Source organism: Nonomuraea wenchangensis, from assembly GCF_900111685.1.
GTDB lineage: Bacteria > Actinomycetota > Actinomycetes > Streptosporangiales > Streptosporangiaceae > Nonomuraea > Nonomuraea wenchangensis.
In genome coordinates, this window is the sequence record NZ_FOHX01000003.1 from 595,617 (window position 1) to 703,307 (window position 107,691).

127 protein-coding genes, 1 tRNA gene and 1 riboswitch (2 of these 129 running past the window's edge) are annotated in these 107,691 nt (G+C 71.4%); of the genes, 76 read left to right on the forward strand and 52 right to left on the reverse strand.

The features are described 5' to 3' along the window. Positions 1–261, forward strand: partial view of a GNAT family N-acetyltransferase gene (locus BMW85_RS11525; RefSeq protein WP_091080733.1) — the end only. The gene continues 276 nt to the left of window position 1, outside the view; the window shows 261 of its 537 coding nt (coding positions 277–537); its start codon lies beyond the left edge, outside the window; the stop codon is at positions 259–261. Here BMW85_RS11525 and BMW85_RS11530 read toward each other — a convergent pair. Next, positions 254–781 (reverse strand): GNAT family N-acetyltransferase, encoded by a 528-nt coding sequence (locus BMW85_RS11530; RefSeq protein ID WP_091080301.1) that lies wholly within the window; start codon positions 779–781, stop codon positions 254–256. The genes BMW85_RS11525 and BMW85_RS11530 overlap by 8 nt on opposite strands. Positions 782–833: 52 nt before the next feature. Further along, complete coding sequence (locus BMW85_RS11535) at positions 834–1,046, reverse strand: hypothetical protein (protein ID WP_091080302.1); 213 nt, start codon at positions 1,044–1,046, stop codon at positions 834–836. Between the two features lie 218 nt (positions 1,047–1,264). On the opposite strand from BMW85_RS11535, the gene BMW85_RS11540 reads away from it, so the two are divergent. After that, positions 1,265–1,603, forward strand: coding sequence for a hypothetical protein (locus tag BMW85_RS11540; protein WP_091080305.1), 339 nt, complete (start codon positions 1,265–1,267; stop codon positions 1,601–1,603). Positions 1,604–1,606: 3 nt separating this feature from the next. Beyond that, positions 1,607–3,733 carry a carbon starvation CstA family protein gene (locus BMW85_RS11545; RefSeq protein WP_091080307.1) on the forward strand — a complete coding sequence of 709 codons (2,127 nt, stop codon included), beginning with the start codon at positions 1,607–1,609 and terminating at the stop codon, positions 3,731–3,733. Between the two features lie 19 nt (positions 3,734–3,752). On the opposite strand, the gene tenA is transcribed toward BMW85_RS11545, so the two are convergent. Continuing rightward, complete coding sequence (gene tenA, locus BMW85_RS11550; protein ID WP_091080309.1) at positions 3,753–4,427, reverse strand: thiaminase II; 675 nt, start codon at positions 4,425–4,427, stop codon at positions 3,753–3,755. Beyond that, positions 4,415–4,510, reverse strand: a riboswitch (TPP riboswitch). It overlaps the preceding gene by 13 nt. A gap of 34 nt (positions 4,511–4,544) precedes the next feature. Between tenA and BMW85_RS11555 the strand changes: the two genes are divergently transcribed. Both BMW85_RS11555 and BMW85_RS11560 read left to right on the forward strand, forming a co-directional pair. Next, on the forward strand, positions 4,545–5,495 hold the full coding sequence (locus BMW85_RS11555; protein WP_091080735.1) for a DNA polymerase domain-containing protein: 951 nt from the start codon (positions 4,545–4,547) through the stop codon (positions 5,493–5,495). A gap of 127 nt (positions 5,496–5,622) precedes the next feature. Next, the gene (locus BMW85_RS11560) at positions 5,623–7,146 is read left to right on the forward strand and encodes a M28 family metallopeptidase (RefSeq protein WP_245774725.1); all 1,524 of its coding nucleotides are present in this window, start codon (positions 5,623–5,625) and stop codon (positions 7,144–7,146) included. A 45-nt stretch (positions 7,147–7,191) separates the two neighbouring features. Here the strand turns inward: BMW85_RS11560 and BMW85_RS11565 are convergent, their stop codons facing one another. Further along, positions 7,192–8,055, reverse strand: a complete 864-nt coding sequence (locus BMW85_RS11565; protein WP_091080318.1) for a LysR family transcriptional regulator — start codon at positions 8,053–8,055, stop codon at positions 7,192–7,194. Between the two features lie 82 nt (positions 8,056–8,137). Between BMW85_RS11565 and BMW85_RS11570 the strand changes: the two genes are divergently transcribed. From BMW85_RS11570 to BMW85_RS11590, 6 genes are all read left to right on the forward strand, one after another. After that, the gene (locus BMW85_RS11570; RefSeq protein ID WP_091080320.1) at positions 8,138–9,352 is read left to right on the forward strand and encodes an MFS transporter; all 1,215 of its coding nucleotides are present in this window, start codon (positions 8,138–8,140) and stop codon (positions 9,350–9,352) included. A gap of 130 nt (positions 9,353–9,482) precedes the next feature. Beyond that, a complete protein-coding gene (locus BMW85_RS11575) occupies positions 9,483–10,154 on the forward strand; it encodes a protein kinase family protein (protein ID WP_143082224.1) in 672 nt (223 codons plus the stop codon). Continuing rightward, complete coding sequence (locus tag BMW85_RS49490) at positions 10,154–10,330, forward strand: hypothetical protein (RefSeq protein WP_177240619.1); 177 nt, start codon at positions 10,154–10,156, stop codon at positions 10,328–10,330. The genes BMW85_RS11575 and BMW85_RS49490 overlap by 1 nt, the downstream gene beginning before the upstream one ends. A 167-nt stretch (positions 10,331–10,497) precedes the next feature. Then, a complete protein-coding gene (locus BMW85_RS11580) occupies positions 10,498–10,995 on the forward strand; it encodes a sigma-70 family RNA polymerase sigma factor (RefSeq protein ID WP_091080325.1) in 498 nt (165 codons plus the stop codon). Positions 10,996–11,037: 42 nt separating this feature from the next. After that, positions 11,038–11,733 carry a zf-HC2 domain-containing protein gene (locus BMW85_RS11585; RefSeq protein ID WP_091080326.1) on the forward strand — a complete coding sequence of 232 codons (696 nt, stop codon included), beginning with the start codon at positions 11,038–11,040 and terminating at the stop codon, positions 11,731–11,733. Between the two features lie 9 nt (positions 11,734–11,742). Then, positions 11,743–12,591 carry a PHP domain-containing protein gene (locus BMW85_RS11590; RefSeq protein WP_091080329.1) on the forward strand — a complete coding sequence of 283 codons (849 nt, stop codon included), beginning with the start codon at positions 11,743–11,745 and terminating at the stop codon, positions 12,589–12,591. On the opposite strand, the gene BMW85_RS11595 is transcribed toward BMW85_RS11590, so the two are convergent. Then, positions 12,588–13,211: a dienelactone hydrolase family protein gene (locus BMW85_RS11595; RefSeq protein WP_091080331.1), complete on the reverse strand. Its 624-nt coding sequence runs from the start codon at positions 13,209–13,211 to the stop codon at positions 12,588–12,590. The genes BMW85_RS11590 and BMW85_RS11595 overlap by 4 nt on opposite strands. An 83-nt stretch (positions 13,212–13,294) precedes the next feature. Here BMW85_RS11595 and BMW85_RS11600 point away from each other — a divergent pair, with 83 nt between their 5' ends. Next, entirely contained in the window at positions 13,295–13,681 is a 387-nt protein-coding gene (locus BMW85_RS11600) for an SET domain-containing protein (RefSeq protein ID WP_091080333.1), read from the forward strand. 3 nt (positions 13,682–13,684) lie between these two features. Here the strand turns inward: BMW85_RS11600 and BMW85_RS11605 are convergent, their stop codons facing one another. The 3 genes from BMW85_RS11605 to BMW85_RS11615 form a co-directional block, all read right to left on the reverse strand. Continuing rightward, complete coding sequence (locus tag BMW85_RS11605) at positions 13,685–14,056, reverse strand: hypothetical protein (RefSeq protein WP_143082225.1); 372 nt, start codon at positions 14,054–14,056, stop codon at positions 13,685–13,687. 102 nt (positions 14,057–14,158) lie between these two features. Next, positions 14,159–17,599: a tetratricopeptide repeat protein gene (locus BMW85_RS11610; RefSeq protein ID WP_177240621.1), complete on the reverse strand. Its 3,441-nt coding sequence runs from the start codon at positions 17,597–17,599 to the stop codon at positions 14,159–14,161. 117 nt (positions 17,600–17,716) lie between these two features. Beyond that, positions 17,717–18,409, reverse strand: coding sequence for a winged helix-turn-helix transcriptional regulator (locus BMW85_RS11615; RefSeq protein ID WP_091080340.1), 693 nt, complete (start codon positions 18,407–18,409; stop codon positions 17,717–17,719). A 175-nt stretch (positions 18,410–18,584) separates the two neighbouring features. Here BMW85_RS11615 and BMW85_RS11620 point away from each other — a divergent pair, with 175 nt between their 5' ends. From BMW85_RS11620 to BMW85_RS11655, 9 genes are all read left to right on the forward strand, one after another. Next, positions 18,585–18,836 (forward strand): MoaD/ThiS family protein, encoded by a 252-nt coding sequence (locus tag BMW85_RS11620; protein ID WP_091080343.1) that lies wholly within the window; start codon positions 18,585–18,587, stop codon positions 18,834–18,836. A gap of 71 nt (positions 18,837–18,907) precedes the next feature. Next, entirely contained in the window at positions 18,908–19,573 is a 666-nt protein-coding gene (locus BMW85_RS11625) for an LmeA family phospholipid-binding protein (RefSeq protein WP_091080344.1), read from the forward strand. 37 nt (positions 19,574–19,610) lie between these two features. Then, the gene (locus BMW85_RS11630; protein ID WP_091080347.1) at positions 19,611–20,123 is read left to right on the forward strand and encodes a sigma-70 family RNA polymerase sigma factor; all 513 of its coding nucleotides are present in this window, start codon (positions 19,611–19,613) and stop codon (positions 20,121–20,123) included. Next, a complete protein-coding gene (locus tag BMW85_RS11635) occupies positions 20,123–20,968 on the forward strand; it encodes an anti-sigma factor family protein (RefSeq protein ID WP_091080348.1) in 846 nt (281 codons plus the stop codon). Before BMW85_RS11630 ends, BMW85_RS11635 begins: the two co-directional genes overlap by 1 nt. Positions 20,969–21,014: 46 nt before the next feature. Next, positions 21,015–21,359 carry a TlpA family protein disulfide reductase gene (locus tag BMW85_RS11640; protein ID WP_245774726.1) on the forward strand — a complete coding sequence of 115 codons (345 nt, stop codon included), beginning with the start codon at positions 21,015–21,017 and terminating at the stop codon, positions 21,357–21,359. Positions 21,360–21,391: 32 nt separating this feature from the next. Further along, positions 21,392–21,475, forward strand: a complete 84-nt coding sequence (locus BMW85_RS52510) for a putative leader peptide (RefSeq protein ID WP_350773254.1) — start codon at positions 21,392–21,394, stop codon at positions 21,473–21,475. Positions 21,476–21,534: 59 nt separating this feature from the next. Continuing rightward, positions 21,535–21,759 carry a hypothetical protein gene (locus BMW85_RS11645; RefSeq protein WP_091080352.1) on the forward strand — a complete coding sequence of 75 codons (225 nt, stop codon included), beginning with the start codon at positions 21,535–21,537 and terminating at the stop codon, positions 21,757–21,759. Further along, positions 21,756–22,595: a sulfurtransferase gene (locus tag BMW85_RS11650; RefSeq protein ID WP_091080355.1), complete on the forward strand. Its 840-nt coding sequence runs from the start codon at positions 21,756–21,758 to the stop codon at positions 22,593–22,595. Before BMW85_RS11645 ends, BMW85_RS11650 begins: the two co-directional genes overlap by 4 nt. Then, complete coding sequence (locus BMW85_RS11655) at positions 22,595–22,894, forward strand: DUF1416 domain-containing protein (protein ID WP_091080356.1); 300 nt, start codon at positions 22,595–22,597, stop codon at positions 22,892–22,894. The genes BMW85_RS11650 and BMW85_RS11655 overlap by 1 nt, the downstream gene beginning before the upstream one ends. A 52-nt stretch (positions 22,895–22,946) precedes the next feature. Here the strand turns inward: BMW85_RS11655 and BMW85_RS11660 are convergent, their stop codons facing one another. Then, positions 22,947–23,456 carry a helix-turn-helix domain-containing protein gene (locus BMW85_RS11660; protein ID WP_245774727.1) on the reverse strand — a complete coding sequence of 170 codons (510 nt, stop codon included), beginning with the start codon at positions 23,454–23,456 and terminating at the stop codon, positions 22,947–22,949. Between the two features lie 168 nt (positions 23,457–23,624). Here BMW85_RS11660 and BMW85_RS11665 point away from each other — a divergent pair, with 168 nt between their 5' ends. Further along, positions 23,625–24,917 (forward strand): hypothetical protein, encoded by a 1,293-nt coding sequence (locus tag BMW85_RS11665; RefSeq protein ID WP_143082227.1) that lies wholly within the window; start codon positions 23,625–23,627, stop codon positions 24,915–24,917. On the opposite strand, the gene BMW85_RS11670 is transcribed toward BMW85_RS11665, so the two are convergent. The 3 genes from BMW85_RS11670 to BMW85_RS11680 are packed head-to-tail and all read right to left on the reverse strand — an operon-like array spanning position 24,904 to position 27,192. After that, on the reverse strand, positions 24,904–25,878 hold the full coding sequence (locus BMW85_RS11670; protein ID WP_091080363.1) for a hypothetical protein: 975 nt from the start codon (positions 25,876–25,878) through the stop codon (positions 24,904–24,906). The two genes, BMW85_RS11665 and BMW85_RS11670, sit on opposite strands and share 14 nt — an antisense overlap. 7 nt (positions 25,879–25,885) lie before the next feature. Beyond that, positions 25,886–26,533: a hypothetical protein gene (locus BMW85_RS11675; RefSeq protein WP_091080364.1), complete on the reverse strand. Its 648-nt coding sequence runs from the start codon at positions 26,531–26,533 to the stop codon at positions 25,886–25,888. Then, complete coding sequence (locus tag BMW85_RS11680) at positions 26,530–27,192, reverse strand: hypothetical protein (RefSeq protein ID WP_091080367.1); 663 nt, start codon at positions 27,190–27,192, stop codon at positions 26,530–26,532. Before BMW85_RS11680 ends, BMW85_RS11675 begins: the two co-directional genes overlap by 4 nt. A 168-nt stretch (positions 27,193–27,360) precedes the next feature. On the opposite strand from BMW85_RS11680, the gene BMW85_RS11685 reads away from it, so the two are divergent. The 5 genes from BMW85_RS11685 (at position 27,361) to BMW85_RS11705 (ending at position 35,368) form a co-directional block, all read left to right on the forward strand. Beyond that, positions 27,361–29,301 carry a hypothetical protein gene (locus BMW85_RS11685; RefSeq protein ID WP_177240623.1) on the forward strand — a complete coding sequence of 647 codons (1,941 nt, stop codon included), beginning with the start codon at positions 27,361–27,363 and terminating at the stop codon, positions 29,299–29,301. An 83-nt stretch (positions 29,302–29,384) separates the two neighbouring features. Continuing rightward, positions 29,385–32,360, forward strand: a complete 2,976-nt coding sequence (locus BMW85_RS11690; protein ID WP_091080738.1) for an ATP-binding protein — start codon at positions 29,385–29,387, stop codon at positions 32,358–32,360. A 71-nt stretch (positions 32,361–32,431) separates the two neighbouring features. Next, entirely contained in the window at positions 32,432–33,661 is a 1,230-nt protein-coding gene (locus tag BMW85_RS11695; RefSeq protein WP_091080371.1) for a Mur ligase family protein, read from the forward strand. Continuing rightward, positions 33,651–34,364, forward strand: coding sequence for a type 1 glutamine amidotransferase (locus BMW85_RS11700; RefSeq protein ID WP_091080372.1), 714 nt, complete (start codon positions 33,651–33,653; stop codon positions 34,362–34,364). Before BMW85_RS11695 ends, BMW85_RS11700 begins: the two co-directional genes overlap by 11 nt. Before the next feature lie 41 nt (positions 34,365–34,405). Further along, positions 34,406–35,368, forward strand: a complete 963-nt coding sequence (locus BMW85_RS11705; protein WP_245774729.1) for a YihY/virulence factor BrkB family protein — start codon at positions 34,406–34,408, stop codon at positions 35,366–35,368. Here the strand turns inward: BMW85_RS11705 and BMW85_RS11710 are convergent. Continuing rightward, positions 35,362–35,724 (reverse strand): DsrE family protein, encoded by a 363-nt coding sequence (locus BMW85_RS11710; protein ID WP_091080377.1) that lies wholly within the window; start codon positions 35,722–35,724, stop codon positions 35,362–35,364. The genes BMW85_RS11705 and BMW85_RS11710 overlap by 7 nt on opposite strands. 38 nt (positions 35,725–35,762) lie before the next feature. Here BMW85_RS11710 and BMW85_RS11715 point away from each other — a divergent pair, with 38 nt between their 5' ends. Both BMW85_RS11715 and BMW85_RS11720 read left to right on the forward strand, forming a co-directional pair. After that, a complete protein-coding gene (locus tag BMW85_RS11715; RefSeq protein WP_091080380.1) occupies positions 35,763–36,251 on the forward strand; it encodes a heme-binding beta-barrel domain-containing protein in 489 nt (162 codons plus the stop codon). Further along, positions 36,248–36,544, forward strand: a complete 297-nt coding sequence (locus BMW85_RS11720) for a DUF2470 domain-containing protein (RefSeq protein WP_177240624.1) — start codon at positions 36,248–36,250, stop codon at positions 36,542–36,544. Before BMW85_RS11715 ends, BMW85_RS11720 begins: the two co-directional genes overlap by 4 nt. Before the next feature lie 13 nt (positions 36,545–36,557). Here the strand turns inward: BMW85_RS11720 and BMW85_RS11725 are convergent, their stop codons facing one another. Beyond that, positions 36,558–37,241 (reverse strand): DUF899 domain-containing protein, encoded by a 684-nt coding sequence (locus BMW85_RS11725; protein WP_091080382.1) that lies wholly within the window; start codon positions 37,239–37,241, stop codon positions 36,558–36,560. 369 nt (positions 37,242–37,610) lie between these two features. On the opposite strand from BMW85_RS11725, the gene BMW85_RS11730 reads away from it, so the two are divergent. Both BMW85_RS11730 and ygfZ read left to right on the forward strand, forming a co-directional pair. After that, positions 37,611–38,024: a Fur family transcriptional regulator gene (locus BMW85_RS11730; protein WP_091080385.1), complete on the forward strand. Its 414-nt coding sequence runs from the start codon at positions 37,611–37,613 to the stop codon at positions 38,022–38,024. A 10-nt stretch (positions 38,025–38,034) separates the two neighbouring features. Next, positions 38,035–38,973: a CAF17-like 4Fe-4S cluster assembly/insertion protein YgfZ gene (ygfZ, locus tag BMW85_RS11735; RefSeq protein WP_091080386.1), complete on the forward strand. Its 939-nt coding sequence runs from the start codon at positions 38,035–38,037 to the stop codon at positions 38,971–38,973. A 9-nt stretch (positions 38,974–38,982) separates the two neighbouring features. Here ygfZ and dtd read toward each other — a convergent pair whose 3' ends face one another. Beyond that, a complete protein-coding gene (gene dtd, locus BMW85_RS11740; RefSeq protein ID WP_091080389.1) occupies positions 38,983–39,408 on the reverse strand; it encodes a D-aminoacyl-tRNA deacylase in 426 nt (141 codons plus the stop codon). Between the two features lie 60 nt (positions 39,409–39,468). On the opposite strand from dtd, the gene BMW85_RS11745 reads away from it, so the two are divergent. Further along, positions 39,469–40,377, forward strand: coding sequence for an asparaginase (locus tag BMW85_RS11745; protein WP_091080390.1), 909 nt, complete (start codon positions 39,469–39,471; stop codon positions 40,375–40,377). An 11-nt stretch (positions 40,378–40,388) separates the two neighbouring features. On the opposite strand, the gene BMW85_RS11750 is transcribed toward BMW85_RS11745, so the two are convergent. Beyond that, positions 40,389–41,999, reverse strand: a complete 1,611-nt coding sequence (locus tag BMW85_RS11750) for a DUF2207 domain-containing protein (protein ID WP_091080393.1) — start codon at positions 41,997–41,999, stop codon at positions 40,389–40,391. Between the two features lie 27 nt (positions 42,000–42,026). After that, the gene (locus BMW85_RS11755; protein WP_091080396.1) at positions 42,027–43,115 is read right to left on the reverse strand and encodes an FAD-dependent monooxygenase; all 1,089 of its coding nucleotides are present in this window, start codon (positions 43,113–43,115) and stop codon (positions 42,027–42,029) included. 107 nt (positions 43,116–43,222) lie between these two features. On the opposite strand from BMW85_RS11755, the gene BMW85_RS11760 reads away from it, so the two are divergent. Next, a complete protein-coding gene (locus BMW85_RS11760; protein WP_091080398.1) occupies positions 43,223–44,164 on the forward strand; it encodes a GntR family transcriptional regulator in 942 nt (313 codons plus the stop codon). Positions 44,165–44,176: 12 nt separating this feature from the next. Here the strand turns inward: BMW85_RS11760 and BMW85_RS11765 are convergent, their stop codons facing one another. Continuing rightward, complete coding sequence (locus BMW85_RS11765) at positions 44,177–45,256, reverse strand: ABC transporter substrate-binding protein (RefSeq protein WP_091080401.1); 1,080 nt, start codon at positions 45,254–45,256, stop codon at positions 44,177–44,179. Continuing rightward, positions 45,253–45,789, reverse strand: coding sequence for a SigE family RNA polymerase sigma factor (locus BMW85_RS11770; protein WP_091080403.1), 537 nt, complete (start codon positions 45,787–45,789; stop codon positions 45,253–45,255). The genes BMW85_RS11765 and BMW85_RS11770 overlap by 4 nt, the downstream gene beginning before the upstream one ends. A gap of 267 nt (positions 45,790–46,056) precedes the next feature. Here BMW85_RS11770 and BMW85_RS11775 point away from each other — a divergent pair, with 267 nt between their 5' ends. After that, positions 46,057–46,263, forward strand: a complete 207-nt coding sequence (locus tag BMW85_RS11775; RefSeq protein ID WP_091080405.1) for a cold-shock protein — start codon at positions 46,057–46,059, stop codon at positions 46,261–46,263. A gap of 64 nt (positions 46,264–46,327) precedes the next feature. Here the strand turns inward: BMW85_RS11775 and BMW85_RS11780 are convergent, their stop codons facing one another. Continuing rightward, on the reverse strand, positions 46,328–46,669 hold the full coding sequence (locus BMW85_RS11780; RefSeq protein WP_091080408.1) for a helix-turn-helix domain-containing protein: 342 nt from the start codon (positions 46,667–46,669) through the stop codon (positions 46,328–46,330). Positions 46,670–47,168: 499 nt separating this feature from the next. Then, positions 47,169–48,140, reverse strand: coding sequence for a GlxA family transcriptional regulator (locus BMW85_RS11785; RefSeq protein WP_091080411.1), 972 nt, complete (start codon positions 48,138–48,140; stop codon positions 47,169–47,171). Positions 48,141–48,295: 155 nt separating this feature from the next. Between BMW85_RS11785 and BMW85_RS11790 the strand changes: the two genes are divergently transcribed. After that, a complete protein-coding gene (locus BMW85_RS11790) occupies positions 48,296–49,054 on the forward strand; it encodes a dienelactone hydrolase family protein (RefSeq protein ID WP_245774730.1) in 759 nt (252 codons plus the stop codon). Here BMW85_RS11790 and BMW85_RS11795 read toward each other — a convergent pair. From BMW85_RS11795 to BMW85_RS11815, 5 genes are all read right to left on the reverse strand, one after another. Next, a complete protein-coding gene (locus tag BMW85_RS11795) occupies positions 49,039–49,404 on the reverse strand; it encodes a DUF2516 family protein (protein ID WP_091080415.1) in 366 nt (121 codons plus the stop codon). The two genes, BMW85_RS11790 and BMW85_RS11795, sit on opposite strands and share 16 nt — an antisense overlap. 149 nt (positions 49,405–49,553) lie before the next feature. After that, positions 49,554–49,985, reverse strand: a complete 432-nt coding sequence (locus BMW85_RS11800) for a hypothetical protein (protein WP_091080418.1) — start codon at positions 49,983–49,985, stop codon at positions 49,554–49,556. Between the two features lie 3 nt (positions 49,986–49,988). Continuing rightward, complete coding sequence (locus BMW85_RS11805; RefSeq protein ID WP_091080421.1) at positions 49,989–50,480, reverse strand: helix-turn-helix domain-containing protein; 492 nt, start codon at positions 50,478–50,480, stop codon at positions 49,989–49,991. Between the two features lie 60 nt (positions 50,481–50,540). Next, positions 50,541–51,446: a M56 family metallopeptidase gene (locus tag BMW85_RS11810; RefSeq protein ID WP_091080424.1), complete on the reverse strand. Its 906-nt coding sequence runs from the start codon at positions 51,444–51,446 to the stop codon at positions 50,541–50,543. Beyond that, positions 51,443–51,898, reverse strand: coding sequence for a BlaI/MecI/CopY family transcriptional regulator (locus tag BMW85_RS11815; protein ID WP_281249572.1), 456 nt, complete (start codon positions 51,896–51,898; stop codon positions 51,443–51,445). The genes BMW85_RS11810 and BMW85_RS11815 overlap by 4 nt, the downstream gene beginning before the upstream one ends. Between BMW85_RS11815 and BMW85_RS11820 the strand changes: the two genes are divergently transcribed. Further along, on the forward strand, positions 51,888–52,394 hold the full coding sequence (locus tag BMW85_RS11820; RefSeq protein ID WP_091080430.1) for an O-acetyl-ADP-ribose deacetylase: 507 nt from the start codon (positions 51,888–51,890) through the stop codon (positions 52,392–52,394). The two genes, BMW85_RS11815 and BMW85_RS11820, sit on opposite strands and share 11 nt — an antisense overlap. On the opposite strand, the gene BMW85_RS11825 is transcribed toward BMW85_RS11820, so the two are convergent. After that, complete coding sequence (locus BMW85_RS11825; protein ID WP_091080432.1) at positions 52,391–53,197, reverse strand: SAM-dependent methyltransferase; 807 nt, start codon at positions 53,195–53,197, stop codon at positions 52,391–52,393. The two genes, BMW85_RS11820 and BMW85_RS11825, sit on opposite strands and share 4 nt — an antisense overlap. A 38-nt stretch (positions 53,198–53,235) precedes the next feature. Beyond that, positions 53,236–53,976 carry an SDR family oxidoreductase gene (locus BMW85_RS11830; protein WP_091080433.1) on the reverse strand — a complete coding sequence of 247 codons (741 nt, stop codon included), beginning with the start codon at positions 53,974–53,976 and terminating at the stop codon, positions 53,236–53,238. A 111-nt stretch (positions 53,977–54,087) separates the two neighbouring features. On the opposite strand from BMW85_RS11830, the gene mshA reads away from it, so the two are divergent. The 3 genes from mshA to BMW85_RS11845 all read left to right on the forward strand — a co-directional run bounded on the left by mshA (position 54,088) and on the right by BMW85_RS11845 (position 56,687). Next, positions 54,088–55,365 carry a D-inositol-3-phosphate glycosyltransferase gene (gene mshA, locus BMW85_RS11835; protein WP_091080436.1) on the forward strand — a complete coding sequence of 426 codons (1,278 nt, stop codon included), beginning with the start codon at positions 54,088–54,090 and terminating at the stop codon, positions 55,363–55,365. Positions 55,366–55,376: 11 nt separating this feature from the next. Further along, complete coding sequence (locus BMW85_RS11840) at positions 55,377–55,868, forward strand: type III secretion system chaperone family protein (RefSeq protein ID WP_091080439.1); 492 nt, start codon at positions 55,377–55,379, stop codon at positions 55,866–55,868. A gap of 75 nt (positions 55,869–55,943) precedes the next feature. After that, entirely contained in the window at positions 55,944–56,687 is a 744-nt protein-coding gene (locus BMW85_RS11845) for a phosphoglyceromutase (RefSeq protein ID WP_091080442.1), read from the forward strand. Between the two features lie 3 nt (positions 56,688–56,690). On the opposite strand, the gene BMW85_RS11850 is transcribed toward BMW85_RS11845, so the two are convergent. Together BMW85_RS11850 and phoU are read right to left on the reverse strand one after the other, a co-directional pair. Further along, positions 56,691–56,924, reverse strand: a complete 234-nt coding sequence (locus BMW85_RS11850) for a hypothetical protein (RefSeq protein ID WP_091080444.1) — start codon at positions 56,922–56,924, stop codon at positions 56,691–56,693. A gap of 66 nt (positions 56,925–56,990) precedes the next feature. Further along, entirely contained in the window at positions 56,991–57,635 is a 645-nt protein-coding gene (gene phoU, locus BMW85_RS11855; protein ID WP_091080446.1) for a phosphate signaling complex protein PhoU, read from the reverse strand. Positions 57,636–57,768: 133 nt separating this feature from the next. Between phoU and BMW85_RS11860 the strand changes: the two genes are divergently transcribed. Next, positions 57,769–58,944, forward strand: a complete 1,176-nt coding sequence (locus tag BMW85_RS11860; RefSeq protein ID WP_091080449.1) for a sensor histidine kinase — start codon at positions 57,769–57,771, stop codon at positions 58,942–58,944. A gap of 63 nt (positions 58,945–59,007) precedes the next feature. Continuing rightward, entirely contained in the window at positions 59,008–59,700 is a 693-nt protein-coding gene (locus tag BMW85_RS11865) for a winged helix-turn-helix domain-containing protein (protein ID WP_091080450.1), read from the forward strand. A 67-nt stretch (positions 59,701–59,767) separates the two neighbouring features. Here BMW85_RS11865 and BMW85_RS11870 read toward each other — a convergent pair whose 3' ends face one another. Further along, on the reverse strand, positions 59,768–60,349 hold the full coding sequence (locus BMW85_RS11870; protein WP_245774731.1) for a copper chaperone PCu(A)C domain-containing protein: 582 nt from the start codon (positions 60,347–60,349) through the stop codon (positions 59,768–59,770). 274 nt (positions 60,350–60,623) lie between these two features. Between BMW85_RS11870 and BMW85_RS11875 the strand changes: the two genes are divergently transcribed. The 4 genes from BMW85_RS11875 to BMW85_RS11890 all read left to right on the forward strand — a co-directional run bounded on the left by BMW85_RS11875 (position 60,624) and on the right by BMW85_RS11890 (position 62,447). Further along, on the forward strand, positions 60,624–61,106 hold the full coding sequence (locus tag BMW85_RS11875; RefSeq protein WP_020544658.1) for a CarD family transcriptional regulator: 483 nt from the start codon (positions 60,624–60,626) through the stop codon (positions 61,104–61,106). 17 nt (positions 61,107–61,123) lie between these two features. After that, entirely contained in the window at positions 61,124–61,597 is a 474-nt protein-coding gene (gene ispF, locus BMW85_RS11880; RefSeq protein WP_091080455.1) for a 2-C-methyl-D-erythritol 2,4-cyclodiphosphate synthase, read from the forward strand. 188 nt (positions 61,598–61,785) lie between these two features. Then, on the forward strand, positions 61,786–62,082 hold the full coding sequence (locus BMW85_RS11885) for a GlsB/YeaQ/YmgE family stress response membrane protein (protein WP_091080457.1): 297 nt from the start codon (positions 61,786–61,788) through the stop codon (positions 62,080–62,082). A 95-nt stretch (positions 62,083–62,177) separates the two neighbouring features. Continuing rightward, the gene (locus BMW85_RS11890; protein WP_091080742.1) at positions 62,178–62,447 is read left to right on the forward strand and encodes a GlsB/YeaQ/YmgE family stress response membrane protein; all 270 of its coding nucleotides are present in this window, start codon (positions 62,178–62,180) and stop codon (positions 62,445–62,447) included. Between the two features lie 156 nt (positions 62,448–62,603). Here BMW85_RS11890 and BMW85_RS11895 read toward each other — a convergent pair whose 3' ends face one another. Then, the gene (locus BMW85_RS11895) at positions 62,604–63,926 is read right to left on the reverse strand and encodes a DUF2637 domain-containing protein (protein WP_177240625.1); all 1,323 of its coding nucleotides are present in this window, start codon (positions 63,924–63,926) and stop codon (positions 62,604–62,606) included. Positions 63,927–63,978: 52 nt separating this feature from the next. Between BMW85_RS11895 and BMW85_RS11900 the strand changes: the two genes are divergently transcribed. The 4 genes from BMW85_RS11900 (at position 63,979) to BMW85_RS11915 (ending at position 66,927) form a co-directional block, all read left to right on the forward strand. Next, the gene (locus BMW85_RS11900; RefSeq protein WP_091080461.1) at positions 63,979–64,365 is read left to right on the forward strand and encodes a PPOX class F420-dependent oxidoreductase; all 387 of its coding nucleotides are present in this window, start codon (positions 63,979–63,981) and stop codon (positions 64,363–64,365) included. A gap of 43 nt (positions 64,366–64,408) precedes the next feature. Further along, positions 64,409–65,800, forward strand: coding sequence for a cysteine--tRNA ligase (gene cysS / locus BMW85_RS11905; RefSeq protein WP_091080464.1), 1,392 nt, complete (start codon positions 64,409–64,411; stop codon positions 65,798–65,800). A gap of 56 nt (positions 65,801–65,856) precedes the next feature. Then, positions 65,857–66,834 carry a 23S rRNA (guanosine(2251)-2'-O)-methyltransferase RlmB gene (rlmB, locus tag BMW85_RS11910; RefSeq protein ID WP_091080465.1) on the forward strand — a complete coding sequence of 326 codons (978 nt, stop codon included), beginning with the start codon at positions 65,857–65,859 and terminating at the stop codon, positions 66,832–66,834. A gap of 20 nt (positions 66,835–66,854) precedes the next feature. Next, positions 66,855–66,927 (forward strand) — tRNA-Thr (locus BMW85_RS11915). Between the two features lie 121 nt (positions 66,928–67,048). Here BMW85_RS11915 and BMW85_RS50960 read toward each other — a convergent pair. Both BMW85_RS50960 and BMW85_RS11925 read right to left on the reverse strand, forming a co-directional pair. After that, positions 67,049–67,669 (reverse strand): tyrosine-type recombinase/integrase, encoded by a 621-nt coding sequence (locus BMW85_RS50960; protein WP_091080468.1) that lies wholly within the window; start codon positions 67,667–67,669, stop codon positions 67,049–67,051. A gap of 165 nt (positions 67,670–67,834) precedes the next feature. Continuing rightward, positions 67,835–68,341, reverse strand: coding sequence for a replication initiator (locus BMW85_RS11925; protein WP_245774732.1), 507 nt, complete (start codon positions 68,339–68,341; stop codon positions 67,835–67,837). 117 nt (positions 68,342–68,458) lie between these two features. Between BMW85_RS11925 and BMW85_RS11930 the strand changes: the two genes are divergently transcribed. After that, positions 68,459–69,010, forward strand: coding sequence for an RNA polymerase sigma factor (locus tag BMW85_RS11930; RefSeq protein ID WP_245774746.1), 552 nt, complete (start codon positions 68,459–68,461; stop codon positions 69,008–69,010). Next, positions 69,007–69,621: a hypothetical protein gene (locus BMW85_RS11935; protein ID WP_091080470.1), complete on the forward strand. Its 615-nt coding sequence runs from the start codon at positions 69,007–69,009 to the stop codon at positions 69,619–69,621. The genes BMW85_RS11930 and BMW85_RS11935 overlap by 4 nt, the downstream gene beginning before the upstream one ends. Before the next feature lie 629 nt (positions 69,622–70,250). On the opposite strand, the gene BMW85_RS11940 is transcribed toward BMW85_RS11935, so the two are convergent. Continuing rightward, positions 70,251–71,243, reverse strand: coding sequence for a hypothetical protein (locus tag BMW85_RS11940; RefSeq protein ID WP_091080472.1), 993 nt, complete (start codon positions 71,241–71,243; stop codon positions 70,251–70,253). Between the two features lie 116 nt (positions 71,244–71,359). On the opposite strand from BMW85_RS11940, the gene BMW85_RS11945 reads away from it, so the two are divergent. Then, entirely contained in the window at positions 71,360–72,151 is a 792-nt protein-coding gene (locus tag BMW85_RS11945; protein WP_091080474.1) for a GNAT family N-acetyltransferase, read from the forward strand. Between the two features lie 48 nt (positions 72,152–72,199). After that, complete coding sequence (locus tag BMW85_RS11950) at positions 72,200–72,565, forward strand: protein kinase domain-containing protein (protein ID WP_281249573.1); 366 nt, start codon at positions 72,200–72,202, stop codon at positions 72,563–72,565. A 186-nt stretch (positions 72,566–72,751) separates the two neighbouring features. Here the strand turns inward: BMW85_RS11950 and BMW85_RS11955 are convergent, their stop codons facing one another. The 3 genes from BMW85_RS11955 to BMW85_RS11965 all read right to left on the reverse strand — a co-directional run bounded on the left by BMW85_RS11955 (position 72,752) and on the right by BMW85_RS11965 (position 75,062). Next, complete coding sequence (locus tag BMW85_RS11955) at positions 72,752–73,102, reverse strand: DUF1330 domain-containing protein (RefSeq protein ID WP_091080479.1); 351 nt, start codon at positions 73,100–73,102, stop codon at positions 72,752–72,754. A gap of 105 nt (positions 73,103–73,207) precedes the next feature. Continuing rightward, positions 73,208–73,936 carry an SDR family oxidoreductase gene (locus BMW85_RS11960; RefSeq protein ID WP_091080481.1) on the reverse strand — a complete coding sequence of 243 codons (729 nt, stop codon included), beginning with the start codon at positions 73,934–73,936 and terminating at the stop codon, positions 73,208–73,210. 85 nt (positions 73,937–74,021) lie between these two features. Continuing rightward, positions 74,022–75,062, reverse strand: coding sequence for a DUF418 domain-containing protein (locus BMW85_RS11965; protein ID WP_091080483.1), 1,041 nt, complete (start codon positions 75,060–75,062; stop codon positions 74,022–74,024). A 157-nt stretch (positions 75,063–75,219) separates the two neighbouring features. Between BMW85_RS11965 and BMW85_RS11970 the strand changes: the two genes are divergently transcribed. Beyond that, positions 75,220–75,570: a VOC family protein gene (locus BMW85_RS11970; protein ID WP_091080746.1), complete on the forward strand. Its 351-nt coding sequence runs from the start codon at positions 75,220–75,222 to the stop codon at positions 75,568–75,570. On the opposite strand, the gene BMW85_RS51895 is transcribed toward BMW85_RS11970, so the two are convergent. Next, on the reverse strand, positions 75,501–76,175 hold the full coding sequence (locus BMW85_RS51895) for a TetR/AcrR family transcriptional regulator (protein WP_281249569.1): 675 nt from the start codon (positions 76,173–76,175) through the stop codon (positions 75,501–75,503). The genes BMW85_RS11970 and BMW85_RS51895 overlap by 70 nt on opposite strands. 121 nt (positions 76,176–76,296) lie before the next feature. Here BMW85_RS51895 and BMW85_RS11980 point away from each other — a divergent pair, with 121 nt between their 5' ends. From BMW85_RS11980 to BMW85_RS11990, 3 genes are all read left to right on the forward strand, one after another. Then, positions 76,297–77,199: an NmrA/HSCARG family protein gene (locus BMW85_RS11980; RefSeq protein WP_218155734.1), complete on the forward strand. Its 903-nt coding sequence runs from the start codon at positions 76,297–76,299 to the stop codon at positions 77,197–77,199. A gap of 118 nt (positions 77,200–77,317) precedes the next feature. Further along, the gene (locus tag BMW85_RS11985; protein ID WP_091080488.1) at positions 77,318–77,575 is read left to right on the forward strand and encodes an LLM class oxidoreductase; all 258 of its coding nucleotides are present in this window, start codon (positions 77,318–77,320) and stop codon (positions 77,573–77,575) included. A gap of 116 nt (positions 77,576–77,691) precedes the next feature. After that, on the forward strand, positions 77,692–78,816 hold the full coding sequence (locus BMW85_RS11990; protein WP_091080490.1) for an NAD(P)/FAD-dependent oxidoreductase: 1,125 nt from the start codon (positions 77,692–77,694) through the stop codon (positions 78,814–78,816). On the opposite strand, the gene BMW85_RS11995 is transcribed toward BMW85_RS11990, so the two are convergent. Both BMW85_RS11995 and BMW85_RS12000 read right to left on the reverse strand, forming a co-directional pair. Then, the gene (locus BMW85_RS11995) at positions 78,803–79,270 is read right to left on the reverse strand and encodes a flavodoxin family protein (protein ID WP_091080492.1); all 468 of its coding nucleotides are present in this window, start codon (positions 79,268–79,270) and stop codon (positions 78,803–78,805) included. The two genes, BMW85_RS11990 and BMW85_RS11995, sit on opposite strands and share 14 nt — an antisense overlap. Positions 79,271–79,283: 13 nt before the next feature. Then, positions 79,284–79,676 carry a winged helix-turn-helix transcriptional regulator gene (locus BMW85_RS12000; RefSeq protein WP_091080495.1) on the reverse strand — a complete coding sequence of 131 codons (393 nt, stop codon included), beginning with the start codon at positions 79,674–79,676 and terminating at the stop codon, positions 79,284–79,286. 91 nt (positions 79,677–79,767) lie between these two features. Between BMW85_RS12000 and BMW85_RS12005 the strand changes: the two genes are divergently transcribed. Together BMW85_RS12005 and BMW85_RS12010 are read left to right on the forward strand one after the other, a co-directional pair. After that, on the forward strand, positions 79,768–80,730 hold the full coding sequence (locus BMW85_RS12005; RefSeq protein ID WP_091080747.1) for an NADP-dependent oxidoreductase: 963 nt from the start codon (positions 79,768–79,770) through the stop codon (positions 80,728–80,730). An 84-nt stretch (positions 80,731–80,814) separates the two neighbouring features. Beyond that, complete coding sequence (locus BMW85_RS12010) at positions 80,815–81,195, forward strand: YbaB/EbfC family nucleoid-associated protein (RefSeq protein ID WP_091080496.1); 381 nt, start codon at positions 80,815–80,817, stop codon at positions 81,193–81,195. 29 nt (positions 81,196–81,224) lie between these two features. On the opposite strand, the gene BMW85_RS12015 is transcribed toward BMW85_RS12010, so the two are convergent. Continuing rightward, positions 81,225–82,175: a WXG100-like domain-containing protein gene (locus BMW85_RS12015; RefSeq protein WP_091080499.1), complete on the reverse strand. Its 951-nt coding sequence runs from the start codon at positions 82,173–82,175 to the stop codon at positions 81,225–81,227. Positions 82,176–82,199: 24 nt separating this feature from the next. Continuing rightward, positions 82,200–82,592: a hypothetical protein gene (locus BMW85_RS12020; protein ID WP_091080500.1), complete on the reverse strand. Its 393-nt coding sequence runs from the start codon at positions 82,590–82,592 to the stop codon at positions 82,200–82,202. 204 nt (positions 82,593–82,796) lie between these two features. Between BMW85_RS12020 and BMW85_RS12025 the strand changes: the two genes are divergently transcribed. Then, entirely contained in the window at positions 82,797–84,044 is a 1,248-nt protein-coding gene (locus tag BMW85_RS12025) for a glycoside hydrolase family 16 protein (protein ID WP_091080503.1), read from the forward strand. A 60-nt stretch (positions 84,045–84,104) separates the two neighbouring features. Here BMW85_RS12025 and BMW85_RS12030 read toward each other — a convergent pair whose 3' ends face one another. After that, positions 84,105–85,478 carry a sensor histidine kinase gene (locus BMW85_RS12030; protein ID WP_245774733.1) on the reverse strand — a complete coding sequence of 458 codons (1,374 nt, stop codon included), beginning with the start codon at positions 85,476–85,478 and terminating at the stop codon, positions 84,105–84,107. Between the two features lie 129 nt (positions 85,479–85,607). Here BMW85_RS12030 and BMW85_RS12035 point away from each other — a divergent pair, with 129 nt between their 5' ends. Beyond that, positions 85,608–86,864 carry a cation:proton antiporter gene (locus BMW85_RS12035; protein ID WP_091080505.1) on the forward strand — a complete coding sequence of 419 codons (1,257 nt, stop codon included), beginning with the start codon at positions 85,608–85,610 and terminating at the stop codon, positions 86,862–86,864. 7 nt (positions 86,865–86,871) lie between these two features. Here the strand turns inward: BMW85_RS12035 and BMW85_RS12040 are convergent, their stop codons facing one another. Next, positions 86,872–88,437, reverse strand: a complete 1,566-nt coding sequence (locus tag BMW85_RS12040; RefSeq protein WP_218155735.1) for an alpha/beta fold hydrolase — start codon at positions 88,435–88,437, stop codon at positions 86,872–86,874. Positions 88,438–88,540: 103 nt separating this feature from the next. Next, positions 88,541–89,296 carry a class I SAM-dependent methyltransferase gene (locus BMW85_RS12045; RefSeq protein WP_091080510.1) on the reverse strand — a complete coding sequence of 252 codons (756 nt, stop codon included), beginning with the start codon at positions 89,294–89,296 and terminating at the stop codon, positions 88,541–88,543. A gap of 72 nt (positions 89,297–89,368) precedes the next feature. Between BMW85_RS12045 and BMW85_RS12050 the strand changes: the two genes are divergently transcribed. Beyond that, positions 89,369–89,941, forward strand: coding sequence for a CGNR zinc finger domain-containing protein (locus BMW85_RS12050; protein ID WP_091080511.1), 573 nt, complete (start codon positions 89,369–89,371; stop codon positions 89,939–89,941). A 60-nt stretch (positions 89,942–90,001) separates the two neighbouring features. Here the strand turns inward: BMW85_RS12050 and BMW85_RS51900 are convergent, their stop codons facing one another. Genes BMW85_RS51900 through BMW85_RS12060 form a run of 3 tightly spaced genes read right to left on the reverse strand, consistent with a single transcriptional unit; the run spans position 90,002 to position 90,845 of the window. Next, positions 90,002–90,127, reverse strand: coding sequence for a hypothetical protein (locus BMW85_RS51900; protein ID WP_281249570.1), 126 nt, complete (start codon positions 90,125–90,127; stop codon positions 90,002–90,004). A 31-nt stretch (positions 90,128–90,158) separates the two neighbouring features. Beyond that, positions 90,159–90,542: a ClpX C4-type zinc finger protein gene (locus BMW85_RS52515; protein WP_091080515.1), complete on the reverse strand. Its 384-nt coding sequence runs from the start codon at positions 90,540–90,542 to the stop codon at positions 90,159–90,161. Positions 90,543–90,560: 18 nt separating this feature from the next. After that, the gene (locus tag BMW85_RS12060; RefSeq protein WP_143082229.1) at positions 90,561–90,845 is read right to left on the reverse strand and encodes a hypothetical protein; all 285 of its coding nucleotides are present in this window, start codon (positions 90,843–90,845) and stop codon (positions 90,561–90,563) included. Positions 90,846–91,220: 375 nt separating this feature from the next. On the opposite strand from BMW85_RS12060, the gene BMW85_RS12065 reads away from it, so the two are divergent. The 8 genes from BMW85_RS12065 (at position 91,221) to BMW85_RS12100 (ending at position 98,444) form a co-directional block, all read left to right on the forward strand. Further along, positions 91,221–93,032 carry a glycosyltransferase family 2 protein gene (locus tag BMW85_RS12065; protein ID WP_091080520.1) on the forward strand — a complete coding sequence of 604 codons (1,812 nt, stop codon included), beginning with the start codon at positions 91,221–91,223 and terminating at the stop codon, positions 93,030–93,032. 93 nt (positions 93,033–93,125) lie between these two features. Continuing rightward, positions 93,126–94,139, forward strand: coding sequence for an energy-coupling factor ABC transporter permease (locus tag BMW85_RS12070; protein WP_091080522.1), 1,014 nt, complete (start codon positions 93,126–93,128; stop codon positions 94,137–94,139). A gap of 4 nt (positions 94,140–94,143) precedes the next feature. Beyond that, the gene (gene cbiQ / locus BMW85_RS12075; RefSeq protein ID WP_091080524.1) at positions 94,144–94,911 is read left to right on the forward strand and encodes a cobalt ECF transporter T component CbiQ; all 768 of its coding nucleotides are present in this window, start codon (positions 94,144–94,146) and stop codon (positions 94,909–94,911) included. Then, a complete protein-coding gene (locus BMW85_RS12080) occupies positions 94,908–95,660 on the forward strand; it encodes an energy-coupling factor ABC transporter ATP-binding protein (RefSeq protein WP_245774734.1) in 753 nt (250 codons plus the stop codon). The genes cbiQ and BMW85_RS12080 overlap by 4 nt, the downstream gene beginning before the upstream one ends. 104 nt (positions 95,661–95,764) lie before the next feature. Continuing rightward, positions 95,765–96,103: an STAS domain-containing protein gene (locus BMW85_RS12085; protein ID WP_091080528.1), complete on the forward strand. Its 339-nt coding sequence runs from the start codon at positions 95,765–95,767 to the stop codon at positions 96,101–96,103. 47 nt (positions 96,104–96,150) lie between these two features. Beyond that, complete coding sequence (locus tag BMW85_RS12090; RefSeq protein WP_091080530.1) at positions 96,151–96,924, forward strand: SDR family NAD(P)-dependent oxidoreductase; 774 nt, start codon at positions 96,151–96,153, stop codon at positions 96,922–96,924. 17 nt (positions 96,925–96,941) lie between these two features. Then, the gene (locus BMW85_RS12095) at positions 96,942–97,706 is read left to right on the forward strand and encodes a crotonase/enoyl-CoA hydratase family protein (RefSeq protein WP_091080533.1); all 765 of its coding nucleotides are present in this window, start codon (positions 96,942–96,944) and stop codon (positions 97,704–97,706) included. Between the two features lie 111 nt (positions 97,707–97,817). Further along, complete coding sequence (locus tag BMW85_RS12100) at positions 97,818–98,444, forward strand: rhomboid family intramembrane serine protease (RefSeq protein WP_091080535.1); 627 nt, start codon at positions 97,818–97,820, stop codon at positions 98,442–98,444. Between the two features lie 29 nt (positions 98,445–98,473). Here BMW85_RS12100 and serC read toward each other — a convergent pair whose 3' ends face one another. Next, positions 98,474–99,583: a phosphoserine transaminase gene (serC, locus tag BMW85_RS12105; protein WP_091080537.1), complete on the reverse strand. Its 1,110-nt coding sequence runs from the start codon at positions 99,581–99,583 to the stop codon at positions 98,474–98,476. Positions 99,584–99,795: 212 nt separating this feature from the next. Beyond that, positions 99,796–100,902 (reverse strand): citrate synthase 2, encoded by a 1,107-nt coding sequence (locus BMW85_RS12110; protein ID WP_091080539.1) that lies wholly within the window; start codon positions 100,900–100,902, stop codon positions 99,796–99,798. Positions 100,903–101,084: 182 nt separating this feature from the next. Between BMW85_RS12110 and pdxH the strand changes: the two genes are divergently transcribed. Together pdxH and BMW85_RS12120 are read left to right on the forward strand one after the other, a co-directional pair. Beyond that, positions 101,085–101,738 (forward strand): pyridoxamine 5'-phosphate oxidase, encoded by a 654-nt coding sequence (gene pdxH, locus BMW85_RS12115; protein WP_091080542.1) that lies wholly within the window; start codon positions 101,085–101,087, stop codon positions 101,736–101,738. A 10-nt stretch (positions 101,739–101,748) separates the two neighbouring features. Further along, positions 101,749–103,005 carry an MFS transporter gene (locus tag BMW85_RS12120; protein WP_245774735.1) on the forward strand — a complete coding sequence of 419 codons (1,257 nt, stop codon included), beginning with the start codon at positions 101,749–101,751 and terminating at the stop codon, positions 103,003–103,005. On the opposite strand, the gene BMW85_RS12125 is transcribed toward BMW85_RS12120, so the two are convergent. Next, the gene (locus tag BMW85_RS12125; RefSeq protein WP_245774736.1) at positions 103,002–103,637 is read right to left on the reverse strand and encodes a UdgX family uracil-DNA binding protein; all 636 of its coding nucleotides are present in this window, start codon (positions 103,635–103,637) and stop codon (positions 103,002–103,004) included. The genes BMW85_RS12120 and BMW85_RS12125 overlap by 4 nt on opposite strands. A gap of 87 nt (positions 103,638–103,724) precedes the next feature. Between BMW85_RS12125 and BMW85_RS12130 the strand changes: the two genes are divergently transcribed. The 4 genes from BMW85_RS12130 to BMW85_RS12145 form a co-directional block, all read left to right on the forward strand. Beyond that, positions 103,725–104,432, forward strand: coding sequence for an iron-dependent transcriptional repressor DtxR (locus BMW85_RS12130; RefSeq protein WP_091080546.1), 708 nt, complete (start codon positions 103,725–103,727; stop codon positions 104,430–104,432). Positions 104,433–104,555: 123 nt separating this feature from the next. Beyond that, positions 104,556–106,781, forward strand: coding sequence for an ATP-binding SpoIIE family protein phosphatase (locus BMW85_RS12135; protein ID WP_091080548.1), 2,226 nt, complete (start codon positions 104,556–104,558; stop codon positions 106,779–106,781). A gap of 16 nt (positions 106,782–106,797) precedes the next feature. Beyond that, the gene (locus BMW85_RS12140) at positions 106,798–107,586 is read left to right on the forward strand and encodes an alpha/beta fold hydrolase (RefSeq protein ID WP_091080550.1); all 789 of its coding nucleotides are present in this window, start codon (positions 106,798–106,800) and stop codon (positions 107,584–107,586) included. A 12-nt stretch (positions 107,587–107,598) separates the two neighbouring features. Further along, positions 107,599–107,691 carry the start of a MarR family winged helix-turn-helix transcriptional regulator gene (locus BMW85_RS12145; protein ID WP_091080552.1) on the forward strand. Its footprint extends 330 nt past the window's final position, so only the first 93 of its 423 coding nucleotides appear in the window; the start codon lies at positions 107,599–107,601; its stop codon lies beyond the right edge, outside the window.

Sequence of the window (107,691 nt, forward strand, 5' to 3'; positions counted from 1 at the left end):
ACGGCGGCCGTCGCCTGGCTGACCCGCTACCTGTTCACCGAGCTGCCCGGGATCGACCGGATCGAGGGCAACACCCGCCAGGACAACCGCGCCATGCGCGCCGCCTTCCGCCGCAACGGCTACGCCAAGGAGGCGCACTACCGGCGGGCCTGGCCCGCCCCCGATGGTGCGCGCCACGACACGATCGGCTACGGCATCCTGCGCTCCGACTGGGAGTCGGGCGAGGTCACCCCGCCCGACTGGGACGACGAGCTCACCTGAGCTCGGAGCTCAGCAACCCCATCATGAGGAAGTCGTGCCGCTTGCCCCGGGCGCGGAAGGACTCCCTCCTGCGGCCCTCCTCCACGAACCCGACCTTCGTGTACGCCCGCACCGCCGCCGCGTTGTCGGCCACCACCCACAAGGTCACACGGTGCAGGCCCATCTCCTCGAAGGCGTAGCGGCAGATGACCCGGAGGGCGTCGGTGGCGTAGCCGCCGCCCCAGCGGTCGCGGTCGCCGATGGCGATGCTCTGCAGCTCGGCCTCGCCGTGCCGGAAGTCGGTGTCGCCGAGGGCGACGTAGCCGATGAGCTTGCCGTCGTCGAGCGCCTCGATGCCGAGGACCATCTGCTCGAAGGTGTTGCGCGGGCGGTTCTGGCCCTTCTCGATGTTTTGAGCCAGGGAGATGGGCGGGGTGCCGTCCATCCACCGGCCCACCTCGGGGTCGTGGTACCAGCGCCACAGCGGCTCGCTGTCGGCGGGTTCGAGGGCTCTCAGGCGTACGCGTCTTCCGGTCAGCACGCCGGCCAGGTCTACCAGGCCGGCGCTGCCGCCCGCAAAGGGATTTCCGTGGTCAGGCGTACAGGAAGTAGTAGGAGTACTGGGCCTCGCAGTGCCAGAAGCCCCACCAGCCCTGGCTGTAGCCGTACTGGCCTATCCGCTGGCACTCGGAGTAGTCGTAGTAGACGCCTCGCAGGCTCTCCGCGTGCGCCGGGGCGGCGGTGAACGTCGTGAGCGCGCCCCCCACCAGCAGAGTCGAGACGAGCAGAGCACGTGCTTTGCGCATCGATACCTCCCGCGGAACGGTTCCTGCCGGGATTGTCATCGAAAAAGGCGATCAACCCTCGCTCGAACAGCGGGTAAAGCGTGACGGAAGGCCCTGATCAGTAGAAACAGCGCATAAGGGCACTGAAACTTTCACCCCGCCCATGGCGGTTTCAAGCGCGACTACGCCGGGTAAGGCCGTCGGTAATTTCTGAGCTACCTGTTGTTCAGGAGCCACAAATGTCCGCTGTCACGCTCACTCCCGCGGCTCGTGAAGCTCTGCGTGACGACGAAGTGGTGTTCTTCGACTGGCACGTCACCGGCCTCTGCTGCGCGGACGCCGGCGAGTTCTCCGTCCGGCCGCTGCGCCGCTCCCGCCTGCCGAAGCGGGCGCGCGGCCTGCTGCCTGACATGGTGTACGCGCACCCCACCGCCTGGGTGCACCTGGCCGGGGCCCCGGTCGTGATCGACTGCCGCCCGCTGTGGCGCTGGCGGCGCTTCACCACCGATCTGCCGCCGGACGCCGGCCTCCGCTGCTGCCTGGGGCGTCCGCTGTACGGCTCATCCCATGGGAGGTAACCGGTGAAGCTGCGTTCCGTCATCATCTGGACGGCGGTCGCCGTCGTGGGCGCCACCGGCTGGGCGGTCCTCGCCCTGTCCCGGGGCGAGAACGTCAACGCGGTGTGGCTGCTGTGCGCCGCGCTCGGCTCGTACGCCATCGCCTACCGGTTCTACGCCCGCTTCATCGTGCGCAGGGTGCTGGGGGCCGACGACCGCCGGGCCACCCCGGCCGAGCGGCTCGACAACGGCATCGACTACCAGCCGACGGACCGGCGCATCCTGTTCGGCCACCACTTCGCGGCCATCGCCGGCGCCGGGCCGCTGGTCGGGCCGGTGCTGGCCGCCCAGATGGGCTACCTGCCCGGCACCATCTGGATCATCGCGGGCGTCATCTTCGCCGGGGCCGTCCAGGACATGGTGGTGCTGTTCTTCTCCATGCGCCGCAACGGCCGCAGCCTCGGTCAGATGGCCCGCGAGGAGATCGGTCCGGTCGGCGGGGCGGCGGCGCTCGTCGCCGTGTTCGCCATCATGATCATCCTGCTCGCGGTGCTGGCGCTGGTCGTGGTCAACGCGCTCGCGCGCTCGCCGTGGGGCGTCTTCTCGATCGCGATGACCATCCCGATCGCCCTGTTCATGGGCTTCTACCTGCGGGTGCTGCGGCCCGGCCGGGTCGTCGAGACGACCGTGATCGGGGTCGCGCTGCTGGTCCTCGCCATCGTGGCGGGCGGCTGGGTGCAGGGGTCGAGCTGGGCGCCGTTCTTCACGCTGAGCCCGTCGGCGCTCGCGCTCTGGCTCATCGCGTACGGGTTCGTCGCCGCGGTCCTGCCGGTGTGGATGCTGCTCGCGCCGCGCGACTACCTCTCGACGTTCATGAAGATCGGCACCATCGCGCTGATCGCGATCGGCATCGCGGTCACCATGCCGCCGCTGCGCACGACCGCCTTCACCGACTTCGCCTTCAACGGCAAGGGGCCGGTCTTCGCGGGCTCGCTGTTCCCGTTCGTGTTCATCATCATCGCCTGCGGGGCGCTGTCCGGGTTCCACGCCCTGATCTCCTCCGGCACCACGCCGAAGCTGATCCAGAAGGAGACCCAGGTCCGGATGATCGGCTACGGCAGCATGCTCATGGAGTCGTTCGTGGCCGTCATGGCCATCACGGCGGCCTGCGTGCTGTCGCCCGGCCTCTACTTCGCGATGAACGCCCCGGCCGGGGTGCTCGGCGCCACCGTGCAGTCGGCCTCCGAGGCCGTCGCGAACATGGGCTTCACGATCACCCCCGAACAGCTCCAGGCCGCGGCGGCGGCCGTGCAGGAGGAGACGCTGATCGCCCGCACCGGCGGGGCGCCGACGCTGGCCGTCGGCATCTCGCAGATCTTCTCCGGCTTCCTCGGCGGGGCCGCGCTCCAGGCGTTCTGGTACCACTTCGCGATCATGTTCGAGGCGCTGTTCATCCTCACGACCGTGGACGCCGGCACCCGGGTGGGCCGGTTCATGCTCCAGGACACCCTCGGCAACCTGTGGAAGCCGATGGCGCGGGTGAGCTGGTGGCCGGGCCTGCTCGGCTCCAGCGCGGTGGTCGTGGCGGCCTGGGGCTACTTCCTCTACCAAGGCGTCAACGACCCGCTGGGCGGCATCAACCAGCTCTTCCCGCTGTTCGGCATCGCCAACCAGCTCCTCGCGGCGGTGGCGCTCACCGTGGCGACCACGCTGCTGATCAAGAGCGGGCGGCTCAAGTGGGCCTGGGTGACGGGGGTGCCGCTGGCCTGGGACGCCGCGGTCACCCTGACGGCGAGCTACCAGAAGGTCTTCTCCACCGACCCGACGCTCGGCTTCTTCGCCCAGCGCGACCGCTACCAGAGCGCGCTCGACCAGGGGCAGCTGCTCGCGCCCGCCAAGTCGACGGACGCGATGCGGCAGATCGTCATCAACTCCACCGTGGACGGCGTCCTGGCCGCGCTGTTCGCCGTCATGATCGTCATCGTGATCCTGGACGCGGTCCGCGTGTGGTTCAAGGCGGTCCGGGCGCGCGAGCCGCTGCCGACCACGGAGGAGCCGTTCGAGGAGTCGAGGCTGCTCGCGCCGTCCGGCCTCATCGCCACCCGCGCGGAGAAGGAGGCGATGGCCGCCCGCGGCGCCGCCGGCCCCTAGCGGCGGCCCGCCTGGGGGATCAGGGCGCGAGCCAGCGGGCCGTCGGCCAGCTCTCGCGCCGCCAGGCGCTGTCCCAGAACATCCACTCGTACGCCGCCGCCGTCAGGTAAGCCTGCTCCATGGCCGCCCGCGTGTCCGGGGCCGCGCCTTCGGCGAGCCGGTCGGCGATCGCCTTGGCCCGGGTCACCGACGCCGCGAACTCCGGGTCCGAGTAGGTGGAGATCCACTTGCCGTACGGGTGGCCGCCGAGGTCGCCCGCGCGCCCGAGCAGCGTCGTGCCCACGTCCTGGTAGATCCAGAAACACGGCAGCACCGCCGCCACCAGCACCGGGTACGGCGCCGCCAGCGCCGTCGCCTGGAGGTAGGACGCGTACGCCAGGCACGTCGGCGACGTGGCGATCCCGGTCGCCTCCGCGCCCAGCTCGGCGACGTACCCGGCGTGCAGCAGGCGCTCGGCGGCCAGCGCCGTGTGTGCGCTGCTCGCGAAGAACGCCGCCTCCTCCAGGTCCGTGGCCCGCGCCGAGGCGGTGGCGAGCGCCCTGGAGAACGCCTCCAGGTAGCGGGCGTCCTGCACGATGTAGAACGCGAACCGGTCGGCGTCGAGACTGCCGTCGCCGAGCGCGACGTTGAACGGGTGGTCGTGGATCGCGGTCATCAGGTCGGCCGTGCGCAGCCACATGTCATCGCAGAACATGACGTCCCTTCGCTAGTGCGAGCTAGATCAGGTTCGACGGGTGTGATCTCAGCCCGGATCGCCGGGCACCCCGCGTCAGTCGATCACTGTAACAGGTGTTCGGATATCGTGGACGGGGTGACCGGCGAGGAGACCCGCGAGGGCGTGACGCTGACCAATCTCGACCAGCCGCTGTTCGACGGCGCCGAGGCCACCAAACGCGACCTGGTCGACTATCTCGACGCGGTCGCGGACCGGCTGGTGCCGGTGCTGCGCGACCGGGCGCTCTCGGTCGTCCGGGTACGCCCCGGCCAGGAGCCCTTCATGCAGAAGAACCTGCCGAAGTACGCCCCTCCGTGGATCGAGCGCGTCTCGGTGTGGGCGGACTCCTCGCGGCGGCAGGTGACGTACGCGCTGGGCAACGACCGGCGGACGCTGATCTGGTTCGGCAACCAGCGGGCGGTGGAGTTCCACCCGGCGCTGTTCGTCGGCGACCACTTCACCCATCTGGTGCTGGACCTCGATCCGCCGGAGGGCGCGGAGTCGTTCGGGCTGGCCGTGCGGGCGGCGTTCCTGGTGCGGCAGGCGCTGGCGGACGCGGGGCTCGCGGGCGCGGTGAAGACCAGCGGGGCCAAGGGCGTGCACGTGTTCGTGCCGGTCGAGCCGGGCATCCCGATGGCGGACCTGGCCGCGGCCACCCGCGCGATCGGGGCCCGCGCCGAGCGGGTGGACCCGGGGCTCGCGACGACGGCGTTCATCAGGGAGGACCGCGCGGGCAAGGTCTTCATCGACTCCACGCGGGCGGGCGGCGCGACGGTCGTGGCCGCCTACAGCCCGCGGATCCGGCCCGGCGTGCCGGTGTCGTTCCCCGTGCCGTGGTCGGACCTGGACCGGGTCACGCCGCGCGACTTCACCATCAGGACGGCGGCGGCGCTGGTGGAGAAGTCCGATCCGTGGGCGGGGGAGATGCCGGAGCCGCAGCGCCTGCCCGCCGGCCTGGTGGAGGAGGGGCACACGATCCCGGTGGCGCGGGTGCAGGCGATGCACGAGGGGAAGCGGCGCGCCCGCGCCCGCCGCGAGGCGACCTGAAATATCGTAAATCCGCGGTGATAGTGGGCCTTCTCGGCGGCTCAGTACCGGGTTACGTTCGCGTTCGGCGCGGCTCGGGGGGACTACGCGCGCCGTACCCGATCCCGGCACCAGGGAGATCCGTCGCATGCGTATGCGCAGATTCGCCGTCGCGCTCGGCCTGCTCCTCACCACGGTCCTCGCCGCGGTCCTCGCCGCGCCACCCGCCCAGGCACGGACCGGCGGCCTCGACGACGTCTTCGCCGAACTGCTCGTCAAGCAGGTCAAGGGCACGAACGTGGCCAAGCACCTCAAGGCGCTCCAGGCCATCGCCGACGCCAACGGCGGCACCCGCGCCGTCGGCACCCCCGGCTACCGGGCCTCCCGCGACTACGTGGCGGGCAAGCTGCGCAGGGCCGGCTACAAGGTCACCCTGCAGCCGGTGAAGTTCGTGGAGAGCTGGAGCGAGAACACGCCGCCGACGCTCGCCGTGCAGGGCGGCGCCACGTACGTGCCGAACGAGGACTTCTTCACCTTCGAGCCGTCCCCGTCCGGCGACGTGACCGCGCAGGTCCAGGCCGTGGACCTGACCCTGCCGCCCGCGCCGGCGCCCTCCTCCACCAGCGGCTGCGAGGCGGCCGACTTCGCCGGGTTCGTCGCCGGCCGGATCGCGCTGGTCCAGCGCGGCACCTGCCCGTTCGTCACCAAGGTCGAGAACGCGCTCGCCGCCGGCGCGAGCGCGATCATCATCTTCAACGAGGGCCAGCCGGGACGGACCGACGCCTTCGCGCTGAACCTCAGCGGCCTGCAGGGCCTGCCGATGGTGTTCGCCGACTTCGCGGTCGGCCAGGCGCTGGCCGCCACGCCGGGCGCGACCGTGCACCTCAAGGTCGACGCCAACCTGGCGCTCGGCACCGAGGACAACGTCATCGCCGAGTCCCGGCTCGGCGACCCGGGCGAGGTCGTCATGGTCGGCGCCCACCTCGACAGCGTGACCGAGGGCCCCGGCATCAACGACAACGGCTCGGGCAGCGCCGCCATCCTGGAGGTCGCCGAGCGGATGGCGCTCTACCCGGTGAAGCACAAGGTCCGCTTCGCGTTCTGGGCGGCGGAGGAGATCGGGCTGCTCGGCTCCACGCAGTACGTCGCCTCCCTGTCGCAGCAGCAGCGCGACCGCGTCCGGCTCTACCTGAACTTCGACATGATCGCCTCCCCGAACCACGCCTACAAGCTGTACGACGGGGACGACTCCGACGGCATGGGCTCCCCGGCGGGCCCGCCCGGATCGGCCCAGATCGAGCAGCGGCTCGCCACGTTCTTCGGCTCGCGCGGCCTGCCCACGGTCGGCACCGACTTCGACGGCCGCTCCGACTACGGGCCGTTCATCGCGATCGGCATCCCGTCCGGCGGCATCTTCACCGGCGCCGAGGGCGTCAAGACCGCCGAGGAGGCCGCGCTGTTCGGCGGCACGGCCGGGGCCCCGTACGACGGCTGCTACCACCAGGCGTGCGACACGCTCGCCAACGTGAACGCGACGGCGCTCGACGTCGACTCCGACGCCATCGCCGACTCCGTCGCCCGCTACGCCTTCGACCTGCGCTCCATCCCGACGAGAACGACCGCCGCCACGACCACCGCCGCCCGCGCCGCCCTCACCGGCGCGGCCGGCTGATTCCACCTCGCCGGGCGGCGACGGAGACCGCCGCCCGGCAGGGGATCAGGGGTCGGTGAGCAGGTCGAGGAAGGCGGTGGCGGCGGGGGAGGGGCGGTCGGCCCAGATCAGGTGCTCGACGCGGGCCGGGGCGTCGCGGAGGCGGATGACGCGCAGGTCGCGCAGCCGGGGCGCGTACGCGGAGGGGAGCAGGCCCACGCCGAGCCCGTGGCGGACGAGGTCGGCCATGAACTCGGCGGACGAGACCTCGAAGGCGACGTCCCGGTGCACGCCCGCGGCGGCGAACGCCTCGTCGGACTGGGCGCGGCCGGCGTGCCCCGCCCGGAAGTCGACGAACGGCTCGTCGGCGAGGCTCGCCAGGTCCGTCTCCTCGTCCGCCAGGTGGTGGTCGGGGGCGACCACGGCGACCAGCTCGTCCCTGGCCAGCGCGCGGCCCCGGACGCCCCTCGGCTCGGCCCGCGTGGTCAGGCCGAGGAAGGCCACGTCCACGTCGGCGCGGCGGACCCGCTCGATCAGGTCCTCGCTGCCGGCCGCGGCGAGCGTGACGCGCACCCGCGGATGCCGGCGGCGGAACTCCTTCAGCAGCGCCGGCAGATCCACGGCCGCGACCGTGGTGATGGCGCCGATGGCGAGCCGTCCGCGCAGCTCGCCGCTCGCGGCGGCCACCTCGGCCCTGGCCCGGTCGGCGGCCTCCAGGCACTCGCGGGCCGCGGGCAGGAACGCCTCACCGGCCGAGGTCAGGCGGACACGCCGGCTGGTGCGCTCGAACAGGCGGGCGCCGAGCTCACGCTCCAGGGCGGCGATCTGGTGGCTGAGCGCCGACTGCACGACCCGGCAGTGTTCGGCGGCCCGGGTGAAGTTGCTGGTCTCGGCGACCGCGACGACGTACCTGAGTTGTTGCAGCTCCATGGCATCTATCGTGCAGCACGATCGATCTCGATGAAAACTATGTGTTGGACTCATTGATCGGGTGGGGCCCACTCTTAGATGTATGACTGTGCATGGAGATCGCCCGCTGTCAGCCACGCGGGCCTGGCTGGGGGTCGCCGCGATCACGGCGAGCCTGTTCGTCTTTCTCACCACCGAGCTGATGCCGGTCGGCCTGCTCACCCCCTTGAGCGAGAGTCTGGGGGTGTCGGTGGGCGCCGCCGGGCTCATGGTCACGCTCCAGGGCGTCTCCGCCGGGCTGGGCGTGCCGTTCATCGTGGCCTGGTCCAGGCGGGTCAACCGGCGGCTGCTGCTGTCCGCGCTGCTCGCCGTGCTGGCCCTGGGCAACCTGGTGACCGCCCTGTCGCCGAGCTACGCGCTGATCCTGACCACGCGGTTGCTCATGGGGTTCGCCAGCGGGGTGTTCTGGGCCATCGGCGTCGGCATGGCGATGCGCCTGGTGCCCGAGCGGCAGGCGAACAAGGCGTCCGCGACGGTGATGTCCGGCATCTCGATCGCCACGGTGGCGGGCATCCCGCTGGGGACGTTCCTGGAGAGCCGTACCGACTGGCGGACCACGTTCCTCATCTGGGCCGGGCTCAGCGTGCTGGTGTTCGTCGCGGTCACGGCGCTGATCCCGTCGCTGCCGTCGCGCAACGCCGTCCCGATCAGGGAGGTCTTCGGGCTGCCGGTCAGGAACGTGCCGCTGCGGCTGGTGCTGGTCACCGTCGTGCTGTTCGTGCTCGGGCACTTCGGGGCCTACACGTTCGTCCGGCCGATCCTGGAGGGCCACACCGGCGCGACGCCCGCCTTCGTCACCGTCGTGCTCATGATCTTCGGCGCCGCCGGAGCCGTCGGGAACTTCGTCGCCGGGCACACGGTGAGCAGGAGCCTGCGGGGCACGTTCGCCGTCGGCTGCGCCGGGCTCGTGGTGTCGTTGCTGGCGCTGCTCGCGATCGGCGGCGGGGAGGCGGGCGCGGTCGCCGCGCTGGTGGTGTGGGGGCTCTCCTTCGGGGCCGTGCAACTGTGCCAGGTCAACCTGACGCTGGCCGCCGCGCCCGACACCTTCGAGGCCGCGATGTCGCTCAACACCATGGCGTACAACACCTCCATCGCGCTCGGAGCGCTCTTCGGCGGGCTGTTCGCCGACAACCTCGGGGTCACCGCCGTGGTCTGGTTCGGGGTGGCGCTGACCGCGAGCTCGCTGCTGGTCAACCTCACCACCGGACGGAGGGCGGCGCGCCGGCGGGACCCCGTCGCCGCGACCTCCTCGTCCTGAGCCGGAACAAGTCGGCATGCCATTGAACCGGGGGTCGCCGCAGGGCGTACCACGTGGCGGACGACGGCGCCCCGGGGTTCCGGGAGCGCCTGACCTGCGCTGATCACCTGTGACCGGGGAGGCGATGGCGATGGACTTCCACGGATGGAGCGGCGGCCTCGCTCTGCAGCCGCGCGACTACCTCGCGAGCGGCCGGCCGCTCCTCGACGTCGTACGGGCCGCCGGCCCCTTCCGTGGCGAGACGCTGCACGCGCTCGCGCTCGGCACCGCCGCCACCATGGCCAGGCTGCACCTGGCCGGCATCGCGGGGCTGCGGCTCGGCCCGGACAACGTGCTGATCGGCCGGTACGGTCAGGCGCTCTTCGCCCCCGGGCCGCGCGACAGCGAGTTCCCTTCGCACGACGTGCGGGCGTGGGCCGAAGTGATGATCTTCGCCGCCACCGGGACGGAGGCGGGGCAGGGCGGGGAGCCCGGCCTCGACCGGCTGCCGCCGGCGCTGCGCACGGTGCTCGACGAGTGCCGCAGCCCCGATCCTGACTCCCGGCCCACGGCGGCCGAACTGGTCGCCGCCCTGCTCGGCCGGCCCGCCCCCGGTGGCCGCGCCCAGGTCGAGCGGCTGCTGCGCGAGGCGGAGAGGCGGAACTCGCCGTACCAGCCGCCCGCGTACGAGGAGACGCTGATCAGCACGCCGCGCTGGCGGCGGCCCGCCTTCCTCGTGGGCGTCGTGCTCGGCCTGGCCGTCGTCGCGCTTCTGGCGGGCGCGGTCGTCCTTATCTCCTCGCTGGCCACGGGAGGCGTGTGATGAAGGATCTCGGGCTCGGCGTGCTCGTCGGCATCCTGCTCGGCACCGTGGTGGCGTCGCTGGCGTTCGCGCTGTCCGACCTGCCGTCGGCTCGGGCGGCGGGGGTGGGGCCGTCGATAATCCGGGCAGCAGGGATGATCACGATCCCGTCTCCGGGGGCGGCGAGCATAACCTGATTTATCAATTAAATCTGGCTGTCGGGCGAATAGGGCGAAGCGCCTGACCGCGCTCCCGCCCCTGGCTAGAGTGATAAATCCCATATCAGCGCGATATGCGATGGATATCGCGGAGTGCGCGAGGAGCCCACCCCCTTGTGAGCAATCACCGCGTAACCGAAGACGCCATGGTCCGAGCCCTCTACCGCGAATACGGCGCCCCCCTGATGGCCTTCGCCGTCCGGCTGACGGGCGGCGACCGGCGTTGGGCCGAGGACGTCGTCCAGGAGACCCTGGTCCGCGCCTGGCGCAACCTCCCCGACCTCCGCACCGACTCCGGCTCGCTCATGCCGTGGCTCGCCACCGTCGCCCGCCGGGTCGTCATCGACGACCGCCGCCGCTCCGGCACCCGCCCCCTGGACACCGTCGAGGCGATCCCCGAACGCGCCCAGCCCACCCCCGCCGACGACGAGCGGCTGCTGCGCGAGATCGTCGTGACGGACGCCATGCTCTCGCTCTCCCCCTCGCACCGCCAGGTGCTCACCGAGACCTTCCTGCTCGACCGCTCGCTGGCCGAGGCGGCCGAGACGATCGGCGTGCCGATCGGAACGATCAAGTCCCGCGTGTACTACGCCATGCGGGCCTTGCGCGTCGCATTGGAAGAAAGGGGGGTGATGCTGCCATGAAAGCGCCGGCGCGTCACAGTATGGAGTGGGGGTGGTGACACCATGACCGAGGTCCAACACGAGGACGTCGCCGCGTACGCGCTGGGTCTGCTCGACGAGGGGGAGCGGGCGGCGTTCGAACGCCATCTGGCGGGCTGCCCGAGCTGCGCCGCCGAGGTGGGCATGTTCGCCGAGATGGGCGAGCTGATCAAGGGCGTGCATCCCGACGACCTGCTGCCCAGCCCGCCCGACCCGCAGGTCGAGTCGCTGCTGGTCCGGCGGGCCGCGGCCGAGCGCCGCCGCCGGGGGCTGCACCGTACGCTGACGGCCGCCGCCGCGTGCGTGCTGATCGGGGCCGGCGTGCTGCTGGCCGTCCGGTCGTTCGCCGCGGGGCCCAACCCGGACAGCGTTCACAGCCCGGCCGCGGCGCTGCTGATGACCGGGAAGACCTACAGCGAGACCGACCCGGCCAGCGGGGTCACCGCCGTCGTCGGCCTGGAGGACAAGGGCTGGGGCACCCACGTCGCGCTGCAGCTCAAGGGCGTGAAGGGGCCGCTCCAGTGCCGGCTGCTCGCGGTGGGCGACGACGGGCGCTCCGAGGTCGTGGCGAGCTGGGGCGTCCCCGACAAGGGCTACGGCGTGCCGGGCGCGCCCGACGCGCTGCTGCTGCACGGCGGCACGAGCCTCACCCAGGACCAGCTCAACCACTTCACGGTCGAGACCTTCGACGGCCGTACGCTCGCCTCGATCGCGGTCTGACGCGGGGTCATGCGCATCGACCTGCACAGCCACAGCGACGCCTCCGACGGCACGCAGCCGCCGGCCGACGTGGTGCGCCGGGCCCGCGAGCGCGGCCTCGACGTGCTCGCGCTGACCGACCACGACACCGTCGCCGGGCACCGGGAGGCGGCCGCCGCGCTGCCCGGTGGGCTGACGCTGGTGCCCGGCATGGAGCTGTCCTGCCGCCGCGGCGACCAGGGCATCCACCTGCTCGCCTACCTCTTCGACCCGGCCGAGCCCGAGCTGCGCGCCGAATGCGTACGGCTCAGGGAGGCCCGCGAGACCCGCGCGCGGCTCACCGTCGAGCGGCTGGCCGAGCTGGGCGTGCCGGTGACGTGGACGCAGGTCGCCGAGCTGGCGGCGGGCGGCCCGGTCGGCCGGCCGCACATCGCCCGCGCCATGGTCGCGGCGGGGGCGATCGCCGCGCCCGACCTGGCGTTCACGCCGGAGTGGATCGGCACGGGCGGGCGCGCGCACGTCAACCGCTACGCGCTCGACCCCGTACGGGCGGTCCGGCTGTTGCGCGCCGCGGGCGGCGTCCCGGTGCTCGCGCATCCCAAGGCCGCCAGGCGCGGCCCCGTCGTGCCCGACGAGTGGATCGCCGAGCTGGCCGGGGCCGGGCTGTTCGGGGTGGAGGCCGACCATCTCGACCACGACGGGCCGGCCCGCGCCCGGCTGCGCGGCCTGGCCGCCGAGCTGGGCCTGGCGGTGACCGGCTCCAGCGACGACCACGGCGAGCTGACCGGCCACCGCCTCGGCTGCGAGACCACGGACCCCGAGGTCTACGAACGCCTCGTCGCCGAGGCCACCGGCGCGGCCCCCATCAGCGCGAGCTAGATGGGTGCGCGGCCCGTGCGCGGGGCCGCGAAGTGCGTGACGAACCAGGCGCGGGCCAGGTCCGCGACCGCGTCCAGCGCGCCGGGCTCCTCGAACAGGTGCGTGGCGCCGGGCACGATCGTGAGGCGGCACTCGGCGCTCATCCGCTGCTGGGCCTCCTGGTTGAGCTCGATCACGACCGGGTCCCTGCCGCCGACGACGAGCAGCGTGGGCGCGCGCACCGCAGCCAGCCGCGGCCCGGCCAGGTCGGGCCGGCCGCCGCGCGAGACGACGGCCGCGATGTCGTTGCCCGGCTGGGCCGCCGCCCATAGCGCCGCCGCCGCGCCTGTGCTGGCCCCGAAGTAGCCGATCGGCAGGCCGGCCGAGTCCGGATGCTCCCGGACCTCACGGGTGCGCTCCAGCAGGCGTTCGGCCAGCAGGCCGATGTCGAAGACGTTCGCCCGGTCCACCTCCTCCTCCGGCGTCAGCAGGTCGAACAGCAGCGTCGCCAGCCCGGCCTCGTTGAGCGCGCCGGCCACGTACCGGTTGCGCGGGCTGTGCCGGCTGCTGCCGCTGCCGTGCGCGAACAGCACCAGACCCTGAGCGGCGTCAGGGACGACCAGATCACCCTCCCCGGACACGCGCAACACCTCCCCCCTGCCAGCCCCGCTACCCGGGCGAGCTCCCTCTATCCACCCGCCCCTGCCTCCTCCAGGCTGGTGTCATGCCTGAACCTCCCGCTCCGCACTGCCTGCTGCATCCCGCCGTCGAGGTCCGGCCCTCGCCGATCGCCGGCGACGGCCTGTTCGCCACGACCCCGCTGCCCGCGGGGACCGTCGTCTCCCGCCTCGGCGGCCGGCTGGTCACCCGTGGCTGCGACCCCAATCTGTGGTGGAGCGCCCCCTACGCCCTCGTCGTCCGCCGCGACGTGGGACGAGGGGAGGAGCTGACGCTGGACTACGCGACCTGCACGAAGGCGCCCGGATTCGTGCTGGAGTGCCGGTGCGGCGCCCCGCTGTGCCGGGGACGGGTGACCGGGGAGGACTGGAAACGGGCCGACCTGCGCGAGCGCTACGGCGATCACTGGTCGTTCCCGCTGCCCGTCCGGTGACGTTCAGCGCAGCAGCAGTGCCGTCACGAACTGGAGGAGGTGCCAGGCGCCGTACGCGCCCACCGCCCAGAACGCCCACTCCTTGCCCCGCCGGATCCGGGAGACCCAGCGCAGCTCCTCCACCGGCTCCCTGCGGGCGCGCAGGGTCCTGGTCACCAGGTAGGCGGCGTTCAGCCAGGCGAACCCGGAGACCAGGAGCAGCCCGATCGAGAGCCCGAGCAGCGACTCGGCCCCGCCGGGCGCCTCCCACGGCGTCTGTCTCAGCCAGGCGGCGGCCACGCCCGCGAGCAGCGCGAGGGTGATCCGCCGGTCCGTACGGGCCTGTCGTTTGAGCCACTTCAGGTCGCCGCGCCGGGCCTGGTTCTGCCGGAGCATCAGGATCACCTCCGCTGGTTGGTCGAAGTCACCAGCGAACACGAGACCGCCGCCGAAGATCTGCGACCTCAGCCCTCGGATTTCCCTACTTTCATCGGCGATTCACGGCAAATACCGGAGTTCTTCCGCGACCCGGCCGGCTTCCTGCACGTCCCCGACCTCCTCCAGCGTCCGCGCCGCCTCCGTCAGGCAGGCCACGGCCGCGTCCCGGTCGCCGAGTCGCGCCGCGACCAGCCCGAGCGCCCGCAGCGCGCAGCCGAGATCGCGCCGCGTGCCGCACTCCTGGTGCACGTCCCTGGACTGCCGGGCCAGCTCCAGCGCCTCCCCGGGCCGGTCCAGGTCCAGCAGGACCAGCGAGAGCGCGGTGAGCGCCGCCGCCCACCGGTCGCGGGTGCCGGCCGCCCGCTGCAGCTCGACGGCCTCCGTCGCCGGGCCGAGCGCCTCCGCCGCCCGGCCCGCCGCGTGCCGGGCCTGCGCGACCGACAGCAGCGCGCTCGCCCGGTTGTCGCCCAGCTCCTCCCTGATCGCCAGCGACGCCCGCGCCGCCCGCAGCGCGGAGGCGTGCAGGCCGAGCGACAGGTACGTGTACGCCAGCGTCTCCTGCACGTCCGCCTCGGCCCGCCGGTTGCCGGTGCCCTGCACGATGTCCAGGGCCTCCAGCGCGTGCACGAACGCCACCTGCGGCTGCCCCTGCCGCCTGCGCACCCGGGCCAGCCGGTTGAGCGTGCGGGCCTCTCCCGGCGCGTCGTGGATCACCCGGCTGATCGCCAGCGCCTGGTTGAGGTAGTCGTCGGCGCGCAGGTAGTCGGCCAGCCGCCAGTACACGAGCCCGATGTCGGCCAGCGTCTCGGCCTTGCCCTGCTCGTGGTGGAGCTCCACCTGCACCGCGAGCGCCTGCTCGTAACAGGCCAGGGCCTCGTCGTAGCGGGAGCCGTTGCGGGCGACGCGGCCGAGCGCGCACAGGGCCCGTCCGCTGCCGTGGTGGTCGCCGGCGGCGGTGTAGCCGGCCAGCGCCCGTTCGGCGTCGCGCCGGGCGTCGTGCGGCAGGCGCAGCAGGTCGTAGATCTCGGCCAGGCAGAGCAGGGTCTCGGCCTCGGCCTGCTCGTCGCCCAGCTCTTGGCAGATCGACAGCGCCTCCAGGCCCTCCGACAGCGCCGCCTCCGGCTCGCCGAGGTCGCGCTGGACGCGGGCCAGCAGGATCAGGCTCTGCGCGGTGCCGCGCCGCTCGCCCAGCTCCGCGCGTACGGCGAGGGCCTGGCGCGCGTACGTGAGCGCCGGCTCGTAGCGCTCCTGCGACAGGTGCAGCCGGGACAGCGTGTGCAGGCAGTTCGCCACGCCGGTCCGGTCGCCGATCTCGCCGTACAGGTCCAGGGCCTCGCCGGCGCGGCGGAGCGCGTCCTCGACCTTGCCCGCGATGCCGTACACCTCGGCGAGGTCGATGAGCGCGCGGGCCCGGCCGACGTCGTCGCCGAGCGAGGTGTGGTCGGCGAGCGCCTCGCCGATGAAGCGGGCGGCCAGCGTGGACGGGCCGATGTCGCGGTGGATGGAGCCGAGGTTGCCGCGCATGAGCGCGATGGCGCGCCGGTTGCCGACCTGGAGGGCGGAGGTCAGGCCGGACTGCTGGATCTCCAGGTTGTTCTCGTAGAAGCGGAGCCGCCTGAACGGCGTGAACACCGCCTCGGCCAGCCGCCACGCCATCCCGTACGCGCCGCTCTCCTCGGCCAGCCGCACGGCCGACACCAGCGAGCGGCGCTCGGCCTCGAACCACTCGCGCGGCGTCGTGGGATCGCCGGCGACGGCCAGGTAGTGGTCGAGCAGCCGCGCCCGCGCCTCGCGCACGCCCGCCTCCGCGTGCCGGCCCAGCTCCCTGGCCAGCCGCTTGACCAGGTCGTGCACCCGGTAGCGCGGCCCCGGCAGCGGCTCCACCAGGTAGGCCCGGTGCAGCCCCTCGACCGCCGCGACGGCCTCGGCCACCGGCACGCCCAGCGCGGCGGCCAGCACCTGCGGGGTGAAGTCGCGCCCCGGCAGCAGCCCGACGTGACGGAAGGCCCGCCGCCGCGCCGGGGTCAGCGACTCGTACGCGAGGTCCAGCGCCGACCGGAACGCCTCCTCGGGATCGCCGACCAGCACCCGGCCGGGCCGGCGCAGCTCCTGGATCCGCTCCTCGACGCTCATGCCGGGGTTCTCGGCCAGCTTGGCGGCCGAGATGCGCAGCGCGAACGGATGGTAGGAGCACACCCGGGCCAGCTCGGCCAGCGCGTCCCGGTCGGCCGCCCGCGGCGAGCCCTTCCCGAGCACCCCGACCAGCAGCGCGACCGCGTTGCCCGGGTCGAGCACGGGCAGGTCCATGAGGTCGGCGTGGCCGGTCGCGCGCAGCTGCGCCATGCGGGTGCGGCTGGTCACCAGCACCACGCAGTCCTTGCCGCCGGGCAGCAGCGGGCGCACCTGGGCGGCGTCGGCGGCGTTGTCGAGGATGAGCAGCAGCCTGCGCCCGGCCGTCCTGCTGCGGTAGAGCAGCATCAGCTCGGCCTCGTCGGCGGCGGGCTCGCCGACGCCGAGCGAGCGCAGGATCTGGCCGAGCGCCTCGACCGCGCTCATCGGGGGCTGGCTGGGCGACTGCCCGCGCAGGTCGATGACGATCTGGCCGTCGGGGAAGCGGCCCGCGTGCAGGTGCCCCCAGTGCGTCACCAGCGCGGTCTTGCCGACGCCTGGCAGGCCCTGCACGACCATGGTGCCGGTGCGGCGGGGCCGGTCCAGCCAGGCGGTGAGCAGGTCGAGGCTCTGCTGGCGGCCGGTGAAGTCGGGCACGTCGGCGGGGAGCTGGCGGGGCTTCGGCAGCTCGCCGACCGGCAGCGGCTCCGCCTGCGCGCCCGGCCGGGTCAGGAACGGGGTCACGCGGCCGGTGAAGGGCGCCGACAGGTGCTCCCATTCCCCGGCGGCGGCCCGCAGCGCGGGCGGGTCCTCGACGCGCAGCCGCCGGTAGCCGGGGCGGACCAGCCAGCCGCGCCGCGTCCACTGCTGGAGCTGACGCTGCACCACGTCGGGGGAGCTGCCGACCAGGTCGGCCAGGGTCTCCATGGACAGCGGCGGCGCCGACTCCGAGGCGAGGCCGTACCGCTCGTCGAGGTGCAGCAGCCACACCGCGAGCCGGGCGGCGACCGGGGCGCGGGACAGGGCCTCGTGCCTGCGGGCGGCGACGTTCCTGGCGAACAGCTCCTGCACCAGCGCCGTCGCCACGGCGGGGCTGGCGGCGGCGTGCTCGCGCAGCCGCCGCAGGTCGATCGGCCAGGCGCGCAGCTCGGTCAGCGCGTCCACCCTGACCCGCTCGGCGGGGCTCCAGAAGGCCAGCTCGCCGATCAGGTCGCCGTCGCCGCGCAGGTCGTGGAGGCATTCGCGGTCGCCGCCGGGGGTGTATTCGCGGGCGTAGCCGTAGTCGATGACGTAAACGTGATGAGGGGCCCGTAACGGGGAGCAGATGGTCTCGTTACGCCGGAACACGCGCGGCCGGGCGCCCTCGTCCACCAGCGATCTGAACGACTGCACCCCGACACCACCCATCGTCGGACGGCGGTGTCCTCGGCCTGACACTAGCTGAACGCATTGACCACCAATGTGTCACATCGGGCGGCCCTGCTGTCAATGCCGTGCCGGCGGTCCCGCTCAGACGGTCGCGGTGTCGGCCCGGTCGGGGACGAAGCGGTAGCCGACGTTGCGGACCGTCCCGATCAGGGATTCGTTCTCGGTGCCGAGCTTGGCGCGCAGCCGCCGGACGTGCACGTCGACCGTGCGGGTGCCGCCGAAGTAGTCGTAGCCCCAGACCTCCTGGAGGAGCTGGGCGCGGGTGAAGACCCTGCCCGGGTGCTGCGCGAGGTATTTCAGCAGCTCGAACTCCTTGAAGGTGAGGTCGAGCACCCGGCCGCGCAGCCGGGCGGTGTAGGTGGCCTCGTCGATGGACAGGTCGCCGCTGCGGATCTCGTCGGGCACGTCCTCGGCGGCGGCCTGGCTGATGCGACCGGTCGCCATGCGCAACCGCGCTTCGACCTCGGCCGGGCCGGCGCTGTCGAGGAGGACGTCGTCGACGCCCCACTCGGCGGTCATGGCGGCGAGGCCGCCCTCGGTGACGATCACGAGCAGCGGGCAGTCGATGCCCGTGGTGCGGATCAGCCGGCACAGGCTCTTGGCCTGGACGAGCTCCTTGCGCGCGTCCACGATGACGGCGTCGGCAGGCGGCGTGTCGATGAGCGCGGACGCCTCGGCGGGCGCCACACGGACCGAGTGGAGCAGCAACCCCAGCGCCGGAAGCACCTCTGAGGACGGCTCGAGGGCGTTGGTCAGCAGGAGCAGATTGCTCATTACGGCCTCCTCAAACGCGCAAGGACCCGGGGGCTACGTCGCCCAGGTCCTGTGAGTGAGGATATCCCACGAGTAAGACCCGTCCATTGCGGGTCCACCAGATGAACAGCGCGTCTCGTGAAACAACCTTGTTAAGGAAGACGCACAATGGTCCGGTAAGGATTGTGAGGATCAAATGGCCACAGGCAAAATACGGTATTGGGCGGCGGCCAAGGAAGCGGCGGGCGTCGCCGAGGAGACGTTCGACGCGGTCACGCTCAGCGAACTGATGACGAAAATCACAGCGGACCGGTCCGAGTTGGCGCGAGTCGTACGGCGCTGCTCGTTCCTGGTCGACGGCGCCCCCGTGGGAAAGCGCCCGCACGACGAGGTCGCGCTCGGCGACGGCGTCACCGTCGAGGTGCTGCCGCCTTTCGCCGGCGGGTGATCAACCGCCTCGTGGGGGAATGAGAGTCCCTGGTCGATAGGCTCGTACCCCCCGCCTGTACAGGGAGCCCCATGCGCAAGCTGATCGTTTTCCTGATCGTGCTGGTCATTCTCCTTGTCGCCGTCGACCGCGTCGCGGCTGCCGGGGTCGAACGCGACCTCGCCAACCGCATCGCGGCCGCCGCCGACCTCTCCGGCACGCCCAAGGTCACCATCGAGGGCATCCCGTTCCTCACCCAGGCCGTCAGCGGGCGCTATCCGGAGGTGCGGTTCGATCTCGGCACCCTCACCTACGGCGGCGTGCCGGTGAAGAACCTGCGGGGCGCCGCCTACGACGTGACCGCGCCGCTGGCCGACGTCCTGCAGAACAGAGCCGACATCCGGGCCGGCCGCCTGACCGTCAGCGGCACCCTCACCAGGGCCACGATCGACAAGTACGCCCCCCGCGGCGTCAAGATCGGCGGCAACGGGCAGCGGCTCACCGCGTCGGGCGAGGTGACGCTTGGGGCCAACAAGGTGAAGTTCGACGCCGAGCTGCGGGTCTCGGTGATCGACGGGCAGATCAGGCTGCAGGCCGAGAAGATCGAGGGCGTGCCCGCGGCGCTCGCGCAGTTCGTCTCGATCCCGATCCCGTTCAAGGGCGATCTGCCCTTCGACGTGAAGGTCACCCGGGTCAGGAGCGTGGCCGAAGGACTGGAGTTCACCGCCGAGGCGACTGACGTGCCGCTCAGTGGATGAGCCTGAACCGATCCGCCCCGCCGTACGTGATGAGGGCGTGAGCGCAGCCGGGACCGCCGACGAGGAACTCGTGAGGACCCTCTTCGACGAGCACGCGGGGCCGCTCTACGGCTACGTGCTGCGACTGACCGGCGACTCGGGAAGGGCGGAGGACGTGGTGCAGGAGACGCTGCTGCGGGCCTGGCGGCATCCCGACGCGCTCACCGACCGGCCGATCAGGGCGTGGCTGTTCACCGTGGCCCGTAACCTCGTGGTGGACCAGCACCGCGCCAGGAAGGCCAGGCCGCCGGAGATCAGCGACGAGGCGCTGACCGTCGTGCCGGCCGAGGACGAGCTGGAGCGCGCCGTCGAGTCGTGGGCGGTGGCCGAGGCGCTGGCCGCGCTGCGGCCCGAGCACCGCGAGGTGCTGATGGAGGTCTACTACCGGGGGCGATCGGTGAAGGAGGCGTCGGACACGCTGGGCATTCCACCGGGGACGGTCAAGTCGCGCACCTACTACGCGCTGCGCGCGCTCAAGCTCGCGCTGGAGGAGCGGGGGCTGGCGCCGTGATGACCTGCGAGGAGGTGCGGATGTCCCTGGGGGTGCGGGCGCTCGGCGCGCTCGACCCCGAGGAGGCGCTGGAGGTCGACAACCACCTGGCGACCTGCGAGGCGTGCGCGGCCGAGCTGCTGGAGCTGGAGGACGTCACCTCGTTCCTGGGCAAGGTGTCGGAACGGGACGTCGAGCTGGTCGCCAGCCCGCCGCGCCAGGTGCTGGACCGGCTGCTCGACGATCGCGCCCGGCGCACCAGGCGCGGGCGGATGCTGCTGCTGTCGGCCGCGTCCGTCGCGGCGCTCGTGGTCGGCGGCGCGGTCTGGACGGCCGTGACCGGCGACGGCCCGCACATGACCGCGGCGAGCGCGCCGGAGCGGGCGACCTCCTCCGACTCCGCCGCCTCGTCCGGCCCGGCCGACGCGGCCGCCTCCACCGCCGAGCAGCCCGCGCCGCTCGCCGACCAGAACAACGAGCTGCGTGCGACCGGCGATCCGCTCCCCAGCCCGTCCGCTCTGCCCACGAAGCAGCGGAAGCAGGCGGTGGCGGGCCCCGAGTTCACCGGCGAGAACGCCGCCGACGGCTACCACGCCACGATCCTCGCCTGGCCCGCCGAGAACGGCACCGAGCTGGCCGTACGACTGCGCGGCGTGCCGGACGGCACCCCCTGCCGGGTCCGCGTCGCGGCCGGCGGCGGGCGGCGGGACGTCACCGACGGCTGGGTCGCCGGCGACGACGGTCACGAGGAGCGCGACGCCTTCAAGACCACGACCGGGCTGCCGCTCGCCGACATCGTCCGCTTCGACGTGATCGACGACCGCACCGGGAAGGTGCTGGTCCGGGTCAAGGTGCCCGGCAGGTAGCCCGGGGGCGGGAAGCAATCGCGGGCCGCGCCGGTTGGACCTTCACGTGACGGGTTCGTTGTCCGAGGGGGATCTCGGCGCCGCCCTCGGTGAGCGGGCGACGCTGGTGCAGTTCTCCACCGCGTTCTGCCAGCCGTGCCGGGCGACCAGGCGGGTGCTCGCCGACGTGAGCGCGCTCGTGCCGGGCGTGCGGCACGTCGAGGTGGACGCGGAGTCCCGGCTCGACCTGGTGCGCAGGCTGGACGTCACCGGCACGCCCACGGTGTTCGTGCTCGACGGCGCGGGACGGATCGTCAGGCGGGCCGCCGGGCAGCCGCGCAAGGCGGAGGTCCTGGTGGCGCTCGCGGGGGCGTTGACCCCCGAATCGTCTCACCAACCGGACGAGATGTGACAGATGTCGAGACGCCGAGTAGTGTCTTGGCTATGACCCCTTCGACAGAGCTGCTCACGAAGCGGCGCGCGGTTGATTTCTGCCGCGTGGCCACCGCGCTCTGTCGCGCTGCCTGAGGACGATCTAGCGCGGATCAGCTGATCCGCCCCAATCGACCCTTCAGGAGCATCCCGCGATGCGTGCCGACCTTCCTTTGTCGCGCCTCCGCGCGCCGATCACGACCCTGACCACCGTCCTCGTCACCTCGACGGGGCGCTTCCGGTTGTCCGAGGCCGCGCGCATCCAGCCGGAGCTCCTCACGAAGATCCTCACCGCAGCCTCGGGATCCAGCCTTGGCTGCGCCACGTACCCGCATATTCGCCGTCTACTGCCCGCCGCCAACATGGAGGTTTCCCAATGAGCCGCTCCGCCGCACTGGTGGACGCCGACTGGGTCGAGGCCAACCTCGACACGCCCGGAGTCGTCATCGTCGAGGTCGACGAGGACGTCAGCGCCTACGACAGCGGCCACATCCGTGGCGCTGTGAAGATCGACTGGCGGACGGACCTGCAGGACCCGGTCCGCCGCGACTTCGTGGACAAGACCGGTTTCGAGGCCCTGCTGTCCGACCGAGGCATCTCCAACGACGACACCGTGGTGCTGTACGGCGGCAACAACAACTGGTTCGCCGCCTACGCCTACTGGTACTTCAAGCTCTACGGCCACGACAACGTCAAGCTGCTCGACGGCGGGCGCAAGAAGTGGGAGCTCGACTCGCGCGAGCTGGTCAAGGACGTCACCGAGCGGGCCAAGACCCAATATGTCGCCCAGGAGCAGGACGCCTCCATCCGCGCCTTCCGCGACGAGGTGGTCGACGCCATCGGCAAGCTCAACCTGGTCGACGTGCGCTCGCCCGACGAGTTCACCGGCAAGCTGCTGGCCCCGGCCCACGTTCCGCAGGAGGCGGCGCAGCGCGGCGGCCACGTGCCGACCGCCCGCAACATCCCGTGGTCCAAGGCGGCCAACGACGACGGCACCTTCAAGTCCGACGACGCGCTGCGCACCCTCTACCAGGACGCGGGCGTCGACTTCGGCAAGGACACCATCGCCTACTGCCGCATCGGCGAGCGGTCGGCGCACACCTGGTTCGTGCTGCACGAGATCCTCGGGCAGGCGAACGTGAAGAACTACGACGGTTCGTGGACCGAGTACGGCTCGCTCGTGGGCGTGCCGATCGAGCTGGGGGAGGCCCGCTGATGACCGCACAGGGTTGCGGAGCGCCGGAGCAGACCGTGGCGCTGCCCGCAGGCATCGATCTGTCCAACCAGGCCGTGATCCAGGGCGTGGTGACCGGCACGGGCACCGCCTACGCCCGCCTGCTCGACCGCACCGGTGAGTTCACCGGCGAGGTCGTGGTGTCCGAGGACGGCGTCTTCCGCTTCTTCGCCGCCCCCGGCGACTGGACCGTCCGCATCATCGCGGGCGGCGGCGTCACCAGGGACGTGCAGGTGGAGGCCAGGCTGGGCGAGGTCGCCCAGCTCGCGGTCGCCGTCTGAGCCTGACCGTGGAAGGGCCCGCGCCGGTCTCCGGCGCGGGCCTTTCCGTGTCTCAGGGCTTGACCGGGTAGCGCATGAGCAGCGTGGCCCTGACGAGGTCGGGGCCGTGCGCGCGGTAGCCGTGGAGCACGTCGGAGCGCCAGGAGATGTGGTCGCCGGGGCCGGCGGTCAGCGGCTCCTTGACGGGCCCGGCGCTGAGCGTGCCGGTGAAGACCGTGACGTGCTCGGTGACGCCTTCGTGGTGGGCGGGGCTGGTCTGGGTGAGGCCGGGCGGGACGCGCACCCGGTAGAGCTCGTAGATGACGCGGTCGTCCTCGAAGACCTCCAGCAGCTCGGCCTCCATGGCCGTGCCGCGCATGATCTGCGGCTCGGGCGGCGGGTCGAGTACGGCCCCGATCGGCACGCCGAGCTGGGCGGTGATGGCCCAGAGCGTCGCGAGCGCCGGGCTGTGGACGCCGTTCTCGACGCCCGAGAGCGCGTCCCTGCCGATGCCGGCCCGGTCGGCGAGCTCGGCGAGTGAGACGCCGCGCTCCTGACGCAGCCGCCGCAGTCGATCTCCCACCGCGCGAGGATCGGTGTCGAACGCGGGGAGCGGTTCCATAGGCTCATAGTGGGCCCGCCGCGCCGGGGTTCGTACGGGGGAGCACCGACTTGTCACCTCGGCCGCAGGCCGGGCACGTTTCCTAGGTTGCTGCTGCGACACCAGGGACAGGCCGCTACGATTCCACAGATGTCCGGTTCGACAGGCGTGATGACACCACCCGCGTCCGGGCCGGCACCGGCTCAGCGGATGCCCTCGCCGTACTCGCTGCCCCTGCACGCGCTGCGGCTCGCGGGGAAATGCGCGCTGCCCCTGATCCTCTGGTTCGCCGCCGGCGAGGCGGCCCGCTACGCGCTCCTCTACGGGGCCACCGAGGTCGCCTACGGCGAATGGCGCCAGGTCCGCCTGGTGCTGGTCATGACGCTGCTCACGTTCATCGTGCTGAGCGCGATGATCGTCACGACCGGGATGCTGCACGCGCTGCGCGGCGCGCTCTGGGAGATGCGCGCGAGGGCCGGGGAGGGTGTGGCGGCCGAGCCGTTCTTCCGCGCCCTCGACCGGGTCGCGCCGGCCTTCGCCGTCCTCTACCTCGCCTGGGGCTTCCAGCGCGAGGACGCCAGGGACGTCTACCAGATGGACATGTTCCATCACCTCGACGAGCAGATGACGGCCTCGTTCTTCGGCGAGAGCAGCGACGTCGGCCGCGGCCTGATCGACCTCGACTGGCGGGTCTCGCTCGGCGCGATGGTCGTCACCTTCGCGCTGAAGTCGCTCTTCGCCAAGGCCGTGGAGAGGGGCAGGAGCGGCTTCTACGGGTTCCTGGGCGCCTTGTCCGAGTTCGCGTTCGTCTTCTACGGGCTGAACGCCACCGTGGCCTTCGCCGACGCCCGCTCCGAGTGGGTGGAGCACCGCAGCGTCGTCGCGGGCACCGAGGAGGTCGTGACCGCGGCGAAGGAGAACGTCCCGGTGTGGGACGCGATCACCGGCGAGTACTGGCCGCTGTTCATCGACGCCGTCGCCGTGCCGCTGGCCTGGCTCACCGTGGCGATGCTGGTCTTCGGCGCCTACTCCGACGAGACCCGCGTCCTGGTCAAGGGGACCCGGCTGGAGAAGGGCGTGGAGCGGCTGGAGAGCAGCCACGACCTCACCCAGAAGTCGTTCGACCGGCTCACCGGCGGCTTCAGGGACCGCTGGCTGCCGCTCGCGAACTCGCTGCGCCTGGTGTTCAGGAGCGGCTTCCCGCTGTTCGGCATGATGTGCCTGTGCTACGTGGCCCTCTCGGTGGGCGGCGACTACGCGGTGCGCGCCGTGGTGGGGCTCCTCGGCTCCCGCGAGGAATGGGTGTGGGCCTACCAGGACGTGCCGCTGGTCTTCCTGCGCGAGATGGTCGTGACCGTGCTGACCATGGCGCTGCTGGCGGCGACGTACGATCTGGCCGCCACCAGGGCGCGGCTGCGCGGCGAGCCGCTCAACGACGTCTGAACCGCAGCACGTACACGTCCAGGCCCAGCGCCTCCATCTTCTCCCGGTCGAACAGGTCCTCCGTCGGGGTGTCCGAGCGGTAGTCGCTCGGCTCGAACGACAGCTCGACCTCCTGCGCCACGGCCGTGGGGACGATCGCCATGCCCTGGATCCGGTAGTCCTTGCCCACCTCCATCCGCTCCAGCGGGCGGTCGCCGACGACCTCGAACGGGACCGTCCACTCGCGGCCGGCCCGGTCGCGGAGCTTCATGTCGCCGGGGTCGCCGATCATGGTGGCGGAGGCCGGGTCCACGACCCTCCTCGCGATGTCGATCTTCAGCCAGGTCACCTCGGGGCCGTGCTTGTTGCCCTCCGGAGGCTTCATCGGGGCGACGGCGACCCGCCACTCGGTGTTGTACACCTTGCCCGGCTGCCCGGCGGGGACGACGGTCTCGATGTGGTTCAGGCCGCGGGTGATCTGCTGCTGGTAGAAGTCGTGGTGGTCGTAGAGGCTGACCGCGACCGTGAGCAGCGAGACCGCGACGGCGGCGACGGCGACGAGGAGGCGGCGGGGCTTTTTCGCCCCCGCGGGGGCCTGCCCTGTGGCCTGCCCGGCGCTCGCGGGCCGGGGCGGGAGTCCCTGGGGCGGCCACGGCCGGGCGGCCGGGGCTCCGGGGACGGCCGGGATGGGCTGCGTCGAGCTCCCCGGCTGCTGCCGGTTGCCGGCGGGCGGCCACACCTGCTGGTCCGGGTACGGGCCCCGCATCTGCGGCCTGGGCTGCCGGGTGTCGTACGGCTGCGGCCTGGCGTGGCGGCGGGGAGGTGCGCCGGGCCCCGGCCGGGCGTGCTGCCCGGTGTAGCCCTCGGGGGCCGGCGTCCAGCCCTGCGGCGGCGGCTGCTGTGGCTGCTGCGGCGGCTGCTGCGGCGGCTGCTGCGGTTGCCGCTGCTCCGGCGAGAACCAGTCACGCTCGTTCGTGCTCATGTGCCGATCACTTCTTGACGGTCGGGTAGACGTCCTGGGCCGAGGCCACGAGCTTGCGCGCGCTCTCGTCGTCCAGACCGAGATCGATCTCCACCTCCGGCCGGTACGGCTCCAGCACCACGCCCTGCTGCGGCAGGCTGAACCGTACGCTCGCGCCCGGCAGCGCCGACGCGGGCACCTCGAAGTAGAACCGCCCGCTCACCCAGATGTCCGGCTGCACGAACGTGTTGGACAGCGTGACGGACCTGTCCACCCGGTCGGTGGCCTCGAACCGCTTGCCGCCGGCGGTGACCAGGACGGGCGTCGCCAGATGGTACGGCTTGAGGCTCGACTTGGCGGAGGCCGCGACGACGAGGAAGACGTTGTCCGTGGCGATGGTCTTCGACGAGCCCTGGAGGGCCTTCGCGGCGGCGATCGAGTCGAGCCGGAGGGTGAACCTGCGGGCGTCCACGTCCTCGCCCTTGGAGCCGGTGTAGACGATCGGGTCGGCGACCTCGGCCGGCCTCAGCTTGAGTGTCTGCAGTCCCATCGCGCCCGCGATCAGGAGCACTCCGGCCGCCACGGCGAGCAGCCGCGCGCCGAGACCGGGCCGGCGGCCGGCCGGCGGCCCGCCGGGCTGAGGGAGGGCGGCGGCGCGGGGCTCGGTGGCGGTCATGCGCCGGCCTCCTGCCTGACGGGCAGCGTCACCCGCGCCTTGATCTCGGGGACGAACTTGTCGCCCACCTCCTCGGACACCATCTGCCACCGGGGCTCGGCGCTGAGGAAGTCGGTCCCCTCCTCGAAGGAGCCGACGTCGATGGTGATCTTGTCCGGTGGCCGCTCGCCCTCCTTGAGCCGGTAGCGGACGACGACCTGCGTCGGGACGTCCGGCTGGAGCTGCTGCGACTCGTCGCCCTTGATCAGCGCGAAGGTGAACGGCCCCGACTCCTTGGGGAAGGCGGGGCTGATCTTCAGGAGCGAGCCCGCGAAGCTGGTCAGCGCGAACGCCCGCTCCGGCTGCTCGGGCGGCATCCCGACCCGGGCGGTCTCGTCGGTCTTGTTGGTGACGTCGAAGACGAGCTCGACGAAGCGCTTGTCGGCGTCGAAGGAGAGCTCGCCCTTCTCCACCTTCACCCGTGACTCGACGAACTTGGTGGAGTACATGCCCTGGTCCAGCACCGCGCCCTGGCCGAGCGGCTCAGGCGCGTCGGGAGCCTCGTCGAGCCCGCCCAGCAGAGCGGTGACGCCGAGGGCGGTGAGCGCCACCAGGGCGATGGCGGGTACCACCACCGGGCGTCTCGGCCTCTGCTCGCTGCCGCCGGAGGGTTCCGTCATGGCTATGGATGGTAATAGGTATCGCTTGTACCATCTGCCGCATTGCTCCCAACGCTTCGGCCGAATTGCCGAGAAACTCTGCCGTTCCGGGGGTTGAAGCTCTTACGCTGTCACGAGGCGGGAAAGGGCGACCCGACATTGGGAGAACGATCGCGGCCGGAGGGTCACGTGGCAGACGTGCATCCCGAGCATGCCCAGCTTCAGGCTGACCGCATCTACCTGGGCTGGCAATACCTCCTGCTGCACCCCGATCCCGGCCCGCCGCCCAAACGGCCCTCGCCGGGCGAGGAGCCCGCGGCCGGGCCCGATCCCGTCCTGGCCGAGTCGGACCGCCGCGAGCGGATGCAGGACGACATGCTCAACCAGCCGGTCCGGCTGTTCCGCGGGTTCGCGCTCGTGCTGAGCGTGCTGCTCCTGATCGTCGCCGTCGCGGGCTACCTCGACTGGTCGTTCGCGATCGTCGGGCTGGTGGCGGCCGGCGGCGTGGCGGCCATCTGCACCTACGCCCTCATGCAGGGCGACAAGGCGGTCCGCTACCGAGCGCTGGAGCAGCAGGCGAGGGACCAGCGCCGGCGTCAGGAACGTGACAAGGAGCTGTTCAAGGCCCAGGAGGAGCACGCCAGGCGCTACCGCGAGTGGCAGGAGTCCAAGGACCGCCACGACCGCCAGCTCAGCTGGTACGCCGTCGCCGTCCCCGACGAGATCGACCGCATCGACGTGGCGGGCGGCACCCTGCCCGGCTGGTCCGCGCTGATCACGCTGCTCGGCGCGACCCGCCTCTACAGCGGCGGCCACCTCACCGTGCTCGACCTCTCCGAGGGCGCCATCGCCAAGGACCTCATCGAGCTGGCCCGCAAGGGCGGCGACGACCCGCTCGTGTGGGTGCTGCCGGTGGACCTGCCCAAGCTCGACCTCGGCGCCACGCTCAAGCCTGAGGCGTTCGCGGACGTCCTCGCGCACGTGGTCAGCGTCAGCGAGGAGCACCGCACCACCCGCGACCTCAGCTTCGACAACGCCATCCTGGAACGGGTGCTGGAGGTCCTGGGCGAGAACGCCACCATCAGCCAGGTCACGGCCGCCCTGCGGGCGCTCGCGCAGGTCGGTGACCCGCGCGACGACCTGCGCTTCGGGCTGCTCACCGCCACCCAGCTCGAACGCATCGGCACCCTCTTCGGGCGCGGCGTCAGCGACCGCGTGGTGATCGAGCGGGCCTGGGCACTCGAGTCGCAGCTCCGCAAGCTGGAGACGCTCGGCACCGAGGCCGTACGCCTGCCGCCGGCCCGGCTGCGGGTGGTGAGCATGGACCGGCAGGCCGGGGTGTTCGGCAACCGGGTGCTCGGCACGTACGTCGCCACCGCGCTCACCCACATCCTGCGCCAGTCGCCCGCCTCCGACCGGCCCTGGTACCACACGATCATCGTGGCCGGCGCGGACAAGCTCAGGGGCGACGTGCTCGATCGGCTCATGGACGCCTGCGAGACCTCGCGCACCGGGCTCGTCCTGACCTACCGCTCGCTCACCCCCACCGTGCGCGAACGACTCGGCAGAGGGCATGCGGCGGTGGCGTTCATGCGGCTCGGCAACGCCGAGGACGCCCGCGTCGCGAGCGAGCACGTCGGCACCGAGCACCGCCTGGAGCTGGCCCAGCTCACCGAGACGATCAGCGCGTCGCTGCCGGGGCTCAACGGCGGCTACACCTCCACGGTCTCCCAGGTGGACGACGAGCGGGAGCTGCGCGAGGAGAGCGAGGCCGACCTCGCCGAGGACATCACCGAGTCCACCGAGTGGGGCCGCACCGCCGACAAGATCTCCGAGAAGGAGCGCGTGCTCCAGCGCTCGCGCGAGTTCCTGGTCGAGCCGCACGAGCTCCAGCAGCTCCCCACGACCTCCGTCATCGTCACCGACGCCACGGCCACCGGCCGGCGGGTCCGCCTCGCCGACGCCAACCCCGCCATCCTCACCTTCCCCAAGACCACACTCGGCCAGCTGGAGGACGTGCGCGAGTCCGCGCCGGCGCTCGACCCCCAGGGCGCCGACGGGGAGGAGAAGCCGCCGCCCAACCTCGGACCGCCCCCGCCACGGCTCGACTGGCGAAAGGGCCGGGCATGACCGGGTAATGACATGGTCAATGTCAAGGTGACGAGCTGGCGGTTGCTGGAATTTGGCCGAGAACCGTCTCTGGGGGATTGATGATGCAGCCGAGCGTCTCGCTGAGCGGGCCCTGGTACCGAATCCAGTCGATCGCCGCGCCCTCGCGAAGCTCGTCGGCGGAATGGGACTTCGTCACCGTGCTGCCCGCCGTGTTGTCGGCGGCGCAGCGCGACCGGCCGTTCGTCATCGGCTGGCTGTCACGGGGATCCGGCGCGCCGCTCGAACTCATCACCAACGCGGGCCCGCTGTCGCCGCCGCGCCAGCCGCGCCGCGCCACCGACGTGCCCGACCGGCCGAGGGGGCCGCAGCCGCTGCTGTTCCCCGGCGGGGCGCGCGGCGTGCAGCTCTCCGACGAATACCTGGCCGACCTGGCCGACCTGGTGTGGGCGCCCTGCCCGGGACGGCAGGCGCCGCCGCTGGGCGGCCGTGAACGCCACGCCGACCACGACGAGCTGACCCGGCCCACGCTGTTCGAGGCGACGCTGGTCACGCTCATGTCGCGGCCGTTCGCCTGGCTCGTCGTGGCCGAGCCGACCGACCTGCTGGACGCCGAGGTGGCCCACCTGCGCACCCAGCTCAACGTGCTGCGCCAGTACGGCGACGCCTCCGAGCGCTCCAGGTTCGACGCCGAACGGGCCGAGCGGCGCATGCAGGAGCTGGACGCCTTCCGCGAGGCCGGGCTCTGGAACGTGCGGGTGCTGGCCGGCGCCGCCACCGCCGACGAGCTGCGGCAGCTCGCGCCCGTGCTGGTCGGGTCGGTCGAGATGAGCCACCACCCCTACCGGCTGCGGAGCTCCCACGGGGCCGCGTACTCACTGGCGGAGTCGCTGGCCGTCACCGTGCAGGACCCGGCCGACGGGGCCGCCGCGCCGTTCGCCGCGACCGCGGGAGCGCTCGCCGCGCTGGCCGGGCTGCCCCGGCGCGAGGTGCCCGGCGTCCGCGTGCTCGACTCGGGCTTCTTCGACGTGACGTCCGAGGCCGACGGGGGCGAGCTGGAGCTCGGCGAGATCCTCGACGGGCAGGACCGCGCCGTCGGCTCGTTCCGGGTGCCGCTCGCCACGCTCAACCGGCACGCCTTCGTCACCGGGGCGACCGGCTCGGGCAAGTCGCAGACCGTACGGCACCTGCTGGAGCAGCTCAGCCGGGCGCGCATCCCGTGGCTGGCGATCGAGCCGGCCAAGTCCGAGTACGCCGCCATGGCCGGCCGCGTCGACGAGCCGGTCACCGTGATCAACCCGTCCGCGCCCGAGGGCGTGCCGTTCAGCGTCAACCCGCTCGAACCTGAGCCTGGTTATCCCGTACAGGCCCACATCGACATGATCAGGGCGCTGTTCATGGCCGCCTTCGACGCCGAGGAGCCGTTCCCGCAGATCATGTCGCTGGCGCTGCAGCGCGTCTACGAGGCCACCGGCTGGGACGTCGTCACCGGCGGCGCGGTCCCCGGCTCCAGCGTCCCGCCCAGCGTCCCCACCCTCGAACAGCTCCAGCAGCACGCCATGGACGTCATCAAGGAGATCGGCTACGGCCGCGAGGTCCAGGCCGACGTCGAGGGCTTCATCTCGCTGCGGCTGCGCTCGCTGCGCGTCGGCTCGGCCGGGCGCTTCTTCGAGGGCGGCCACCCCGCCGACATCGGCGGCCTGCTGGAACGCAACGTCGTGCTCGCCATCGAGGACGTCGCCAACGACGAGGACAAGGCGTTCCTGATGGGCACGCTGATCATCCGGATCGTCGAGCACCTGCGGATGCGGGCGCGCAAGGAGAAGTCCCACGACCTGCGGCACGTCATCGTCATCGAGGAGGCGCACCGGCTGCTGCGCGACCGCGGGCAGGGGCGGGCCTCGACGCACGCGGTCGAGCTGCTGGCGGGGATGCTGGCCGAGATCAGGGCGTACGGCGAGGGCATCGTCGTCGCCGAGCAGATCCCGTCCAAGCTCGTCTCCGACGTGGTCAAGAACACCGCGCTCAAGGTCGTGCACCGGCTGCCCGCCGAGGACGACAGGAAGCTCGTCGGCGCGGCCATGAACCTCAGCGAGGAGCAGTCCAGGCACGTCGTGTCGCTGCAGCCCGGCTCGGCCGCGGTCTTCGCCGACGGCATGGACCGGCCGCTGCGGGTCCGCGTGCCGCTCGGCGAGTCCAGGGAGAAGCTGCTGCCGGGGCCGCCGCCGCCCATCAGGGGCCGCCGGTCGGCCGCCTGCGGCGCCCAGTGCCGCGGCGGACAGGCGTGCACGCTGGTCGAGCTGCGCGAGGCGGACGTGCTCGCCGACGCGCCGGAATGGGCGTGGCTGCGCATCTGGTGCGACACGGTCGTGCTCGCCTTCGTCAGCAACCGGCCGCTGCCGGGCGTGCCGCGCGTCCTCGCCGCGGCGTGGGGCGAGCTGCCCGCGCGGCGGCGCGAATGCCTGCTCGCCACCCTCGTCGAACGGTCGGTGCAGCGGCGGGCCTGGTCGCTGCGGAGCTGGTTCGACCCCACACTGCTGACCGAGAAGGCGGCCGAGAAAGCCACGCGGCTGCTCGCGGGGCTGGAGGGCGGCGGCGAGCGTCCTGGGGCGTCGTGGGTGATCCCGCAGGTGCGGTGGCTGCACGAGGTGGACCGGCTCTTCCCGCACGGGCAGCCGGCCCCCAACCTGCGCAGCCCCGCCCCGCCGATGGAGTACGCCCTGTTCCGGCCGCCCCACGCCGGCCCCGCCGTCAACGGGTCACCCGAGCGGGTGCACACGGAGCTGCTCGGCCACCGCGCCAAGGCGCTGCGCCACCACCCGCTGTCCATGGAGGTGGACCGCAACCGGGCGCTGGCCTGGCGGGTCATCCTGGGCGACGACGAGAACGAGGCCGTGCAGCGCGACATCACGACCGTCGCCATCGGCATCGAGGCGTCGGCCAGGATCCGGCACGTGGGGCAGACGATGGGGGCGGGATGGCTCGAAGGCGTGCTGTCCTGGCCGCGCCGCTTCGTCCTGCCCTTCGACCACGGCGGCACTCCTGAGCTCGCCTTCCCCACCCCGGTCCCGGCCCTCTGACGGGGGCGGACGGAGGACGTTTTCGTGTGCGTAACGAGAGTACGGCCCAATCCCGACTAGGATCCTTGCACATGACCCAGCTTCCTCTGCGGGCTCAGCTCGCCAGCGCCCTGGGCCGCAGTGCCGCCACGCTGTCCAGGATGACCGGGCGCGGTGACGGCTCTGTGATCGGGGGCCGGGTCGGCCTGATGCTGGAGCCCGATCTCCTGCGCAAGCTGGCCCGCGACCGAAAGCTGGCCCTGGTCAGCGCCACGAACGGCAAGACCACCACCACCCGCCTGATCGTCTCGGCCCTGCTCGACATCGGCGAGGTCGCGACCAACGCCTTCGGCGCCAACATGCCGGCCGGTCACGTCTCGGCGCTGTCGCAGCACAAGCACGCCCCCTACGGCGTGCTGGAGGTGGACGAGAAATACCTGCCCGAGGTGCTCGACACCACCGGCGCGAGCGTGGTCTGCCTGATGAACCTCAGCCGCGACCAGATGGACCGCGCGGCCGAGATCTGGCTCTTGGCGCAGAAGTGGCGGCGCGCGCTCGCGGGCAAGCCCACGCACGTCATCGCCAACTGCGACGACCCGCTGGTCACCTGGGGCGCCTCGACGGCCGCCTCGGTCACCTGGGTAGCCGGCGGCCAGCGCTGGAAGGAGGACTCCTGGTGCTGCCCCGAGTGCGGCGGCCCGCTCGACCGCAAGGACTCCTTCTGGGCCTGCCGTGAGTGCACCTTCCACCGTCCCGAGCCCCACTGGGTGCTCGACGACGAGACGGCGATCGACCCGCGCGGGCAGCGGTGGATGCTCGACATCCAGCTTCCCGGCTCGGCCAACCGCTCCAACGCGGTGATGGCGCTCGCGGTGGCGGAGACGTTCGGGGTGCCGGTGGACCGGGCGCTGCCGCGGCTGCGCGAGGTCACCTCCGTGGCCGGCCGCTACACGATGGTCGAGCGCGACGGCCGGCACGCGCGGCTGCTGCTGGCGAAGAACCCGGCGGGCTGGCTGGAGGCGTTCGACGTCGCCGACGCGCAGCTGCCGATCATCCTGTCGGTCAACGCCCAGGGCCCTGACGGGCGCGACACGTCGTGGCTGTGGGACGTCGACTACCGCATCCTGCGCGGCCGTCCGGTGTTCGTGACCGGCGAACGCCGGCTCGACCTCGCGCTCCGGCTCGACGTGGCGGACGTGCCGTTCACGCTGTGCGGCTCGTTCAACGAGGCGCTGGCCATGCAGCCGCCCGGCCGGGTCGACGTCATCGCCAACTACACCGCCTTCCAGCAGATCCGATCGGAGTTCGGTCGTGCCGTCTGACAGCGTCCTGCGCATCGTCTGGATCTATCCCGACCTGCTGAGCACCTACGGCGACCAGGGCAACGTCCTGGTGCTGGAGCAGCGCGCCCGGCGGCGCGGGATCGACACCGAGACGATCCACGTGCGCTCGTCCGACCCGGTGCCGGAGAGCGGCGACGTCTACCTCATCGGCGGCGGCGAGGACCGCCCGCAGATCCTGGCCGCCCAGCGCCTGCGCAAGGACGGTGGCCTGCACCGGGCCATCGCCGGCGGGGCGTCGATGCTGGCGGTGTGCGCCGGCTACCAGATCATGGGCAGCACGTTCGGCGGCGAGGAGGGGCAGCCGGTCGACGGCATCGGCCTGCTCGACATCGCGAGCACGCGCGGCCCGGCCCGCGCCGTGGGCGAGCTGGTGGCCGAGGTGGACGCGGCGCTCGGCCTGCCCACGCTGACCGGGTTCGAGAACCACATGGGCGTCACGCGGCTCGGCCCCGGCGTCCGGCCGCTGTCGCGCACGGTCAAGGGCACCGGCAACGGCGACGGCTACGAAGGCTGCTACGCGGGCCACGTGGTCGGCACCTACCTGCACGGCCCCGCGCTGGCCCGCAACCCGGCGCTCGCCGACCTGCTGCTGGCCTGGCGGGTGGGGCAGCTCGCCCCGCTCGACGACTCCCGCTACGAGGCGCTGCGCCAGGAACGCCTGGCCACGGTCCTGGCCGACTGATTCCCTGATGAATTCCGGCGAACCGGGGTAGACGGTTCGCCGTGGGTTCAACGGTTACGGTCCCCCAGACCCGGACGATGAGCGGCGAGGAGCTGTCCGCCGACGACGCCTGGGCGACCATGCGCAACTACGGCGGCTGGCAGCTCGTCCGCGACTCGCTGGTGAGGTTCCGCTACGGCGACGGCATGAGCCATGCCCGCGCGCTGGCCTTCCAGCTCTGCCTGGCCATCATCCCCGGCACGATCGCGCTCGTCGGGCTGAGCGAGGTGACCGACCACGGCCGGCTCGGCCGGGTGCTGGGCCTCACGCTGCGCGGCCTCGCGCCCGGCGGCGGGGCCGAGGCGGTCAAGGAGGCGCTGGCGGGCGGCAACCAGACCTCCGGCACGCTCGCCCTCCTGCTGGGCCTCGGCACCACGCTCGTGGCGCTGGCGACGGCGATGGCGCAGTTCGAGCGCGGAGCCAACCGCATCTACGGCGTCGAACGCGACCGGCCCTTCCCCCGCAAGTACGCGCGGGCGGCCGCGCTGGCGTTGACCTCCGGCGTCCTCATGATCACCGGGTTCACGATCCTGGTGGGCGGCGGCGCGCTCGGCCACGCGCTCTCCGAGGTCTACGACTGGGGGGACGGGACGCGGCAGGCGTTCTCGCTCGTCCGCTGGCCGCTCGGCTTCCTGCTGGCGATGGTGAGCACGGTCACGCTGTTCCGGGCCTCGCCCCGGCGGCGGCAGCCGGGCCACACCTGGCTGGCCGTGGGCGCGCTGGTGGCGCTCGCCCTGTGGACGGCCTTCACGCTGGCGCTCGCGCTCTACACGGACAACAACAGCTCGTTCGGCGAGACGTACGGGCCGTTGACGGCCGTCATGGCGCTGCTGCTGTGGTCCTTCCTCAGCTCGATCGCGCTCTTCCTGGGCATCGCGTTCGCGGCGCAGCTGGAGGCGTGCCGGGCCGGCTGCGCCGCGCCCGCCCACCCCGACCCGCTGCCGGAGGGAACGAGCGCTCAGTAGACGAGCGCCTGCACGCCCTCCGCGGTCGCCTCCTCGACGAACGTCGGCGCCCCGGCGATGCGCACGCCGTCGATGACGTCGTCCACGGTGATCCCGCGGCGGGCCGCGCACTGCGTGCACAACGTCACCCGGCCCGCGGCCAGCACGGCTCCGAGCAGGTCGGCGAGCGGCGCGGCGTGCGGGAGGTCGAACTCGGCGGCCCGCCCCGGCAGCGCGAACCACGACGACTCGCCGGTCAGCCACAGGGAGACGGGGACACCGCTCGCCAGCGCGGCGGCCGCGACGTTGAACGCCTGGTTGCAGCGCTCGGGGGCGTCGGCCCCGGCGGTTACCTTGATCACCAGAGATCGTGCCATGCCCGCCACCCTAGCCCCGGCCACTAGGCTTGGGGACCATGGAAGAACCTGAGGTGCACCCCGCCCTGGAGCCGATCGCGTTCCTGCTCGGCCGGTGGGAGGGCGCGGGCGTCGGCGGCTACCCGACGATTGAGAGCTTCAACTTCGGGCAGGAGATCGAGTTCGGTCACAACGGCAAGCCGTTCCTGACCTACGTCAGCCGCACCTGGCTGCTCGACGCGGACGGCAACCGGGTCCGGCCGCTGGCCACCGAGTCCGGCTACTGGCGGGCCCTGCCCGACCGGCAGCTCGAGGTGGTGCTCTCGCACCCGACCGGCATCGTCGAGATCTACATCGGCGAGGTCGTCTTCCACAAGATCGAGCTGCGCACCGACGTGGTGGCCCGCACCGCCAGCGCGAAGGAATACACCGCGGGCTACCGCCTCTACGGGCTGGTCAACGGCAACCTCATGTGGGCCTACGAGATGGCCGCCATGGGGCAGCCGCTGTCGGACCACATGTCGGCCGAGCTGAAGAAGGTCGCGTGAGCACGCCGTTCACCCCCGACGCGGTCGAGGCGATCAAGCGCCACATGAACGACGACCACGCCGGGGACTCCCTGCTCATCGTCCGGGCCCTCGCCGGCCGGCCGTCCGCCACCACGGCGGTGACCAGCGACGTGGACGCCGAGGCGATCGAGTTCACGATCGACGGCGGCGAGCGCGTACGCGTGCCGTGGGGCGAGACGCTCACCGAGCGCGCACAGGTGCGCAAGGCCGTCGTGTCCCTCTACCGCCGCGCCTGCGCCGACCTGGGGGTCACGCCGCGCGGCGAGCACTGACCCGCCGCCGAGGCTAGCCGGGGCCGTAGCGGGCGGCGACGTCCTCAGAGGAGGCCCAGCGGCTGTAGGCCGGCGACTGGGGCCAGCCTTCCGGTGAGTCCTGCCACTCCTCCTGCCGCCCGTACGGCAGCAGGTCGATCAGCGCGAAGGTGTGGGTGAGCTGCTCGGTGCCGCGCCCGTCGGTGTGCCAGGTGCGGTAGACGTCGTCGCCGTCGCGCAGGAACACGTTGACGGCGAAGCCGCCGCCGGGCGGGGCGCCCACGTCGGCGCCGAACGGGCTGTTGGCGGTGGAATACCAGGTCATGGTGTTGCCGACGCGCCGCTTGTAGGCGAGCGCCTCGTCGATCGGGCCCTGGGTGACGACGACGAACCTGGCGTCGTAGTCGTCGAGGAAGTCCAGGCGGGTGAACTGCGCGGTGAACCCGGTGCAGCCCGGGCACTGCCACTCCTTGCCCGGGAACCACATGTGGTGGTAGACGATCAGCTGCCGCGCGCCGTCGAAGACGTCCGCCAGCCGGACAGGGCCGTTCTCGCCGTCCAGGACGTAGTCGGGCAGCCGCACCATGGGCAGGCGGCGGCGCTGGGCGGCGATGGCGTCGAGCTCACGGGTGGCGGCCTTCTCGCGGGCGCGCAGCGCGTCCAGCTCGCGCCGCCAGGTCGCGGCGTCGACGACGGGTGGCAGGGGGTTGGCGCTCATGGTCCCTCTCTCCGTGGATGTGCGGGTGCACATCTGTGGACCGGGACCGGGCGCGGAACTCATCGGTGGCCGGGAAATGAAGAAGGGCCCCGGACAACACTCCGCCCGCTCGTGCGGGTGGGCCGGATGGACCACGGACGGGATGCGTTCGCTCCCGCCCTCCGGCTGTCAGGGGCCCCGGTAGTTGCCTCGAATTCGCGTCACGTCACGAGACCGAGACAAGCGTCCGCGACGTCAGCGGACAACCACCTCGCTAGCCCGACTATGACTAACCATTATTCGGACCACCTCCTTTCCGCGTACCCACGAAGTTATGTGGTGGTTCGCGCGGGAGGCAAATGAATATCGCCGGGCCGTAGACTCGGGAGCATGACCGAGACGCAGTGGCACGAGGAACTCCGTGCGAAGGGCTACCGGGTCACGCCGCAGCGCCAGCTCGTCCTCGAAGCGGTCAAGGATCTGGAGCACGCCACACCTGAGGAGATCTGCGTCAAGGTGCGCGAGACGGCGCGCGGGGTCAACATCTCGACCGTCTACCGCACCCTGGAGCTGCTGGAGGAGCTGGGGCTGGTCACCCACACGCATCTCGGGCACGGCGCGCCGACCTACCACCTGGCGGCCGAGGCCGACCACGTCCACCTGGTGTGCCGGGGCTGCGACCAGGTGTTCGAGGTGCGGCCGGAGCTGGCCGAGGGGTTGGTGAAGGCGCTGGACGACGAGATGGGGTTCGTCGCCGACGTGCACCACCTGACCGTCTTCGGACGTTGCCGCGACTGCCGATAGCCTGGAAGGCATGCGTAGCCCTCTGCTCGACCTCCCCGGCGCGGTCGCCGCTGACGCCCCGGACTCCGACGTAGCCGCCCACTACGGCGACCTGTTCGCCGAGCAGCGCGCGCTGGCCAAGGGCGAGGCGGTCGTCGATCGCAGCAACCGCGAGGTGATCCGGATCTCCGGCGCCGACCGGCTGAAGTGGCTCAACGACCTGACCTCGCAGAAGCTCGACACTCTCAAACCGGGCGAGTGGACGCAGACGCTCGACCTCGACCTGCAGGGCCGCGTGCTGCACCACCTGACCCTGGTCGACGACGGCGAGAGCGTGCTGGCCCACGTCGAGCCGGGCACCGCGCAGAGCCTGATCGACTATCTCGACCGCATGCGGTTCATGCTGCGGGTCGAGGTGTCGCGGGCCGACGACCTCGCCGTGCTCTCCACGGCCGACGCGGACGTCCTGGTGCCGCGCGCCGAGCTGCCCGAGCACCTGGGCAGGCCGCTGGCGGGGCTGTGGGCGTACGAAGCGCTGCGCATCGAGGCGCACCGGCCGCGGCTGGGCTTCGAGACCGACCACAAGACGATCCCGCACGAGGTGGGCTGGATCGGCGCGGCGGTCCACCTGACCAAGGGCTGCTACCGCGGTCAGGAGACCGTGGCCCGGGTGCACAACCTCGGGCACCCGCCGCGCCGCCTGGTGTTCCTGCACCTCGACGGCAGCGTCGACACGCTGCCCGTGCACGGCGACCCGGTGATCTTCGAGAGCCAGGAGGTCGGCGTGGTCGGCTCGGCGGCCCGCCACCACGAGCTGGGCCCGATCGCGCTGGCCGTGGTCAAGCGCACGGTGCCGGTCGACGCGCCGCTGCTGGCGGGCGGCGTCGCGGCGAGCCAGGAGGTCGTGGTGCCGCCGGACGCCGGGCGCAACGTCTCCATCGACCCGTCGCTGCGCCGCCGGATCAGGTGATCAGGGAGCTCAGAAGTCGAGGACGAGGGTGATCGGGCCGTCGTTGACGAGCGAGACCTTCATGTCCGCGCCGAACACGCCTGTCTCCACGTGGGCGCCGAGCGCGCGCAGCTCCTCGACGACGGCGTTCACCAGGGGCTCGGCGACGGGCCCTGGGGCGGCGGCCTGCCAGGTGGGCCGCCGGCCCTTGCGCGCGTCGCCGTAGAGGGTGAACTGGCTGATCACCAGGAGCGGGGCGGCGACGTCGGAGCACGACTTCTCGCCGTGCAGGATCCGCAGGCCCCACAGCTTGGCGGCGAGCTTGGCCGCCTCGGCCCTGGTGTCGGTGTGCGTGACCCCGACCAGGACGAGCAGGCCGGGCTCGGCGATCTCGCCGACCGTCCGGCCCTCGACCTCCACGGACGCTGAACTCACTCGCTGCACCACTGCTCGCATGACATCTCATTCTGGACCAGGAAAGACCCTTCATAGACTCGTCCCGAAAGGGGTACGGATATGTCGTTGATCGTGGAAGTGGTGCGGTCCGGGTTCGTGGAGTCCACGCATCAGGCTCGCATGCTGACCGTGGACGCCGAAGGCCGCCTGGTCGAGACGCGGGGCGCGGTGCACGTGCCCGCCTCGCCGCGCTCGTCGATGAAGCCGCTCCAGGCGCTCGGCATGCTGCGCAGCGGGCTGGCGCTGGAGGACGAGCTGCTGGCGCTCGCCTGCGCCTCGCACTCGGGCGAGCCGTTCCACGTGGACGGGGTACGCAAGATCCTCGCGGGCGCCGGGCTGGAGGAGTCGGCGCTGCGCTGCCCCGAGGACCACCCGTTCGACCGGAACTCGACCGAGTACGGACGGATCTACATGAACTGCTCCGGCAAGCACGCCGCCATGCTGGCCACCTGCGTGGTCAACGACTGGCCGCTGACCACCTACCTGGAGCCGTCGCACCCGTTGCAGCGGGCGATCAGGGCGACCGTCGAGGAGTTCACCGGCGAGCGGGTGGCGGCCTCGGGCGTGGACGGCTGCGGTGCGCCGCTGTTCTTCGTGTCGATGCTGGGGGTGACGAAGGCGTTCCGCGCGTTCCCGAGGTCGTCGGCCGACTCGTACGAACGCAAGATCTTCGACGCGATGCGCGCCCACCCCGAGTGGACGTCCGGCACCGACCGGCCCGAGGCGAAGCTCATGCGCGCGCTGCCCGGCCTGATGCTGAAGGCGGGCGCCGAGGGGTTCGACGCGTTCGCGTTCGAGGACGGCAGGGCGGGCACCGTCAAGATCGAGGACGGCTCGGCGCGGGCCCGCGGTCCGGTCACGGTGGCGGCGCTGCGCTCGCTCGGCCTCGACGCCCCGGAGCTGGCCGAGGTGGCCGCCCCGCCGGTGCTGGGCGGGGGACTGCCGGTCGGCGAGGTGAGGATCCGCTAGCCGCGGGCGGCCTACAGGCTGCGGAACTGCCGGGTCGCGGAGATGGCGCCCGAGGTCGTCGTGCAGAACGTGCGCATCGAGCCGGCGAACTTCGACAGGTCCCACTCCGCGGGCCCGTGATACCAGTAGAGGTTGTCGGCCTGGTGGCCGTTGCCGGTGACGGAGGCCACCACGCGCGACCAGTGCTCCACGCCGTCGAAGATCACCGCGTACGGCAGATAGCGGGAGAACAGCTCCACCCGGTGCTGCTCGGGCACGTGGCCCAGCTCGCCGGAGAACAGATACTCGCGGAAGCCCAGGGTGTGGGCCAGCGCCGCCGAGCCCTTGGCGGTCTTGGCCGGCATGTACTGCCCGCCGATGGCGAGCGCGCCGCCCGCGATGATGACGGCGAGGCCGAGCAGCCCGTACGTGGTGAACCAGGCGAGCCCGGCCGTGGCGAGCACGCCGGCCACGATGAGGACCACGCCGGCCGTCGTCCACCGGGTGCGCTCGGTGTCGGGACGGCGGGCGAACCAGCCCTGCTTGACCACGTCGGCGTAGAGCGCGTCACGGACCTTGCCGAGGTGCGTGGCGAACGTCCCGGACAGTTGCGACAGCAGCACCGCGTCCCGGCCGTCGAAGATGGCGTCGTGGAGCGCCTTCTCGTACGGCAGGAGGGCGTCGGCCGGCGCGGTGGGCAGCCGTACGAGCAGCCAGTCGGGCGCGTCGTACGTCTGGCGGGGCTGCTCGTCGATGCGCAGGTAGCCACGGACGGCGAGGTCCACGATGGTGGCGGTGACGTCCACGACGTCGGCCTGCTCGTCCACGAGCGTGCCGATCTGGCCGGGCCGGACCCCGTCCGGCGGGGAGAAGTGCCCGTTCTGTACGGGATTGACCGCCCCCTGGCCGCCGCCCGTCGCGCGGGCGTCGCGGCCCCGCGTCCAGTAGAGCAGGCCCACGCCGCCGAGCAGCAGCACCAGCAGGCCGGCCAGGGCGCCGCCGGTGACGGTGTTCAGCGTGAACGCCGACGCCAGCGAGAAGCGCCGCTCCAGGATCGGCGTGCCCTTGCTGGAGCCCGCCGGGTAGCCGATGACGACGGTCAAAGCCTCGCCGGGCGCGAGGTCCTCCTGCTCGAAGTCGGCGTGCGTGGCGGAGTGGTCCATGGAGGCGGCGGTGCAGCCGACGGCCGAGGTGAGCTCGCCGGCGAAGCAGGACAGGTTCTGGACCTGGCCGGGGCCCTCCACCTTGACGGTGGCCTTGGCGACCGGCTGGTTCCAGCCGCTCACCGCGAACCAGCGCAGCTCCTCCACGCCGCCCGAGGACATCACCGCGCCCTTGACGTCGTACTCGACGGTGCCGCTCGTCACGGTGAGCGTGTCGCCGTCGAACGTGCCGCCCTTGACGTTCTCGATCCGGTAGAGGCGGTCGTTGCCGTCGTCGTAGCGGGTGCGGGTGATGAAGGTGCGCTTCAGACCGCTCGACCCGCCGCTGATCTTCTCGACCACGTGCAGGGTGCCGTCCTTGCCGAGGGTCATCGTGACGTCGTCCGTGATCCCGGCCGTCGCGGCGAGGGCGGCGGGAGCGGCGGTCAGCGTCAGAGCGGTGGCCCCCAGCGCGGCCAGCGTGAGTCTGATACCGGTCATGGCGGCAAATCGTAGCGGTTTGTCCCGTCAATCGAGCGTGATGGCGTGCGCCGCCCGCTGGATGCTCTCCGGGGCCGCGCCCTGGCCGGGGTTCTCGGTGGCGAGCGCCTGGTTGGCGGCCACGAACGGGCGCATCCGCCGCTCGTAGCGGTCGAACGCGCCGGCCGGGGCGGCGCCGAGCTCCTGCGCCAGCACGTACGCCCCCACCATGGCGAGGCTGGTGCCCTGCCCGGACAGCGGCGAGGCGCAGTAGCCGGCGTCGCCGACCAGCGTCACCCGTCCGGCCGACCAGCGGTCCATCACGATCTGCGCCATCGCGTCGAAGTAGAAGTCGTCCGCCTTACCCATCGCGTCGAGCAGCCGGGGCACCTCCCAGCCGAGGCCGGCGCAGCGCTCCTGGACGAGCCGCTTCTGGGCGTCGAGGTCGCGGTGGTCGTAGGCGATCGGGCCGTCCTCGAAGCCCAGGTTGACCCGCATCGTGGTGGTGTCGCGGTCGCTGTAGACGACGCCGCCCACCTGGCCGTCGCGGAACCAGGTCTGCCAGTGGTCGAGGCCGAGGAAGTTGGGCGCGGTGAAGATGGAGACGTACGCGCCGAGGTGGCGGACGTAGCGCTCCTCGGGGCCGAAGGCCAGGCGGCGTACGTTGGAGTGCAGCCCGTCGGCGCCGACCACGTAGTCGTAGCGTTCGCGCCGGCCGCTGTCGAACGTGACGTCCACGCCGTCCGCGTCCTGGTCGAGGGCGGCGATCGAGTCGCCGTACACGATGGCGGGGCCGGCGGCGGCGAGGACCAGCGCGGTCAGGTCGTCGCGCATGATCTCGACGTCGGGGCTGTCGAACGCGCCGCCGCTCAGCGTGCCCTCGGTGCTGCGCATGAGCTCGGCGCCGGAGCCGTCCACCATCGACATGCCGCGCATCCGGGTCCGCAGGGCTCTGGCCTGCTCCAGGACGCCCATCCGGTCGGCGACCGTGAGGGCCGCGCCCCGGACGTCGATGGCCTGCCCGCCGGTGCGCGGGGCCGGGGCCCGCTCGACGATCTCCGCCTCGATCCCGTGCCGCCCCAGCCAGTAGGCCAGGACGGGACCGCCGACGCTCGCGCCCGAGATGAGCACCTTCATGTTCCGCTCCTTTGTTTGTACGTTGTACGCAGGAACTGAATGTACGGCGTACATACAGCAGGCAGCAAGGCTAGGATGGAGAGATCTGTACTAGAACAGGGGATGAGATGGACACTCCGCCCTACGCCCGCATCGCCGGCGACATCAAGCGACGCATCGCCGACGGCAGGCTGCGCCCCGGCGACCGCGTGCCCTCCACCCGCCAGCTCGCCCGCGACTGGGACGTCGCCCTGGCCACCGCCGCCAAGGCCCTCGCGCTGCTGGCCCAGGAGGGAGTGGTGATCGCCGAGCCGCGGGTCGGCACGGTGGTCGCCGAGCAGCGCGGGCCCGGCCGCCCGGCGGCCCGCCGCGGCGCGGGGCAGGCGGCCCGCGGACCGGGACGGCCGGGCGACGCCCGCGAGCGCGTCGTGCGCGCGGCCGTCGAGCTCGCCGACGCCGACGGGCTCGACGAGCTGACCATGCGCGCGCTCGCCGACCGGCTGGGGATGGCCACGATGTCCCTCTACCGCCACGTCAGCGGCAAGGACGAGCTGGTCCTGCTCATGGTCGACGCGGTCATCGACGACCACCCGTTGCCCGAGGAACGGCCCGCCGGCTGGCGCGAGACGCTGGAGACGAGCGCCCGGCTGCAGTGGGCGGCCTACCGGGCGCACCCCTGGATGGCGGGGGTCACCTCGCTGTACCGCCCGCTGCCCTCCGCCGGCCTGCTGAAGCACTCGGAGTGGGTGATGAGCGCCCTGGCCGGCACCCGGCTCGACGCGACGGCCAAGATGAACGTCCACATCCTGCTCTACAGCTTCGTGCAGGGCCTGGCCGCCAACTTCGAGCAGGAGCGGCGGGCCCGCGCCGCCACCGGCCTGTCGGACGAGGAGTGGATGAGCGCGCAGGAGGAGCGCATGCGGGCGGTGAGCGAGTCGCCGGGATACGGGGCCTTCGCCGCGTTCCTGGGTGAGCTGGGGGAGTTCGACCTCGATCTCGACCGGCTCTTCGAGTTCGGGCTGCGGCCCCTGCTCGACGGCCTGGCCCGGCAGATCGACCAGCCGGGCTGAGGCCCCTCGCGCTCACTCGGTCTTCGCGACCGCCTCTCCGGGCTCCGGCAGGCGCCTGAGCCAGCCCTGAGCGCGGGCCAGGGCGGCGATCCGCGTCAGATGTGTCAGATCCACCTTGTCCGGATAGGAGCCGAGCGTGACGTTCGCGACCACCTTCTGGGAGATCTTGGTGTACGTGGGCAGCGCCGCGCGCGCGAGCTCAGGATCGGCGGCGACCAGGCGTGCCGCCTTGCCCAGCGCGCGCTGGAAGGCCGCCAGCGTGCGCGGGTTGCGCCGGATCCACCTCTCGGTGGCGGTCATGCCCGAGGTCTGCAGGTTCGCGAGGTCGCCGCTCATCGCGTCCCCGAGGACCCGTACCTGCCCGCCCTCACGTCCGACCGTGACGAAGGGCTCGGCCAGCAGGGCGGCGTCGAACCGTCCCCCCTTCAGCCCGCCGAGCATCTCGGGATAGGGCGACTCGACCAGCACGACGTCCTTCGACGTCAGCCCCGCCCGCTCCAGCACGGCGGTCAGAGCCAGCGAGGGGAGCCCGCCGAGCTGGTGGACGGCGATCCTCTTGCGCTTGAGGCCGGTGACCGTCCGCACCTTCGAGGTGGTGTTCACCACGAGGGCCAGCGTTCCCGGCGCGGACTGATGGGAGGCCGTCACGATCTTGAGGTGCTTGCCGGACTCGGTCGCTCGGAAAAACGTCGCGTAGTCGAGCTGGATCAGATCCAGCCGGTTCGCCTCCAGCAAGGGCACCCCCTGCGCCGACCCGGGCAGGAACATCGGCTGCACGCTCAGCCCTTCCTCCCGGAAATAGCCCATCCTCAGGGCCACGATCAGGACCGCCGACTCCACCGTCGGCACCACGCCGACGCTGATGCTCGACCGCTCCGGCGGGAGGGACGGAGCGACCGCGGCGGGAGGTTCCGCGAGCAACGCCCGCGCCCCGATCGTGGCGGCGAGCAGGGTGACCACGACCGTCGCGGCGGCGGCGAACGCTATCAGGTTGCGCCTTCTCCGCTGATAGCGCGCCATCACCGTCGCGCCCAGGTCGTGCTGCGGCATCTCGTCGGCGATGCGGCCGAGCTGGTCTCCGAGCCAGGTCATCGGCGTGCCCCCTCGTTCCAGGCCGGGTCGTCGTTCAGTACGGGCAGATAGGACGCCAGCTCGGGCGCGAGCGCGCGCAGCCGCGCCAGCGCGTGGTGCGCCTGGCTCTTGACCGTGCCGACCGAGCAGCCCATCAGTTCGGCCACCTCGCGTTCGGTCCGGTCCTCGTAGAAGCGCAGCACCAGCACGGCCCGCTGCTTGGGCGTCAGCCGCATGAGCGCCTGACGCAGCACGATCCGCAGGACGGCGGAGTCCTCGCTCGAATGGGCGCGCTCCGGTAACTCGGATCTCAGCACCTCGCCCGAGCCGCGTCGCCGTCGCCACGAGATGTACTGGTTCACCAGCGCCTTACGGGCGTAGGCGTCCAGATTGTCGATGTGACGCAGCTTCGGCCACCGTCCGAGCATGCGGACCAGCACGCTCTGCAGGAGGTCCTCCGCGAGATGGACCTCTCCGGTGAGCAGATAGCACAGGCGCAGCAGCGGGCGTTGGTGGGTATCCAGGAACGCCGTGAACGCGGCATCGCGATCCAACGTCTCTCCTCATGTCGGCACTGCCCCTTGAACGCCGTGGCCGTGGAGAAAGGTTGGCATCGCTGCGCGTGCGCATCACGATTGACCGTGTGCTAGGCTGACAGCAGTTGCAGTTGTGGTACCCATAATGAACTTGTGTGCGCCTGACGGTATGTAGCGTCGGGTGCATTTTTTGTTTGCCGGTCTTCTCCGGGTGTGGGCCTATCTGGCGACGCGAGATCCGTAAGGTGCGGATCTCGGCTTGGCACCGATCAAGAGGAGATCATCATGGCTACTGGCACCGTGAAGTGGTTCAACTCCGAAAAGGGCTTCGGCTTCATCGAGCAGGACGGCGGCGGCGCCGACGTCTTCGCCCACTACTCCAACATCGTCTCCCAGGGCGGCTACCGCGAGCTGCACGAGGGCCAGAAGGTGTCCTTCGACATCACCCAGGGCCAGAAGGGCCCGCAGGCCGAGAACATCGTGGCCGCCTGACCCGAGAGCGCCACACCAAGACCCGGCCAGCTTCACGCTGCCGGGTCTTCTTGCGTCACGGGTGCTACTGCCCGGCCGGGCGGTCGCGCGCGGCGTTGATGCGCAGCGCCTCGGCGAGCTGATCCTCCAGGATGATGATCCGGCAGGCCGCTTCCACGGGCGTGCCCTGATCGACGAGTTCCCTGGCGCGCGCGGCCAGCCGTAGCTGGTAGCGGGAGTAGCGGCGGTGCCCGCCGCTGGAGCGTTTCGGCTCGATCAGTTTCGCGGCGCCCAGAGCCCGCAGGAACGCGGGGCTGACACCGAGCATCTCCGCGGCCGCGCCCATGCTGTAGGCGGGGTAATCCTCATCGTCGAACCGGTCTTCGGCGCCGGCTCCACTTTCGGCAGCCGAGCGAGGTTGATCCATACATTCCTTTCCAGAACGCGCACAGGGGGCCCCGGCGCGTGTCGCGCCGGGGCCCCGAAGAGTTCAACACCATCTACCGGCCGTTCGGCCGGCTCACTGTTTTCCGCATTCGCCGTGCTGAACGGCGGTGATGCGGGGATCGCGGATGCGTGACCGTAGACCACCTTCCTATCTGTGGAACTGCGGTACCCGAGCGGCGAGACTCAGCCGGCAGCGGGCGATCCCGATGGCGTTCAACACTCCCTTCATCTCTATCTTCCGGACCACTGTCCAACTTCACCTGTGGCAGCGCGTCCACGATCTGGGCCCCTTACAACTGCGCTGGCCCTTCACGTCCGACCTTCTGCCGTACATCGTGCTCCGGGCAGTTCGTCGTGGTGCCGATGTTTCCGCTGCCCGGTCCAACCGTTCCTTGCGATATGAGAAACACTAGCCTCAACGGCCACGAATGTCTACTGCGGCGAACACAGATTTTCGGTGTCCGGCGTGGAAGGTGTCCTCAGCCGGCGTCGCGGCGGAAGGCCGCCCGGTAGTCCTGCGGGCGCCGCCCGGTGTGCCGGGCGAACAGGGCGGCGAAGGTGCCGGGGTCCCGGTAGCCGACCGCCGCGGCGATCCCGGCCACCGTGCGGTCGGTCGTCTCAAGGAGATGGCGGGCGCGGCGGACCCGCGAGGACTGGAGGTAGGCGAGCGGGCTCCGGCCGGTCTCGCCGGCGAAGCGCCGCAGCAGCGTCCGGGTGCTGACGTTGAACGCCCTCGACAGCGCGGCCAGGTCGTACGGGTCGGCGAGGTTCTGGTCGAGCCGGCGCATGACCCGCCGTGAGAACTGGTGCCCGGGCTGCGGCAGGAGCCGGGTGTCGACGTACGGGGCCTGGGACGAGCGGGCGTCGTCGACGAGCGCCACCCGCGCGGTCGTCCGTGCCACGCGGGGGCCGCTGTGCTCGCGGATCAGCGCCAGCGCGAAGTCGTACATGGCGCTGAAGGCCGCCGTCGTCGTCACCCCTTTGTCGGTGACGACCAGGTGTTCGGCCTGGACCTCGGCGTCCGGGCAGCGCCGGGCCAGCTCATCGGCGAGCAGCCAGGCCGTGGTGGCCCGGCGCCGGTGGAGCAGCCCGGCCTCGGCGACCAGGAAGGCGCCGGCGCAGATGGAGACCACGGCGTTGCCCGTGGCCGCGTGCGAGCGGATCACGGCGATCTCAGGGCCGAGGGGCGCCAGCCTCGCGTCCACGTCCAGGGCAGGCCCGAGCTCGAATCCCGGCACCACGAGGACGTCCACCTCGCGTACCGGGCAGACGCCCAGCGTCGTGCCGCCCGAGGCGGCGACCCGGCCGCGCGGCGACATGACCGCCACCTCGTAGCTCACCAGGTCGGGACCGCCGAGGTGGGTGGCCATCGTCAGCAGGTCGGGGACGCCGAACACTTCGGAGGCGAAACACCCCGGATAGGCCAGGACGCCCACACGCAGCTCGCTCACGCTCGCCCTCCTTGCTACGGCTGTGGCGAGATTACCCCTGGACCTGGCGATCCGGCCGGTCGCCCCGGGCTGCCCGATCGGTACAGGCTGCCCTCATGAGCCTTGACGATCCCATCACCGATTTCCTCCGTCGCAGTGTGGAAGTGGAGGGGGTGGTGAAGACGGTGTACGTCGCGGGCTCCGGCCCCGCGGTGGTGCTGATGCCGGAGATGCCGGGCATCAGCCCTGACGTCCTCCGCCTGGCCCGGTGGATACGGGACGCCGGTTTCACCGTCCACGTTCCGTCGCTCTTCGGCAGGGACGGGGCCTATCCAACGGTCGAGGACGGCGAGAAGGTCCTCCGCCGCGCGTGCGTGAGCGCCGAGTTCCGGGCGTTCGCCGGAGGCGGCACCAGCCCGGTCACGGCCTGGCTGCGCGGGCTCGCGCGGCAGGCCCACGCCGAGTGCGGAGGCCCGGGCGTCGGCGCGATCGGACTGTGCTTCACGGGCAACTTCGCCCTCACGATGGCGCTGGAGCCGGCCGTCATCGCGCCGGTGGTCAACCATCCGTCACTGCCGCTGGACGACCCCGCCGGGCTGGAGCTCAGCGAGGCCGACGCGCTCGCGGTGCGCGAGCGCGTCAGGCGCGACGGGCTGAAGGTGCTCGGCTATCGCTTCGAGGGTGACCGCTGGTGCACCGGCCGGCGTTTCGCCGCCTATCAGGCGCTCCTGGGAGACGCCTTCGACGGCCGGGTCCTACCTGACGGCGTCGCCGGCGACGATCCGCCGCCGTTCTTCCGTGACGTGGTGGGGACCCCGCACAGCGTGGTCACCGCCCATCTCGTGGACGAGGAAGGGCACCCCACGCTCGCGGCCCGGGACGAGATCCTCGCCTTCCTGGCCGGCGCGCTCGGAGTGGGTCACCAGGGCCCGTAGGGGCCGTTGTTGCCGCCCCGGCCCATGCCCTTCACGGCGGGCTTGACGTCCACGATGTAGACGGCCGCGGCGATGACGGCCAGGATCGAGAAGATCCCGAGCCCGATGCCCATGAACTGGCTGCTGCCGAGGAAGAGGAAGGTGATGAGGTATTCGTAGGCGTTCGCGGCCGAGAACAGCGTCGCGAGCACCAGGATGAGCAGCCAGAGCGGCTTCTGGAGCTTGCCCGCCGAGAGGAACGCATTGGCCGGCACCCGTAGCGCGTGCACGAGCGCGTAGACGGACATGCCGAAGATGACGGCGGCGAGCACCAGGAAGAGGAGGTTGAAGACTCCGTTGATCAGACTCATGTGTCGGCTCCGCCCAACGCCCTTGATGAAAAACCGTTCCCCAGCCTAATAGCCGGGACCGACAGCCGGGCACCCCCGACGAGAAAGGCCCGTCTCCGTGGGACGGAGACGGGCCGTGCGCGACCGGCCGCGCGGGTCATGCGCGCGGATCAGGCCTTGGCGGCCTTGGTGGCGGCGCGGGGCCGACCGGCCGGCTTCTTCGTCTCGACGGGCTTGGCGGCGGGCGGCTCGGCGGCCTCCGACACCTCCTCCAGCTCAAGGGCGGCGGTGCCGCTGGCCTGGCTGACGACCTTGCGGCCGCGCGTGGCGAGGTCCTCGTAGACCTCGGTGGCGCGGTTGGTCAGCTGGTCGGCGTACTCGCGGGCCTTGTCGGGGAACTCGCGGGCGACGGACTCGACCCTGTCGGCGTAGGCGCGGGTGCGCTCGGGCAGGTCGCGGGCGAGCTCGTAGCGCCGCGACTGGAGCTTCTGGAGCTGCTCGGGCAGCTCGCGCAGCTTCTCGACGGCGTAGTCGCCGACACCGGCGACGACGTAGAACGGCTTGGAATCGGTGAGCTTCTTGACCTCGGTCGCGAGCGTCATGGGTTAACCTTCCTTGGTTTCCTGGGTGACGTTGCCGTTGCGTGAGGTCGCCGCGTAGGGCTCAAGCGCGGCGAGAAACTCCTCGGGCAGCGGCTCGTCGTCCTGCTCGGATCCGGAGTGAGGGCGAGCGTTCTGGGAGGTCTGCTCGTCCTCCTCCGGATTCTCCTTGCGGAACGACTCATAGATGTCGATCAGCACCTGGCGCTGCCGCTCGGTGAGACGCGAGTCGGCCCGGATCGCCGTGATCACGTCGCTCGGCGGCTCCCGGTCCTCGATCAGGCCGGCCTGCACGTAGAGCGCCTGTGAGGAGATCCGCAGACCTTTGGCGATCTGGTTGAGGATCTCCGCGCTCGGCTTGCGCAGCCCCCGTTCGATCTGGCTGAGGTAGGGGTTGGAGACCCCGGCAGCCGCCGCGAGCTGGCGCAGGGAGATCTTCGCCTGCTGCCGCTGCTCGCGGATGTATTCACCGATCGAACCGACCTTGGGTAGTGCCATACCCATAGTCTGCCTCCCGCTGCTTGCAATTGCAAACGCGGTAGTTAACACCAGCAAGCATCAGAGCTGGTAGACCCACAGGGTGGGTGCGGCGGTGAGCAATGTCACAGCGAGCGTGAGATAACCGTAACGCACCGTCGCCGCGAGCTCGGGACCGGGCTTGACCAGGCGGTTCACCCGCGCCATGACGTTGTGGGCGTGCACACCGAGCATGCCGTGGGGCGTGGGCATGGCGCCCGCCGACCCGAACCTGAGCAGCGCCGTGGCCAGCCTGCGCGGCGAGCAGTAGCGCCGGGCCCGGTCGTCGGCGGCCATCTCGATGAGCAGCTCCACCTGCGCCTGCGCGTCGGCCACGACCTTCGACCACGGCAGCGCCCTGCGCAGCGCCGCGAAGGGCAGCAGCACCAGGTCGTGACGCTCGCGTACGTGCGCCGCCTCGTGCGCCAGCACGGCCGCGAGCTCGTCCTGCGACAGCAGCCTGCGCGCGCCCTCGCTCACCACGACCTGCGAGCGCAGCCCCGGCACGCAGTAGGCGGCGGCGCCGGGGTGGTCGAGCACCCGCACGCCCGGCATCGCCGGGTCGTCGTGGGCGATGAGCGCGAGCAGCGTGCGGTGCCGGTGGCGGGCCCGCAGCGCCTGCACACCGGCGGTGAGCAGCACCGCGACGAGCACGGCCAGCGCGGTGACGCCCGCGATCATGGCGAGCACGTGCAGCGCGTCCCACGGGGTGGCCGGAGTCTCCCCCCGCGCGAACGCGATGAGCCCCGGCAGCACGCCGAGGTCGTAGGGCTGGACCGCGTACGCCAGCATCGCGCCGGTCGTCGCGAGCCCCCAGGCCACGCCCAGGGACTGCCAGAGAAAGATGGCCAGCCGCGGCGCGCGCGGGGTCCAGCCGGCTCTGGTGAAACGCCAGGAGCCGAGGGCGCACGCCGTAGCGAGCACCGCCAGCGCCGCTGCCGTGATCACTCTTCCTCCAGCTCCGTGAGGGCTCTGCGCAGGATGTCCGCCTCCGGGCCTGACACGGCCTGGGCGAAGCGGGTGAGGGCGGCCGACCGGTCGCCCGTCATACCCAGGGCTTCCAGCATAAGCTCGGCGATGTAGGCGTCGCGGCTTTCGGCCGGCTGATATCTCCAGGCCCGGCCGTCGCGGGTGCGGTGCAGGAACCCTTTGCGGGTGAGGCGGTCGAGAACGGTCATCACCGTGGTCGGCGCGAGGTCACGGTCGGCGATGAGCCTGCCGACCTCGCGGGCGGTCAGCGCGCCGTCCTCCGCCCACAGGATGTCCATGATGCTGCGCTCAAGTTCGCCAAGACCCTTCACGTCCTTCAGGGTAGCTCTACAAAGCGTCGAGCTGGCATTCGGGTGCCGGATGTCACACACCGGAACCTTGCCGAGGGGAGAGCCGGACATGAACATCACGCTGGTCAAGGGCGACATCACCGCGCAGCCGGTGGACGCCGTCGTCAACGCCGCCAACTCCTCCCTCATGGGCGGCGGCGGCGTGGACGGCGCCATCCACCGGCGCGGCGGCCCCGACATCCTGCGGGCCTGCAGGGAGCTGCGCGCCGGTCACTACGGCGGCGGCCTGCCGACCGGCCAGGCCGTGGCCACGACCGCGGGCCTGCTGCCCGCCCGCTGGGTGATCCACACCGTGGGGCCCGTCCACTCGGCCGCCGAGGACCGCTCGCACCTGCTGGCCTCCTGCTACCGCGAGTCGCTGCGGGTGGCCGACGAGCTGGAGGCCGCCACGGTGGCCTTCCCCGCCATCTCCACCGGCATCTACGGCTGGCCGATGGACGACGCCGCCCGCATCGCCGTGGCCGCGGTGCGGGCGGCGGAGACGTCGGTGACGGAGGTCAGGTTCGTGCTGTTCGACTCCGCGGCGTACGAGGTCTTCGAGGCGCGGCTCGGCTAGGGCGCGGAGCCCGTACGAGGATCGATCGCGGCCCACGGCAGGGTCAGCTCGCCCAGCCGCCACCGCCGCCACCCGCCCAGCGGCGGCCGGTCGCACACCGGCCAGGAGCCCGCCAGCAGACGTACGGCGGCCAGCCAGCGCTGCCGCGCCCCGTGCGCCCCGTAGGGGGCGCTCACCGCCCAGGCGTGGTCGAAATCGCGCAGGAACGCATGGATCCGCTCACCGGGCACGTTCCGGTGGATGAGCGACTTCGGCAACCGGTCGGCGAGGTCGGAGGGCCGCTCGAAGGCGTCGAACCTGGCCGAGAACGTCAGCGTGCCCGGCCCCTCGGGCGACAGGCCCACCCACACCGCCCGCCGCCCGTTCTCCGAGCAGGTGCCCTCGACCAGCGCGCCGTCCGGGGCCAGCTTGCCGCACAGCACCTCCCAGTAGCGCCAGGCGTCCGCCTCGGGGTACTGCCGCAGCACGTTGAACGCCCGGACCAGCGCCGGCGGCCGGTCCACGGGCAGCTCGAAGCCGCCGAGCCGGAAGCTCAGGCCCTCCCGCTCGTACGGCTTCGCCAGCGCCACCCGCGCCGGGTCGATCTCGATGCCCACCACCTCGACGCGGGGCGCGACCCGGCGCAGCCGCGTGAACAGCTCCAGCGTCGTGGTGTGCGAGGCCCCGTAGCCCAGATCGACCACCAGGGGCCACTCGGCCGTCCGCAGCCGCCGCCCGTGCACCGCGACCACCCACCGGTCGCAGCGCCGCAGCCGGTTGTGGCCGGTCGTGCCCCGGGTGACGGCCCCGACTGGCCTGCTCACCGGACCCTGCTCATCGGATTCTGCTCACCGGACCTTGATCATCTGACGCGGTGCACCTTGTGCTGGGCCGCCTGGGCGCGCGGCCGGATGACCAGGCGGTCGATGTTGACGTGAGCCGGCCTGGTGACGCACCAGGCGATGGCGTCGGCGACGTCGTCGCTGCTCAGCGGGTCGGGGACGCCTTCGTAGACGCGGTCGGCGGCCTCCTGGTCGCCGCGGAACCTGGTGACCGCGAAGCCCTCGCTCCGCACCATGCCAGGCGCGATCTCCACCACGCGCACCGGCTGCCCGACCAGCTCCAGGCGCAGGGTCTCGGCCATCGAGCTCTGGGCGTGCTTGGCCGCGCAGTAGCCGCCGCCGCCCTCGTACGACACCAGGCCGGCGGTCGAGGTCAGCATCACCAGCACGCCGTCGCCGGAGTCGATCAGCTTGGGGGTCAGCGCCTGGGTCATGCGCAGGGAGCCGAGCACGTTGACGTCGTACATGCGCTGCCAGTCGGCGAGCCGCCCCTCGGCGACCGGCTCCAGGCCGAACGCGCCGCCCGCGTTGTTGACCAGCACGTCGCAGCGCTCCAGCGAGGCCGCGAGCGCGGCCACCGACTCGTCGGAGGTCACGTCGAGCGTCACCGCCCGGATGCCGGGCACCTCGGCGGCCAGCTTGTCGAGCCGGTCGCGCCGGCGCGCGCCGGCCACCACGTCGTATCCCTCGGCGGCGAGCCGGCGCGCCGTCGCCTCGCCGATCCCGCTGCTCGCCCCGGTCACCACAGCCGTCTTCCGCATGCCCCACATCCTGCCAGCGCGGGGCCGCCGCGTCCGACGTGCCCCCGGTGTGGTGACATGTCGGGAATGTCGTAAAAATCTGGATGGTTAGCAGCAGGGAGGTGATGTCGAGTGAGGCGACGACGGGTCAGCCGGGTCGCGACCATCAGCATGCACACGTCGCCCCTGCACCAGCCCGGAACGGGCGACGCCGGCGGCATGAACGTGTACATCGTCGAGTCCGCCAGACGGCTCGCCGAGCTCGGCGTGGAGGTGGAGATCTTCACCCGCGCCACCGCCCGCGACCTGCCCCCCGTGGCCGAGCTCGCCCCCGGCGTCCTCGTCCGGCACGTCACCGCCGGCCCGTACGAGGAGATGGACCGCGCCGACCTGCCCGCACAGCTCTGCGCGTTCCTGTCCGAGGTGCTGCGCATCGAGGCCATGTACGACCCCGGCCGCTACGACGTCATCCACTCCCACTACTGGCTCTCCGGCCAGGTCGGCTGGCTGGCCAAGGAGCGCTGGGGCGTCCCCCTCGTCCACACCATGCACACCATGGCCAAGGTCAAGAACCTCCTGCTCGCCGCCGGCGACAAGCCCGAGCCGCAGGCCCGCGTGGTCGGCGAGGAGCAGGTCGTGCAGATCGCCGACCGCCTGGTCGCCAACACCGCCGACGAGGCCGGCGAGCTCATCGACCTGTACGGCGCCGCCGAGCAGCGCGTCGCCGTCGTCAACCCCGGCGTCGACCTCGACGTCTTCAGTCCCGCCTCGCAGGCCGCCGCCCGGCACCGCCTGGGCCTGCCGCTGGGCGCGCACGTGCTGCTGTTCGTCGGCCGCATCCAGCCGCTCAAGGCGCCGGACGTGCTGCTGCGGGCCGCCTCCAGGCTGCTCATCGAGGACCCGTCGCTGCGCGGGCGGCTCGTCGTGGCCTGCGTCGGCGGCCCGTCGGGCAACGGGCTCGCCCGCCCGTCGATCCTCGCCGAACTGGCCGTCGAGCGGGGCATACTCGACGTCGTCCGGCTCGTGCCCGCCGTGCCGCAGCAGGAGCTCGCCGACTGGTACCGCGCGGCCACGGTCACGGTCGTGCCGTCCTACAGCGAGTCGTTCGGCCTCGTCGCGCTGGAGTCGCAGGCGTGCGGCACGCCGGTCGCCGCCGCGGCCGTCGGCGGGCTGCGCACCGCCGTCAGGCACGGCGTCTCCGGCCTGCTCCTCGACACCCACGACCCGGCCGAGTGGGCGCGGGCGCTGAGCCGCTTCGTCACCGAGCCCGCCTGGCGCGACCGGCTCGCCGACGGCGCCCGCGCGCACGCCGCCGCCTTCGGCTGGCAGGCCACGGCGTCCCGGCTGGTGGAGGTCTACTCGGCCGCCGTCGCTCACCTGCACAAGACGCCCGTGGCGATCAATCTGTAGCCTGCGTAACCATGCGAGAAGCCGTACGAGAAGTCGTCGAAGCCGCGCTCGAAGCCTCGGAGGTCACCTACGACGAGCCGAGGCCGGGGGCGTTCCTCGTCAGGCTCCCCGGCCAGCACAAGCTCGCCACCATGACCTGGCTCATCGTCGGCGAGCGGGTGCTGCACGTCGAGGCGTTCTTCTGCCGCAGGCCGGACGAGAACCACGAGGAGTTCCAGCGCTGGCTGCTGGAGAAGAACGGCTCCATGTACGGCGTGCACTTCTCCCTCGACCCCGTCGGCGACGTCTACCTGGTGGGCCGTGTCCCGCTGGCCGCCGTGGACGCCGACGAGGTGGACCGGCTGCTCGGCTGCGTGCTCACGTACGCGGACGACTGGTTCGACCGGGCGCTCGAGCTGGGCTTCGCCTCCTCGATCCGGCGCGAGTGGGCCTGGCGCGCCAAGCGCGGCGAGTCACTGGCGAACCTCCAGGCGTTCGCCCGTTTCGCCGACCCCGACCGCTGAGAGCCCGCCCGGACCGTGAAAGCCAGCCCCGGACCGTGAAAGCCCGCGCGGACCGGCCACCCCTAGGATTGGGCCATGGCGACTTTGGTGCTGCTACGGCACGGCGAGAGTGACTGGAACGCGAAGGGCCTGTTCACCGGCTGGGTGGATGTGAGCCTGTCCGCCAAGGGCGAGGAAGAGGCCCGCCGGGGCGGCAAGCTCCTCGTGGAGGCCGGGCTGCGCCCGGACATCGTCCACACCAGCCTGCTCAGCCGGGCCATCCAGACGGCCCAGCTCGCGCTGGGCGAGGCCGACCTGGCCTGGCTGCCGGTCAAGCGGAGCTGGCGGCTCAACGAGCGCCACTACGGCGCGCTCCAGGGCAAGAACAAGGCGCAGACGCGCGCGGAGTTCGGCGACGAGCAGTTCATGCTCTGGCGCCGCTCCTACGACGTGCCGCCGCCCCCGATCGCTGACGACGACGAGTTCTCCCAGGCCGGCGACCGCCGCTACGCGCTGCTCCCGCCGGAGCTGATGCCCCGTACGGAGTGCCTGAAGGACGTCGTGGAGCGCATGCTGCCCTACTGGTACGACGAGATCGTGCCCGACCTCGCGGCCGGCCGCACGGTGCTGGTGGCCGCCCACGGCAACTCGCTGCGGGCCCTGGTCAAGCACCTCGACGGCGTCGGCGACGAGGCCATCGCGGGGCTCAACATCCCGACCGGCATCCCGCTGCGCTACGAGCTGGACGCCGAGTTCCGCCCGCTCGTCAAGGGCGGCGAATACCTCGACCCCGAGGCCGCCAAGGCCGCCATCGAGGCCGTGGCCAACCAGGGCCGCTGAGGCTCACCCGCCCGTGGTCGGGCCGAACGGGAGACCCCGTTCGGCCTTGTCCACGCAGTCCGGGCAGACCGGCAGGTCCACCGAGCGGGCCACGGCCTCCGGCGTCGCCGGCCGCAGCGTGCCCGCGACGGTGATGCCGGGCGGCAGCCCGGTCGCCCGGTCCACCAGGAACATCGTCACGTCCGCGGGGTCGTAGTCGAACTCCCGCCTGCACGCGTAGCAGCGACCGCGCTCCATGAGGCCCGCCCCTTCCGACGCCTGACGGGCCCCAGCCTAACGGCGCGGCCTTCACCGGTGGCCGGCTCAGCTCGGGCGGCTGCCGGTGACGAGGTAGACGACGTCCTGCGCGACCCGTACGGCGTGGTCGGCGTAACGCTCGTAGTAGCGGCCGATGAGCGTGACGTCGATGGCCGCCTCCACCCCGTGCTGCCAGTCCTTGCTGAGCAGCATCCGGAACAGCCGGCGGTGCAGCCGGTCCATCGCGTCGTCGTCCTGCGGCAGCTCCAGCGCCGACTCCACGTCGCGCGAGGCGACGCAGCTCCCGGCCTTGGTGACGAGGGCCTCGGCGATCTGGCCCATCTCCACGATCGTGGAGCGCATCTGCGGCGGGATCGCCGAGTCGGGGTGACGCAGCCGGGTGACCTTGGCGACGTGGACCGCGAGGTCGCCCATCCGCTCCAGGTCGGTGCCCATGCGCAGCGCGGTGATGACCAGCCGCAGGTCCACCGCCACCGGCTGCTGCCTGGCCATCAGGTCGAAGATGGTGGTCTCGATCTGGGCGAAGATCGCGTTGACCTCTTCGTCGCGCGAGATGACGCTCTCGGCGATCGCCAGGTCCGAGTCGAGGAGGGCGGTGGTGGCACGGGAGATGGCGGACCTGACCAGCCTGGTCATCTCGACCAGCTTGTCGGTCAGTCCTTCAAGTTCTTCATGGTAGGCGTCGCGCATGTCGTCACCGTACGAGGCGCTTGATGAACGAACCCCGACCGCGAGATGAACTTTCCACGAAAGGGACGTTCATCCCCTGGTGAGAGGGCTTGGCCCCCGAAACGGGCCACCTACCATCGAAGACATGAGTGAGATGGCCATGAGCTTCGCGGCCCTGGCCGGGTTCGTCGTGGGAGCCCTGGCGGTCCTGTTCTACCGCAACCAGATCGAGGCGCCGAGCCGCACCGCCGCCGACGAGGGCGTGACGCCGGCGACGGCGCTGCCGCAGGGCGTGGCCTCGGTGCTCGCGGTGCTGCCCTCCTCCGCCGTGGTGCTCGACGCGCACGACCGGGTGCTGCGGGCCAGCTCGGCGGCGCGGGCGTTCGGGCTGGTCAGGGGGGATCGGCTGATGGCCGCCGAACTGCTCGCCCTGGCCCGCCAGGTACGCCGCGACGGCGAGATCCGCGAGAGCGAGATCGACGTCGCCGGCCACAAGTTCGGTCAGGAGACCACGAACTTCGCCGTCCGCGTCGCGCCGCTCGGCTCCTACGGCCAGGTGCTCGTGCTGGCGGAGGACCAGACCGAGCGGCGGCGCGTCGAGGCGGTGCGCCGTGACTTCGTCGCCAATGTCAGCCACGAGCTGAAGACCCCCGTCGGCGCGCTCAGCCTGCTGGCCGAGACCATCCAGGACGCAGCCGACGACCCCGAGGCCGTCACCCGCTTCGCCAACCGCATGCAGCACGAGGCGGCCCGGCTCAACTACCTCGTCCAGGACCTCATCACGCTGAGCAGGATCCAGGGCGCCGAGCCCATCCCCACCCCTGAACAGGTCCCGATCGACGAGGCCGTCCAGGACGCCATAGACCACTGCAACACCAAGGCCGCGGCGAAGGACATCGCGATCGTCACCGGCGGCACCGAGGGCCTGCGCGCCTGGGGCGACGACGAGCTGCTCGTCACCGCCCTGCGCAACCTCATCGACAACGCCGTCGCCTACAGCCCCGAACACACCCGGGTCGTCGTCAGCGTCAGACCGGCCGGTGACTCGGTCGAGATCAGCGTCAGCGACCAGGGCATCGGCATCCCGGAGGAGGCGCTGGAGCGCATCTTCGAGCGCTTCTTCCGGGTCGACGCGGCGAGGTCCCGAGCCACCGGCGGCACCGGTCTCGGCCTCGCCATCGTCAAGCACGTCGCCGTCGCGCACGCCGGCGAGGTGTCCGTCTGGAGCAAGGAAGGGTCCGGCTCCACCTTCACCCTCCGCCTGCCGGCCTTCGGCGGCACGGCGGTGGCCGTACCACCCGCAACCCCTCTGGAGGCAGCCCGTGACTGAGCGGAGCCCACGAACCATCGGACACAGCATCCTGCCGGTCACGCGGCCGGCGAAGGAGGAGTCGTGACCCGGGTGCTCGTCGTCGAGGACGAGGAGTCGTTCTCGGACGCCCTGTCCTACATGCTGCGCAAGGAGGGGTTCGAGGTGTCCGTCGCGGCCACCGGGCCGGAGGCGCTCGACACGTTCGACCGCAACGGCGCCGACCTGGTGCTGCTCGACCTCATGCTGCCCGGCCTGCCCGGCACGGAGGTGTGCAGGTCGCTGCGGCAGCGCTCCAGGGTGCCGGTGATCATGCTGACCGCCAAGGACAGCGAGATCGACAAGGTCGTCGGCCTGGAGCTCGGCGCCGACGACTACGTGACCAAGCCGTTCTCCTCGCGCGAGCTGGTCGCCCGCATCCGGGCGGTGCTACGCCGCCAGGGCGACGTCGTGGAGGAGCTGGAGAGCGCCGTGCTCGCCGTCGGGCCGGTGCGCATGGACGTCGACCGGCACGTGGTGGCGGTGCGCGGCGAGCAGGTGCAGCTGCCGCTGAAGGAGTTCGAGCTGCTGGAGGTGCTGCTGCGCAACGCCGGACGGGTGCTCACCCGCGGCCAGCTCATCGACCGCGTCTGGGGCGCCGACTACGTGGGCGACACCAAGACGCTCGACGTGCACGTCAAGCGCCTGCGCGCGAAGATCGAGGCCGATCCGTCCAACCCGCGGTGCATCCTGACCGTGCGTGGCCTCGGCTACAAGTTCGACGTGGTGGACGACTGAAGAACCCCTTGTTCCGGTACGTGGTGCGTACCGGAACAAGGGGTTTTCGGCTGCCTTGGGGCTGCTGCTAGTGCGACTCCTCCTCGGCGGGGGCCGAGGCGGAGGGAGTGGGCGTGGGGGCGGGGGTCGCGCCGGGGGCCGGGGGGTAGTCGGCGAACTCGCGGCTGCGCGTCACCACAGGCACGTTGAGAGACACGGTGCCGGCGTTGGCGAACTGGAGGTCCAGCTTGATGGTCTCGCCGCCCCTGAGGCTCTTGGAGATCCCTTCGAGCATGAGCTGAGGGCTGGGCTTGCCGGTGTTGACGAGCTGGTTGCTCGGGAGCTGGATCGGGGTCGCGATCTTGACCGAGCCCATGTTTCCGGCCGAGACCGCCTGAAGGGTGTCGGGGGTGGCCGTGGTGTTGAGGATGTTGAGATAGATCGGGGCGGAGCCGCGCCACGGGAGCTGGGCTCCGGAGTCGGGGCCGAGGATGAACGCCTGCGGGATGTTGATGCCACGCGAGCCGTAAGCGCCGTTCTCGATGAGGACCTGAGCCTCGTTAGGGGCGTACGGCTTGGCTGTGGTGGCGTCGAATCCCGCGCCGCAGCCGGCGAGCACGGGGGCAGCCAAGAACGCTGCGGCGGCGACAATCCAGCGACGGCTGGTCACGAGCGGGTACTCCTTGGGTCTTGCGCATGCGTGTCGGGGGCTCTCGCGCATGTATCAACGGCGCGTGAGTGCAGCGCCAACCATATCGATCCGAATCCATGGTCATATCCGCGCCCCCGCAGGTCATTCGCTATGTCCGGAAATGTCAGGCATAGAGTTGAGCGCATGTCAAGCCCCAATATGCGGCTTTGACCTGCAGTTATGAGGATTTCACTGTTCCGGGAGGCTGTGGATGCGTGGTACCCTGGAGTACAGCGGAAGGGGTACTTGTCACATGACTTTCCAGGTCGGCGACACTGTCGTCTACCCCCACCATGGGGCTGCTCGGATCGAAGCAATCACGACGCGATCCATCAAGGGTGAGGAAAAGACCTACCTGGTGCTCAAGGTCGACAAGGGCGACCTTACCGTCCAGGTGCCAGCCGAAAACGCAGAACTTGTCGGTGTGCGCGATGTCGTCGGCCAGGAAGGCCTTGAGCGGGTTTTCGATGTCCTTCGCATGCCGCACACGGAAGAGCCGACCAACTGGTCTCGTCGTTACAAGGCCAATCTGGAGAAGCTCGCGTCCGGAGATGTGAACAAGGTCGCCGAAGTCGTTCGGGACCTGTGGCGGAGGGACCGCGAGCGCGGTCTGTCCGCGGGGGAGAAGCGCATGCTCGCCAAGGCGCGCCAGATCCTGGTCAGCGAGTTGGCGCTCGCCGAGAAGACCAATGAGGACAAGGCTGAGGCCCTTCTCGACGAGGTTCTCAACAGCTGAACACGAATCTTCCACGGGTGGGCGTCGGTGTCGACGTCCACCCGTTCGCTTCGAAGGACTCAGGGCGCGAGCTGAGCCTCGCCGGGCTGCACTGGCCGGGGGAGCTCGGCCTTGAGGGCCACTCCGACGGCGACGCCGCCGCCCACGCCGCCTGCGACGCGCTGCTGTCCGCGGCCGGCCTGGGTGACCTGGGCCGCCTGTTCGGCACCTCCGACCCGCGCTGGGCGGGCGCCACCGGCGTCGCCCTGCTGGAGGAGACCGCCCGCCAGGTGCGGGCCGCGGGCTACGAGATCGGCAACATCGCCGTCCAGGTGATCGGCAACCGGCCGAAGCTCGCGCCGCGCCGCGTCGAGGCCGAGCTCGCGCTCACCAACGCCGCGGGCGCGCCCGTGAGCGTCTCCGCCACCACCACCGACGGGCTCGGGCTGACCGGCCGTGGTGAGGGCATCGCCGCCGTCGCGACCGCGCTGGTGGTCAACCTCTCCGGCTAGCCGGGCGTCTCTCATGTGGGATGCGTGAGGGTGTCCCGGCGGGTCGTCAGCCAGCCCGCCAGAATCGGAGGCGGCGGTTCGTCACTGGCGCGGTACGGACCGCCGCCTTCCTCCTGCATTTGGGTTGTTTGTCCTGCTCAGGGGTACGTCTTCCCGAGACATGTGAACGTCTTCGGGGGGAGCTCCACATGATCGGCGCGATCGTCTCAGCCGTGATCATCGGCGCCATCGTCGGTGCGCTCGGCCGCCTGCTGGTGCCGGGCAAGCAGAACATGTCCATCGGTCTGACCCTCATCGTCGGCATCGTCGCCGCCTTGATAGGCACAGCGATCGCGTCAGCGCTCGGCGTGGCCAACACGAGGGGCATCAACTGGATCGAGCACATCATCCAGATCGTTCTGGCCGTCATAGGCGTGCTGCTCGTCACCCGGATGGGCATCGGACGCGGTCGCGGAGGACGTTCACGCGGCACCACGGCCAGATGACCTGCGCAAACCAAAATGGGCGCATAATCGCGGGAGATCGGGTAGCGACATCCCCGTGAGAGTGAATGGGTCACCTCACGGGGAGGTTTCGAACCATGACAATCCAGTCCATCCTTGGCGCCATTGTGATTGGTGCCGTGATTGGCGCAATCGGTCGCCTGCTGCTTCCCGGCAGGCAGGCCATCGGGTGGATCCTCACCGTCGTCGTCGGCATCGTGGCCGCCCTCGTGGGCACGCTGCTCGCGCAGGTGCTGGGCGTGGAGACGACCCCCGGCATCGACTGGATCGAGCTGGTGATGCAGGTCGTACTCGCCGTCGTGGGCGTCGGCCTGGTCGCCGGCCTCAAGCGCGGCCACCGCGTCTAGCAACCGGCAGCAGGCCGGCACACCGGCACACCGGCACACCGGCGCACGCGCGTACGTGCGCCGGAGCTGAGCCGGAGACACGCCGGACATACATCGGCCCGCCTCGCGCGATCGCTCTGACGATCGCTTCGCGAGGCGGGCCTTCCTGCTGGGCGTTCAGCCCTCCGGCTCTGGAGGGCGCGGAGTGGCCCGTAGACGGCCGGACGGGGCCGGGGTGTCCTCGCGGATCACCGGGTGGGGGGCGGTGTCCTCCAACTCGCCCTCAGAGGCGTCCGACGGGGACTGGGGCTTGGGTCGGGGTTCGTCGTCCCTGAGGACGGGCTGGGGCTGGGTGTCGGCGTTCCTGGGGTCGGGGCGGGGGTGGACCAGGACGTCGGTGGGCTTGTAACGGTCACCCCAGCGAACCGGACGGGTGGGAGGCTCCTGCGGCCGGGGGGCGTCGGGTTCTGCGGACTCCGCGGGCTCTGTGGGCTCTGCGGCGCTGTCGCCGGGGTCGGCCTGGCGGTCGCGCTGAGCGCCACGGTCCTCATGCTCGTCGTCATGGCCGCCGGCACCGCCGGGGCCGTCCGGAACGTCGTCGTCGCCGTGCTGATCGTCGCGGACGGCGGAGCGTTCCTGCGGCGGCTCCTGACCGTGCTCAGACGCGACCGTGTCCGCGACCTCATCCCGGACCTCCGGCTCCGGCTCCGGCGCCTCCGTCTCCCGGAACTCCGGCTGCCGCGAGTCCGGCTCCTCAGACTGGTGGGGCTGTTGCGACTCTTGAGCGGCATGCCATTCGGCGACCTGCTCCGACACCGGAACGCTCAGCGACCCGGGCTCGTCCTCCCTCCTGGCCGTTCCCGCTTCGGAAGGCGAGACCGGAGGAGTCTCGGGGGCGGGAGTGGGCCCCACGACCGGCGTGGGCTCAAGCACCGCAACCGCCGCCACAGCGGGGGAGCCCGTCGCGCTCGTCGTCACCAGCGGCGGCGGACCCGCCTCCGCCGCGCCCCGCCCCCTGTGGAACGGCACGATGTCCGTCTCCGCGGCACCGTCGTCCTCGGCACCCGAGACACGCCCACCGCCCGACTGGACGTGCTTGATCAGCAGCAGCCACAGCCACAGGGCCACGGCGAGCATGACCCACGGAGCCAGCGCCACCCCCACGGCCACCTGCCGGGTGTCGAAGGCGAAGCGCGTCGCGGTTGCCACATTGACCGCCGCCGCGGCGACGATGAGCAGGACCAGCACGGTCGCCGCCTGCACGCGTACCAGCACGCGCGCCGAACGCAGCAGCAGCACGCACACCAGCGCGACCACGAGCAGCGCGTCGAAGGCGGCCGGGTAGAGGAAGGCGAGGTCGGTCCTGGCCTCGCCGACGACGGCGAGCGCGCGCAGGTCGTCGAACGAGAGCGCGCACGCGGCACCGGCGAGAGCGGCGACCGCGAGCCCCGCGAGGGCGATGCCCAGGCGGCGGAGCAAAGAGGGGGGAGTCACGTCCATGGCGGTTTCGAGCCTACAGAAGAATGTGATCCGAGACCGATCAAGGAGAGACATGGCCGAGTTGCCCGAGGAAGCACGCAAACTCCTGGACGCGCCCAATTACGCCACCGTCACCAGCCTCAATGCCGACGGCGGCCCCCAGTCGACGGTGGTGTGGGTACGCACCGACGGCGACGATGTGCTGTTCTCCACCGTGAAGGGCCGCGTGAAGCCGCGCAACTTCGAGCGCGATCCCCGGGCGAGCCTGCTGGTCATCGATCCCGACAATCCGTACCGCTATCTGGAGGTCCGGGGCACGGTGACCATGACGCCCGACCCCGAGGGCGCGCTGATTCAGGAGCTCTCGCAGAAGTACCAGGGACGGCCGTGGCAGGACAAGCCGGGCGCCGAGCGCCTTGTTGTCCGGATCCGACCGGACAGGGTCGTGTTGCGAGACTGATTTATCGGCCTGACGACGGCGATGAGGCGTTAGCCTTGCGTTCGTGAGCCTGCACATCTACGACACCAGCACGCGCGCCATCCGTGAATTCGTTCCGGTCGAAGCCGGCCGGGCGTCGATTTACCTGTGTGGGGCCACCGTGCAGGCTCCGCCGCATATCGGGCACATCCGCTCGGGCGTGAACTTCGACGTGCTCCGGCGCTGGCTGGCCCGTTCCGGCTATGACGTGACGTTCTGCCGCAACGTCACCGACATCGACGACAAGATCATCAGGGTGGCGGCCGAGGAGGGCGTGCCCTGGTTCGTGGTGGCCGAGCGCAACCAGCGGGCCTTCACCTGGGCGTACGACACGCTGGGCTGCCTGCCGCCGACGGTCGAGCCGCGGGCGACGGGGCACGTGCCCGAGATGATCACCCTCATGCAGCGGCTGATCGACCGCGGGCACGCCTACGCCTCCGGCGGCGACGTCTACTTCGACGTACGCTCCTGGGCCGACCACTACGGCTCCCTCTCCAACCAGAAGCTGGAGAACATGCGGGGCGCGGGCGACACCGACGACGAGAGCTGCAAGCACGACCCGCGCGACTTCGCCCTGTGGAAGGGCGAGAAGCCCGGCGAGCCCACCTGGCCCACGCCGTGGGGCCCCGGGCGTCCCGGCTGGCACCTCGAATGCTCGGCGATGGCCACGAAATACCTCGGGCCGACGTTCGACATCCACGGGGGCGGCCTCGACCTGATCTTCCCGCACCATGAGAACGAGATCGCCCAGTCCCAGGCGGCCGGCGACGGTTTCGCCCGCAACTGGATGCACAACGGCCTGGTCAAGATCGGCGCGGAGAAGATGAGCAAGTCGCTCGGCAACTCCCTGCTGATTCCCGAGATGGTGCAGAAGGTACGCCCGGTCGAGCTCCGCTACTACCTGGCGGCGCCGCACTACCGCTCCTCCATCGAGTACTCGGAGGAGGCGCTGCGGGAGGCGGCGGCGGCCTACCAGCGGATCGAGGGCTTCGTCACCCGCGCCGCCGAGGTCATCCACGACGTCGACGCGGACGCGCCGCTGCCCCAGGCGTTCGTGGACGCGCTCAACGACGACCTGGGCACGCCCCAGGCGCTGGCGGTCGTCCACGAGGTGGTGCGCGAGGGCAACGTTGCGCTGTCGCGCGGCGACAAGGAGGCCGTGGCGCGGCTGCTCGCCGAGACCCAGAACATGCTCGACGTCCTCGGCCTCGACCCGCGTTCGCCGCAGTGGCGCGGCACCGGCTCGGACCTGTCGCCCGTCGTGGACGCGCTGGTGGCGGTGGCCCTGGAGCAGCGCAAGGCGGCCCGCGCCCGCAAGGACTACGCGGCGGCCGACGCGATCCGCGACCAGCTCTCGGCCGCGGGCATCACGGTCGAGGACACACCGCACGGCGCCCGCTGGGAGCTGTCCCGGTGACGGAGCCTCACTCCGAGTGGAGTGAGGCGCCCGGCGGCCCGAGTACCCTTGTTCACATGGCAGCAGGCGGTAGGGCTTCGGGGAGGCCCGCGAAGAAGAAGGGCCCGAGCAAGGGCACCGGAGGCCAGGTGCGCCGCGGTCTCCAGGGCAAGGGCGCGACCCCGCCTGCCGAGATGCGTCACTGGTTCAAGGACAAGGCCCGCTCCGAGCGCCTCGCCCGCGAGGAGCGCGGCGGGGGCACGGGCGCCCGCCGCCCGTCCGCCGGGGCGACCCGCCAGCGCCGCTCCGAGGACTCCCCGGAATACATCGGCGGACGCAACCCCGTCCTTGAGGCCCTGCAGGCCGGGGTGCCCTGCACCACCCTGTACATCGCCCAGCGCCTCGACAACGACGACCGCGTGCGCGACTCCATCAAGATCGCCGCGGAACAGGGCATCGCGCTGCTCGAAGTCACCCGCGACAAGCTCGACCGCCTGACCGAGGGCGCGGTCCACCAGGGCATCGCCCTCCAGATCCCCGCGTACGACTACGCGCACCCGTCCGACCTCGTCGACCTCGCACAGGACGCCGCCGAGACCCCGCTGATCGTCGCCCTCGACTCGGTCACGGACCCGCGCAACCTCGGGGCCATCGCCCGCTCCGCCACCGCGTTCGGCGCCCACGGCCTGCTCATCCCGTCCCGCCGCTCGGCCGGCGTCACGGCGGGAGCCTGGAAGACCTCGGCCGGCACCCTCGCCAGCCTCCGCGTCGCCCGCGCCTCCAACCTCACCGCCGCCCTCCGCGAATACCGCGACGCCGGCCTCTTCGTCATCGGCCTGGACGGCACCGGCGACACCGACATCGCCGACGTCGACCTCCTGACCGAGCCGGCCGTCATCGTCGTCGGCTCCGAAGGCAAGGGCCTGTCCCGCCTGGTCCGCGAACAATGCGACGTCCTGGCCCGCATCCCGATGCAGGCCGCCGCCGAGTCCCTGAACGCGGGAGTGGCAGCCGGAGTGGCGTTGTACGAGGTCGCTCGTCAGAGACGCCACTAGCGTCTACACTGATAGGCCGCGCCGACGTAGCTCAATCGGCAGAGCATCTGTCTTGTAAACAGAAGGTCAGGGGTTCGATTCCCCTCGTCGGCTCTGCAACCAGAAGCCCCTGAACAGGCGATTCGCCGTCAGGGGCTTCTTGGTTTGTCAGGACAATGTCGGGATCTTGCTAATGGGCTTGCTAACACGCTGGTACCTCTTCGTCACTCGTTGATCACCCTGGTGGAGATCTCTGCCGCTGTCGCGGCTTGCTCGTGGATGACGTGGGCGTAGACCCGCAGGGTGATCGCCGGGTCGGTGTGGCCGAGTCGGGCCGCCACGACGTGAACGGGTACGCCGGCCAGGAGCAGCGTCGTGGCATGGAGGTGGCAGAGGTATGCAGGCGGGCGTGGGGGAGTTGGGCTCTTCGGTTCTGCTTGTTGTGGGTCTTGATGAGCTTGGGCATCAGGGAGCTGGGCGTGTCCGGGAAGAGCGGGTCTCCCCAGCCGGTGGTGAAGACGTACGCGCCGCCGCCCTTCCAGGACTCGCCGATCCTCAGGCGTTCTTCGTCCTGGTGGGCGCGGTGGGCCTTGAGGGCTCGGACCGTGCTGGGGTCGAGGGACACGACGCGGGAGCGTCCGCTCTTGCTGGTGCCCTCGATTCGTTGACGGTCGATCACTGCGGCTGCGCCGGTGATGTGGATCTGGGGCTTGTCGAGGTCCACGTCCGTCCAGCGGAGGTTGAGCAGTTCGCCGCGACGAGCGCCCGTGTAGGCGGCCAGGTGGAAGAAGGCGTACAGGCAATGCTCTTGTGTGGTGGCGAGGAACGCGCGGAGCTGGGCGGGGGTCCAGATCATGCCCGGCTCTGCGGCTTGGACGCGGGGGAGCTTGGCGCCTTCGGCGGGGTTATTGGGAAGTAGTTCGTCCACGAGTACGGCGTCCGTCAGGGGGCTTACGGAGCACCGTGTGGACGTGCTTGACGGTGTTCGGCGCGAGTGGGCCGCCCTTCCTGCCCCCGCTCGTCAGCAGGTCCCGGTAGAACTTGGGGATCGCTGACGGGCGTAGCGCCTGGAGGCGGGCCCGTCCGGGCCGTGGAGGCGGATGACGGCATGGAAGTGGACGACGCCGCGGCGCTGGTATTCGGCGACCTTGGCGAAGGCGATGGTGACCTGCTCGCTTAGGGTCTTGACGGTCAGGCCGTTGAGCCGGGCGAAGCGGCGGCGCAGGGCGAGGGTGAAGCGGCGCCATAGTTCGGGGCTGATGGCGTTGAGCAGGACCGAGCCGTCGTAGCAGTCAGGGCAGAGCGGTTCGCCGAGGCGTAGGTCTTCCGTGCCGTGCCGGTCGGTGCAGGACATCGTCCGGCCGTGCGGGCAGGTCTCGGCGTCGCGGCGGGCGTGGCAGGGCTGGATCTTGCCGTTCTTCTCCCGCCGGACATGAATGCTCCCGATGGAGGGGGCGGTGAGGGTGACGAACAGGGCGCTCGCGCTCCCGTTCTGTGTTGTGCCGCTTGCGGTTTTGACCTGGGACAACGTGTGCTGTTTCTGCTTCGGCTGGGCCGGAGGAACAGAAATCCGCCGCACCGCTTGTAACCCTTTCGGGAGCTTCTGACCAAACAGGGGTGTAAGTCGACGAAGGGAGCTTTGCCGGTGTTTCGCAGACAGGCGGAGATCGCCACAGATCCGGTGGCGTTCGAAGCCTTCTACCGGCGACACGTCGATGCGGTCACCCGATTCCTCGCTCGGCGCGTCGACGATCCCCACATGGTCGCCGACCTGGTCGCCGAGGTGTTCATGGCGGTGCTCGACTCCGCCCACACCTACCGGGCCGGGCGAGGAACCGAGATCGCCTGGCTGTGCGGCGTGGCCAGCAACACGCTCTCGGCCGAGCGGCGGCGGGCGTTCAAGGAATCCCGGTTGACGAACCGGATGAGCGGGCAGCGGCCGTTGGACGCGGACGACCTCGCCAGACTCGAAGAACGCATCGATGCGGAGCGGAAAGCCAGGCAGATCTTCACGGCCATGGCCGACCTGCCTGAGGGGGAGCGCGCCGTACTCGAACTGGTCGTCATCGACCAGCTCACGGTGACCGAGGCGGCGATGGCTCTCGGCATCCGACCGGGAAACGCCAAAGTGCGGTTGCACCGCGCTCGCCGCAAGATGCGCGAAGTGCCCCTCGTCAGGGAGGAAACATCAAGATGAGCTTTGAGGAGCAGATTCTCATGGAAGTGAAAGCCGAGATCATCGCGCGCGCCGAACGACGTCGTCGCACTCGTAAGCGACTTTTCGCGGGGGCGGCGATGGCCGGGCTGGCCGCTGTGGCGGCAGTCGCGGTGCCACTGCTGACCGGGTCGGAGCAGGCCGCGTACGCGGTGACCAAGAACACCAACGGCACGATCAACGTCAAGCTGAACGAGTTCAAGGATGCCGACAAGCTGGAACAGGACCTGAAGAGGATGGGGGTGTCCGCGGACATCACTTATCTCGAGGCCGGCAAGACGTGCCAGGGTACAAGGGGCGACATCGTCGGGGGCGGCTCGCCAGAGGAATGGGAGAATTCCGCGTCCGCCAAGGCCGCTCGCCTGCTGGCTGGGGGCGGGGTGGAAATCGATCCTCGCCAAGTCGGGAACGGGCAGACCTTGGTGATGATGTTCGCCGGGGATAAGGACCACGTCTTCGGGGCGAAGAAGTCGGGGACGCAGTGGAGCCTCCCTACTTACGTGGTCAATGGCCAGGTCAAGCCATGCGTTGTGGTCGACGACCCGCTCTGGAAGGACGTCGACGGCTCAGGCCGGCCTCCGGCGGGAAGCTGAGGTCGTCCGTCCAGGTATCCGAATGGGTGCCTTCGGTCAGCGGCCAATGATGCTGCCATGAAGCATCTGCAAGGGTCGTCAGCGCCGTTTCGTGAATCCATTCCTGCATGATCGTCGTAGCTGATTGGGGACGATCGAAGGTTCAGGGTCTTCTTCCTCAGCCTGGCCCACCGGACGTTGTGGCCGGCGCGCCCGATGGGGCGGGAAACGGCTGACCAGTGCGCAGAACTGCGTTCGCTCCGGTGAAGCGGGGTCTGCGTGCGTCCCTGCAAGCAGGATGTCAGGAGCTCGACTCTCTTAGGCTCCACGTAGACAAAAGCCCAGGTCATCGGCCTGGGCTTTTGATCTTCAGCGGGCCTGCCATGGGGGTCATGTGGTTCTGCGCCTCCGGCTCGGCCGTGGAGCTGGCGCTGGAGGTGGAGGGACGGGCCGGCGAACGATGGCGGGAGGTGCTAAGCGTCATGCGGACGTGCTCGCCAGCTGACTCCTCACAGGGCGGCGCTACCGATCAGGCATCGCTCGGTCGTCGCCGATCGTCGGCGGTTGTCAGTGACCGCTCGTGATCTTTGTAGGCAGTGCGAAGTTGTCGGTCTGCACCGGGAAGCGCCGAGCAGGCGATTCGCTGGGGCTCAAGGGTTCAGGTCGTATCGGTACCAACGGCGCGGATCGCCGTTCTCGTGCAGCCACAGGGTTCCGTCTCTGCCGATGTTTCCTCGTGCCCAGCCGGTCGGGTGTCGGTCGTCTGGTAGCAGCAGGTTTGCTCGGTCTGTCTCGGTGACGGCTCCGTCCTCTCTGCGGGCCCTGCGGATCTCCCAGCGGAAGCCGCCTCCTGCTCGGTGTTGATCGAGGAAGGCGAGTTCGGAGCCGGAGACGGCCAGGCCGGTGCATCGTTTGACGGGGTTCGGTGTGATGCTCCGGACGCCATCACTGTCGATCTCGATCAGCGGGAAGTCGGTGTAGGGGCAGGCGTGGACCACGTCATGGCCGACGTTCAACGCATAGCAGTGGCACCAGACGACGTCTACGGTGTGGGACGGCGCCATCCAGGGGGAGCTGCCGTGGCTGTCCCAGCGGGCGAGGCCGATCATCAAACTGTAGGAGCGGGTGCCGTCCGGGTTGGGGAACCAGTAGTTCGACTCGTCGGAGTAGCTGATCCAGATGTTGCCCTGGGGGTCCGTCAGGAGTTGCTCGATGCCGTCGCCGGCGTAGAAGGCCGATTGGGTCTGTCCGTCTGCGTCGATCACTTGGACGTTGTCGGTGAGGCTTAGTTCGTCCTCTTGAACCAACCATCGAAAGCGCTCGATGTCGACGCCCGCGGGCTTGCAGCGTGCGGCGGCCAGCACGATGCCGTCGCCGAGGGTGTCGATGTGGGTGAACCAAAGATCGAGATCTGTCAGCGTGATCTCGCGGATCTCGTCGCCGTCGCAGATGACGGCGGTCGCGTCGTAGCGCGGGGGCGGACGTAGCGCGGAGGAGGGCGGGATGAGGGTGAAGCCCTGAGCGAGGTCGGCCACCAGGGCGGCGAGCCGGCCGCGGTGGTCGATGGTTGAGGCCAGGACCTCATGATGGGCGTAGCGGTCGGGAAGCGTCGCGTGCAGCGCGAGCCGGTGGTCAGCGGCCATGGGCCTTTCTTGTTGTCATTCCTCGATGATCGCATAACAACGCGGCTCCGGGTCGTCGGTGCCCGCTGAGCAGGCGCCGGGGAAAGCAGTTGTCGCAGCCCGTACTGTCTTGTCCTGTGACAGATATCGACGACTTGCTCGCGGCCTATGACCAGCAGATGCGGGGAACGCCTCCCCACCCGCCCGCCGGGGTCACGTACGAGCAGGACGGTCCGTTGTTGCGGATCGTCGGCCAGTTCCGCGGCTTCGTCAGCGCCCCGCGCGACGTCGGGGTCCGCGGCGGCGAACTCGACCAGTTGATCATCCGCCAGCGCGACTACTTCGCGGCGCGTGGAGAGGCGGTCGAATGGAAGACGCGCGGGCACGACCAGCCGGCCGACCTCACCGAGCGCCTGCGCGCGGCGGGATTCGTTCCGGAGGAGCAGGAGACCGTCCTCATCGGCCTGGCCAAGGACATGACCGCGGCACCGGCGCTGCCGAGCGGCGTCACCCTGCGGCAGGTGACCGACGACGGCGACATGCGTCGCATCGCCGCCATGGAATCAGTCGTCTGGGGGCAGGACTGGTCCTGGCTCGGCGATGACCTGATCGCCCGCGTCTCGGCGGCCCCGGACCAGATCGCCGTCATGGTCGCCGAAGCCGATGGAGAGGTGGTCTCCGCGGCCTGGCTGGTCTTCCGTGAGGGCACCGAGTTCGCCGGCTTGTGGGGCGGCTCCACGTTGCCGGCGTGGCGTGGCCGGGGCATCTACCGGGCGCTGGTCGCCGCCCGGGCGGAGCTCGCCGTTGCCCGCGATGTCAGGTTCCTGCACGTGGACGCGTCCGACGACAGCGCGCCGATCCTGCGGCGGCTCGGCTTCCGCTCGGTGACCACGACCACGCCGTACGTGTGGTCGCCGCCGCAGTCCTGACTGGCCGCGTAGACACAGCCAGGACGTCTGATCAGCGGGCGGTACCGCCTGGAGTCCGTTCTGGGCGGTGGGGGCTTCGGACGGGTCTGGAAGGCTCACGACGAATCCCTCGACGTGGAGGTGGCGGTGAAGGAGGTCTGGCTCCCGTCGGCCGCCTTCGACGAGGAGCATGCGCAGCGGCTGCGACGCGCCGAGCGTGAGGCGCGCAACGCGGCCCGGCTGCGGTCGCATCCGCACATCGTCACCCTCCACGACGTGGTGATCGAGGATCAAGCGCCGTGGATCGTCATGGAACACGTGAAGCCGGCGAACGTGCTGTTCGCGCGGGACGGCCGCGTGCTCCTCACCGACTTCGGGATCGCCGTGAAGCAGGGGGACACCGCCCTCACGATGAGCGGTGGGCTGATGGGCTGATGGGCTCGCTGGAGTACATCGCGCCGGAACGGTTCAACGGTGCGGACAGCGGCGGTGCGGGGGATCTGTACTCGCTCGGAGTGACGCTGTATCAAGCGTTGGAAGGGGTGTCCCCGTTCCATCGGGACACCCCGACGGAGACGCTCACCGCTGTGCTGTCAGGGGAAGCGGCGCCGCCGGCGTTGCCTATCCACGGGCGCGTAGCGCCTCCCGCATCTCGTTCGCGGTGGAGGTGGGGTCGAAGCCCTCGGGGACGCCTTCGACCAGGATGATGGCGCCCTCGATGTGCCGTGAGCGCAGCGGTGCGATCTCCTGGTACGCGGGTGAGTCCCACCAGCTCTGCGCTTCTGCGATCCCCGGGAAGCCGATCATCACGATGTGCCCCGGCCAGCCGCCCTCCAGCACCTTGCGCTGCGCGCCGCGCACGAGGAAACGGCCGCCGTACGGCTCGAAGGTGGCGGAGACGCGCTCCATGTACTCGGCGATCTCCGGGTGCGGGGCGGCCTCTTGCAGGTGAGCAATGACGTAGGCGGACATGGGATCCCTTCCGGTCGGTCGCGCCTCGTACTTCGGCGATCGTGGCAGACGGTCGTGTCGTGCGTCGATGACCTCACAGGTAAAGAACGAGCGGCGGTCGAGCGCTCAGACCTGTTCGAAGTGGAAGGACTTGATGAAGCAGTCACGGGGCTGGGTGACCGCGAAGAGGATGCAGTCCACGAGTGACTGCGCGGTGAGGGCGTCCTTGGCTCCCCGTGGCGTGGATTCCCACTCCTCCGAGAGGGGGTCGGGGTTGTCGAAGTCGGGTGGGTAGAGCGAGATCACCCGGACTCCCCGGGGCCGCAGGCGCTTGGAGAGGATCTCGGTGAACCCGGCTTGGGCGCTCTTGGCCGCGTAGAAGGCGTCGTGCGCGTCGGAGCGGTGATGTCCGGCCGTGCCGCAGGCGGAGACCATCGTCACTACATCCGGCTTGTCCGAGTTGAGGAGGAGAGGGAGGAAGTTCTTCACGGTCAGGACCGTGCCCGTCGCGCCGGACGCGATGGTGTCGACGACATCGTCGTCGGAGGCCGACTGGAGGTCCGGCCCGTGGTGGTAGCGGGCGCCGTTGTTGATCAGGATATCGACGCGGTCGGTGTGCCGGGCGACGCCGGACGCGAAGTCGCGGATCGAGGCGGGAGCCGTCAGGTCGCAGGCATGGGCGTGGACGCGCTGATGGCCTCGGTCGCGGATCTCGTCGCGGACCCGCTCGGCGGCGGCAAGGCTGCGCGCGGACAGGAAGACCTCCGCGCCGAGGTCGGCGAATCGGATGGCCAAGGTTCGCCCGAAGTCGCGGCCGGCAGCGGTGATGACCACGCGATGGTCGTCGAATCTCATGGTTGCGCTCCTTGTCCGGTTTGTGGCATGGACCACTATGCCGGAGCGGGATCGGCCTCCTGCGATGGCTGCGCCGGCTCCGAGCTCATGATCTCCCGGCCCGGCTGAGGGGTGGGCGGCGTGCCCAGGTGGCCCAGCGCCAGAGCCACTCGATGGGGCCCTGGCGGTAGCGGCGCAGCCAGAGCGTGCAGAACAGCCACTGGGTGGCGAGGATGGCTCCCGCGGTCCAGTACGCCGCCGTCAAGGACTGGCTGATCGGCAGGCCGAGGACGTGCGCGGCGAGAAGAACGAGGAGCGTGGCGGTCAGGTAGCCGGTCAGCGCCATCCGGCCCAGTGGTGCGAAGACGAACCGCAGCACCGGTCGCAGCGGCGTTCTGACCAGGATCAGCATGCCGCACACGTACACGCCGACGAGCAGCAGATCGGCCAGGGTGGTCACGGCGGGCAGGTACGTCGTGGCCCCCACGGCCCGCATGCTCGCCTGTGCCCACAGGGCGGCGGCCAGTCCCGCCGCGAACACCAGGCCCAGCAGGAGCGGCCCGCGGGTGGACCGCTCGATCCGGCCGATCACCCCGTAGCGGACCAGCGCCGCGCCCAGGAGGAACAGCCCGGCGATCAGCAGAGGCCCGCCCCCGCCGAAGATCAGCGCCGCCGGGATGAGTACGCCGGCGAGGCCGGCCATGGCCCAGCGCGGCAGCCAGGTCGAGGGCAGCAGCACCAGCATGCCGACGACGGCGTAGTCGGTCAGGATCTCGCCCGGCCACAGCAGCATGTGGACGAGGCCGATCGCGAGCAGCGCCCCGAGCCGGCGCAGCAGGACCAGCCGTGGGCGAGGGACGCGGCTCGCGGCCGAGTCCAGCAGGAGCGCGAACCCGATGCCGAACAGCAGGGAGAAGATCGGCAGCCCGAGCCAGGGATCCCAGTCGCCCATGGGCTGCACCGCGACGGCCGAGCCGCCGGTGGCCATGAGCTGGATGTTGGCGAGCAGGATCTCGCACAGCGCGAACCCGCGCAGCACGTCGAGCGCGATGATCCGGGGCCGGCCCGAGGAGAGCACGGCGCTCTCGGGCCGTCGGCCGGCTGGGAACTGGAGGGGTGTCTCCGGGGGGAGATCTTCGCGTGACATGGGGCTTCATCCTGGAGAGCCACGCGAGGTGACGGCACCGGTCGGAAGCAGGGGCCGTGGTGGCCGGGATCATACTTTCGGCCGGTTCGGGGGGTGGATGCGTTCGGCGAAACCTCATGCCGTGGCGGGCGGGACGTTGATCGCTACGCTGGCCGCCATGCGTGGACGTGTGAGCCAGATTGTGGTGGACTGCCGGGATCCGGCGAGTTTGGTGGGGTTCTGGGCGGCGCTGCTCGGGGGTGAGCCGGTGCACCGGGCGCGGGGATGGTCGCACGTGGAGCCGCCCGGCGGCGTACGGCTCGCGTTCCAGCCGGTCGCCGAGGGCAAGGCGGTGAAGAACCGGCTGCACCTCGACATCGAGGTCGAGGCGATCGGGCCGGCCGTCGCCGCCGCGGTACGGCTCGGCGCCGCGCCGATCGGCGAGCAGGTCGTGGACGATCAGGGGGCGTTCCAGGTCATGGCCGATCCCGAGGGCAACGAGTTCTGCTTCGTCGCGTCCGCTGGATGAGGTCCGGATTCGGCCGGTGCTGCCACTGGGTGCACGCCGGTCAGCGCGAGGGTGAGCAGCCGGTCGGCGTGGGCCGCCGCGTCGGGTTCCTGCTCGACGGTCAGGCAGATGGCGTTGACGAGGGTGAGCAGGTCCGTGATGGAGACGTCGGGCCGGGCGGCGTTCGCCTCGCGGGCACGGGCCAGCAGGCCGGCCCCGGCATTGGTGATCATGGCGTGACAGGTCGCGCCCAGGGTGGGGTCGTGGGCTCCCCGCATCAGGGCGGTGGCCAGCCCGCGGTTGGACACGGCGTGCCCGGCGACGGCGCGCAGCCAGGTCGCCAGCGCGCGCCCGGGATCGGGGCCGGCGGCCAGGTCGGCGGCGCGGGCGCACAGGGCCTCGACCTTGTCGCGGAAGACGGCTTCCAGCAGTTGCTGCCGGGAGGGGAAGTGCCGGTGCAGCGTGGCCGAGCCGACGCCGGCGCGCCGGGCGATCTCCTCAAGGGACGCCTCGGCCCCCTGCTCGGCGACGGCCTCGGCGGCGGCGGCCAGGAGGCGGTCGTAGTTGCGGCGCGCGTCGGCGCGCATCGGCCGGGCGGGCGGGCTCGTACGGCTGTCTGACGGCATGTGATCTCCGGCGGGCTTGCATAAACGGGGTGGCCCTCCATATCGTACTCACACAGAACCGGAGGGCCACCCCATTTTGGCGGGTGGCTTCCGCATGCCTACATGCCGGGAGACACACATCGTGAAGACCATCGTGGTGATGGGGGCCACCGGACTGCAGGGCCGTGCCGTCACGGCACACCTGCTCGCGGACGGCCGGCCGGTACGCGCGGTGACGCGCGATCCGGACGCCGCGCCGGCCCGGGCGCTGGCGGAGGCGGGCGCCGAGGTCGTCCGCGCCGACATGGACGACCTCGCCTCGCTCGTCGCCGCCGCCGAGGGCGCCCACGGCCTGTTCAGCGTGCAGCCCACCGTCGGCTCCCCGGGCACCCCCGCGGGCTTCTCCGCCGAGGACGAGGTCCGCTGGGGACGCAACGTCGCCGACGCCGCGCGCGCCGCCGGTGTACGGCACCTGGTCTACGCCTCGCTCGCCGGCGCGGGCCACCACGACACCGAAAAGCTGCCGCGGAACACGATCAGCAAGTGGCGGATCGAGCAGCACATCACCCGCCTGGGCCTGCCCGCCACCTTCCTGCGCCCGGTCTCCTTCATGGAGAACTACACCGGCGGCTACCACCTGCACGACGGCGCCGTGGCCACCGCGTTCGCCGCCGACACGCCGCAGCAGATCATGGCCGTCGACGACGTCGGAGCCTTCGCCGCCCTGGCCTTCGCCCGGCCGGGTGAGTGGATCGGCCGGGCCGTCGACCTGGCCGGGGACGAGCTGACGCCGCGCCGGATCGCCGCGGCCATCTCCGAGGCGATCGGCCGGCCGCTGCCGTACGTGCGGATCCCGATCGAGGTGATCGCACAGGCGGGGGAGGAGTTCGCCTACGCCTACACCTGGCTCAACGAGCGCGGCTACCGCGCCGACGTCGCCTTCACCCGCGCCCTGCACCCTGCGTTGATGGACCTGCGCACCTGGCTGCGGCGGACGGGGGCAGCCCAAATCGCCGGTTTCCTGGCCTGTCAGCAGGACCGGTGAACGCGCTCGCCGTCGGCCGGGCCGGCATCTGGGCGGGCGAGGCCTGCTCGGGCCGCGAGCGCTGCTGGCGGTCACCCAGCTTGTCGTCCTGGACCCGTCCCGCGCCCGCGCGGCCGAGTTGGCCCGCGCGCACGCGGCCGCCGCGCTGCCCAACCGGCTCGTGCTGCTGCGCGACCTGGGGTTCGACGACGCGGACGCCCTCCCTGACCGGCTGGTGGACGCCCTGGTCGTCACCGGCGGGCCCGAGGACGTCGTGCGGCGGGTCGAGGAGCAGCACGAGGCCGGTGCGGATCACGTCAGCCTGCACGTGCTGACGGCCACACCGGACGAGCCGCCTCTGCGGCAGTGGCGTGAGCTTGCCGCGTACTTGTGGTGAGCGGGCTTTCCACATGCGGCGAACCTGTGCAGCCGCCCTGGAGGTGAGGTGAGGGTGTCGGGCGGATACCGTGCAGACCGCCGTCCCGGCGCGGGAGCGCGCCTACCTTGCGAGGTATGCGAAGAGTGGACGTACTGGTGGTGGGGGCGGGTCTGGCCGGTCTGCACACCGCCCGGCTGCTCGCCCGGCGCGATCTGGACGTGCTGGTGATCGACCGGCGCAGGTCGCCGGACGCGGGGATCCGGACGACGGGGATCTTCGTCCGCCGTACCCTCGACGACTTCGACCTGCCCGAGCACCTGCTCGGGCCCGGCATCAGGGACGTGCTGCTGTACCCGCCGTCGCGGCGCTCCCCGGTCCGGCTCACCAGCGATCGGGACGAGTACCGCGTGGCCGACCTGCCGGGTGTCTACCGGTACGCGCGCCGCGCGGCGGAGACCGCCGGGGCGGAGGTCCTGCCCGGCGTCCGGTACGTCGGGGCGCGGGCGGGCGTCGTGACACTGGAGGGGGCGGAGCCGGTGGCGGCGAGGTTCGTCGTCGGCGCGGACGGCGCCCGCTCGCACGTGGCCCGTGACCTGGGGCTCGACGTCAACCGGCGGTTCCTGGTCGGCGCGGAGCTGGTGCACGCGATCGCGCCGGGGACGGGCGGCCCGGCGTTCCACTGTGTGCTGGATCCGCGGGTCGCGCCCGGATACCTGGGGTGGGTGGTGGACGACGGGCGGCAGGCGCACGTCGGCGTGGCGGGGGATCCGCGCGCGATGAGAACGGGGGTACGGCACCTGCTGGACGCCTTCCTGGCGGACGGGGCGCCCGGTCACGCGCCCCCGGCCGGTCCGGTCGAGCGCCGGGGCGGGCCGATCCCGGTGGGCGGGGTGCTGCGGCGGCTGGCCTGCCCGTACGGGCTGCTCGTCGGGGACGCGGCGGGCGCGGTGTCGCCGCTGACGGCCGGCGGGCTGGACCCGTGCCTGCGCCTGTCGGAGCTGGCGGCGGCGGTCGTGGCCGGATACCTGCGGACCGGTGATGAGAAGGTGCTGCGGCGGTACGACGGGGGCGCGCTGCGGGCCCGGTTCCGTGGGCGGCTGCTGCTGCGGCGGGCGCTCGCCGGCGTCCGGACGGCCGCGGCGGCGGAGGTCGCGGTGGGGCTGCTGCGCGGCCGGGCCGGGCGGGCGCTGGCGGCGCGGGTCCTGTTCGGCGACGGGTCGTTCCCCGACGTACGGGCCGGGCTCGCTACGCGGGGCTGATCGTCGCGGCGAGGGTGGCGCCGAGCTCCCAGCAGGCCGCCAGGTCGTCCTTGCCTGGTGGGCCCGTGACCGAGACCGGCCGGACGACCCGCTCCCAGCCGAGCCCGGCGGCGATCGACTCGACGGCGCGCACGGCCCCGGTCGTGTCGTTGTTGCCGTGGACGTACAGCCCGTACGGCAGCCGCCTCGTCTCCTCCAGGCACGGGTAGTAGACGGTGTCGAAGAAGTGCTTGAGCGCACCGCTCATGTAGCCGATGTTGGCGGGCGTGCCCAGGATGATCCCGTCGGCCTCGAACACGTCGACGGCGGTGGCCCGCAGCGCCGCCCGGGTGACCACCTCCACGCCTTCGACCTCGTCGGTCGTGGCGCCGTCGCGCACGGCGGCGAAGAGCTCCTGGAGCGTGGGCGAGGCGGTGTGGTGCACGATCAGCAGGCGGCGGACGTCTCGTGACACGGCGACGATCCTCTCACGCCTCCTGCGGGCGGCCCGTGTCGGCGCGCGCGGCGTGGATGTCGTCGAGGTGCTCCTCCACCCAGGAGCGCAGCAGGCCGAGGGGGCCGGCGACGCCGCGGCCGAGGTCGGTGAGCGCGTACTCGACGTGCAGCGGGACCGCCGGGTAGATCGTACGGTCGACGAACCCGTTCTCCTCCAGGCGGCGCAGGGTCTGGGTGAGCACCTTGGGGCTCACGCCCTCCAGCCGCCGCTGCAGCACGCCGAACCGCTGCGGCCCCTCCTCCAGCGCGCCGACGGCGAGGGCGGACCACTTGTTGGCCAGCAGGTCGAGGACGTCCCGGCAGGGGCACTGTGCGGCGTAGACGTCGTGCCGGTCGTGCAGGCCGGAGCGGCAGGCGAGCGCCATGGCCTGGTCCTTTCCTTCATGGGTGATTACTTCCCGAAGGATAGTAGTGTCCCTTGCTAGTTACTACCCTCCTTTGGGTAGCTTCGGCTGCATGTCATCCACCATGCACGCGATCGTTCAGGACTCCTTCGGCGGCCCGGAGGTGCTGCGCCTCGCCGAGGTGCCGCGACCGGCCCCGCTGCCCACCGAGATCCTCGTACGGGTGCACGCCGCCGGCGTGAACCCCGTGGACTGGAAGACCCGTCAGGGCGGCGGTATGGCCGGGGTGCTGGGGGAGCCGCCGTTCATCCTGGGCTGGGACGTCTCCGGCGTGGTCGAGGAGACCGGGTTCGGAGTGACCATCTTCGAGCCGGGGGACGAGGTGTTCGGCATGCCGTGGTTCCCGCGCCAGGCGGGGGCGTACGCGGAGTACGTGACCGCGCCCGCCCGTCACTTCGCCCGCAAGCCGCGCGCCTTCGGCCACGAGGCCGCCGCCGGGACGCCGCTGGCCGTGCTCACCGCCTGGCAGTCCCTGGTGGACACCGCCGCGCTCGGCAGCGGGCAGCGGGTCCTGGTCCATGCGGCGGCGGGCGGCGTCGGCCATCTGGCGGTGCAGCTCGCCCGGCACGCGGGCGCGTACGTGATCGGCACCGCGAGCGCCGCCAGGCACGACTGGCTGCGGTCGCTGGGCGTGGACGAGGTGATCGACTACACCACGACCAGGTTCGAGGACGCCGTACGCGACGTGGACGTGGTGCTCGACCTCGTCGGCGACTCCCATGACCGGACGAGCACCCGTTCGCTGGAGGTGCTGCGGCCGGGCGGGCTGCTCATCGCGGTGCCGTCGGGCGTGGCGCCGGAGCTGGTCGAGCGCGCCCGCGAACGCGGGGTGCGCGCGACCGGGATCCTGGTCGAGCCGGACGGCGCGGCGCTGGCCAGAATCGCCGAGCTGATCGACAAGGGCGAGCTGAGCGTCGAGGTCGAGGACGTCTTCCCGCTCGCGGAGGCGGCCGAGGCGCACCGGCGTGGCGAGCGGGGACGCACCCGGGGCAAGATCGTGCTCCGCGTCCCCTGACCGGCCGGCCGGGTCCGGCCCCTGACCTGCTGTGTCTTTTGTTATGTATTGCGCCTTATGTGAGCTTTGTGGAAAAACTGGCGCATGGTGGAGCGCGATCTTCGCAGTGGCGATCTGGAGCTCGACCGCCTCATGGCGGAGTTCCAGGCGAGTTCTCAGGAGTTCTCCGAGGTCATCGGGAAGGTCGGTGACGTGGTGGGACAGGCCGAGAGCACGGACGGCAAGATCAGGGTGCGGGTCTCGTCCTCGGGGCAGCTCGTCGGCCTGCACCTCGACCCCCGGGCGATGCGGCTGGGGTCGCAGGAGCTGGCGGGCGCGATCATGGAGCTGTCGCGGCGCGCGACCGACGACGCGGCGCGACGGCTCATGGAGGTGACGCGGCCCTACCTTGAGGGCGACCGGCCCAAGGACGACCGGTCCAGGGACGACCGGCGCGGCGACGCCTGGGAGCGCCGCCGCCGCTGACCTCCGTGCCCTCCGGGTCACGTCGGCCGTCACGGACGCGCGATGAGGCTGCGCGTGCCGTGGATCAGGAACTTCTGGTACATCTCCTCCTTGGTCAGGCCGTGCTCCGTGCCGGGCAGCGGGTTGTCCCCGTGCTGCGCGTCCATGGTCATCGAGTACGTGACGGACGACGCCATCCGGGGCAGGAAGCTGCCGGTGTTCAGCTCGGTGCCGTTCGGCAGCTTGACGTGGGTGGCGATGTTCCGCAGGCCGGGCACCTTCGCCATGAGCGCCGTGCTGCCCTCGGCCACCGTGTCGAAGGCCATGTTCGCGACGAAGTGCTCGCGCAGGGCGTCGAAGTTGTAGCCGGCCGATCTGACGTCGTTGCCCGACAGGTCCTTCTTGACGCCGCCCAGGTAGTTGAGCCCCAGGGGCAGCACGACCTCGCCCGTCGCGTACGCGGCGCTGTCGGCCAGCATGTAGGCGAACAGCGGCAGGAGCATGACGACGAACCGGTTGGCGGTGAACTTGAGCACCAGCGCCTTCCGCTTCATGATCGCCTGGAGGATCTTCCAGGTGACCACCTGGTATCCGATGGTGTACATCATGTCCACCGTCAGGATCCAGCACAGCACGTGCAGGGCGTGGTTGACCTTCTCGATCGTGTCGGCGTAGGCGCGGCAGGCGTTGGCGACGTTCCGGTGCTTGAGCGAGACCGCGAGCACGGCCGGGCCGAACTGGTTGGTCCAGAAGTCCTTGAACTCGTCGACCGCGGGATCCTTGCTGGTCTTCCAGACCTTCTCGGCGGACGCGTTCGCCTCGCGGAAGTCCTTGTCGATCTTGTCGGCGATGTCGTCCAGCGTGTCGGCCAGCTCGCGGATCTTCTTCGGGTCGCCGTCCATGTACGAGATGCCGAACAGCACCTCGGGCGCCAGCGCGCCCGCGAGTCCGGCCCCGGCCATGCCGGTCAGCGCGACCTTCGCTCCGAGCCCCAGGGCCATGCCCGTCCCCTCCCTCGCCGGCCGTCAGGCCAGCTCGACGGGGGTGGTGGGCACGGGGATGTCCTTCGGCTGCTGCTTGCCGAACTCCACCAGGCCGTGCACGAAGGCGTTCTTGTCGACCATGTTGGCCCAGTCGGCGGCCTTGACGTTCTTGCTCATGGCCGTGACGGCCGCGCCGATGGCCTCGTACGACTTGCTGAGGTTGTCGAGGGCCGTGTCCAGGTCCTTCTGCGCGGCGTCGTAGCCGGGGTGGCCGTCCTTGCCCCGGCGGAAGATCAGTGCGGCCTCGTCCTCGCCGAGGTAGACCCTGAGGGTCTCCACGTTCGAGCGGTCCTGGATGATCGCCCGGGCGAACTCGCCGCCGTCGTCGTGGATCGCCTTGCCGGCGGCCTCCATGCTCTTGTGATCGATGTCCACAACAGCCCCTCCTGCCACTTGTGCACGGAATCGCCAGTCTCTGAATCGTTTATTTCGTCGAGATGTCCTAACGGTTGCTACTTAGAAGCGAAGCCCTTCCCCGCAGGCCGGAGAAAATGAGAGAGCGCTCTCTTGACAGGGGCGGTGATGTTGCCGGAAGGTTTCCGTAAAGTCACGACTCGTGGATCCGATGAGGTAACCCGAATGGTGCGCACCCCCCGAACACCACGAACGCTGCTCGCCGTCGGCGCCGCGCTCGTCTCGATGCTCGCCCTGCTCGTGCCCCTGGCCGGCACCGCGAGCGCCGCCCCCGCCCCCGGCCCGCTGGTCTGGTCCGACGAGTTCGACGGAGCCGCCGGCAGCGCCGTGAACGCCGCCAAGTGGCGCTTCGACATCGGCGGCGGCGGCTGGGGCAACAACGAGCAGCAGTACTACACCGACAGCACCCGCAACGCCGCCCTGGACGGCTCGGGCAACCTGGTGATCACGGCCCGCCGCGAGAACCCGGCCAACTACCAGTGCCACTACGGCACCTGCCAGTACACCTCGGCCCGGCTGCTCACCTCCGCCACCTTCACCCGCGCCTACGGCCGCTTCGAGGCCCGCATGAAGCTCCCCAGGGGCCAGGGCATCTGGCCGGCCTTCTGGATGCTGGGCAACGACATCGGCTCGGTCGGCTGGCCCAACAGCGGCGAGATCGACATCATGGAGAACATCGGCCGCGAGCCGAACACCGTCCACGGCACCATCCACGGCCCCGGCTACTCCGGTGGCGGCGGCATCGGCGCGGCGTACACGATCGGCGGCGCGTTCGCCGACGCCTTCCACACCTTCGCCGTCGACTGGTCGCCCAACCTGATCATCTGGTACGTGGACGGCGTCGAGTACCAGCGGCGCACCCCCGCCGACCTCGGCGGCAACCGCTGGGTCTACGACCACCCGTTCTTCATGATCATGAACGTCGCGGTCGGCGGCAACTGGCCCGGCTACCCCGACGGGAGCACCACGTTCCCCCAGACGATGACCGTCGACTACGTCCGCGTCTACGCCCCGCCCACCGACACCGGCACCGGCGGCCGGATCACCGGGATCGGCGGCAAGTGCGTCGACGTGGCCGGGGCCGCCACCGCCAACGGCACCGCCGTACAGCTCTGGGACTGCAACGGCACGGGCGCCCAGAACTGGTCGTGGAACGCCGACGGCTCGGTACGGGCGCTCGGCAAGTGCATGGACGTCACCAGCGGCTCCACGGCCAACGGCGCGAAGGTGCAGCTCTACGACTGCAACGGCACCGGCGCCCAGAAGTGGACGTACAACTCCGGCAACGGCCAGATCGTCAATCCGCAGTCGGGGAAATGCCTCGACGCGACCGACGTGAGCTCGGCCAACGGCACCCGCCTGCAGATCTGGGACTGCGGCGGCGGCGCGAACCAGAAGTGGTCCCGCTCCTGAGAGCGCGTTCTCGCGCATGGCGGCCCTGCCCGGCGTACGGGCGGGGCCGCGTCATTCCCTTCAGCGCTCTGTGAAGACAGGCAGCCGCAGCACGAAGCGGGCGCCCACGTCGGAGTCCTCGATCGTCAGCGAGCCGCCGTGCGTGTGGGCGATCTCGCGGGCGATCGGCAGGCCGAGCCCGGTGCCTCCGGCGTCCCTGCTGCGGGAGGCGTCGAGGCGGGTGAAACGCTGGAAGACCATCTCGCGGTGCTCAGGCGCGATGCCCGCGCCGTCGTCCAGCACCTCGAGCACGGCCTCCCCGTCCTGCTGCCGTACGGTGACGTGAATCAGCCGCTCGGCGTGCCGTTCGGCGTTGTCCAGCAGGTTGGTGAGCAGGCGGACGAGCTGGAGCGGGTCGCCGCTGACGACGACGCCCGGCCGCAGGCTGGTGATCACCTGCTTGGCGCGGGGCCGGGCGGTCTCGGCGGCGACCAGCGCGCCGAGGTCCACCGACTCCCTGGAGGAGGGCGCGCCGGCGTCCAGCTTGCTGAGGGTGAGCAGGTCGCCGACGATGGCCTGGAGCCGGTCGAGGCTGGTCAGCACCTCCCGCCCGGTCTCCGGCCAGTCGGCGTCCTCGGGATGGAGCAGGGCGTCCTCGACCTGCGTGCGCATGGCGGTGATCGGGCTGCGCAGGTCGTGGGAGGCGTCGGTGGCGAACCTGCGCTGCCGTTCCATCGCGAGGTCCTGCTGGCGCATCGCCGTCTCCAGCCGGTCCAGCATGTGGTTGCCGGTCACGGCGAGGTCCCTGATCTCGTCGTCGTGCTGCGTGACGGGCAGGCGCATGGCGCCGTCGCCGCTCGCCGTGATGTCGGCCAGCCTTCTCGTGATGGCGCTGACCGGGGCGAGCGTCTTGGCCACGATGTGGGAGACCCCGAAATAGGACAGCGCGACCAGCAGCGCCGTGACGCACGCCTGGAAGACGAGCAGCCGCGGGCTGGCGTACCAGGGGACGGCAGGGGAGAAGGCGAGGATGCGGTAGTCGCCTTCCGGCTGGTAGGCGATCAGCCCGGCCACCGTCTTGCAGGTGCCGGGGAAGGCGGGCAGGTCGCAGATCTCCTCGGCGACGTCGCTGGCCATGCTTCCGCGCGGGACGAGGTCCGTCTGCCGGGGCTGCCCGGCCAGGTTGGGGGTCGAGGAGATCGGGCGGCCGGCCGGGTCGAGCACCTGGATGCCGTCGAGGCCGTTGTACGGCAGGGTCGCCCCGAGCTGGTCGCGCTTGATCAGGAGGAGCACGAACAGGGCCCTGCCCGACGTCTGGTGCCCGTGGACGATCACGGCCTGGTTCCGGACGCCCCACACCACGAACGCGCTGACCACCACGTTCAGCAGCAGCATCACGACGGCCGCGTACACTGCCAGCCGGCTGCGGAGCGAATGCCCCAAAGGTGTCTTCACGCCCCTCCCCCGCTGGCCAGGACATCACAGCCCGCGTTTTCGGCGAAGGATCAGCCACCTCAAGGTTGGATAAAAAGGTCGCCGAGGCGGCACGACTGCCGGCGGCCGAGCAGGGAAGTGACCCCGCTGATGTCCTCCCCTGATCTTGTCCTGGCCCTCGCCGGCGCCGCCGCGCTGCTCGCCGCCGTCCTGCCCGGCCTGCTCGCCCGCCGGGCGCTCTCGCTTCCCCTCGTCTACCTGCTCGCCGGCATGGCGCTGTACCTGCTGCCGATCGGGCTCCCCGAGCCCGACCCCGTCGTCCACCGGACGGCCGTCGAGCACATCACCGAGATCTGCGTGCTGGTCTCGCTCATGGGCGCCGGGCTCGCGCTGAACCGGTCGGCCGGGTTACGGAGCTGGTCGACCACGTGGCGGCTGCTCGGCTGGGCGATGCCGCTGACCGTCGCCGGGGTCGCCGCCGCCGCGACGGGCGTGCTCGGCTGGCCGCTCGCCGCCGCGCTGCTGCTCGGGGCGGTGCTCGCGCCGACCGACCCCGTGCTCGCCTCCGACGTCAGCGTGGGCGAGCCGGTCGACGCCGAGAACGCCGACGACGAGGTCCGCTTCGCCCTCACCTCCGAGGCCGGGCTGAACGACGGCCTCGCCTTCCCCTTCGTGTACGCCGCCATCGCCCTCGCCACCATCGGCGGCACGGACTGGCTGGGCGAATGGGCGCTGACCGACGTGCTCTACCGGGTCGTCGCCGGCGTGGTCTGCGGCCTGCTCATCGGCCGCCTGATCGGCCGGCTGACCTTCCACTCGCCGGCCGAGGAGCTGCGGCTGGCCGAACGCCGCGACGGCTTCGTGGCGCTGGCCGCCACCCTCCTCGCGTACGGCGTGACCGAGCTGGCCGGCGGCTACGGCTTCATCGCCGTGTTCGTCACCGCCTGCGCCATCCGCCGGGTCGAGCGCGGCCACGGCTACAACAGCGTCCTGCACGGCTTCGTCGAGCAGCTCGAACGGCTCTTCACCGCCTGGCTGCTGCTCCTGCTCGGCGGGTTCGTCGCGGCCGGCGGCCTGGCCCCGCTCACCTGGGGCGGCGCCGCCGTCGGCCTGCTGCTGCTCCTGGTCATCCGCCCGCTGGCCGGCTGGCTCTCCCAGCTCCGCGGCCCGGCCGGGCCACGGGAGCGGGGGGTGATCTCGTTCTTCGGCATCCGGGGGATCGGGTCGCTGTTCTACCTGGCGTACGCGCTGGGCCACGCCGACTTCGGCGTGCCGGCGGAGGAGCTGTGGGCGGTGACCGCCTTCACCGTGGTGGTCTCGGTCGTCCTGCACGGCGTCACCGCAACCCCCGCCATGAACCGCCTGGACGCCCTCCGCGAGCGCGTCGCGGAGAGCGGCCGGGGCTAGGCGAAGGTCACCGGCGGGCGTACGTCCAGCCGGGCAGGCCGGGCCGCGGACCCGGGTACGGGCGCGGCGCGCTCCTGGCGCTCATCTCGGCGGGCGGGACCGCCGGGCAGCGGGCGCCCTTGGCGGGCAGCTCGCGGGAGACCAGGTAGCGGTCGATGGCGGCCGTCGGGCAGTCACCGCTTCCGTAGATGCCGTGCCCCCACCCTTCGTACGTCAGCAGCCGGGCCTCCCGCCCGATCTGCGCCGCCGCGTTGACCGCCCACGGGTAGGGCGTGGCGGGGTCGTGCAGGGCGTTGCCGACCAGCAGCCCGGGCGAGCCGTCCACCTTGAGCCGGTGCTGCGGGTTCGGGGTGCGCGTGCCCTGGCAGGCCAGCGCGAGCGGATGCGCCACGGCGCTGACCAGCATGTCCGGGGCGATGGCCGCCGACCTGCGCAGCAGCCGGTCCCATTCGCGGAAGTCGCGTACGGGCAGCGCGTAGTCCTGGCAGAAGACGAAGCTCGCGTCGTTGATGGTCTCCTCTGCGGCCTTCTTGGCGGTCATCGGGGCGAGGAGGGGGCTCACCGTCCCCGTGCCGCTCTCCATGGCCGCCAGCAGCTCGGCGAACTGCTGCCAGATCGGCCCGTAGAAGGAGCTGAAGGCGAGCCCGACGAGGTCGAGCTTGCGCAGCACGATCTCGGGCTCCCCGGGGAAGGTCAGCTCGCCGCGCTCGGCCCTCGCCAGCAGCTCGTGCCAGAGCGCGCGGACGTCCCTGCCGTGCAGCGCGCACGTGTCGGTCCGGCCGCACCAGGCCACGAACTCGTCGAAGGAGTCCTGCGCGGTCCACGACTCGGTGTCCAGGAACGCCTGGGTGCCGAGGCTGTGGTCCATGTTGCTGTCGAGCGCGAGGGCGCGGACCCGGCGGGGGTAGCGTTCGGCGTAGAGCTGGCCGATCAGCGTGCCGTAGGAGATGCCGTAGTAGGTGAGCTTGTCGTCGCCGAGCGCGGCGCGCAGGGCGTCGAGGTCGCGGATCACGTTACCGGTGTGGACGTGGTCGAACAGCGGCCCGGTACGCCGGCGGCAGTCGTCGGCGTAGCGCCGGTTGTGGGCCAGCAGCGCGTCCCAGTCGGCCTGGCCGCGCAGCGACAGCGGGTCGGGGGCCTGGACGGCGAGCTCCAACGAGCAGGTGATCGGGTGGCTGCGGGCCACGCCGCGTGGGTCGAAGCCGACCACGTCGAACCGGCTGGTGACCTCGGGGGTGAAGCCGAGCCAGTCGTGCAGCACGGCGTCCGCGCCGGAGCCGCCGGGGCCGCCCGGGTTGATCACCAGGGAGCCCACGCGGGCGGCCTGGTCGCTCGCCCTGCGCCGGGCGAGGGCCAGCTCGAACGTTCCGCCGCGCGGGTTGTCCCAGTCGATCGGCACGGTCAGGGTCCCGCACTCGACGGCGGCGTTCTCGGCGCAGGGGGCCCACCGCACTGCCGGCGCCGCGCCGGTCGTGCCGGCTGTCGCGTCGGCTGCCGCGCCGGCCGCGGTCGCCGGCGCGAGCGGCGCGGTGAGCCCCAGGAGGAGGGCGAGGATCAGGACTGGTCGTCGCATCGCGATTCCCATCGTCGGGGGCTTCGATCATCGGCCGTCCATCCGACAAGAGCATCCGACTGAAGTAGGAAATCGTGTCATGTCCGGGCATCGCCCGGCGGGGTCACCCGCGTACGGCGCAGAGCAGCCGGTTGTTGCCGCGCTGCCAGAGCGTGCCCACCTCGCCGAACCCGGCCGCCCGCAGCGCCTCGACGTGCTCCGACAGCAGGTGGGACTCCGAGCCGTGGTGGTCCGCCCCGGCCGTGGTCCGCTCGCGGTCGAGCTCGGCGAGCGCCGGGTCCGCGCTGACGGCGTCCCACCAGGCGCGCCAGTCCTCCGGCCGCTCCGCGCCGAACACCCGCTGGGCCTCGCGCTCGTGCACCGCGCGCTCCAGCCGGGCGAGCTCGGGCGTGACGTCGTCGCTGTCCAGGTGGTCGCCGTTGAGCAGCAGCCCGCCGGGACGGAGCGCCCCGGCCAGCTCGGTGTAGACCCTGAGCAGGTCGGGGCCGGAGATCCAGTGCAGCGCCGTCGTGCTGACGGCCGCGTCCGCGGGCCGGTCGAGGCCGAGCAGGTCGCTCCAGCCGGGCGTGCGCAGGTCGGCGGGGACGAACGTGAGCCCCGGATAGGCCGCCCGGCCGAGCCCGAGCAGCAGCGGGTCGGCGTCCACCGACACCACCCTGGCCCCGGGCAGCCGCTCCACGATCCGCGCCGACAGCGACCCCGGCCCGCACCCGAGGTCGATGACCAGCGGGTCGGGCCGGTCCAGGGCTTCGAGCGCGTCGATCAGTACGGTGAAACGCTCCTCGCGGTCGGGCAGGTAGCCCTCCTGCTGGCGGTCCCAGCGCGCGATCCACTCCAGTGCGGCATCGTGAGTGAGCACAGACATCTCCCTGTGACTGTCATTTATGCTTTCGTCAGTCACAACATAGAACGCGAAGGTGTAACCGGTCAATTGGACTTCAACAGTCACACCGATGGGGTGGTCCGGGTGACGGTGGCGTTGGTGAACGCCCTGACCCCCGGTGAGCAGCGCGGACGCCCCTTCCCTGGCCCCGCGGACGCCTGCGTCGCGGCCACCGACGCCCTGCGGTCCGTCTATCGCACGCACCGGGCGGTGAGCGCCGCCGAGGGTGGCGAGCTGGCCGCGGTCGCCGCCCGCCTGCGCGAGGTCTTCGCCGCCGTCGCGGCCGGGGACGTGGACACCGCCGCGATCACGGTCAACGGGCTGCTGGAGGAGTTCCACGCCCGCCCGATGCTCGAACGCCACGACGGCGAGCCCTGGCACCTGCACTTCCACGGCCCCGGCGGCACCACGGCCGGCGAGTGGGGGGCGAGCTGCGCGACGGGCCTCGCCATCGTGCTCGGCAGCGAGTTCGCCGAGAGGCTCGGGGTGTGCACGGCGCCGCACTGCGACCGCGTCTACGTGGACGTCTCGCGCAACGGCGCCCGGAGGTTCTGCTCCACCGCCTGCCAGAACCGGGTCAAGACGGCCGCCTTCCGTGCCCGGGGCCGCGCGGGGGAGTGACGCACGGAGGTCGCCCCCTGCTCCAGCTCCCCGTGCGCGGACGGGGAGCTGGAGCCCGTTCTAACCGGCTTCCTGCGCCGGGGCGCCGAGCCGTTCCGCCTCTTCGTGCAGCGCGAGGACCAGCACCAGCTCCAGACGGAGCTCGTCGAGGTCCGGCGCCGCGAGGCCGCCGAGGACGCGCATCATCAGCCTCCCTGCCGATGAGACGCATCAACGGTCACACGGGATTACCGACCGGGCCCTCGGATCTGAACCTTTCCCACGCCGACTGCCGCGTCATGCCGAGTGCGGCGCCGATGCGTTCCCAGCTCACGTTCCGGTCGCGGAGTTGCGCGACCCAGTCGTGCAGATTGTCATCCACCTGAGCCTGTACGGCGGCGATTTTCGGCAGATGGTCGAGGATTTCCTGATCGGACATGGATTCCCAGGCGGGAAGCCGGGGCTCCGGGGAAGCGGTGGCGCGTTCGCTTTCCAGGATTGCGTTGCACAGGTCCACGCATTCGTTACAGATGTGCACACCAGGGCCTGCGATGAGTTTGCTCACTTCCGCGCTTCTCTTGTGGCAGAAGGAACAGCGGAGTTTGTCTTTCCAGTCAGGCATGGCCTGACGATACGCCTGTCAGGCGACTCCTGACAAGCCCTGGTGCCGCGAACTTCGCGCGAACTGCTCCTCCACGATGGCCTGGCGCTCCTCGGTGATGCGCCCGCAGATCGCCACGTAGGCGTTGAGCACCTTGCAGTAGGCCTGCCGCGCCTGCTCCACGTCCGCGCGCAGGGCGAGGACGCGCTCGGCGTCGCCGCTCAGCTCGGCCTCGGCCAGCAGCGCGCCGGCCTCGCGGACGATCTCCTCGGCGCGCTTCCTCGTCCGGCGGAGCAGCGCCGAGCATTCGTGCAACTCGGTCAACCGAGCCGAGGAGACGATGAACTCAGCGACATGCACGGCCGATCCCATTTCCTGCCACCTCCCGGTCACGGTTGCCTAACTGTAGACGCGCGTACCCCTTGAGTGGATCACACCGTCCGTATGGGAGTACCTCAGTGCACCCTCCGGAGAGGTTTCTACCACCGGGAGGGAAAACCTCTTTCCTGAGCCGCGTTCGGTCGCGCGGTAATGCGGCAATTGGCGGCCCTGCCGGTGCTTATCGGCGAAATGCGGTCATTATCCGTTGTCTGCAAAAAGCCGGAGGCGAAGACAGCCGATCGGGCCCCCGGAGGTCGCGTCTTGGTCACATACTGAGACCAGAACGCGACTGACAGTGATCACGGGAGTGGTGGAGCGATGCCGGCGCCTGGCAACGACGACGCGGTGGACGTCAGTGTCGTCATCCCCGCACACAACTGCCGCGACTACCTGGACAGATGTCTCACGTCCGTGCTGGTGCAGCGGGTGAAGAAGGAGATCGTCGTGGTGGACGACGGCTCCACCGACGGCAGCGCCGACCTGCTCGACCTCTACGCCGCCTACCACAGGGACAGCGTGCGCGTCGTGCACACCAGGGGCGGGGGCGGCGCCGGCCGCCCACGCAACGTCGGCATCGAGCACGCCACCGGCCGCTACGTGTTCTTCTGCGACGCCGACGACTACCTCGGCCCCGAGGCGCTGGAACGCATGGTGGCCATGGGCGACCGCAACGGCTCCGACATCGTCCTCGGCAAGATCGTCGGGCACGGCCGCCGCGCGCCGCAGTCGATGTTCCAGCACAACGCCGACCGCGCCGACCTCGGCGACAGCACCGTCTACAACAGCCTGAGCTGCTTCAAGCTGTTCCGCAGGGACCTGCTGGAGCGCCACCGCATCCGCTTCGGCGAGGGCATGCTCGTCGGCGAGGACATCATCTTCACCGTCCACGCCTACTGCCACGCCCGGGTCATCTCCGTGGTCGCCGACTACGACTGCTACCACCTGGTGTCCCGGCCCGACGGCAGCAGCATCATGCAGCAGCCCGGCAGCCGCGACCCGCTCGCCTGGCTCGCCATGATCCGCGAGCCGATCCGGCTCATGGCCCGGCACATCCCGCCCGGCGCGCTCCGCGACCACCTGCTGCGCCGGCACTTCAGGCTCGACGCCTTCGCCCAGCTCGGCTCGGTCTTCCTGGAGAGCGACGACATCCGGCGCAAGGACATCGCCCGCGAGGTCGCCGCCCTGTGCGAGGAGTGGTACACCCCGGGCGTGCACGAGCGGCTCAACAGCATCGACCGGCAGCGGGCCGGCGCGCTCGACGACATCGACCGGCTGGTGCGCCTGGCCCGCATCGAGAGCGCCACCGTACGCCGCCGGCTGACCGGGCTGCGCTGGGACGGCGACCGCCTGGTGGTGACCGGAGCCGCCCGCCTCGACGGCATCAGCAGGGACGACGGGGTCGCCCTGGTCCTGCGCTCGCGCTACGACCCGCACGCCGAGCTGGTCGTCCCCGCCCGGCGCAAGGGCGGCGAGTTCGTCGCCCCGATCGACGTGGCGGCGCTCGACTCCGGCATCTGGGACCTCCGGGTCGCGGTCGAGCTGGAGGGCGTGGTGCGTCACGGCCGGCTCGGCGCCGAGCGCGACAAGAGCGTCACCCGGCCGGAGCCCAGGCTGGTGGGCGAGATGGCGGTGCTCCCTTACTTCACCCGCGACAACGGCAACCTGAGCATCGACGTCGGCGGGCACGTGGTGGACGTGCCGGGCGCGGTGCGGCTGCTGCGCACCCGCTGGTCGCTCGGGCACCGGCTGCAGCTGCACGGCGAGGTGAGCGTCGCCGGGTCCACCCCGTCCGCCGCGGCGGTCCGGCAGCTCGTCTGGCGCGAGCGGCGCAGCGGGCGCGAGCGGGCCGAGCCGGTGACGGCGCTGTCCGGCGGCGCTTTCACGGCCCGGCCCTCGATCGGGCGGCTCGCGCCCGGCACCTGGGACGCCTTCCTGGAGCTCGATCTCGGCGGTCCGCCCGCGCGGTTCAGGATCGAGGCCGACGCGGACGCGGTGGCCGCGCCGCGCCGGTGGCCGGGGGTCGCCCTGCTGCGGAGCGTGCGGCCGTACGCGACGTCGGGCAAGGGACGGCTGAGCGCGGTGGTCAGGCGCATGTCGGCGAGGAGCTTCGCCAGGAGGATTCTCAAGTAATTGCCACCTATGTGCAGGTGCAACTCGATGTCCTAAAGTAGGGGGTTGTTCGTCCCCATTTGGTGGGTCGTCCCCTTTTTGGGAGGCAAGGTCGTGCACGTACCTGACGGGTTCTTCAATGTGGTGACGTCGATCTCCGCCGGAGCGGTGGCGGCGGCCGGGGTCGCCGTGTGCCTGCGCGGCGCACGCCGGGAGCTCGACGACCGCACCGCGCCCATGGCCGGGCTGGTCGCGGCCTTCATCTTCGCCGTCCAGATGCTCAACTTCCCCGTCGCGGCCGGCACCAGCGGGCACCTGCTGGGAGGAGCGCTCGCCGCGATACTCGTCGGACCCTATACCGGCGTCTTGTGCATGACCGTGGTCCTCCTCGTCCAGGCCGTGTTCTTCGCCGACGGCGGGCTGACCGCGCTGGGCGTCAACGTCACGATCATGGGCCTGGTCACCGTGCTCGCCGGATGGGCGGTCTTCCGCGTGGTCACCGGCTTCGCGCGGGGCAAGGGCGGGGTGACGGCGGCGGCCTTCCTGGCGGCGCTGATCTCCGTGCCCGCCTCGGCGCTGGTGTTCACGCTGCTGTTCTGGATCGGGGGCACCGCGCCGATCTCGGTCGGCGCGGTCGCGGCCGCGATGGGCGGCGTGCACCTGCTCATCGGCATCGGCGAGGGCGTCATCACGGCGGTCACCGTCGGCGCGGTCCTGGCCGTCCGGCCCGACCTCGTGTACGGCGCCCGCGGCCTGGCCAAGCCGCTGGTGCTGCGCGGCGCGGACGGCGAAAGCACGCCCGTCGGCGCCCCCGAGCCCGCGGCGGCCCCGGCGGGAGGGCGGCTCAAGCCGTTCCTGCTCGGCGGCGTCGGCGTGACGCTGCTGCTGGCCGGGCTCGTGTCGTTCGTCGCCTCGCCCGACCCCGACGGGCTGGAGGCCGTGGCCGAGAACCAGGGCTTCGGCGAGCAGGCCGGCGAGCACGCCTTCGGCGGATGGGCGCTGGCCGACTACGGCGAGGTCGGCGGGATCCCGGTCGGCATCGCCGGGGTCATCGGCGTCGGGCTGGTGCTGCTCATCGCCGGAGCGGTGGCCTTCGCCGCCAGGAGCCGCGACGGCGTCAGGGCGTGACGAGGTGAGCGCGGGCCACCACCACCGGCTCCACCTGCCGGGCGACTCCGTCGTGCACCGGCTGCCGCCGCAGTGCAAGCTGCTGGCGGTCCTCGCGTTCGCGATCGTGGTGGTGGCCACCCCGCGGGAGCGGTTCTGGGCGTTCGCCGCCTACGCCGTGCTGCTCGGCGCGGTCGCGGCGGCCGCCAGGGTGCCGGCCGGGCACATCGCCAGGCGGATGGTGATCGAGGTGCCGTTCGTGCTGTTCGCGGTGCTCATCCCGGTCATCGGGCTGGGGGAGCGGGTCAGCGTGCTCGGCCTCTCGCTGAGCGTGGAAGGGCTCTGGGCGGCCTGGAACATCCTCGCCAAGGCCACACTCGGCGTGGTGGCCTCCATCCTGCTGGCCGCCACCACGGAGCCGCGGGTGATCCTGCTCGGCGCGCAGCGGCTGCGGCTGCCGGACCTGCTCGTGCAGATCGCCATGTTCATGCTGCGCTACATGGACGTGATCCTCGACGAGATGCGCCGGATGCGGGTGGCGCGGGAGTCGCGGGGGTTCGAGGCCAGGAACGCCCGGCACATCCCGGTGATCGCCCGTTCGGCGGGGGCGCTGTTCATCCGCTCGTACGAGCGGGGCGAGCGGGTGCACCTGGCCATGCTGAGCCGCGGCTACACCGGCCGGATGCCGATAATGGCAGACATGACGGCATCGACCGCCCAATGGGCCACCGCTCTCGCCCTGCCCGCCGGAGCCTTCGCCGTGCTGGGCCTCTCCCTGGCGGGGCTCGGGTGAACTCCCTGGCTCCGGTGAACTCCCTGGAGGTCAGTCGGCTCGCCTACGCCTACCCGGACGGCACGCAGGCGCTGTTCGGCGTGGACCTGTCGATCGCCCGCGGCGAGCGGGTGGCGCTCCTCGGCCCCAACGGCGCGGGCAAGACCACGCTCGTCATGCATCTCAACGGCATACTCACCGCCGGCCACGGCACCGTCACCGTGGCCGGCACCCCGGTGCGCAAGGACACGCTCAAGGAGGTCAGGCAGCGCGTCGGCCTGGTCTTCCAGGACCCCGACGACCAGCTCTTCATGCCCACGGTCCGCGACGACGTGGCCTTCGGCCCGGCCAACGCCGGCCTGCGCGGCGCGGAGCTGGACCGGGTCGTGACGGCGGCACTGGAGCGGGTGGGCATGCTGGACGCGATCGACCGGCCGCCGCACCACCTGTCGTTCGGCCAGCGGCGCCGGGTGGCCGTCGCGACCGTGCTCGCCATGGAGCCCGAGATCCTGGTGCTCGACGAGCCCTCCTCCAACCTCGACCCGGCCGCGCGCCGGGAGCTGGCCGAGATCCTGCGCTCGCTCGACGTGACCGTGCTCATGGTCACCCACGATCTGCCGTACGCGCTGGAGCTGTGCGAGCGCTCCCTCATCCTGTCCGGCGGGGTGATCGCCGCCGACGGGCCCACCCGTAAGCTCCTCTCCGACGCGGAGCTGCTGGCCGAGCACCGCCTGGAGCTCCCGTACGGGTTCACGATCCCGGCCGTGTGACCAGGGCTGTCCCAACTCGCCCGTTTTATGCGGGTGTTCGTGGTCTGTGCATGCCCAGTAAAGGGGCATGTCGAAGTACAGTGGCTCATCGAGGAGGGGCCCAAATGAAGCTGCGGCTTGCGCGACATGCCCTGGGAGACGCCGTGGTGGTGGCCGTTGAGGGAGAGCTCGACCTGTTCACCGCACCGTTCCTCCGGGACGAAGTACGCGACGCCATAAAGCAGGACAGCGCGAAGCTCGTGCTCGACCTGCAGCAGCTGTCGTTCATGGACTCCAGCGGGCTGTCGGTGCTGATCGAGGCCTGGCGCCTGGCCACCGGAGAGGGCGGTGGGGTGTCGCTCGCGGCCCCGCAGGCCCCCGTCGCGCGCATCCTGCGCACCACGGGCCTGGACCGCCGGATCAAGGTTTACTCCGACGTGGACAGCGCCGTGGGCGAGATTTAACCACCCCCAAGTAGAACTTCATTCGGTTCTCGGGTTAGGGTCCGGCTATGGACGTGAACGGATCCTCAGCAATCATCTCCGGCGGCGCCAGCGGCCTCGGCGAGGCGACCGCCCGCGAGCTGGCCCGCGCCGGCGCCACCGTGGTCGTGGCCGACCTCAACGAAGAGCGCGGCAAGTCGGTCGCCGACGAGATCGGCGGCGTCTTCGCCAAGACCGACGTGTCGGACGAGGAGCAGGTGCAGGCGGCCGTGGACGCCGCCGTCGCCACCGGCAAGCCGCTCCGCGTGGTGGTCAACAGCGCCGGCATCGGCTGGGCCGAGCGCACGGTCAACCGCGACGGCAGCCCGCACAACCCGGCCACCTACCGCAAGGTGATCGAGGTCAACCTGATCGGCACGTTCAACCTCATGCGCCTGGCGGCGGCCGCCATCGCCAAGACCGAGCCGGCCGACGCCGACGGTCAGCGCGGCGTCGTCGTCAACACCGCCTCCGTCGCCGCTCTGGAGGGCCAGACCGGTCAGCTCGCGTACTCGGCCTCCAAGGGCGGCATCGTGGGCATGACCCTGCCCGCGGCGCGCGACCTGTCCGCCATCGGCGTCCGGGTCAACACGATCTGCCCCGGCATCATCGACACCCCGATCTACGGCTTCTCGCCCAACTCGGAGGAGTTCAAGGCCAAGCTGGTCGCGCCGGTCGTCTTCCCCAAGCGCATGGGGCGGGCCGACGAGTTCGCGCACCTGGTGCGCTCGCTGGTCGAGAACGACTACATGAACGGTGAGGTCATCCGCTTCGACGGCGGCATCCGTTTCCAGCCCAAGTAGCCCCGGGAGTCTTTCTCGTGTCTGACGAAGTGCTCGTCGAGGAGTCCGGCAACGTCGCGATCCTCACGATCAACCGCCCCAAGGCCCGCAACGCGGTCAACGGCGCGGTGGCGCGCGGGATCGCGGAGGCCCTGGACGGCCTCGACGCCCGCCCCGAGATCTCCGCGTACGTCCTGACCGGCGCGGGCGGCACGTTCTGCGCCGGCATGGACCTGAAGGGCTTCCTGACCGGCGACCTGCCGGTGGTGGAGGGACGCGGCTTCGGCGGCCTCACCGAGGCCCCGCCGAAGAAGCCGCTGGTGGCGGCCGTCGAGGGCTACGCGCTCGCCGGCGGCTTCGAGCTGGCCCTGGCCTGCGACCTCATCGTGGCCTCCGCGGAGTCCACCTTCGGCCTGCCGGAGCCCAAGCGCGGCCTCGTGGCCGGCGCGGGCGGCATCATGCGGCTGCCGCGGCGGATCCCGTACCACGTGGCCATGGAGATGGCGCTGACCGGCGACCACTACCCGGCCTCGCGCCTGTACGAGCTCGGCCTGGTCAACCGGATCGCCGAGCCGGGCAAGGCCCTTGAGGACGCTCTGGAGCTGGCCCGCAAGATCGCCGCCAACGCGCCGCTGGCCCTCGCCGCGACCAAGAAGGTCGTCATCGAGTCCCAGGACTGGTCGCTGGAGGAGATGTTCAAGAAGCAAGGTGCGATCATCAACCCGGTCTTCGGCTCGAAGGACGCCATGGAGGGCGCCGCCGCGTTCGCGGAGAAGCGCGCCCCCCAGTGGAAGGGCGAGTAACGCCCTGGTCCCGGCCCTCCCGTCCCTGCTCGGGGGCGGGAGGGACTTAGCGCGCGCATAGCTCTCTCCGCTTACGGTAAAGAAAGAGGGAACAAGCTACCGGGAGAGCGCATGGGCGACTATTCGGGTTCGAGGTTCGACTCCGTCAAGCGAGGCGCGGGGTCGCTGCTCTCGGGCGCGCTGAGCGCGTTCCTGATCGTGGCCGCCATGCTCGCGATCATGTGGATCGTCGAGATCGTCGACGTCTTCCTCAACGGCGCGCTGGACCAGACCCTGGCGCTTCGGGGAGGGGATCCCGACCGGCTGTTCGGCATCCTCTTCACGCCGTTCCTGCACGGCGGGTTCGGGCACCTCATCGCCAACTCGCTGCCGCTGCTCGTGCTGGGCTTCTTCGCCGGCCTGCGCGACCTGCGCAAGTTCTTCTGGGCCACCCTGATCATCATCGTGGTCGGCGGGTTCGGCACGTGGCTGATCAGCCCCGCGATCCCCACGGTGGGCGCGAGCGGGCTGGTCTTCGGCTACTTCGGCTACATCATGGCCCGGGGGCTGTTCGACCGGCGCCTGCTCGACCTCGCCATCGCCGTGGGCGTCGGCATCGCCTACTGGGGGATCCTGGCCGGCCTGCTGCCCAACCAGCCGGGCATCTCCTGGCAGGGACACCTGTGCGGGCTGCTCGCCGGCGTGCTGGCCGGCTGGCTGCTGCGCCGCAGGACCAAAAAGGAGATCCCCGCCTACTGAGCGCGCAGGCGGGGAACTCGGGCGGAGCGCTAGAGGCGCTCGACCACGTAGTCGACGCAGGTCGTGAGCGCCTCGACGTCGGCCGGGTCGATGGCCGGGAACATCGCGATGCGGAGCTGGTTGCGGCCCAGCTTGCGGTAGGGCTCGGTGTCGACGATGCCGTTGGCGCGCAGCACCTTGGCCACGGCGGCGGCGTCCACGTCGTCGCTGAAGTCGATCGTGCCGACCACCTGCGAGCGGAACTCGGGCGCGGCGAACGGCGTGGCGTAGGACGACTTCTCGGCCCAGGTGTAGAGGCGCGAGCTGGAGTCGGCCGTGCGGGCGGTGGTCCAGGCCAGGCCGCCGTTGCCGTTCATCCAGTCGAGCTGGTCGGCCAGCAGGAACAGCGTGGCCACGGCCGGGGTGTTGTAGGTCTGGTCCTTGCCGGAGTTGTCGATCGCGATCGGCAGGCTGAAGAACTCGGGCACGTAGCGGTCGGTCGCGGCGATCTCCTCGACGCGGGCCAGGGCGCGCGGCGACATGAGCGCGATCCACAGGCCGCCGTCGGAGGCGAAGCTCTTCTGCGGCGCGAAGTAGTAGACGTCGGTCTCGGCGATGTCGACCGGCAGGCCGCCCGCGCCGGAGGTGGCGTCCACGAGCACCAGGGAGTCGTCGCCGCCGACCCGCCCGATCGGCATGGCGACGCCGGTCGAGGTCTCGTTGTGGGTGAGCGCGTAGACGTCGACGCCGTCCTCGGCGACCGCCGTGGGGTAGGTGCCGACGTCGGACTTGATGACGCTCGGCTCGGCCAGCCACGGCGCCTTCTTGGTGACGGCGGCGAACTTCGAGGAGAACTCGCCGAAGGACAGGTGCTGCGACTTCTCGCGCACCAGCCCGAAGGCGGCGATGTCCCAGAACGCGGTGGTGCCGCCGTTGCCCAGGACCACCTGGTAGCCCTCGGGCAGCGAGAACAGGTCGGCGAGACCGGAGCGTACGCGGCCGACCAGGCTCTTGACCGGCTTCTGGCGGTGCGAGGTGCCCATGAACTCCGCCCCGGAGGCGGCGAGCGCGGCCAGTTGCTCGGGGCGAACCTTCGAGGGCCCGCAGCCGAAGCGGCCGTCGGCGGGCTTGATGTCAGCGGGAATCACGATGTCAGCCACATGGTCGAGCCTACCGACCGGCGCCGGGTGGCTCGCACGGGGTCCGACATCTGAGATTGACGCGTTTCGCCGCCATGTGCCCAGGTCAGCGGCCCTGCCGGACGCGCGCGGACAGGGGGCGGGGCAGGCGGGCATGGAACGGCCGCCGCGCGGGTGCGAGCCACGCGGCGGCCGTCCGTATCGTCACCGGAGCCGGGTCCGGTCAGGGGGTGTCAGAGCTTGCCGACGACCTCGTCGGCGCCCGGCACGTCGCTCAGCGGACGCGAGGACGGGCCGACGTAGTTGGCGCTGGGGCGGACGAGCCTGCCCGTGCGCTTCTGCTCCAGGATGTGCGCCGCCCAGCCGGCCGTGCGGGCGCAGGTGAACATCGCGGTGAACATGTTGGAGGGAACCTCGGCGAAGTCGAGCACCACGGCCGCCCAGTACTCCACGTTGGTCGCGAGCACCCGGTCGGGCTTGCGGGCGTGCAGCTCCTCCAGTGCGGCCTGCTCCAGCGCCGCGGCGACCTCGTACCGGGGAGCGTCGAGCTCCTTGGCGGTGCGGCGCAGCACACGGGCCCGCGGGTCCTCCGCGCGGTAGACGCGGTGGCCGAAGCCCATGAGCCTGTTGCCCTTGTCGAGCTCGCTCTGCACGTACTTCTTGGCGTCGCCGAGCTGCTCGACGCCCTCGATCATGTGCAGCACGCGGGCCGGGGCCCCGCCGTGCAGCGGGCCCGACATGGCGCCCACGGCGCCGGAGAGCGAGGCTGCCACGTCGGCGCCGGTGGAGGCGATGACGCGGGCGGTGAACGTGGAGGCGTTCATGCCGTGCTCGGCGGCGGAGGTCCAGTAGGCGTCGATGGCCTTCACATGCTTGGGATCGGGCTCGCCGCGCCAGCGGACCATGAAACGTTCGACGATGCTCGTGGCCTGGTCGACCTTGCTCTCGGGAACCATCGGCAGGCCGAGTCCGCGGGCGGACTGCGCCACGAACGACAGGGCCATGACCGAAGCGCGGGCGAGCTGGTCGCGGGCCTCTTCGTCGCTGATGTCGAGCAGCGGCTTGAAGCCATAGGCCGGAGCCAGCATGGCGAGCGCGCTCTGTACGTCTACGCGGATGTCACCGGAGTGGACAGGGATGGGGAACGGCTCCGCCGGGGGCAGACCCGGCTGGAACGTGTTGTCGACCAGCAGGCCCCAAACGTGCCCGAAGGGGACACGGCCGACCAGCTCTTCGATGTCGACGCCCCGGTATCGAAGGGCGCCCCCTTCTTTGTCCGGTTCCGCGATCTCGGTCTCGAAAGCTACGACGCCTTCAAGTCCGGGTTTGAAGTCGGACATACTCGGCCGCCTCCCTTTCTGCCATGTTCCGGCAATGCAAAGCCTTGATGTCGAGATACCGGCGGGTCAATTTAACCCCCTCCCAGCTCGTGCTCGGTCTCCGGACCCGCCGAAGCGCCAAAGCCGCTGGTGGGGAGCGGTGTAGTGGGATCTACCACACGAGCGCGCAACAATACCGTCTCGTGGATGCCACCCCGCGCCCGCCCTCGCTGGCGGGGCTCCGACGCACGTACGAGGGCGAGCCGCTGCTCGAAGCCGATCTCGCGGCCGACCCGTTCGCCCAGTTCACCCTCTGGTTCCAGGAGGCCACGGCCGCCGGGATCCCGGAGCCCAACGCCATGGTGCTCGCCACCGCCTCCGCGGGCGGCCGGCCGAGCGCCCGCATCGTCCTGCTCAAGGGCTACGACGAACGCGGCTTCGTCTTCTACACGAACTACGAGTCCCGCAAGGGCCGCGACCTGGCCGAGAACGCCCGCGCGTCCCTGCTGTTCCCCTGGCACGCCATCCGCCGCCAGGTCCGCGTGGACGGCACCGTGAGCCGCATCTCCCACGAGGAGTCGGCCGAGTACTTCAACTCCCGCCCGTACGGCTCCCGCATCGGCGCGTGGGCGTCGCGGCAGTCGGCCGTCGTACGCTCGCGGGAGGAGCTGGACGCCCGCTACGAGAAGCTGGCGGCGCGCTGGCCGGAGGAGCCGCCGGTGCCCGACTTCTGGGGCGGGTTCCGTGTCCATCCGGTGGAGATGGAGTTCTGGCAGGGGCAGCTCGACCGGATGCACGACCGGCTCCGCTACCGGCGGACGCCACCCGGATGGGTTCTGGAGAGACTTGCACCTTAATGTTCGGTAAGTGGCTTTCGGGGACTTGATCAAGCGTCATCTCGTGGACACCCGGCCGCTCGGCGTGCCCGCCTACCGGCGGATCTGGCTCGGCCAGGCGGTCTCGCACGTAGGGGTCGGGGTCACCGTCGTCGCGGTCGGCAAGCAGGTCTACGACATCACGGGGTCCTCGTTCTGGGTCGGGCTGCTCGGCCTCGCCAACCTGGTCCCGCTCGTCGTCTTCGGGCTGTGGGGCGGGGCCGTGGCCGACGCCGTCGACCGGCGCAAGCTGCTGCTCGCCGGCTCGGCCGTGGCCTGGACGGCGACGCTGTTCATCCTCGTCCAGGCGCTGCTCGGGCTCGACAACGTCTACGTGATCTTCGCCGCGGTCGCGGTGAACGCCACCGGGTTCGCCATCACCGGGCCGACCCGGGGCGCGATCATCCCCCGCATCCTGCGTCCGGAGCTGGTCCCCGCCGCCAACGCGCTCAACTCGCTGGTCTACAGCATCGGCGCGGTGATCGGGCCGATGGTCGGCGGCCTGCTGCTCGTGGGCGGCGGCTACGCGGCCGCGTACGCCGTGGACGCCCTGCTGTTCACCGCGGGCCTCTACGCGGCCTTCAAGCTGCCCCCGCTGCCCCCGCTGGGCGAGGTGACCCGGCCGGGCGCGCGGGCGGTGCTGGAGGGGCTCGCCTTCATCGTGCGCAGCCCCGTGCTGCTCATGTCGTTCGTCGTGGACATCATCGCCATGGTCTTCGCCCTGCCGAGGGCGCTCTTCCCCGAGGCGGCCGACCTGTGGTTCGGCGGCTCGGCGCTCGCGCTCGGCTGGCTCAACGCGGCCATGGCCATCGGCTCCGTCGTCGGCGCGCTGTTCTCCGGCTGGGTCGGCCGGGTGCGGCGGCAGGGCGTCGCGCTGGTCGTCGTCATCGCCGTGTGGGGGCTCGCCGTCGCCGCCGCCGGGATGACGGGGAACCTGTGGCTGGTGGTGACGTTCATGGCCGTCGGCGGCGTGGCCGACGTGATCTCGTCGGTGTGGCGGCAGTCGATACTCCAGCTCTACGCGCCGGACGAGATGCGCGGGCGGATGCAGGGCGCTTTCATGGTGGTCGTGGCCGGCGGGCCGCGCCTCGGCGACCTGCGGGCCGGCGCGACCGCCACGATGATCGGGCTGAGCGGCGCCTGGGTGGGCGGCGGCCTCGCCTGCGCGGCCGTGGTGCTGGTGGTCGGGCTGTCGGTCGCGGGCTTCCGCAACTACCGCGCCGACCTGGTGGCCGAGCGGGCGGGCTAGGCGACGTCCGCCGCCGCGCGGAGGTCGGACAGGAAGCCCGCGTACGCGGCCTCCCGGTCGGGGGCGCGCAGCACGGCCGACGGGTGGATCGTCGCCACCGCCAGTCGGTCGCCGAGCGGCACCACCTCGCCCCGGTGCCGCGTCACCCTGAACGCGGCCCCGAGCAGCGAACGCGCCGCCGTCGCGCCGAGCACCACGACCACGCGCGGCTCCACCACGGCCAGCTCGGCCTCCAGCCACGGCCGGCAGGCGGTGATCTCGGCGGCCGTCGGCTTCTGGTGGATGCGCCGCTTGCCGCGCGGCACCCAGGAGAAGTGCTTGACGGCGTTCGTCAGGTAGACGTCGTCGCGCGCGATGCCCGCCTCCTCCAGCCCCCTGTCCAGCACGCGGCCCGCCGGGCCCACGAACGGATGCCCCTGCCGGTCCTCCTGGTCGCCCGGTTGCTCGCCCACGAGCATGAACGCCGCCTTCCTCGGGCCCTCGCCGAACACCGTCTGCGTGGCGTCGCGGTAGAGCCCGCAGCCCTCGCAGCGGGCCGCCGCCGCGCGCAGCGACGCGAGGTCGAGCACGTCGGGAAGGAAGTCGCTCGCGCCGTTGTTGCCGTCCTTGACCATCGTCGGTCGTTCTCCCAATAGGGTTCCCTGCGTGACCTACGTGCCCGAGGCGGACGGGCTCAGTCCCCGCCACGACCGACGTAACATTCAGTTGGGAGGACTGCCTTGACCGCACACGGCCTGATCGACACGACGGAGATGTACCTCCGCACGATTTACGAGCTCGAGGAGGAGGGCATCGTCCCGCTGCGTGCCCGCATCGCCGAGCGCCTGCAGCAGAGCGGCCCCACCGTGAGCCAGACCGTCGCCCGCATGGAGCGCGACGGGCTCGTCCGGGTCGAGGGCGACCGCCACCTCGCGATGACCGACCTGGGCCGCCAGCTCGCCACCCGCGTGATGCGCAAGCACCGCCTCGCCGAATGCCTGCTCACCCAGGTCATCGGCCTGCCATGGGAAGAGGTCCACGTCGAGGCGTGCCGCTGGGAGCACGTGATGTCGGAGTCGGTCGAGGCCCGGCTGGTGACCCTGCTCGACAACCCCACCGTCTGCCCGCACGGCAACCCCATCCCCGGCCTGGCGGAGCTCGGCGCCAAGGAGCCGGCCGAGGCCGCTCCCGACGGGCTCGCGTCGATGAGCGACATCGCGGTGGGCCCCATGGGCGTGCCCGCGGTGGTGCGGCGAATTAGCGAACAAGTGCAAAGTGATCCCGCTGTGATGCTTAAACTCAAGCAAGTTGGGATACAACCCGGACGCGAGGTCACGCTCGCGGCGAGCGACGACGGTGTGCGGGTGACAGGTGACGGTGACGCGAACGACAATCCCGCGGAGCTTCCGCGTGATGTTGCCGCGCACGTTTTTGTCTCCAAGCGCTGACGTGCGCGCAGCGGCTTGGTTGAATCCCTTCTGGGAGGCCCTCCACTCTCCCCAGACCAAGACTGTTGCAGGAGCGCTCGTGGTTCGCTGTGCATGCTCGCCACCCCGAGGAGTGGTCTTCGGATGAAGCGTTGGGGGGATCTGTCGCAGGACGGGGTTGATCATCTCGCCGCCGGGTCCGTTCTCGACCATGCCGAGATGGCAGTGGTCGTCACCGACCGTTTCAGCAATCTCCTCTACTGGAACCCCTTCGCCGAGAAGCTGTTCGGCCGCCCGGGCGGCGCGGCGCCGCGGGACACCTCCGTCCTGTCCCTCGGGATCATGGAGAAGGACCACCCGCAGGCGATCGAGCTGGCCAAGCACGTGCTCAAGGGCGGGGTCTGGGAGGGCACCTTCGACGTCAAGCGCGGCGACGGCACCATCGTCTACGTCCGCGCCCAGGCCGTGCCGCTGCGCCACACCTCCGGAGCCGTCACCGGCATCGTGATCACCGCCCGCGAGGCCCTGCGCAGCAACGAGCGCGAGAAGGACCGCTTCGGCCTGCTGGAGCGCATCGGCGAGCGGCTGGCCGGCTCCCTCTACGTCGAGGAGACGCTCAAGCGGGTCGCCGAGATGCTCGTCCCGCAGTTCGCCGACCACTGCTTCATCGAGCTGATGGAGGGCGACCGCCTCGTCCGGCGGGTCGCGCAGCACGTGCAGGGGTGGACCCCGCCGTCGGGCACATGGAAGCCGGTGGGCGCGGAGATCCGCTACCCCATCGGCCACTACGCCGACACCGCGCTGCGCCGCCAGGAGACCATCCTCGTCGAGGACTTCGCCGGCGGCAGCTTCCCCGCGCCCAGCGAGGGCAGCGCCCGCCTGTGCGGCGAGATCGGCATGACCTCGGCCATCGTCGCCCCGCTGCTGGTGCGCGGCGAGACCCTGGGCCTGATGTACCTCGGCCTGTCCAACCTCACCGACCGCCGCAGCCCCCACTACGACGCCTTCGACCGTGACTTCGTCGGGGCGATCGCCACCCGGGTCGCGGTCGCGATCGACAACGCGCTGCTGTTCGAGGAGGAGCGCCACACCGCCGAGTCGTTCCAGAAATATCTGCTGCCGCGCGGCGCGCTGCCCCGTCTCGACGGCCTGCAGATCGCGGTGCGCTACTACCCGGCGGCTCCGCTGGCCTCCCACGGGCAGGGCATCCAGACCCAGGTCGGCGGCGACTGGTACGACGTGATCCCGCTGTCGGCCGGCCGGGTCGGCATCGTCATCGGCGACGTCGAGGGCCGGGGCGCCAAGGCGGCGGCCGTCATGGGCCAGCTCAGGGCCGCCCTGAGGGCCTTCGCGCAGGACGACAAGTCGCCCGCCGACATCCTCGCCAGGCTCGACGAGTGGACCCGCATCATCGCCACGCCCGAGCAGGACGACAGCGGCGCCGACATCAGCATCCCGCCCATTGTGACCTGCCAATACCTCGTCTACGACGCCTGGTCGCGGCAGCTGTCCTTCGCCAACGCCGGGCACGCCCCGCCGTTGCTGCTGGTCGACGGCCAGTGCGTGGAGCTCGACATCGAGGAGGTCGGCCAGCCGCTCGGCGTCCGCGCCAAGGGCCTGCACGCCGACCTGGTCTACAAGGAGGAGACGCGCACCCTCCCGCCGGGCGCGGCGCTGCTGCTCTACACCGACGGCCTGGTCGACCGGCGGCCCGGCCGCGACGGCCACCCGCCGAGCGAATCCGAGACGTTGGGCGTGCTCCGCGAGAAGCTGTCCAAGCTGTCCGACGCCGACGTCGAGCGCATCGCCGAGACCGCCACGGTCGCGGTGCCCGGCGAGATCGACGACGACATGGCGATCCTGGTGGTCCGCTCCAGCGACGTCGATCTCGACGTCGAGGAGCGTACGTTCCCGGCGCAGCCGATCATGGTCGGCGAGGCGCGGCGGATGGCCGGCGAGGCCTTCTCCGGCTGGAACGTGCCCGAGGAGCGGGCCGAGCTGGCCTGTCTGCTGGTCTCCGAGGTCGTCACCAACGTCGTGCTGCACGCCTCCACCGCGACCGTGCCGCGCAGGGAGCTGTCCGTGGACGGGCCGCCGCTGCCGTTCGAGGAGTCCTGGGACATGCCGGGCTTCGAGGACGAGGCGATCGGCGACAAGGAGTTCACGCTCCGGCTGCGCAGGGGCGAGGAGGCGGTCTGGGTCGAGGTGTTCGACCAGGACCTGCGCCTGCCGCGGATCCGCAGCGCCGGCGAGAACGACGAGGGCGGGCGCGGCCTCTACCTGGTGGACCAGCTTGCCCGGCGTTGGGGCTCGCGTCCTACCAAGGAAGGCAAAGCCGTATGGTTCGAGATTCCCACTCGCGGCAGGTGAGTGCTCTACTGGCTGCATGGACCTGGCCTTCGAACGGCGGGGCACCGGCGCGCCGCTGATCCTCATCCACGGCATCGGGCACCACTGGCAGGCCTGGCTGCCGGTGATGGACCGGCTCGCCGCCGCGCGCACGGTCATCGCCTTGGACCTGCCCGGTTTCGGCGACTCGCCGGAGCTGCCGGCGGGTGTCCCGTACACACCGGAGTCGCTGGCGGACGCGGTCGAGTCGTTCTGCGCGCTGCTCGGCATCCGCGAGCCCGCTGTGGCGGGCAACTCGCTCGGCGGCTACCTCGCGCTCGAACTGGCCGCCCGCGGGGTCGTCAGCTCGGCCGTCGCGCTGTCGCCGGCCGGCTTCTGGACCCGTTCCGAGTTCCTGTACGCCCGCACGGTGCTGCGCGCGCTGCGCGCCACGGCCCGCGCCCTGCCGCCCGAGCAGGCCGCCCGCATGGCGGAGGAGCCCGCCTCGCGGGCCCTGTCCGCAGGGATGCTGGTCGCCCGCCCCTCCCGGCTGGAGCCCATGGCGCTGATCGCCGCCACGCAGGCGCTGGCGGCCGCGCCCGGCTTCGACGAGACGCTCGCCTCCTTCGAGGGGCTCATGCCGCCCGGGCCGCCCAAGTCGCCGATCACGATCGCGTGGGGCGAGCACGACCGGCTGCTGCCGCGCAGACAGGCGGTCCGCGCCGCGCGGTGGTCGGGGCAGCGGGTCAAGCTGCTGAACGGGTGCGGTCACGTCCCGATGAGCGACGATCCCGCGCTGGTCGCGCGGGTGATCCTGGACGCGATCCAGCCGTTCGCGCCGGGGTAGCATCGCCACCCTATGCACGAGGACAAGGACATCGCCGCCATCGAACGCGCGATGGTCGCCATCAGGCGCAGGCAGCGGCGGCGCGCCCTCGCCGCGGCCGACGGC

Coding starts and splice junctions, on each gene's coding strand:
- BMW85_RS11800 (WP_091080418.1), bottom strand. CDS start 49,985: ATGACGCTCGCGACCGAGGTCAAGAAGCTCACCGATTCCAAGCCGTTC.
- BMW85_RS11600 (WP_091080333.1), top strand. CDS start 13,295: ATGCCTGAACCTCCCGCTCCGCACTGCCTGCTGCATCCCGCCGTCGAG.
- BMW85_RS11805 (WP_091080421.1), bottom strand. CDS start 50,480: ATGGCACTACCCAAGGTCGGTTCGATCGGTGAATACATCCGCGAGCAG.
- BMW85_RS11665 (WP_143082227.1), top strand. CDS start 23,625: ATGTCCGGTTCGACAGGCGTGATGACACCACCCGCGTCCGGGCCGGCA.
- BMW85_RS11940 (WP_091080472.1), bottom strand. CDS start 71,243: ATGGCCGCTGACCACCGGCTCGCGCTGCACGCGACGCTTCCCGACCGC.
- BMW85_RS11840 (WP_091080439.1), top strand. CDS start 55,377: ATGCGAGAAGCCGTACGAGAAGTCGTCGAAGCCGCGCTCGAAGCCTCG.
- BMW85_RS11540 (WP_091080305.1), top strand. CDS start 1,265: ATGTCCGCTGTCACGCTCACTCCCGCGGCTCGTGAAGCTCTGCGTGAC.
- BMW85_RS12085 (WP_091080528.1), top strand. CDS start 95,765: ATGAAGCTGCGGCTTGCGCGACATGCCCTGGGAGACGCCGTGGTGGTG.
- BMW85_RS49490 (WP_177240619.1), top strand. CDS start 10,154: ATGAAGGATCTCGGGCTCGGCGTGCTCGTCGGCATCCTGCTCGGCACC.
- BMW85_RS11560 (WP_245774725.1), top strand. CDS start 5,623: ATGCGTATGCGCAGATTCGCCGTCGCGCTCGGCCTGCTCCTCACCACG.
- dtd (WP_091080389.1), bottom strand. CDS start 39,408: ATGCGAGCAGTGGTGCAGCGAGTGAGTTCAGCGTCCGTGGAGGTCGAG.
- BMW85_RS11585 (WP_091080326.1), top strand. CDS start 11,038: ATGACCGAGGTCCAACACGAGGACGTCGCCGCGTACGCGCTGGGTCTG.
- BMW85_RS11935 (WP_091080470.1), top strand. CDS start 69,007: ATGAGCTTTGAGGAGCAGATTCTCATGGAAGTGAAAGCCGAGATCATC.
- BMW85_RS11695 (WP_091080371.1), top strand. CDS start 32,432: ATGACCCAGCTTCCTCTGCGGGCTCAGCTCGCCAGCGCCCTGGGCCGC.
- BMW85_RS11565 (WP_091080318.1), bottom strand. CDS start 8,055: ATGGAGCTGCAACAACTCAGGTACGTCGTCGCGGTCGCCGAGACCAGC.
- phoU (WP_091080446.1), bottom strand. CDS start 57,635: ATGCGCGACGCCTACCATGAAGAACTTGAAGGACTGACCGACAAGCTG.
- rlmB (WP_091080465.1), top strand. CDS start 65,857: ATGGCAGCAGGCGGTAGGGCTTCGGGGAGGCCCGCGAAGAAGAAGGGC.
- BMW85_RS50960 (WP_091080468.1), bottom strand. CDS start 67,669: ATGATCTGGACCCCCGCCCAGCTCCGCGCGTTCCTCGCCACCACACAA.
- BMW85_RS11760 (WP_091080398.1), top strand. CDS start 43,223: ATGGACACTCCGCCCTACGCCCGCATCGCCGGCGACATCAAGCGACGC.
- BMW85_RS52515 (WP_091080515.1), bottom strand. CDS start 90,542: ATGCCTGACTGGAAAGACAAACTCCGCTGTTCCTTCTGCCACAAGAGA.
- BMW85_RS11615 (WP_091080340.1), bottom strand. CDS start 18,409: ATGAGCAATCTGCTCCTGCTGACCAACGCCCTCGAGCCGTCCTCAGAG.
- BMW85_RS11690 (WP_091080738.1), top strand. CDS start 29,385: ATGCAGCCGAGCGTCTCGCTGAGCGGGCCCTGGTACCGAATCCAGTCG.
- BMW85_RS11795 (WP_091080415.1), bottom strand. CDS start 49,404: ATGAGTCTGATCAACGGAGTCTTCAACCTCCTCTTCCTGGTGCTCGCC.
- BMW85_RS11850 (WP_091080444.1), bottom strand. CDS start 56,924: ATGGAGCGCGGTCGCTGCTACGCGTGCAGGCGGGAGTTCGACTACGAC.
- BMW85_RS12005 (WP_091080747.1), top strand. CDS start 79,768: ATGTCATCCACCATGCACGCGATCGTTCAGGACTCCTTCGGCGGCCCG.
- BMW85_RS11965 (WP_091080483.1), bottom strand. CDS start 75,062: ATGTCACGCGAAGATCTCCCCCCGGAGACACCCCTCCAGTTCCCAGCC.
- BMW85_RS11575 (WP_143082224.1), top strand. CDS start 9,483: ATGGACTTCCACGGATGGAGCGGCGGCCTCGCTCTGCAGCCGCGCGAC.
- BMW85_RS11535 (WP_091080302.1), bottom strand. CDS start 1,046: ATGCGCAAAGCACGTGCTCTGCTCGTCTCGACTCTGCTGGTGGGGGGC.
- BMW85_RS51900 (WP_281249570.1), bottom strand. CDS start 90,127: ATGATGCGCGTCCTCGGCGGCCTCGCGGCGCCGGACCTCGACGAGCTC.
- BMW85_RS11620 (WP_091080343.1), top strand. CDS start 18,585: ATGGCCACAGGCAAAATACGGTATTGGGCGGCGGCCAAGGAAGCGGCG.
- BMW85_RS12090 (WP_091080530.1), top strand. CDS start 96,151: ATGGACGTGAACGGATCCTCAGCAATCATCTCCGGCGGCGCCAGCGGC.
- BMW85_RS11650 (WP_091080355.1), top strand. CDS start 21,756: ATGAGCCGCTCCGCCGCACTGGTGGACGCCGACTGGGTCGAGGCCAAC.
- BMW85_RS12035 (WP_091080505.1), top strand. CDS start 85,608: ATGTCCTCCCCTGATCTTGTCCTGGCCCTCGCCGGCGCCGCCGCGCTG.
- BMW85_RS12065 (WP_091080520.1), top strand. CDS start 91,221: ATGCCGGCGCCTGGCAACGACGACGCGGTGGACGTCAGTGTCGTCATC.
- BMW85_RS12015 (WP_091080499.1), bottom strand. CDS start 82,175: ATGGCCCTGGGGCTCGGAGCGAAGGTCGCGCTGACCGGCATGGCCGGG.
- BMW85_RS12140 (WP_091080550.1), top strand. CDS start 106,798: ATGGACCTGGCCTTCGAACGGCGGGGCACCGGCGCGCCGCTGATCCTC.
- BMW85_RS11590 (WP_091080329.1), top strand. CDS start 11,743: ATGCGCATCGACCTGCACAGCCACAGCGACGCCTCCGACGGCACGCAG.
- BMW85_RS11990 (WP_091080490.1), top strand. CDS start 77,692: ATGCGAAGAGTGGACGTACTGGTGGTGGGGGCGGGTCTGGCCGGTCTG.
- BMW85_RS11745 (WP_091080390.1), top strand. CDS start 39,469: ATGTCGTTGATCGTGGAAGTGGTGCGGTCCGGGTTCGTGGAGTCCACG.
- BMW85_RS11780 (WP_091080408.1), bottom strand. CDS start 46,669: ATGGATCAACCTCGCTCGGCTGCCGAAAGTGGAGCCGGCGCCGAAGAC.
- BMW85_RS12000 (WP_091080495.1), bottom strand. CDS start 79,676: ATGGCGCTCGCCTGCCGCTCCGGCCTGCACGACCGGCACGACGTCTAC.
- BMW85_RS12100 (WP_091080535.1), top strand. CDS start 97,818: ATGGGCGACTATTCGGGTTCGAGGTTCGACTCCGTCAAGCGAGGCGCG.
- BMW85_RS11765 (WP_091080401.1), bottom strand. CDS start 45,256: ATGACCTGGCTCGGAGACCAGCTCGGCCGCATCGCCGACGAGATGCCG.
- BMW85_RS12110 (WP_091080539.1), bottom strand. CDS start 100,902: ATGTCCGACTTCAAACCCGGACTTGAAGGCGTCGTAGCTTTCGAGACC.
- BMW85_RS11605 (WP_143082225.1), bottom strand. CDS start 14,056: ATGCTCCGGCAGAACCAGGCCCGGCGCGGCGACCTGAAGTGGCTCAAA.
- BMW85_RS11860 (WP_091080449.1), top strand. CDS start 57,769: ATGGCCATGAGCTTCGCGGCCCTGGCCGGGTTCGTCGTGGGAGCCCTG.
- BMW85_RS12135 (WP_091080548.1), top strand. CDS start 104,556: ATGAAGCGTTGGGGGGATCTGTCGCAGGACGGGGTTGATCATCTCGCC.
- BMW85_RS11580 (WP_091080325.1), top strand. CDS start 10,498: ATGGTCCGAGCCCTCTACCGCGAATACGGCGCCCCCCTGATGGCCTTC.
- BMW85_RS11845 (WP_091080442.1), top strand. CDS start 55,944: ATGGCGACTTTGGTGCTGCTACGGCACGGCGAGAGTGACTGGAACGCG.
- BMW85_RS12040 (WP_218155735.1), bottom strand. CDS start 88,437: ATGCGACGACCAGTCCTGATCCTCGCCCTCCTCCTGGGGCTCACCGCG.
- BMW85_RS11750 (WP_091080393.1), bottom strand. CDS start 41,999: ATGACCGGTATCAGACTCACGCTGGCCGCGCTGGGGGCCACCGCTCTG.
- BMW85_RS12010 (WP_091080496.1), top strand. CDS start 80,815: ATGGTGGAGCGCGATCTTCGCAGTGGCGATCTGGAGCTCGACCGCCTC.
- BMW85_RS11635 (WP_091080348.1), top strand. CDS start 20,123: ATGACCTGCGAGGAGGTGCGGATGTCCCTGGGGGTGCGGGCGCTCGGC.
- BMW85_RS11890 (WP_091080742.1), top strand. CDS start 62,178: ATGACAATCCAGTCCATCCTTGGCGCCATTGTGATTGGTGCCGTGATT.
- BMW85_RS11655 (WP_091080356.1), top strand. CDS start 22,595: ATGACCGCACAGGGTTGCGGAGCGCCGGAGCAGACCGTGGCGCTGCCC.
- BMW85_RS11755 (WP_091080396.1), bottom strand. CDS start 43,115: ATGAAGGTGCTCATCTCGGGCGCGAGCGTCGGCGGTCCCGTCCTGGCC.
- BMW85_RS11820 (WP_091080430.1), top strand. CDS start 51,888: ATGAACATCACGCTGGTCAAGGGCGACATCACCGCGCAGCCGGTGGAC.
- BMW85_RS12025 (WP_091080503.1), top strand. CDS start 82,797: ATGGTGCGCACCCCCCGAACACCACGAACGCTGCTCGCCGTCGGCGCC.
- BMW85_RS11970 (WP_091080746.1), top strand. CDS start 75,220: ATGCGTGGACGTGTGAGCCAGATTGTGGTGGACTGCCGGGATCCGGCG.
- BMW85_RS11645 (WP_091080352.1), top strand. CDS start 21,535: ATGCGTGCCGACCTTCCTTTGTCGCGCCTCCGCGCGCCGATCACGACC.
- BMW85_RS11955 (WP_091080479.1), bottom strand. CDS start 73,102: ATGTCCGCCTACGTCATTGCTCACCTGCAAGAGGCCGCCCCGCACCCG.
- BMW85_RS11675 (WP_091080364.1), bottom strand. CDS start 26,533: ATGACCGCCACCGAGCCCCGCGCCGCCGCCCTCCCTCAGCCCGGCGGG.
- BMW85_RS51895 (WP_281249569.1), bottom strand. CDS start 76,175: ATGCCGTCAGACAGCCGTACGAGCCCGCCCGCCCGGCCGATGCGCGCC.
- BMW85_RS11710 (WP_091080377.1), bottom strand. CDS start 35,724: ATGGCACGATCTCTGGTGATCAAGGTAACCGCCGGGGCCGACGCCCCC.
- BMW85_RS11830 (WP_091080433.1), bottom strand. CDS start 53,976: ATGCGGAAGACGGCTGTGGTGACCGGGGCGAGCAGCGGGATCGGCGAG.
- BMW85_RS11960 (WP_091080481.1), bottom strand. CDS start 73,936: ATGAGATTCGACGACCATCGCGTGGTCATCACCGCTGCCGGCCGCGAC.
- BMW85_RS11725 (WP_091080382.1), bottom strand. CDS start 37,241: ATGAGCGCCAACCCCCTGCCACCCGTCGTCGACGCCGCGACCTGGCGG.
- BMW85_RS11885 (WP_091080457.1), top strand. CDS start 61,786: ATGATCGGCGCGATCGTCTCAGCCGTGATCATCGGCGCCATCGTCGGT.
- BMW85_RS52510 (WP_350773254.1), top strand. CDS start 21,392: ATGACCCCTTCGACAGAGCTGCTCACGAAGCGGCGCGCGGTTGATTTC.
- BMW85_RS11775 (WP_091080405.1), top strand. CDS start 46,057: ATGGCTACTGGCACCGTGAAGTGGTTCAACTCCGAAAAGGGCTTCGGC.
- BMW85_RS11680 (WP_091080367.1), bottom strand. CDS start 27,192: ATGACGGAACCCTCCGGCGGCAGCGAGCAGAGGCCGAGACGCCCGGTG.
- BMW85_RS11715 (WP_091080380.1), top strand. CDS start 35,763: ATGGAAGAACCTGAGGTGCACCCCGCCCTGGAGCCGATCGCGTTCCTG.
- BMW85_RS11570 (WP_091080320.1), top strand. CDS start 8,138: ATGACTGTGCATGGAGATCGCCCGCTGTCAGCCACGCGGGCCTGGCTG.
- tenA (WP_091080309.1), bottom strand. CDS start 4,427: ATGTTCTGCGATGACATGTGGCTGCGCACGGCCGACCTGATGACCGCG.
- BMW85_RS11670 (WP_091080363.1), bottom strand. CDS start 25,878: ATGAGCACGAACGAGCGTGACTGGTTCTCGCCGGAGCAGCGGCAACCG.
- BMW85_RS11895 (WP_177240625.1), bottom strand. CDS start 63,926: ATGGACGTGACTCCCCCCTCTTTGCTCCGCCGCCTGGGCATCGCCCTC.
- BMW85_RS11900 (WP_091080461.1), top strand. CDS start 63,979: ATGGCCGAGTTGCCCGAGGAAGCACGCAAACTCCTGGACGCGCCCAAT.
- ygfZ (WP_091080386.1), top strand. CDS start 38,035: ATGCGTAGCCCTCTGCTCGACCTCCCCGGCGCGGTCGCCGCTGACGCC.
- BMW85_RS11625 (WP_091080344.1), top strand. CDS start 18,908: ATGCGCAAGCTGATCGTTTTCCTGATCGTGCTGGTCATTCTCCTTGTC.
- BMW85_RS11730 (WP_091080385.1), top strand. CDS start 37,611: ATGACCGAGACGCAGTGGCACGAGGAACTCCGTGCGAAGGGCTACCGG.
- BMW85_RS11875 (WP_020544658.1), top strand. CDS start 60,624: ATGACTTTCCAGGTCGGCGACACTGTCGTCTACCCCCACCATGGGGCT.